Origin of the sequence: Methylophilus sp. (assembly GCF_052437885.1) — a bacterium.
In the GTDB taxonomy this organism is placed as follows: domain Bacteria; phylum Pseudomonadota; class Gammaproteobacteria; order Burkholderiales; family Methylophilaceae; genus Methylophilus.
In genome coordinates, this window is record NZ_JBQVPB010000004.1 from 112,934 (window position 1) to 228,276 (window position 115,343).

Below are 115,343 nucleotides of genomic sequence, written 5' to 3' on the forward strand. Positions count from 1 at the left end.
AACTCAGGTTGGCGATGTAGCCGTTTTTAAACTGTTTACGCAGCGCATCAAAATCAAACGGCTCAGACTCGCCACCGCCATGAATGCCGCCTTCAACCGCATGCAAATAAGCCAGGTCGAACTGGTTCAAGGCCTGGGCGACATAGTTGAATGTCTGCTGTGGCTGGCTGTCCTTCATATCGTTAAACGGGTTGACTGGCGAGATACGTACGCCGACCTTGTCCGCACCTATGGTATCCACCACTGCCTGCACCACTTCCAGCAACAAACGCGCACGGTTTTCCAGTGAGCCACCATAGGCATCCTGCCTGTGGTTACTGCCATCGCGTAAAAACTGGTCCAGCAGGTAACCGTTGGCGGCATGCACTTCCACCCCATCAAAGCCGGCGGCGATCGCGCAACGCGTGGCATGCACGTAGTCTTGCACGATGATGGGCAGCTCATCCAGTTCCAGCGCGCGCGGGGTGACGTAATCCTGCAGACCCTGATAGGTGAAAGCCTGGCCAGCCGGCTTGATCGCCGATGGCGCTACCGGTTGCGCCTGGTTAGGCAGCAGGCTGGGGTGCGAGATACGCCCCACATGCCATAACTGGATCACGATCTTGCCACCCTGGGCATGCACGGCATCAGTCACTTCTTTCCAGCCGGCGATCTGCGCGTCAGTATAAATGCCAGGCAACGCCGGGTAACCATGTGCCATAGGCGTGATCGGTGTCGCTTCGGTAATGATCAGGCCTGCTGTGGCGCGCTGCTCGTAATAGGTCACGTTAATGGCTTGTGGCACACCGCCCTCGCCTGCACGATTGCGCGTAAGCGGTGCCATCACGACACGATTCTTCAAGCTGATAGCACCTAGCTTTGCCGGGGAAAATAAATCCAATGCCATACCATTCTCCATGTTTATATTTTCAAGAAACTTTTAAACGACAATACGGAGCGTGGCACAGCAATGCCAGGCATCCGTATCTGTTTGTATCGATAACCGCTATTTGGCTTTGACGCCTTCGATCAGCAAGGTGACTTCGATCTCGTCACCTACCGGCGCATTGGCACCAGTGGCCCAGCCATAGCCGTAATCAGACGCTTTCAAGGTGACATGGCCTTCAAAACCGGCACGCTGGCCGCCCCATGGGTCAGCGCCGTAGCCCAGTACGCGCACCGGGATATCCACCAGTTTGGTCACGCCATGAATCGTCAGTTTACCTTGCAAAATGGCCTGATTCTGGTTGGAAGCAGTGATCTTGGTGCTTTCAAACTGGATCTGGGTGTATTTGGCCACATCCAGGTATTTATCGGCCTTGATATGCTCATCGCGCTTGGCGAAACCGGTGTTGACACTGGCGACATTAATGGTCGCCTTGACTGTCGCCGAATTCAAATTGGCCGGGTCCAGCGTGATCACGCCGGTCACATCATTAAAAGTGCCGGATGTTTTGGCAACCACGTGGCGGATACTGAAGTTGGCAAAACTGTGCGAGGCATCAATATTGTAGGTTTCAGTGGCGGCCCAGGCCTGAGAGGCAGCCAGCATGCTGATGGCCAGGAATACTTTTTTCATTTATTTCTCCTTATTGGTTTTGGATATTGGTTTTGGATCATTATTTAGTGACAGAAAATCGTTTGGCGATAGCTGCAACGCGCTCACCCAAATGCTCGGCGGTCAGCAGATCACTTGGAATGGGGCCGAATTCAGGGCCCTGATCAGCATTGGCCTGTGCCATTGCGCCCATAAAGCCGCCCAGACGGTTTAAATCGTTGACCGAGCCCTTGCTGTTATTGTTCCCCGGCAATAAGTCTTGCCCTACCCATATCATGCCATGCTGTGCGGCAAACACCGCCAACTGTATCAGGGTATTCAGCTTGTCGCCGCTTTGGCTGGCAGAGGTGGTGAAACCGGCAGCGATCTTATCCTGCCACTCGCGTACATACCATTTCTCCGAACTGGCCTCCATAAAAGCCTTAAAAGCAGCGGCGGCAGAACCCATATAAGTCGGGCTGCCGAAAATAATGGCATCACTGGCTTTTAGCACATCCCACTGTTGCTGGGCCTGTTCCACTGTCAAAAGATGCAGGCTGACGCCGGCTACCTTTTCTACACCGCGCGCCACCGCTTTGGCCTGCTCTGCGGTATGCCCATAACCACTGTGATATACGATAGAAACTTGTGTCATTTTTGTACTCCCTCAATTAAAGTCGATAATAGCAAAGTCGTTAATAGCAATTTATTCAGCATTGCCAGGCAGGTCAAACCACAATACTTCACTCACTGCCTGCGCGCGCATCTCCAGCCGGGTCGCGCTGTCTATCTTGAGCGCATCGCCAGTCACCAGGCGCTGGCCGTCTATCTCCACCTCGCCACGCGCTACATGCATATAGGCGCTACGGCCTTCGCTGACTTCCAGCGGCAAACTGTGGCCTGCTTCCAGCACTGTGGCACAGAGTGTCACATCCTGATGTACTTTTAATGAACCATCCCATGCATCGGGAGAGGCGATCAATGCCCAGCGATTCAATTTGCTGGCGACAGGAATGGTTTTTTCCTCATAACCCGGCGCCAGATTCAATGTCGCAGGCGTGATCCATATCTGCAACAAATGCGCGGTGGTCTTATCAGAGGCATTCATCTCGCTATGCCGCACACCAGTGCCCGCTGTCATGCGCTGCACATCGCCAGCGCGTATGACTGAGCCGTTACCCATGCTATCGGTATGGCGCAACTCGCCTTCCAGCATATAGGTGATGATCTCCATATCCTGGTGACCATGCATGCCAAAGCCTTTGCCAGCGGCGACTTTGTCGTCATTGATAACGCGCAACACCGAAAACCCCATATGTTCTGGGTCGTAATAGCTGGAAAAAGAGAAACTGTGAAAGCTTTCCAGCCAGCCATGGTTGGCGTAACCACGTGTATTTGAAGGGCGAATGTTCAACATTTATTCACTCCGTTTGAAAGATTAAATGTATGATAAAAAAACACTAACCTGATTGATAGCAAAACATTTTGCATCAGTCATTCAATTTTTTTGATTAAGAACTTATGAGCATCAAACTCAGCCTGGAAGCGCTGGAAGTCATAGACATGATAGACCGCAAAGGCAGCTTTGCGGCAGCGGCAGAAGCCTTGTACCGAGTGCCTTCGGCATTGACTTACACCGTACGCAAACTGGAAGAGGATCTGGGCATAGAGTTGTTTGACCGCAGCGGCCATCGCGCCACCCTGACGCAAGCCGGTGCGGAGTTGCTCAAAGAAGGCCGTTATTTGCTGGATGCCGCGCAAACGCTGGAGTGTCGGGTGCGCAGAATAGCGACCGGCGTTGAAACGGATATCACCATCGCCATCAGCGACCTGTTTGACTTTGCAGCTATCTTCGATCTGCTGCAATCGTTCTACCAGCAGGGTTTTGGCACCCGCGTCAAACTTTTGCGCGAAGTTTACGGTGGCAGCTGGGATGCCCTGCAAAGCAATCGTGCCGATATCTCTATAGGCGCACCGGGTGATTCGCCGCCTGGCAATGGTTTTGGCACGCATTTGCTCGGGCAACTGGAGTTTGTGTTCGCGATGGCGCCACATCACCCTCTGGCAGCCGTGCCCGAGCCACTGAACGCGAATGATATCGTGCAACACAGGGTAGTCGCCGCGGCCGACAGTTCACGCAACCTGCCGCCACGCACTTCCGGCATACTCACCGGCCAGGACACCCTCACGGTACCCGACATGCGCACCAAACTCCAGGCGCAGGTCTCCGGCATCGCCATCGGCTATTTACCCAGACAAATGGCGCAATCGGCTGCCGATCAAGGCCTGCTGCTGATCAAACAAGTGGCTGAACCCAAGCCAGTGGCGCCGACTTTCATCGCCTGGCGCCAGCAACGTCCGGCCGACATGGGCAAAGCCATGCAGTGGCTGATCAAACAACTCTCGCAACTGACACTGGAGCAATTGCTGAGCAAATGATTTATCATTTCATCTGCATAGTCTGATGGAAGCGCCATGTCCCAAGAACAACTACCAGAAGAATTCGAACCGCTCAACCGCATCGCCATCAAGGCCATGTTATGGCTGAATGGCCTGGCCCACATCATCATAGGCCTGGCACTCGCCATCTCGGTGATCATGTTCACCTGGCTATTCTTTATCGATGTCAAGGAAGCCGCCTCGACCAACACACTGGTGCACGGTTTTTTACGTGCACTGGGCACACTGATGCTGCTGTGGTCTATCTCAGCATTGATCTCGGCCGAGATCCGCTACCTGCGCGGCCACAAACTGCTGGTAGAGACCTTTGTCGAAGTGGTCCTGGTCATGTTCCTGCGCAAACTGATCGTGTTACCCGTGCAAGACGCGACACCGACCTATCAGGAGATAGGCATCTGGCTGGCAGGCGCTTTCACCATGAGCCTGGTATATATCCTGATCCGCCTGGCCGATAAACCCAGCAGCAAATAAATCGCATGCAAGATCAGGATTACATGCGCATGGCCATTGCGCTCGCACAAGAAGCTGCCAGCCTGGGTGAAGTGCCGGTGGGTGCAGTGCTTGTTAAAAATGGAACAGTGATAGGCCGCGGCCGAAACGCCCCCATCAGTCTCAACGACCCCACCGCACATGCAGAGATCCAGGCCATGCGTGAAGCGGCTACCCATTTGGGTAACTACCGCCTGGTGGATTGCACCCTGTATGTCACGCTGGAACCCTGTGCCATGTGCAGCGGCGCCATCCAGCATGCGCGTATCGCCCGCCTGGTCTATGGTGCCAGCGACGCCAAAACCGGCTGTTGCGGCAGTGTGATCGACCTGATGGCAGAACCCAGACTCAATCATCATTGTGCAGTGACGGCTGGCGTGAGCGCTGAGGAGTGTGGAACGCTGCTGAGTAGTTTCTTTAAACAACGGCGGCTTGAGAAAAGCAAAACTTAAACAGCCATGGCTTAAAGCAGACACAGTGAATAAACAAAAAAATAAACCCGCCGATGGCGGGTTTATTTTTCACTGCTTAAAGTAAATCAAGCAGATTTACGACGGCGAGCAATAGTACCGATCAGAGCCAGACCAGCCATCATCATGGCGTATGATTCAGCTTCAGGAACCATAGTCACAGCAAAGCCGCTCAAGAACATATCCTGACGGATACGGCCACCTTCTGATGTAGATGCGCCCTGAACGATATGTACAGCATTTGAAACCAATGAGTATTTAAAGTTATCAGCACTGACGCTCAGCAGATACAAACCACTGTTTGGGTTATCTTCGCCTATGCTGACATCTGTACGGATAGCGATCTTATCCAGATCCAGATAGCCACCATTGGCAGCAGTCGTTGCGCTGTAAGTGCCTGGAACATAGTCAGAGCGTGATGGATCACGCAAGCGGTAACCATCTTCAGCACCACTATATACACCTGAAGCAAACGTCCACGCTGCAGATACTGATGCTACGTCAGCAAAGCCACTACGTACGATAGAGTTGATCTCGGTAATACCATTGGTGTTGTTATCAAGCTGGAAGTAGCTGCCCAAGATATAAGAGTTGGTTGAGCTATCCAACCATACTGTATCGATGAAAGACCCTACTGCATTTCCATTTGTTGGAGAATAGACAGTAGATGTGATGCTGTTCAGTTGTGTCCAGGAAGTTGGAAGACCACTAATGAAAAAAGCATCGGTAGTCTCATTATTTGTACTACCAGGTGTACGCTCGCCTGTATTCAGGACAGTTGTGAACGCACCCGCATACGCGCTGGATGCAGCAAATGATAATGCTACCACTGCCAAAGATTGTTTTAAGATTGTTGAATTCATTGTATGATTTCCTCACTAATTGAAAAGTTAATTTAACTGGCGGGATAGCATTTGCTTCCCGCTCTTTTTTTCATGGCTTGTAGTTTTAGCTTTTGACTATTACTTGTTTTTGCGGCGACGTGCAGTCACGCCCAGTACGCCGAAACCAGCCAGCATCAATGCATAAGTGTCAGCTTCAGGTACCGCTGCCGCTGCAACAGCAACATAACCATTCAGGAAGCCACCAACGACTGCCTGGCCTTCTTCACCTGCCTGGTAATAGCCGATCGCGTTCGAACCAAGGCCATAATTTACCGCATCGGTTTTCACCAGATACAAGCCAGACCAAGGGTTGCCTTCACTCACACTGATATCCGCTTTTTGACGTACGATGCCATCAGTAAAACTGACAGAAGGGTCATAAGAATGGTCTATCGTTTGACCAGCCTGGTACATTCTCAGATCATAATCAGATAAAAATGCCCATGCCGTAGATGGATTGGCACCAGCACCCTGACGGTACAAGTAATTGATTTCCTGATCGTTATCAACAACGTTCAAATAGCGCGTACCGAAAACCAGTTTGCCGTCAACGCTATCACGGTATACAAAATCAAAGATGGTTCCTTGAGCGACACCTGGCAATAAAGTGACATTCGTCGTTGCACGCCAATCCAGCAAAGTCAGCGTTCCAAATACCGTGCTAGCCGGTGAACCGGTCGTAAAAGCCCTGTAATTCAAAGAGGTCGCAACCACACCATTTTCTGAGTTGTATCCATAACCAGCCAGATAGGTTGTCGAGTCCAGATTCTCAATATAGAACTTGTCTGCATTTAAGCTGTTGGCACCATTGATCAAACCACCATTGGCTAATGACAGATTAGTGCCGTTACCATTGGTCAGTGATACGAACTGCCCTGCATTTGCAGCACTTGCTCCAAACGCCAATAAACTTGCGATTACCGCTACTTTTAACTTCATCCATATTCTCCTTAAAATTCCAGCATTTAATTAGTAATTACCGGCATCCCTCTGTTTCCAGATACGAGATGTAACTGCTCCATAAGCGGAAGATTTTTATATGCCATTACAGGCTATGACAGTTGCCTAGTGATTCGCAAAAGATATGCCAAGAAAAATCCGCGAACATAACAGCAGGAGAAGAATTATTTAACTGATTGTTTACAATGAATTTTTTATGAATCAGCGTACAAATATTTACGTGAATGAACGTAAGCAAGCAAAAAAATGGAGCTTGTCATTAATGAGTTGCAATTAATTTGGTTTATATGAACCGTAGACTGGTTAATTTAAGCCACCAATAAAAAAGCCGATATGAGATATCGGCTTAATGTCAGAAACTAAACAATCTAGTCTTTAAAAGCTTTATTTTTCCAATCCCAGTCCAGTGAAAGTCCTATCCATAATGCCCTTGGAGCCCCGGGGCCTATAAAGGTGGTGTTATTCCAGGCGTTAGTGTTGGTTTGGAAATTGCCAGCGGCATTGAATGGATTGCGCCCTAAAGCACCAGCTGTCGCATACTCCCGGTCAAAAATGTTATCCAGCTTTAAAAATCCATTCACTCCGGGCCTGAATCTGTAATTTGCGCGCAGATTAAACACTGCATAGCCTGATGTAGACCCATCGCCTATATAGTTATAACGCTCTGTCCCAATGGCTGCGCGCGGCTGATGTTCGTTGTTCTCGTTGCCACGTACAAAGGCTGAGGAATGCATGACCATTGATAATGTCGCATTGAATTTGTCAGTAAATCTGTGGCTCCAGTTGGCTTGTATGATGTGGTTAGGCATGCCCGGAATATCGTCGCCGGATTTAACGTCGACAAACGCTTGAGCACCATTCCCGGCCACAGTTTGTGCATTGGTACTATTGGCATCATTGATGATGCGTGAAGAAGACTCGAAAGTGGCGGCCATAAATGTGTAATTCAGGCTGAATTTATCTTTATCAAAATCCCCTTTTAATCCAAATTCCAGCCCCTCGCGCATGGTTCTGCCAAAGTTATTGAACACGCCTCGATTCTTGCGTCCCAGTGGCACAAACAAGATATCATCCGTGATCTCGGTCCTGAAGTAGCCCACATTCCAGTCCCATGGCCCATTCTCCCCACGCAGACCAGTTTCATATGCTGTAGAACGTATCTGTTTTAAATAGGGATCTGATGATAAAGAAGTGGGGATGGAACAACCGAACTGGTAATTTGTACTGCCGGGTGCATTACTTTTTGTTGGGTCATTGGCGCAGCCCAACTCAATAACGGTTGGTGTTCTGGCACCCCGGCTAACGTTGGCATAGGTAGCAAGATTTTCTTTAATCTCCCAGGTGACACCTGCCGAAGGGTTGAAACTGCGATAATCATAATCCCCTTTACTACAAGCGAACCTGCCCCGCGTCGGGCTCACATCACCAGGGACCAGGCACTTTTGCCTGGCAGGCGTCAGGTCATTATTGGTGAAATTGTAAAACTCCTTACCCGTGTCAGAAATCAAGGTATTTTTAACATTCGACAAGTTCAATCTTGCGCCTAAACTGATATGTAAATTATCAGTCGGTGACCATGTATCAAACACAAAAGAGCTTTTTGTTTTGCTACTGCCATCCAGGTCATTTCTGAGAATAGTCATATAGGCCGGGAAAAATCCAAAATTACCAAATACCGGGTCTGTGACTATAGTAGTAGAGTGGTCGCTATCGCTTATTTGACCCAGGCGTTGTGACTGCTGGAAACTGACCTCATTCTGGTCTAAAGACACACCAGTGACCAGTTGATGCTTGCCAAAATCAAATGCCGCCTGCAGGGTAAAACCATCGCTGGATTGATTAAGATTCGAATAATTGAAAATACCGTTGATTTTGCCAGCATCAACCACACCATCACCGTTCACATCATCACCCCAGGCCGAGATCATCGCCCGGTAAGCATCATAAACATCAGCACCGATTGCGGCCTGATCCACTTTTCGTTTATATGCCATGCCGGATAAAGTAATGTTATCGGTGACATACCAGCTGCCACTCAAGTTATAGTGTTCCAATGAGTTCTTGACTGCATCTGGCGAAGTGAACACCTGACTTCTGTCTTGCGCCGCCATTTCAAAAGGAATCATGCCATTGCCGACCAGCGAGGTATCGACATTCAACAGCGTGAGATTGAGTTCTGCCTTGTCAAAACGCAATGTAGCCTTATTGAACAATTGCCGAACATTACTCGGTGAATTATCACGCCAGCCATCCTCTTTAAAGTGGTTGTAGGCTGTAAACAGGCCAAAGCGCCCATTATTGAAACCATTAGACAATTGGAATTGGTCTCTGCCCCATGAGCCCGTCAGATACTGAGTACGAAGAAAGTTATCTGAAAAGCCGTCTTTTGTTCTGATAGCCAACGCCCCGCCTATCGTATTCAAGCCAAATAATGGATTGGAACCGGGTATCAGATTAAGACTGGAGATCGCATTCATGGGGATCAGATCCCAGTTCACTACTTCGCCAAATGCCTCATTGATACGAACACCATCCATATACACAGAAATACCTTGCGGCGTGCCTATGGCTGGCGAAGCAGTAAAGCCGCGAAAATTCAAATCTTGCTGAAACGGGTTGCCGGCATAATCGTTGATAGTGACTGACTGCATATTGCCATTCATGAACTCGGTGATATTCAGCGCCTTTGTCTCTTCTATCTCTTTGGCTGTCGCGCTTTGAATATTGGTCGTGGCAGTCGCTTTATCGATAGGCACACCTGGCAGAGGCGTAATGATACGGCTACGCTTGGCCTTGATCTCGATCTCGTCCAGTTGGATCGTGGTATTTGAATCGGCCGCTTTTGTATTGTTATTTGCAGGCTCATCATTCACTTCAGCAGCAGTAGACACGCATGAATAAGCTGCCAGGAACAACGCAGATTTTAATTTTTTGTTTATCACTTCACTTCCCCCATTGCGGAGGAGGATTGCAAAAATCAAACCATGTCAGTTATATATTTTTTATCAATATAATCATGCACTTGCACTCTTAATACAACATTACAATCCATTATTCTGGTTGCATTAAACCAGCCTGGTTGCAAACAGCCTTAAAAAATAAATGCATGCGCAAAATGGTTGTAGACATAAAAAAACCCGCCGGAGCGGGTTGTTTTAACTGGCTGAGAATCGATTAATCGCGGTTGCCCAGCAAAGCCAGCAAGATGTTCAACAAGTTAACGAACAGGTTATAAACATCCAGGTACAGGCTCAGGGTCGCCATCACATAATTGGTCTGGCCGCCACGTACGATCTGGTTCACGTCATACAGGATGTAGCCAGAGAAGATCAGTACAGAAACGCCTGAAATAGCCAGTGACAATGCCGGGATCTGGAAATACATATTTGCCAGACCAGCGACGATCGCCAGGATCAAACCTATAAACAGGAATTTGCCTATGCCGCTGAAATCACGGGCCGGGGATGAACCGATACCAGCCAGAGTCAGGAAGGTGATGCCGGTACCGGCTGCAGCCAAACCAACGATCTCGGCACCATTACTCAAATGCAATGCGAACTGGAGGATAGGGCCCAGCATGATACCGAAGGCAAACGTCATGGCCAGCAACAACCAGACACCTATGCTGCTATTCTGGTTGATGGAGATCAGTTTGAACATACCGAACATCACGGCCAAAAAGCCGATCGCGAATATAAACGGATGCGCTGCCAAAAAGCCGAAATTCATTTGCAGCCCGACATAAGCACCGATCACGGTAGGCACCATGCTCAAGCCGAGCAAGGCGTATGTGTTACGCAACACGCGGTTCTGCGTATCGGATAAACTGCCTTCACGACCTAAAACTTGCATATCTGACATAATATTTTCTTCCTCTCAAATAAAACGTTATTACTTTTAACTTTCAACAACTAAGATAAGGGTAAACGCACAAAGTTTCAAGTTTAATCATCACTTTTAGCTGATTTATCCCTAAATGCTAGATCTTCCAGATGGCATATACGGCCAATGCGATCAGAGCTATACGTGTGGCCTGGTATAGCGTTTTGTTCCAGCGTTTAAAACGTCTACGGTATTGACCCACTACCCAGGCGTAGTGGAACAGGCGATTGATGACACCGGTCTGGTCGCCCTCTTCGTTAGGCGAACTGGCGGCTGTCACTATGGTGTTTGCCAGAAAGCGGTTCACCGCCTGTGCCCAGCCATAACGCATGGGGCGCTCTATATCGCAAAACAGGATGATGCGGGTCTGATCGGTTTTGTTATAGGCTTCATGGATATAGGTCTCGTCAAACATGATGGCCTGCCCGTCGCGCCAGCTGTAATCCTCGCCATCGACCTTGATATAGCACAGGTCATTATTCGGTGTAGTCAGCCCCAGGTGATAGCGCAATGAGCCCGCATAGGGGTCGCGATGCGGATTCAGGTGTGCACCTGGCGGCAACTCGGCGAACATGGCGGCTTTAACGCTGGGGATACTCTGCAGCAAAGCCACTGTTTGCGGGCAGTAAAGCCTGGCCGAAGGGTGTTCGGCGTCATACCATTTCAGATAAAAACGCTTCCAGCCGGTTTTAAAGAATGAGTTGAACCCGGCATCATTATTGTTTTTGGCCGCTGCAATGCGCTCCTGGTCGCGTACATGCAGCGCTTCTTTCAGGATATCCTGCCAGCGGTCACTGATGACTTTCAATTCAGGGAATTCACTGACCTGCACATAGGGCGTGGTCGGTGCTTTGGAGAACAGGTATAGAAACACATTGAACGGCGAAACGATGCCGGAGTGGTCGAATATTTGCCGGTAAAAACGGTGCCGCACTTTGCCGCGAAAGTGCACATAGCTGACAGATGCTAAAAATACCCCTAATACGATCCATTTCATAGCGATTACCGATGATTGAGTCTGAAAATATTAGTTATTATTAAGCACCGAGCTTACTTTATCCTGAACTGTTTAGAAAGTACTCAGGCAAATAAATCTGCTTCCTTCAAGCCGACCAGCGCGACCCGCTTCACAGCATCGACATAATCCGCCGATTCACGCAGTGCGATCATATCCGCCGGGTGGTGCGCACCGTGCATACGTGCCAGTCGCGCGATGGTTTGTGCTGAAATGCTCCAGGTCAGGTTTTGCAGCAACTCGTCCGCCAGATCCGGGCGATTGCACAACAACACCATATCGCAGCCGGCATTGAGTGCCGCCAGCGTACGTGCCGTCACATCGCCAGCCACGGTGGCGCCTTCCATGCTTAAATCGTCGCTAAAGATCACGCCGTTAAAACCCAGGCGCTCGCGTAATACTTTTTGTAACCAGCGTGGCGAAAAGCCGGCCGGTTTTTCATCGACTTTAGGGTAGATGACGTGTGCTGGCATGATGGCGTGCAGGCCTTCATCTATCATCTGGCGGAAAGGCTGCATATCGTTTTGCGCGATCTGGTCAAACTCGCGCTCATCGACAGGGATACTGACATGCGAATCGGCCACCACAAAGCCATGCCCGGGAAAATGCTTGCCCACTGCCGCCATGCCCCCTTTTTTCAGGCCCTGCATCAGACTGAATGCCAGCTCATTGATGGCCTGCGGGTCGCGATGGAAGGCACGGTCACCGATCACCAGGCTATCGCCGTAATCCATATCCAGCACCGGGGTAAAACTGAAATCAACGCCATGAGCGCGCAACTCGGCCGCCAGGATATAGCCAGCCTCAACCGCCAGCTCTTTCGCCTTGCGCGGGTTCTTGTCCCAGATATGCCCGAACTCACGCATGGGCGGGATCTTAGTGAACCCTTCACGGAAGCGTTGCACGCGCCCGCCTTCGTGATCCACCGCGATCAGCAAGGGCGGCTGGCGCACGGCATGGATGCTGGCGGTGAGCGCCTTGAGCTGCTCGCCACTTTCAAAGTTACGCGCAAACAGGATCACACCACCGACTAGCGGATGTTGCAAACGGCGGATATCTTGGTCAGTTAACTCTTTGCCGACCACATCCAGCATCACGGGACCTAAAGACATAACGTTTCCTATTAAAAAACTAAACCGATTTTAACCGATAAAGGCTGGTCACTTCTTTGGAGCGCGCCGCAAATAGCGGATCCTGCTTATCCTGTGCCTTGCCGTGCTTGGGCTGTGTATCTGTCTTCGCTATCACTTGCAGCCCGGCGTCTGCTATCCAGCCCGGCAATTCCTCCGGCTTGCGCAAACCTATCAGCTCTGCCAGATCAGACATCACCAGCCACGCCTCGCCATCCGGGTTCAAATGCGCTTTCAGGCCCTTTAAATAGCCTTTCAGCATCTGGCTATCCGGGTCATACACCGCCTGCTCTATCGTGGTATTGGCTTTGGCAGGCAACCACGGCGGGTTGCAGACGATCAGATCCGCCTGACCTGATGGAAACAGATCTGCCTGTTCCAGCTGGATATTACTCTGCATATTCAGGCGCTGTATGTTTTCGCCGGCACAGATCAGGGCCCGTGGGTTAGTCTCGGTCGCCACCACCTGCTTCACGCCGCGGGTGACCAATACCGCTGCAATGACACCCGTACCCGTGCCTATATCCCAGGCCACTTGCGGGTTATTGAGTGGCGCCTGGTCTATCAGTTCCAGATATTCGCCACGCACGGGCGAATACACCCCGTAATGGGCGTGGATATGCGCGTTGAGTGCCTGGATAGGCACGCCTTTTTTACGCCATTCATGCGCACCTACCATGCCTAACAGCTCACGCAGTGACAGCACCAGCCTGGCAGGCAGTTTGTCTTTTTTCTCGTCTATGATCAGCGCGCCCTGCACTGCCGCTTTCACATCTGGTGCACGCGGTAACTCAGCTTGACCATATTTGAGTTCTATCAGCACTTTGTTAGTGATGTTGGCCCGGCCGATCTGCCGCGCACGGTGCTGGTGAAAGCTTTCCAGCATGGTGGCCGCCGGTTTGACTGGTTTACGGTCCACCCTGCGCGTGATGGCTTGCAATAGTTGCTTGGCGTTCTGAAAGTCGCCGCGGTACAGCAAGGCAGTGCCTTCGCAGGCCAGGCGATAGGCTTCATCCGCTTTGGTGGTATCGTCAGCGATGACCAGCGCTTTGGGCGGCGGGTTGCCCGCCTCCGATTGCCAGTCAGCGGTTTGGGTCTTGTTTTTTTCGTACCAGTTAATTTGGTTCAATGGGGTTCCGATAGGCAAAATATATGGATAAAAAGTAGGAGTGCATAAGCCGCGTTTATATCCCGCGTTAAAGTTTAAACGGGCTAAAGTCCGTATGCGTGTCGTAATAGTCTTCGTTTTCTGCACGCTTGAGAAAGGCAACGGCTTTGTATGTGACTGGTGTAAAAGCCACTTCAACCAGCACTTTGGCCACGAATTGCGCCAACACGATCTGCGGCATCATAGCATCTGGAAACTCGCCAGAGCCATAAAATGCGAGCGGGAAAAACAAGATCGTATCTACCGCTTCACCAAACAGCGTAGAGCCTATGGTACGACTCCACAGCCAGCGCCCGCGGGTGAGTATCTTCATCTTGGCCAGCACGAACGAGTTTACAAACTCCCCGGCCACGAATGAGAGCAACGAGGCAATGGCTATACGGGCGGTAGAGCCGAATACAGACTGATAGGCGGCCTGATCGTGCCACTCTGGTGCCGGTGGCAAGGCCACGATCACCCAGGCCATCAGGCTGGCAAAAGCCAGGCACACAAACCCGGTCCAGATGACGCGCCTGGAGGCAGAGTAGCCATAAACTTCGGTGAGGATATCACCAAAAATAAAGCTGATAGGGAAAAACATGATGCCGGCACCAAACGTCAGCGAGCCGAGCAAAGGTGCCTGGATCTCGGTGATCTTGCCGGGGCCTATGATGTTGGAACAGACCAGCACAACGGCAAACGCCGCCATGATAAAGTTGTAATAGCGATACTGTTTTTTCATCCCCTGGCTCTGGGTCATGGTTTAGTCTCACTGCGCACATCCAGCTTGTCGCGTAACACATCGCCACCGAGGTTGATGGCCAGGATCAGGCTCATCATGCACACACCTACGCTCAGCACATAATGCGGCGCCACCAGCATAAACCTGACCGCATCGCGCAACATGGCACCCCAGGAAGCATTCGGGGCCTGTATACCCAGGCCCAGAAACGACAGTGAAGCTTCGGCGATCATCACGCTGGCCATGCTATAGGCGGCTTCAACCAGCAGAATGGAGATCAGCAGCGGCAATATATGCAGCAGCATGACGCGCAGCGAGCTGGCACCCAGCGATTCGGCCGCCAGCACATGCAGGCGCTCACGCAATGCCAGCGTCTGTCCACGCGACAAGCGCGCATAGGTCACCCAGCCGGTGAGGCATAAAGCCAGGATCAGGTTATTAATGCCGGCGCCCAACACCGCAGCAAAGGCGATCGCCAGCAAAATACCGGGGAAAGCCAGAAAGATACTGGTCACTTGCATCAATGCCTGATCGAGCTTGCCGCCTTTGTAACCGGCGATCAGTCCTATGCTGATCCCTATGGTCATGGTCACTGCCGTGACCACGACGGTGACCAGAAAAGAGACTTCCACGCCGCGTATCACGCGTGCAAGTATGTCGCGGCCCAGATCATCAGTACCCAGCCAGTGTTGCGCACTGGGCCATTGCAAAATAGATTCGAGATCAGTGTGGTTGGGGTTGGAACCTGCGATATGCGCGACCAGCACGGCAAGCAGCCAGAAAGCCAGGGTGGCTAATGAAAAGGTTTTCATCGTGCGCCTCTAGTGCGCGGGTCCAGCCAGCGGTAGGCGACATCGGTCATCTGGTTAATGAGCACATAACTCAGCGCGATCACCAGCACACAGGCCTGAGTCACCGGGTAATCGCGCTTTTCTATGCTATCCACCAGCAGGCGGCCTATGCCGTTCCAGCTGAAAATGGTTTCTGTGATCACGGCCCCCGCCAGCAGGCTACCCATTTGCAGGCCGACGATGGTGACCATAGGTAACAGTGCGGCGCGTAGCGCATGCCGCAATAACACCTGCCGCTCGCTCAAACCTTTGGCACGCGCGGTGCGTATGTAATCTTCGTTCAGCACTTCCAGCAGACTGGTGCGTGTCATACGGGTCAGGATGGCGCTTAAGCCCAGCCCTAGTGTCAGTGCCGGCAGTATGATGGCGGCCGGGCTGCCCATGCCGCTGACCGGCAACCAGCCCAGCCATACGGCGAACACCAGCATCAGCACCGGCCCCAGCCAGAAAGCAGGCATGGCGGCCAGGCGTATACTAACCATGGTCACCATCACATCCTGCCAGTGCCCGGCTTTTAACGCCGACCAGATGCCCAAAGGGATGCCTATCAGCAAGCCTATGCTGAGTGCAGTGACAGCCAGTATCAGCGTGGCAGGGTAAGCCTGTGCCAGCAGCTGCGTGATCGGCGTTTGCGTGTGTATGGAGACGCCGAAATCGCCTTTGAACAGATTGAGCACATACTGGCCGAATTGCACATGCAAGGGCTGGTCCAGCCCAAGCTGGGCCTTTAGCAGCAGCCGGTCTGCCGCACTGGCAGATTCACCCAGCATGACATCGACCGGGTCACCCGGCACCATATGTAACAAGGCAAAGGTCAGGCAAAGCACCCCTGCGATCACTGGCAGCAATGTGGTGACTCGCCTGATCATCCGCCTGCTGTTGCGTTGGGGATGGTCTGGATTTCGCTGCGCCGGGTTCCGCTGGCGTTGTGTTCACTATGGATTTTTTCGTCAGCCTGACTGTAATCGGCTTGATCGTCTGCCTGCTGGCCATCTGCATCCTGGTCCAGAATATTCACGGTAGTGCCTGCCGGCACCTGGTCAAACAAGGCGATCAGATCGGCATTGCGCATGCGCACACAACCGTGCGAGCCAGGCGCGCCAAATTCAGTCTGGTCGGGCGAGCCATGGATATAGATATAGCGCTGCATGGTATCGACATTGCCCAGCCGGTTCTTGCCCGGTTCGCTGCCACTCAACCAAAGAATGCGGGTCAGTATCCAGTCCCGCTCAGGAAACTGCGTCTTCAGCTCAGGGGCAAAGATCTCGCCAGTCGGCCTGCGCCCTACAAATACCGTATTCTCAGGGGCATCAGCACCGATCCTGGCGCGGATGATATGCCTGCCCAGGGGCGTACAACCGCTGTCTTTGACGCAGCCGACACCGTTGGCAGCAGTCGAGACCGGGTAACGGCTGACCAATGCGCCTGCATCGTCAAACAATGTCAGTGATTGTTCAGGGATGGATATATCAATATGCATAAACATTATTCTAAGCGATTTGTGCCGGATTGGATTCAGAATCCGGCATCAGCTGCAGATTTCAGATGACGCGCAGCAGACAGTCAGTGCATGTTTCAGTGACAATTAGAATTACAATGGCAGGCATTCCAATTTATAAGTATTCATCATGCCACATCACGAAATGCATTTTTTACAGCGCAGTGGCTGGCTGAGAGCTTCTGTCCTCGGCGCGAACGATGGCATTATTTCCACCGCCAGTTTGCTGATGGGCGTGGCGGCAGCCGGCGCGGATAACAGCGCCCTGCTGGTGACCGGCGTCGCCGGGCTGGTGGCGGGCGCACTCTCCATGGCGACCGGGGAATATGTGTCTGTCAGTTCGCAGACGGATATAGAACAAGCTGACCTGGCGCGCGAAGCCAGGGAGCTGCAGGACAACCCCGACAGCGAGCTGCGCGAACTCACCGGCATCTATATACAGCGTGGCTTGTCGCCGGATCTGGCGCAGCAGGTGGCACAGGCCTTGTCACATCACGACTCACTGGCAGCGCATGCGCGCGATGAACTGGGCTTGCATGAGGTGAACCAGGCCAGGCCCTTGCAGGCAGCTCTGGCCTCGGCACTGGCCTTTGCCAGTGGCGCCGCCCTGCCCTTGCTCACAGCCTGGCTGGCCCCGCATGCACAGGTGCAAAGCTGGCTGATCTTCACTACCTTACCGTTTTTAGGCCTGTTGGGCGCAGTCGCTGCCCGTGCCGGGGGTGCCGGCATGTGGAAAGGCGTCAGCCGTATCGTTATCTGGGGCGCACTCGCCATGGCCGCGACGGCACTGATAGGCCACTGGTTCGGCGTGCAGGCCGGATAGCGCTGCCAGGATTCAGGGCCAGGGTTCAGGGCCAAAGTTCAGGGGTGGCCAGGCTGGAAGACTATATTGGTCAGACCATCCCAATTGCCGTCCGGCATGGGCTGGTAAGACTTGACACTGGCCTGGTAGGCAGCGAACTGCCCTTCATACCAGAGCGGAATATACGGTAATTGTTCATGAATACGGCGGGTGACTGCCGGCCAGTTCTCGTTTTTCAGCAAACCATCCAGCGCCGCATCGCGGTAACCGCCACGGTTGAAGCCGGCAGGTGGCATACTGCCTGAACCGAATACCTTGCCGTAGATCTCAGGGGTCTTGATGCCCACCCAGGTCAAACCTGACATCTGGAAATTACCTTTTTGCACATCGGCAAAAAAAGTGCCCCAGTCCAGGCTCTTGATCTGCAGGTCTATGCCCGCCGCCTGCATCTGCGCCTGCAGAATGGTGGCCAGGCGTACCCGTTGCGGGTCGGTGCTGGTTTTATAGACCAGCGTCAATGGCAGTTTGACGCCAGCCGACTGCAATAACTGCCTGGCTAATTCCGGCTGGTAGCCATAAGCCTGCAATGTCGGGTTGCCGGCGTAGTGCTCTGGCGGCAGGATGGCATTCGCCTGGCGGCTGTGGCTAACCATCACTTTATCTATGATGGCCCGGGTATCGATGGCATGTGCGATGGCGCGCCTGACCCTGACATCGCGCAAAAACTCGGCCTGTACGTTCAAGCCCAGGTAGGAGTAATTGGCACCGACCACGGTCCTGACTGAAATATCTGCCTGTTTTTGCAGGTATTTGATCAGTTCCGGCGGCAGATCGCCCTGGATCAGGTCGACTTCGCCACGCTTGAGCTTGAGCACCCGCACATTCGGGTCTTTCACCTCACTAAAGCGGACTTTGAGGCCGTCACTAAGCCTGACCAGTTGCAATTCACTATCCCAGCGATCCAGCCTGAACGGCCCGCTGCCCACAGGCGCATGGCCGAAATCATGTCCGGCAGCGATCTGCGCTGCCGGCAAAATGCCTATGATCAGTCGCGCGGCGAAATGCGGGTCTGGCCGGCTCAGTTCAAAATCTATGGTCCGGCTGTCTGGCGTGGTGATGTGCAGGATATGCTTGAACTCAGCCGTGTGTGGCGAGTTTTTCAGTTGTAGCAGGCTCTCATAAGTGGCCTTGACATCGGCAGCCGTGAGCGGCGTGCCATCATGAAAACTGGCGCCTGGCTGTTGCAGCTGAAAGCGGTAATGACTGGGGTCCTGCATTTGCCAGGCAGCCAGCCCGGCCACCTCATGCGACGCGGCATCAAACTCGACCAGCCGCTGGTACAGCAGGTGATTGATACGTTCGGAAGCGGCATCGGTGGCAAATCTCGGGTCCAGGTTCACCGGCGCCTGCGCGACCGCAAACACCAGGGCACGTGGTTCGCTTTCCGGCTGGCAGCCGGACAGACTCAGCGCCAGCGCTAACGTCAACGCCCATCCGAGCAGCCACGTGCCTGCCATTTTATGTAACGACACCTCAGTCTCTTTCAAACAGCGCGATGGATTCAACATGCGCGGTATGCGGGAACATATTCATCACACCGGCCGCTTTCAGGCGGTAGCCTTTGGACTGCGTGAGTATGGCGACATCACGTGCCAGGGTGGAAGGGTTACATGAGACGTAGACGATCAGCTTAGGCGCACCCTGGCCATCATCCGGCAGCGATTTGATCAGTTCCATCGCTCCGTCGCGTGGCGGATCGATCAGCCACTTGTCAAAATAGCCCAGGCCTTGCAACAGCTCCGGCGTCATATCAAACAGGTCAGACTCGGCGAACTCCACGTTGGCTATATGATTCAGGCTGGCGTTCTCTATCGCCCTTTTGACCAGCGCCTGTGCGCCTTCCACACCATAGACTTGCGCGCCACTACGGGCGATAGGCAAGGTGAAGTTACCCAGGCCGCAGAAAAAGTCGGCAATGCGCTCGCCCGCTTTTGGCTGCAACAGCTGCATGGCGCGGCGTATCATGACGCGGTTGATAGCGGGGTTGACCTGGGTGAACTCTATCGGGCTGAATGGATATTGCAGGTTGTATTCCGGCAGGCTGTAATGCAGGCGGTCGCTATGGCCGAACAAGGGTTTCGCCGTATCCGGCCCCTTGGTTTGGGTCCAGAATTGCACGCCATGGGCGGCTTCAAATGCGGCCAGCAATGGCAGGTCACGCTCTTCCAGCGCTTCGAGTATGCGTAGCAGCAGCACGGTCGCATCTTCGCCGACGGCCAGTTCTATCTGTGGCAGGCACTGCCGCACACTTAACTGGCCTATCAACTCCTTGAGTGGCACGATGAGGTCAGAAATGGCTTTAGGCAACACCTGGCAGCTATCCATAAAGGTGACAAAGCTGGTGCCTTTTTCATTAAACCCGACCAGCACACCACCCTTTTTCTCCACATATTTCACGCGCAGACGGGCTTTATGCCGGTATTGCCAGGGTGTGCCCTGTATAGGCGGCAGCATTTTTTCAGGCTTGATACGGCCTATATGCCACAGGTCTGCTTCCAGCAGACGCTGTTTGGCAGCGACTTGTGCCGAAAACTCCAGGTGCTGCATGGCGCAACCGCCACAGGTGCCGAAATAAACGCAACCAGGCGTGACGCGCTGGCTGGACGACTTTAACACTTCCAGCGTAGCCGCCACCTCATAAGTAGGCTTTGAATAGTGGGTAGCGAATCGCACGCGCTCGAAAGGCAGTGCGCCTTCGATAAAAACCACTTTACCATCGACATGGGCGACGCCACGGCCTTCCTGGTCCAGGGATTCGATTACGGCGATACGGGGAGTTTGTTTCGCCATTGACGCTGGCGATAGGCGGGTTCTTTGACGGTTGCTTCTCATAGCTGTTATTTTACCTGAATTGGGCTTACAATCCCTCAACAAGCACTGCAAAATAAGGGAGACCATATGTTAAAACAATGGAGTCTGAGTATTGCACTGGTGATGGCACTTTCCACCTCCGCTGCCTGCCTGGCTGACGAGATCGCCATACAGCAGGATGCACAGGGTGTGAGTTATGTGACTGGCGGCATAGGCTCGGAAGAAGTCGAAGCACTGGAAGCCTTCAAAAAACAATTCAATCTGTATTTCCTGTTTTCTGAAGGCAGGATAGGCCGCCTGGTGGATGATGTGAATATCAGCATCATCGATGGCAAAAAACAGACCGTGTTCAGCCTTGAGCACGCCGCACCCAGATTACTGTTAAGCCTGCCTGCTGGCAAATATACCGCGGTTGCCAGCTATCAGGGCAATACCCAGCGTTACACCTTCAACCTCAGCGCTAAAAAATCACAACGCGTGATCTTAAACTGGAAAAACACCCAGCTTGATGAAGAGTCACGCGAAGATAACCGGCAGGATGAAGTCACGCCTGAAGAGATCAAGAACGACACCAGGGCAGATTCGTCAGGCGCCCGCTAAGGCTAGCTTGCCCACCTGCCAGTCTGCCACTTGTGGCGCAGTTAGCTAGCCGGCCGGGGCCCAGGCCTGCATGAATTGTTGCCAGTGGCTGCCGGTATAAGCAGCCAGGGTCTCACGCACCAGCTGAATCTCTTCGGCGTAGGCGGCGTCAGTCAGATGGCCGCGCATCTTCAAAAAACGTAAATAGACCAGATGCGTATTGGCAACGTCGGTTTCACAGTAATCACGGATAGCCTGAATCTCGCCATCCAGATACGCCTGCCACACTTTGCTGCCATCCATGCCCAGCTTGCCGGGAAAGCCGCATAACTGGGCCATCTGATCCAGCGGCGCATTGGCGCGGCCAGTGTACATCGCCAGCACATCCATCAGATCCAGGTGCCGCGTGTGGTAGCGGCTGATATAGTTATTCCATTTGAATTCCTTGTCATCCTCACCCAGGTCCCAGTAACGCGGCGCGCTGATGCCATGCACCATGGCGCGGTAATGCAAGACCGGCAGATCAAAGCCGCCACCGTTCCAGCTCACCAGGTTGGGCGTGTACTTCTCGATGCCATCAAAAAAGCGCTGGATGATCTCGGCCTCGCTGGAGTTTTCATCGCCCAGCGTCCAAACCCTGAACTGGTTGCCTTCACGCATGGCGCAAGAGATCGCGCACACGCGCTGCAAATGGTGCGGCAGAAAATCAGTGCCATTTTGCTGGCGGCGCTGGTGAAAGGCGACATTGGCGACCTCACTGTCACTCAACCCGGCAGGGAGATCGTGCAATTGGCGTATGCCATCTACATCGGGAATGGTTTCGATATCGAATACAAGACTGCGAAGCATGAGAACAACGATCCGGCTGGATCGCCCCACTAAAAATAATATGGTCGTAACCATAGCACAGGCAATGGCGACCTCACCAGCCGAAAATGCTGATCCTGGCCCAGGCCAGCACAGAGTGGCCAGGCAGCCACTCTTTATTTACCGGCAAGTGCATGCGCTAGCAGCCTGCCGGATCACATTTGAAACCTAGGCGATCTCCAATTGCAGAATATCCTGGCTATTGCTTTCCTGCAGCCACTCGCTGGGCGCTTTGTGCAACCGGATAGGCGCTTTCATCTCATCGCCTTCAAAGGTCAGGATGGCATAGCTGACCTCTTCTGGTGCCGCGATAGGGGTGAATTTGCCAAAGCCAAAATCTGCATTACGCATGACTTGCCAGGCGCCTACAGGCTCGGTGTATTCGGGTCTGGAAAAGTAGTGTGCGATCTGCCTGTCGGTCGCCGTTTGCAGCGCGCAATCATTTTCACGCGATAACACCGACCATCGATAATCCAGGCCATCAGCGATAGGCTGTAATTGCAAGATATACCAGTGCAGGTTTTCACGCACCAGTTGTATCAGGGAACGGACGCGGCCGGTTTGCTGATTCAGGATGTAGTAGATGCCTGAGTCCTCTTGCCGGATAGTTTGGCCCAGCCTGGGTAGAACGAAAAGATTATTTGCCACAACAAACTCCTTCCATCGCAATATGCACTTTATTTGTATGCAATGACCATGCCTGAAACTGAATTCCGGCCTTTTTACTGCTCTGTTTTTCGATTTGTCAGAACGCTAAACAATCGGCCTGCCCGGCCTCTGGCGCACTACCCATGGTCAAATAATCTTATAAAGCTTTTCTATACAAGGCCTTAGCAGCTATTTTTTCTGCCATTGACCGTCGCGCTGCACTGACCAGCCGGGTTGCGCGCGGTCTATCCAGCGCTGGGCGAATGTACGCTGTATCTCGCCTTCCCACTCGGGGTGACCATTTGCGGCAGCAATGCCCTGATACAAACGCGAGCGGTCAGCGTTTTCTTCTTTCGCCAGCGCTGCCAGCGCACTACGTTGGGACAGTGGCACCAAACCTGCATCTTTTACCGCGACGAATCCGTCTGCGGTCAACCCTACCGCGCCTGATTGATAATAAGGTGCCAGCAGTTGATGGCGGCTTTGCATGCTGGCTTTCACTGCGGCGACCGCCGGAGTATTCACATCCAGATCAGCCGCTGCCTGTACTTGTGTAGTCAAAACACCCAGCACCATCATGCTCAATAACAGCTTCTTTAAGATGTGATAGCCATCACGGCTAAATAGTTGCAACTGCAACAAGCACTGTTGCCTGATTTTGCTGAGGGTATTCATGGTGCGGACTCCTGGTTAACAGTTGGGGCGGCAGCCGGGGCCGGGCTGGAAGATGTGCCTGGCGAAGCGGCCGGGGTCTGTCCGGCGGGGGTCTGCCAGATTTCGTCTATCACTTTATCTGCCGCCTTTTCTGCCGCTGCCGCCGGGAAATAGATATTGATAGTGACACAGGCCGTCAGTTCGATCACAGCAGCCAGCCACACGCAAGTGCGCAGCCAGCGCACATATTTGTTATCCATCGCAAAATTCAATTCTGCTTCCTTTCTTATGCACTATAGTCACCCAATACTAGGGTCAACTAATCGATAATGATCTTGCTATTGCTATCTGTCACGCGCTGCATGCGTGCCAGCACATCTTTCCAGCTGACATATTGCGTGTAGCCGTTGACATTGACTGAAGGCGCGCCCTTGCCTTTGACGATCACAAAACCATCCGGGATCGCTTCAACGCCACCCATCTTGCAGATATCACCACGCAACTCACAGCGCAGGCCTATCTTTTCATAGCCGAACTCTTTGAAAAACCGCAGGAAAGTACGTTGCAATGCCGCTGCCGTACCTTCACCACCCAAGGCAGTGATATTTTCCACCGCACGTTGCGAGATCTTTTTTTCAAACGGTCCATCGGCAGTCTGGATGATGGCATCCATATACACAGGTTTCCAGTTCTGCAATTGCAAATGCCTGACATCACCTTCCAGCTTGCCACTGATAGAGCCGAAATTAAAGGTGCGCGTGATCTCGCCCAGGTCTATATCGCGCATGGTGAAATTGGCGTGCAATTTGGGCACCGCCCCCAGCGGGTCATCAATATCCAGGTCAGACATACCGACCATGCCGTTAAACAGCCTGAACTGCATATCACCAGTCATGCGTAACTCGTGGTTGGCATAGGTGATCAATGGCACCGCGCCGGTGATCTGGCCACGCATCACCGGCCAGTCCAGCGCCTGGCTGAATTGTGCCATGCTGATAGGCTGCATCGCCATCTTGACATGCCAGACCATGCTTTGGTTGATCCAGGCTGCGGAAATATCCTGAAAGTCCAGTGCGCCATCGAGGATAGGCAGCTTGAGGCTGGGCGAGGTGATGGAATAACGATTCACTTCAGCCTGCCATTTGGTTGGGCCCAGGGGGATCTTCAGGATATGGCCGGACTGGTAACCCATGGCGATCTGTTTAGGCTGATCGTAATCCCACGGGATATCGGCATTAAAATGGCTGAAACCGAACTTGCCTCGCTGGTCTTCTACGCTGGCATCTGCAATATTCAGGTGGAACCTGAGCGGCTGCAGGCCCTGGGCTTCAAATGACCAGTCAGCCTTGCCAGACACATGCAAATGGCCGAAGGCAGAATTGGGGATCAGTGGCTGGATGAATGCCTGGTAGACGCCATTGAAATCAACATCGCTGGCATCGACTTTCAGTGTCTCGAATGCTTTGCTGACCAGGTTGAAGCGGCTTTGGCTATGCAGCGTGCCCACACCTTGCAAACTGAGTGTGGCCTGTTCTATATCCAGATAAGGCTGGCGATAAAAGCCGCGTATCTCGAAGCGTTTGTTGCCATCGGCAAAATAAAACGGCTGCCAGAACAGCTCGCCCTGCTGCCAGTCGAACACGCCCTGCCAGCGCCAGCCACCCGCTTGCTGGTGCGCAGAAAGATTGACTTTCCCGGTCAGTTTTTCCGCCGCATGCAAGCCCTGGGCATCACTGAACCTTGCCTGCTTGAGCGATAACTCCAGGTCTACACCTTTTGCCATCTCAGCGGTATCCGCGATGTTTTTCCAGGTCGGCGTCACCAGCAGGTCAAACGGGATATGCGAACGGCTATCGCTATATAAACCATCTGCACAGCGCCAGGTTTCGCTGGCCGCTTGTGCCGGCACCAGACAATCCAGATGGAACTTGCCCCACACCTCGTCGTGCAAGGCTTTGACTTCAGCATCTAATGACAACACCGGTTGCCGGGTCTGCTGGCGGTAATCGAGGAAAATACGCGGGTGCCTGACCTGGTAAGGCGGCATCTGCAGCTGATCAGAGGTGATGAGCAAGGTCGGTCGCTGGCTGATATCCAGCGAGATATTCGGTTTATCCAGCGTGGCAGCACCAAATTGCAGACGCTGGGCGTTGACTTTCACCTGCTGCTTGCTGCGTAGATCCAGCACGGCATTGGGTTTATCCAGCTGAAACAGGTCACTGCCTACGCTGTCTGCACTCAGGCTGATTTGTGTGATGGCACAGGCTTGTGCTGACCAGAGAATCAGGCTCAGGCACCAGCTGCGCATCAGTCGGGAAACACCCCGGAAGACAGATATCTATCACCGCGGTCGCAGACGATGGCGACAATCACAGCGTCACTTACTTCCCTGGAAAGTTGTAGTGCCGAATACAGGGCGCCGCCACTGGAGATCCCGGCAAAGATACCTTCTTGCTGGGCCAGTTTGCGGGTGGTGTCTTCAGCGTTTTTCTGGCTGACATAGCGCAGTTCGTCTATACGGCTGGCATCAAAAATCCTGGGCATATATGCCTCTGGCCATTTGCGTATGCCAGGGATCTGGGCACCGTCTTCCGGCTGCACACCTATGATACGTATGGCCGGATTCTGCTCTTTCAGGTATTGCGAGGTGCCCATGATGGTGCCGGTGGTACCCATGCTGGAGACGAAATGCGTGACCTTGCCTTCGGTGTCACGCCAAATCTCCGGCCCGGTGCCTTCATAATGCGCCAGCGGATTATCCGAGTTACCGAACTGGTCCAGCACTATGCCCTCGCCTTCGGCCTGCATCTTCATCGCTACATCACGCGCCAGCTCCATGCTGCCATCCTTGGGCGTCAGCACCAGGTCAGCGCCATAGGCTTTCATGCTTTGGCGACGTTCTATGGTCTGGTTTTCCGGCATCACCAATATCATCTTATAGCCACGCATGGCGGCGACCATGGCCAGCGCGATGCCGGTATTGCCGCTGGTGGCTTCGATCAGGGTGTCGCCAGGCTTGATCTGGCCGCGTTGTTCGGCACGCAATATCATGCTGTAAGCAGGCCTGTCCTTGACCGAACCGGCCGGGTTATTGCCCTCTAATTTGAGCAGTATGGTATTGCTGGTATTCGGGTTGATGCGTTGCAAGGCAACCAGTGGTGTGTTGCCGACAAAGTCATCTAAAGTTTTATATGGTTTCATAACAGGCTGACAGCGTTTTTTCCGAACTAGCCGCCGGAATCATCCATCATTCAAATATCCAGAATTGAGGTGATAATTTAATACACGCGCCAGCTTAATATATGTAAAATTCCCATGAAGTTCCTGACTTAGCTGACGCAGTAGCCATTTTACATAAACTGACCGCATCACAAAAACAATAATTGCCAAGGAAAACGGATATTGAAAAACTGGATCAGCAAGGTGCTTGTCGTCATGTTACGTCCGATCCAGCTTTTCCCGGAATTAACAGATACCGTCAACGTCCGCTATAAAGTCATTTTCCTCAACAATGTGTTCACTTTTGCCGGGCTGGCCTCCCTGGCCATGAGCATGATACGCTGGAACGCAGACCCTTTCCTCGGCAAAGTCGACCTGCTGTTTTCCTGCGTCGCTTTCATCCTGTTATGGATATTGCACAGATACCACAAAATGGTGGAGCTGATCGCCAGCATCGCCCTCTGGCTATGTTTTGTACAGTTCCTGACCGTGTTTTTTGTCGGCAATGGCAATGCCACCCGTAGCGGCCTGTTATTGCTGATACTGGCAGCAGCGTTCTACCTGAAAGGCCGTGTCGCCGGCTACTCCATGCTGGCCATCCTGCTGTCTCTGGTGATAGGCAATCATTTGCTCGGCTTGTTCCCCTCTGATTATAGCGACCTCGACCTGCTGAGCCTGGGCTTTTACCTGCTAGCGCAGTTTTTCATCATCCACAATTACGAAAGCCTGCGCGAAACGCAAACCAGCTATTTAAAAGCCCTGAACAGCGACCTTGAAGCCCAAGTCAAACAGCGCACAGAACAACTGGCGGCCGCCAACCAGGCGCTGGAAATGGAGAAACTCAACCTGACCAGGCTCTCCAGCACCGATCACCTGACCGGGCTAAGTAACCGTCACCATTTTGAAACCAAGTTTGCGGAATATCCACCTAGTGCCAGCAGAAAAACCGCCGATGCGCTGATCCTGATCGATATAGACAACTTTAAAACAATCAATGATACCTACGGCCATGTGCTGGGCGACACGGTGCTGAAAAGTGTCGCCAGCTGCATGCAGAAACATAGCCGTATTTATGACATCACCGTGCGCTGGGGTGGCGATGAGCTCATCATCTATGCGCCACGCACCACATTGAAACAGGCTTGCCAGCTGGCCGAGAAGATACGCAAGCAGATATATGCCCTGCAAATAGACCAGTCAGGGCCTATCACCATCAGCGCCGGGGTCGCCGTTTTGCAGCCTGGCGACAGCCTTTCGCAACTGTTGAATCGTGCCGACAAGGCGCTGTATGAAGCAAAACAGGCCGGACGCAATAGTGTATATGCCGCAGCCCTGGCTTAAGTTATATTAGCGTTAGTTATATTAACGTTTTTTCCACCCATCCCGTTTAGTGTTGATAGATGATATTCAGAAGTAGTGTTTTAATTGGGGCATTGAGTTTATTCAGCCTGCTGGCACAGGCCGAGCAATGGCAAACAGTGCAGGGCCGCGAAAGATTCCTCACCGTCGCGGTAGACCTGGACTCTCTGCAAGTCGGGCAACTCGACGATATGATACGTTTCAGACTGCGGGCAGATGACCATGACGACACCATCACCACCAGGTTCGTGCAGGCATCGTGCAGTGAATTCTCTATGGAAGCCGAACGCGAGGTGGTGTTTCATAAAGCGACCATGTCTGCGGAGACCCTGGACTGGAAAAATGATAGCGGCCTGAAAAACAGCCCGGAGTTCAGCCGCGCCAGATTGTCGTTCTGGGGCATCACCCAGGCGTATGGCCAGGCGATCTCACTGGCTTGTCGCCGTGTAGGCAACCGGGCGCCGGAGCGCTTGCAAAGCATGCCCACTGAGCAATGTGCGCTCTCCAACCCCTTGCGCAAAGTGGCTTGTGCCAGCCACGCCAGCTGGCGCGCCAACTACAAGCTGTATATGTCACGCTCGCATGATGTGATACATAACTGCGGCATTTCAGAAGACCGCATGACCAAGCAGGCCGCCTGGCTGATCAAAAGTGTCATGCGCTGCCAGAATGAAAGTTGCGGCAACGAGATCATGGAAGGCTGGATACACAAGCGTGGCGAAGATATCGCCAACGTCATCCATATGCAAAAGCAGGCCGCTTATGCCCAGAGTAGCCAGCAGGCACCGTTGTGCCAATCGCTGAATCAGGCCGACCAGGCGATCGCCAGCATGCAGACGGAAGAGATCTACGCCAAAGCCAAATATCTGGGCTGCCTGAAACGCGAGACCGCCAGATTACGTGCCTCCGACATCCCCCACGATATGCTGTCGCAGCTGGCTGAGCATTCATGCGAAAACCAGTTTCAGGAGTGGCACGAGACGATTTCCAGGCAATCTGCCATGCTGGATCAGCCGTTGCCAGGGTTGAAAGCCAGGCCCCTGACCAGGCAGGATTAAAACTATGCGCTGCCCAGGCTGGATTAAAACAATGTCCGTTTAACGCAAGCTGGTTTAACGATTGCAACGTCTGACGCAGAACAGAAACACCGCGTAGCTGCCAAACAGGACAAAGCTGATCAAGCCTAGTTGCGGCAGGGTCAGTCCGAGCAACGTCCAGTCTATTGCGGCGCAATCACCGGTGCCGCGAAACACCAGCGTCAGCGCTTTCTTCAGCGGGAAGTTCTCAAACATGTAATCAAAGCCCACACCGCAGTCGGCAATGATCTCGTCCTTATGCACCTGCAACCACCAGTGCCGGATAGCCACCCCTACGCCACCCAGCGCGGTGAGCACTTCAACCACCACCAGCGCGCCGCTCAACCACGACCTGGGCGGAACAAAAGCATGCAGCAGGAACACCACACCCAGGCCCATAAAGATGATGCGCTGTGAGATACAGAGTGGACACGGCTCCAGCTGGTAATTCACCTGTATGGCCAGCGCCAGTGCCACTATGCCGAAACAGGCCAGAAACCCCAGTATATAGCCGCCCTTGCCTTTAAACACTTGACACATTAGATGCTCCTGCGCACTGAATAAAACTGAAATTGTAATGGATATTGCGCTGATGCGGCTGATGGTCTGAGCAGCGTGGCTGAATTTTCATGACTGCTTGCATGCGCCCTGTCAGGAGGCAGCAGCTGTATTCTCGCTCTGGCGCATGGCTGATTTCTGCCTGAGCTCATGATGTTTCTTTTTGTAATAATGCGCGATGCGTTTCACATAACTGCGCGTTTCCGGGTATGGTGGAATGCCCTGATGCCGCTGCACGGCGTTTTCGCCGGCGTTATAGGCAGCCGCCACCAACTCCACATCGCCTTTAAAATAATTGATCAGCCAGCGCAGGTATGACAATCCGCCTTTGATATTCTGCTCGGGGTCATAAGCATCCTTGACATGAAACCTGGCCTGGGTAGCCGGCAATAACTGCATCAGGCCCTGTGCCTGTTTGCGCGAGGTGGCTTTTGGGTTAAAGCCTGATTCCACCGCGATCACCGCCATGGCTAGGTCTACATCCACGCCATAGACAGGCGCATGTTTTTTCACCAGCTGATACACCGGGCCGCGCTTGCGGTACAACATCTGTGCTGCGGAATTCTCCTGGCTATGCATGCACGCCGGCAGTTTTGCCAGTTCAACATTGCCCGGCTCTTTATCCAGCCACTCCCTGGCATCGCGGTGGCCTTGTATCGCCGCCAGGCTGAAAAAGCGCGCCGCAATATCATGGTTGACTGCCACCCCTTTGCCAGTGCTGTAAAACCAGCCCATGGCAAATTGCGCATCGGGATCATGCGCTTCACCGGCGAGGGCACAATAATGGGTATATGCCTGCTCATAACTGCTTAAACCAAGGGCATTCCTGGTACCCGAAGCGAGGCTGGTTTGCAGCTTGATAAACTGCTTGTAAGCGTCATTCTGCATTCTGGACTGCTCACGGCTATAGCTGACCACAGGCTCGCTGGCCTGAGGGCTGTCGTCAGTTTCAACCGCTTGCGCTGGCTCTGGCGGCGGGCTTGCCAGCTCTTCATGCAAGGCAGCGGCTTCGTCGGCGCTGGACGGCAGTGACCATAGCGTCAGGCAGGCCATGGCAAAGCACAGTGCAGTCACCAGGCATGCATTACGCAATGGATAAGTATATGTTTTTACTAGCATTTAGATACAGTTTTTGACAGCCTTTTCAAGCATGCACATCACAGACCCGCCAGGTCAGACTATTTATTATTGACTGGTCCGGGCAGCCAAAGTGCCCGTTATCAGCGTTAAAGTTTGGCTAAAAAATTTAGGCAAATATTATTTTTATTTCTATTTTCTGCTCGCTAACCGCTGGCCGGCGTTCGCAGAAAAATAACCCAAGCGCTGGCAGCTGTTGGATAATGTGCGACTTTGGATAATGTGCGACTAATGTGCGACTATGGCTAGTTTGTTATCGACCTCCTCCAAGCAACTCTTGAGTGTCAGTGACCTGACACGACTGACTAAAGAACTATTGGAAACCAGTTTTCCCTTGTTCTGGATCAGCGGCGAAATCTCGAATTTCACGCGCGCAGCCAGTGGTCACTGGTACTTTTCGCTCAAGGACGCCAAAGCGCAAGTGCGTTGCGTGATGTTTAAAGGCCGCAACAGCCTGGTGGAAGGCATGCCGCGCGAAGGCGATTCGATTGAAGCACGCGCAACAGTGACCCTGTATGAAGCGCGTGGTGATTTTCAGCTGACGATAGAGTTTATGCAGCCCGCCGGTTTAGGCCGGCTGTATGAAGCTTATGAGCAATTAAAGCAGCGCTTGCAGGCCGAAGGCCTGTTTGACCAGGCGCACAAAAAACCCATTCCTGCCGACCCGCATCGCATAGGGGTCGTCACCTCGCCCGATGCAGCGGCCTTACGCGATGTGCTCACCGCGATACGCAGACGCTACCCGGGCATGGCGGTGATCATTTACCCGACGCCGGTACAGGGCAAAGGCTCGGCAGAGCTGATCGCCCATGCCATACGGCAAGCCAGTCAGCGGCAGGAAGTCGATACCCTGCTGATCTGTCGCGGTGGCGGCAGCATTGAGGATCTATGGTCGTTTAATGAAGAAGTGGTCGCGCGCGCGATCGCAGATTGCCGCCTGCCTACCATCAGTGGCGTCGGCCATGAAACCGACTTTACCATCGCCGATTTTGTCGCTGACCTGCGCGCTGCCACGCCGACTGCCGCAGCCGAACTGGCCTGCCCGGACCAGTCACAGTTACGATCACAGCTCACACAGCTGGACGCACGTTTGAAACGCGCCATGCAATCTCTGCTGCAAAAGCAGGCGCAGACGCTGGACTACCTCTCGCGCCGGCTGGTTTCACCCGCCCAGCAACTGCAGCAGCAAAAGCAATCGCTACATCAATGGCAACACCGCTTGCAGTTAGCCATGCAACATCTGTTGCAGCAGCGATCGCGACGGCTGGAGTACCTGGCGACCAGTCTGCAACAGCTGAACCCGCATCAGGTGCTGGCCCGCGGCTATGCCATCGTGCAAAAAGCGGATGGCCGCCCGGTGACAGATGCGCAGCAACTGGCCCCACAGGAGGCATTGCGGTTGACCTTGCACCAGGGCGCTGCCGAAGTGGTAGTCACGCAAATCGCCAAAACCGACTCTTGACACTTTTTATCCATCCTTAACATAGCTATACCGGGGCGGCAGCGAAAGTCTTTGGTCAAGCTGTCAAATTGACAGATAATAAGCCTTTGCTTTACGTCGTTCACTCAATGGACAATACAAAAAGTCAGCCCGCGGCACTCCATACTATGGCGCTTGCCGCACTCGGGGTGGTATTTGGTGATATCGGAACCAGCCCTCTCTACACGATGAAAGAAGTATTTGCGGTAGGTCATCATCCGCTTCTGCTCACGCAAGACAATGTTTACGGCATTTTATCGTTGATCACCTGGGCGCTGCTGCTCATTGTTTCCTTCAAGTATGTGGCATTTATCATGCGTGCGGATAACCGTGGTGAAGGCGGTATCATGGCGCTGCTCTCGCTAGCCAGCCGTTATGCGGGCGGTGACCCGGACCAGCGTAAACGCATCATGATGCTGGGGATCATAGGTGCCTGCATGTTTTATGCCGACGGCATGATCACTCCGGCCATCTCGGTATTATCGGCAGTAGAAGGCCTGGAAGTCGCCGCGCCGCAACTGGATGACTGGATAGTGCCTATCACCCTGTGCGTGCTGTTCTTGCTGTTTTGGGCGCAAAGCAAAGGCACGGCGGTGATGGGCGCGTTTTTTGGCCCTGTCATGCTGACCTGGTTTGCCGTGCTAGGCATACTCGGTGTCATGAATATCAGCCACCACACCGAGATTCTCAAAGCCCTTAGCCCTTATTACGCCTTTCTGTTTTTCAGCACGCAACCGAAGATCGCTTTCATCGCCCTGGGCGCCGTCGTGCTGGCGGTCACAGGTGCCGAAGCCCTGTATGCCGATATGGGGCATTTTGGCCGCAAACCAATACGCCTGGCCTGGTTCCTTTTCGTATTACCCGCCCTGATCTGCAATTATTTCGGCCAGGGCGCACTGATACTTGCCGACCCTGATTCTATCCAGAACCCTTTCTACCACCTCGCCCCCGACTGGGCATTGTTCCCGCTGATCCTGCTGGCGACTCTGGCGACCGTGATCGCCTCGCAGGCGGTGATCACCGGCGCATTTTCAGTCTCGCGCCAGGCCTTGCAACTCGGCTTTATCCCGCGCATGCATGTCGCCCATACCTCTGAACAGACCGAAGGCCAGGTATATATGCCCAGGGTGAACTGGGGCTTGATGGTGGCGACCATGGGCCTGGTGGTGATCTTCGGCAGTTCCGGCGATCTGGCGGCGGCTTACGGCATTGCCGTGACTGGCGACATGGTCATCACCACCCTGCTGGCAGCCGTGGTTTTCCATCATTTATGGGGGTGGAGCAAACTGAAGACCGCTTGCCTGATCTCGCTGTTTTTGGTGATAGATCTGTCTTTCTTTACCGCCAATATCCTGAAGATACCTGATGGCGGCTGGGTGCCTTTACTGATGGGGCTGATCATTTTCACGCTGATGCGCACCTGGAAAACCGGCCGCGCGTTGCTCTATCGCATCCTCAGGTCAGAATCTATGGAACTGGTGCCGTTTATCCAGGCCATAGGTGCGCACCCGCCTGCCCGCGTCAATGGTGCCGGAGTGTTTATGACACCTAACCCGGATGGCGTACCGCATGCGCTGCTGCACAACCTCAAACACAACAAGGTGTTGCATGACAGCGTGGTGATTTTGACCGTACGTTTTGAGGATTACCCTTACACCAGCCAGGAAGAACGCATCGCGGTGGAAAACCTGGCGTATGGCTTTTATCGCGTCACCATACGCTATGGCTATATGGATGAGCCTGACCTGCCGCGCGACCTGGCCCTTACCGCAGCCCAGGGTCTGACGCTGGACCCCATGGATACCTCGTTCTTTGTCGGTAAGGAAAGTCTGATCGTTTCGGATAAACCAGGCATGGCGTTCTGGCGTAAAAAAATCTTTATCGGCCTGTTCAGGACTGCGGAAACCATTACCAACCAGTTCAAGCTACCGCCTAACCGGGTGGTAGAACTTGGCTCACAGGTGAAGATTTAGTCGCTCCTCAGGCATAGAAAGCTGGATGAACAGAGAAGGCAATCGTAGTAAAATCTGTGTATCACCATATGCGAGATCAACCATGACCATGAAAACCAACCTCATCATTGCAGCCTCGGTGTTAAGCCTACAGTTGGCAGGTTGCGCGACCACCAGCACCACCAAGGCCGGCGCCGTTGGCGTAGAGCGTAAACAGTACGTAGGGCTGGTGTCAGAAAAAGAAGCCGAGCAGGAATCAGCACTGGCCTACCAGAAAACGGTTAAAGAGGCCCAGGACAAAAAGGTGCTGAATACCGACAGCAAGGAAACCCAGCGTGTGCGTAATATCGCCAACCGCCTGATCGCCCAGGTCGGCGTGTTCCGTCCAGACGCCCTGAACTGGAAATGGGAAGTCAATGTCATGGATAGCAAGGAAGTGAACGCCTATTGCATGGCCGGTGGCAAGATCATGGTGTATACCGGCCTGCTGGACCAGATCAAGCCTAGTGACGACGAACTGGCGGCAGTGATGGGCCACGAGATCTCGCATGCACTGCGTGAACACGTGCGCGAACAGATGTCACGCGCCAAGGTACAACAATATGGCTTGCTCGGCCTGGCTGCTGCGGTAGGCGTCACCACCAAGAACGCCGACAATGCCAATGCCGCGCTGGCACTGGGCGGCACAGTGGCTGCCGTGGCACTGACCCTGCCTAACAGCCGTACCGCAGAACACGAAGCTGACGAGATAGGCCTGGAACTGGCTGCACGGGCGGCATATAACCCAGAAGCAGCGATCACACTGTGGAACAAGATGAATGCGCTGGGCGGTTCAAAACCACCTGAATTCCTGAGCACCCACCCCTCGGGAGACAGCCGCATCGCCGACCTCAAGGCCATGATGCCCAGAGTGCTGCCTTTATACCAGGCGGCAAAATCCAAATAAGGGCGGCAGCTTCTTACATACCTTGCCACATGCAAAGCACTAAACACCCGAAATTAGGTTAAAATTTCGGGTTTTACTCATTCCTATCAATAGAGAACATCATGGACCCACGTCTAAGTATCATTGAGGCGGCTTTTGAAGACCGCGCCAACATCAACCCTGCGAATGCATCGGCAGAGATCAAGCAAACTGTTGCTTCCATTCTTGATGACCTGGACGCTGGAAAACTGCGCGTCGCCAGCCGTATCGGCGATACACAACAATGGGAGACGCACCAGTGGCTGAAAAAAGCTGTGCTGCTGTCTTTCCGTCTGAAAGATAACTACCTGATGGATGATGGCGTGACCCGCTACTTCGATAAAGTCGACCCGAAATTCGCCGACTACACCGAAGAAGACTTCAAGGCCGGTGGCTTCCGCGTGGTGCCTAACGCCATCGTGCGTAAAGGCTCGTTTATCGCCAAAAACACGGTGCTGATGCCCTCTTACGTCAACATAGGCGCGTATGTCGGTGAAGGTTCGATGGTGGATACCTGGGCCACTGTTGGTTCATGTGCGCAAATCGGCAAGAACGTGCACCTGTCTGGCGGTGTAGGCATAGGCGGCGTACTGGAACCAGTACAGGCAGGCCCTACCATCATTGGTGACAACTGCTTTGTTGGCGCACGTTCTGAAGTGGTTGAAGGCGTAGTGGTTGAAGATAACTGCGTGATCTCCATGGGCGTCTATATCGGCCAATCTACCAAGATCTATGACCGCGAAACCGGCGAAGTGCATTATGGCCGCGTGCCGGCAGGCTCAGTAGTGGTGTCCGGCAACCTGCCTTCCAGCGACGGTAAATACAGCCTGTATTGCGCAGTGATCGTGAAAAAAGTCGACGCCAAGACATTGAGCAAAGTCGGCATTAACGAATTATTACGCGGCATCTGATTCAGGCCTGTTTCAACGGCAAACGCTGTCTGCAAGCCCCCGGCCAGGCGCAGGATGTCATTCTGCACTGGCCTGGCGGTGCACTGGCCTGTCCAGGCAGTATTAGCCCAGGCTCAAGTTATCAGTTGTAAAGGTCGTTATCTAGGAGATTCCCGGGCTGCAGTGTCAACACGGGAATGTTTAATGTGGAGAATTAGTCAACAAGCAGCAAACTGATCAGCAATACACCGTAGTAGTGTCACAACACCAACAATCAAAATAATCGTGCAATCACTCATATGACTACAACGCAACTCTTTATCCCGATTCTGTTCACACTCAGTGTGATCGGGTGCTATTTTGCGTTTGAACTGGTCGACCGCCTGCGCAAAGTCACTACCAAAGAGCATGACGCCATGCTCAGAAAAAATGCGCTCATCGTCGCCCTGGGTGTGTTCTTGCTGCACTGCGGCTATCAGATGTCTGCAGATAACTTTCCCAAGATCACCGAGCACCCGGTCGACTTTATCGGCAGCCTGCTATGCGCATATATGCTGGCACTGTCGTTGCTCAATACCGTCAACAAAAAGAAACTGCCACTGCGCGAGCTGTTATACGCGTCGTTTGCCGCCGCCATCAGCGGCTACCTGCTTTCCTATTTTTACCAGATCAGTGCCGGCAGCATCAACGCGCGCATAGATACCTGGACCGCCCTGTTTGCATTCTTTCTGACCTGTCTGACATCGGCACTCGCCATCGTCACCATGCTCTGGATCAAAAGTTATGAAGGCCGTGCCCTGCAACGCCTGAAACTGATGTTTTCGGTAGAGATCGCGCTAGGCTTTCTGGCTTCGCATGCGGCGATCAACCTCAGCATACTGCACAACAATATGTTTATCGGCCAGCCGACTGACCAGGCCGGTAATTACCTGGTGTTGTTGCTCACCCTGGCGCCGGTGCTGCTGTTTATCACCTCGTTCATACTGGTGATCTTTTATGAGCGCAATGTCGATCTCACGCAAAGCAAACTGACTTTCCGCAATACGCAGACCGCCAACAAGAAATTCCTGGCTTATGACCCGCTCACGCATTTGCCCAACCGCGATGCGCTCAACCAGCACCTCGCCATCAGCGCCAAACGCTGTGACCGCAATGGCGAGTCACTGGCGCTTGCCTATATAGATCTTGACCACTTTAAACCGGTCAACGATCAGTTCGGCCACCATATCGGCGACCTGCTGCTGATAGAGGTTGCCAAACGCATCAGCAACGCCATCCGCAATTGCGATTATGTGGCGCGTGCCGGTGGCGACGAATTCATCGCCGTGCTCAGCGAGATCGAGAATCACCAGAGTGCGGTGACTGTCATCCAGCGCATCATTGATTCGCTGCGCGAGACCTTCGTCATCGAGAATCACGTGATAGAGATCTCCTGCTCTATCGGTATCTCCATGTATCCGCAAGACGGCAATCTGCAAAAACTCAAACTGAATGCCGATGCCGCCATGTACAAGGCCAAGGAAAACGGCAAGAACCAGTACCGCTTCTTTGATGCCGAGATCGAACAGGCTTCGGACGAAATGCAGCAGACACGCATAGAGCTGAAAAAAGCCATCACCGAGCAGGAATTCAGGCTGCTGTTCCAGCCCAAGGTCGATGCGGTGACGCGACTGGTGCACGGCGCAGAAGCCTTGTTGCGCTGGCAGCACCCGACCCGCGGCCTGCTCTCGCCTACCCATTTTATTGAAGCAGCCGAGCGCTTTGGCATGATAGAAGAGATCAATGCCTGGGTGATCTCGCAAACCTGCAGCACCATCAGCCAGGCCAGGGACCGCGGTATAGACCTGAGCATCTCCGTCAACCTGTCTAACCAGCAATTCAGGAACAAACACCTGGATGCGCATATACAGTCCATACTCGAACAACACCAGGTAGAAGCGCGCAACCTGATCCTGGAAGTATCGGAAACCACGGCCATCCACCACCAGGCACAGTTCAAAGAGACCCTGCGCCACTTTAAGAAACAGGGCTTGAAGATCTCGCTGGATGATTTTGGTTTGCACCCGTTCAGCCTGACCCATCTGCAAGACCTGGAGATCAGCGAAGTAAAACTGGACAGATCACTGACCAAAAGCGTCGCGGCTTCAAAAACCTCGCTGTCTATCGTAGAAGCTATCGTCAAGCTGGCACACGCGCTGGATCTGAACGTAGTCGCCGAAGGCGTGGAGGATGAAGACCAGCGCCAGGCCCTGGTCAGCATCAACTGCGACCAGATGCAAGGCTACCTGTTCTCCAAGCCGGTAGAGCAGAAATTCCTGTTTGATGTCTTTAGTGAGCTGCAACTCAGATCCACCACCAAAAGCCTGTTTTAGCCACGCTCCTGCTGGCGCCTGCACGCAAGCTGGATGCCAGGTTCACCGAATAAATTTCAACACCCCAGTCGCTGGCTGGTAAAATGGTTTCTTTGAGCAAGAATTATCGCCATGAAACTTTACGGCATCCCCAATTGCAGCACAGTCAAAAAAGCGCGCGCCTGGCTGGAACAGCACGCGATCGCTTACGAATTCCACGACTTCAAGAAACTGGGCCTGGACGATGCCACCGGCCAGCAATGGCTGACCCAGCAGCCCTGGGAAAAACTGGTCAACCGCAGTGGCATGACCTGGCGCAACCTGAGTGACACCGAAAAGAATGCCGTGGTGGATGCCGCCAGCGCCTTGCCGCTGATGCAGGATAAAACCTCAGTCATTAAACGCCCGTTACTGGTCGACAACGAGCAGATCCTCGCCTTAGGCTTTAACGAAGCCGACTACTCCCAACTTTTTGCCAAAGAATAATATTTATGTCCAAGACGCTGGAACTTGCCATTGATTTACTCAAACGCCGTTCGCTGACACCGGCAGATGCCGATTGCCAGGAAACCATGATAGCCCGTCTTGAGCCCCTGGGCTTCAAGATAGAACGCATGCGCTTTGGCGAAGTCGATAATTTTTACGCGCGGCGTGGCAGCAGCAGCCCGCTGATCGTTTTCGCCGGTCATACCGACGTGGTGCCTACCGGCCCGCTGGATCAATGGCATACACCACCGTTTGAGCCCACCATCAAAGACGGCATGCTGTATGCGCGCGGGGCAGCGGATATGAAAACGTCGCTGGCGGCGTTTATCACCAGTATTGAAGAGTTTATTGCCGAAAATCCTGACCATCCGGGTTCTATAGGCTTGCTGGTGACTTCGGATGAAGAAGGCATCGCCATTGAAGGCACGGTGAAAGTGGTAGAAGCACTGCAGGCACGCGGCGAGACCTTTGATTACTGCATCGTCGGCGAACCGACCAGTAACAAGCTGGTGGGTGATATGATCAAGAACGGCCGTCGTGGCTCCCTGTCCGGCAAACTGGTGGTCAAAGGCATACAGGGCCATATCGCCTACCCGCATCTGGTGAAAAACCCTATTCATTTAGTGGCACCGGCGATCAAAGACATGGTGGAGACACTGTGGGATAACGGCAACGAATATTTTCCACCGACCTCGTGGCAGATCTCCAATATGAACGGCGGCACCGGCGCCACCAATGTAGTGCCTGGTGAAGTCGAGATCCTGTTTAATTTCCGCTATTGCCCGGAAGTGGATGGCCAGGGCAGCTCTGAAGCCAGCCTGCGCACACGTGTGCATGCCATCCTGGATAAACATGCGCTGGAATATGCGCTGGACTGGGAACATAACCAGTCTTACATCACACCACGCGGTGAGCTGGTCGCCGCCATCAGCGAGGCGATACAGCAGAGTTACGGTATCACACCAGAACTATCCACCACCGGCGGCACCTCGGATGGCCGCTTTATTGCCGATATCTGCCGCGAAGTGATCGAGTTCGGGCCGTTGAATGCCACCATACACAAACTGAACGAATGTGTCGCGGTGGCCGATATCGAGCCGCTGAAAGAGACCTACAAACGAACTATGCAATCACTGCTGAAATAAGTCTATGACCAACACTTTACAAACCATACGTGACTGGCTGCGCTACGCGGTCAGTCGTTTTGAGAACTCGGATATTTTTTACGGCCATGGCACTGACAACAGCTATGACGAAGCCGTCTGGCTGGTCATGAGTGCCTTGCACCTGCCGCATGACACGCTGGATAATTTCCTCGATGCACGCCTGACCACCGCTGAGAACCAGCATCTGGCGACATTGATTGAAAAGCGCGTCAGCGAGCACACCCCTACTGCCTACCTGGTAAACGAGGCCTGGTTGCGCGGTTATAAATTTTATGTCGATGAGCGGGTGATCGTGCCGCGTTCATTTATTGCCGAACTGCTGGAAAATGGCTTGCAGCCCTGGGTAGAATTCCCGGAAATGGTCGAATCCGCCGCCGATATCTGCACCGGCTCCGGCTGCCTGGGCATACTGCTGGCCGAGGCTTTTCCGAATGCGCATATCGATGTCATCGATATTTCGCCGGATGCTATCGCTGTCAGCAATATCAATATCCAGCGCTACGGCCTGGAACACCAGGTGCAAACGGTGCAATCGGATATGTTCACCGCTCTCAAGGGCCGTAAATACGATGTCATCATCAGCAACCCGCCGTATGTGGATGCGCCGAGCATGGCTGAATTACCGGCAGAATATCGCCAGGAACCGCAACTGGCCCTGGGCAGTGGCGATGCCGGCCTGGATCATACGCATACGTTGCTGACACAGGCCAGCACATACCTGAATGATGGCGGTGTGCTGATCGTTGAGATAGGTCACAACCGTGACGCCCTGCATGCAGCCTACCCTGAGCTGCCATTCACCTGGCTGGATACCAGCGGCGGTGACCAGTTCGTGTTTATGCTGAGCAAAGAAGATCTGGCTGAAGCGGGCCTGCAGGCAGACTAGCGCTTAGCCTGAATGCCAGCCGGTTAATTATCACAAAAAGGTGAAACTGGCCGTCTGGCTATTGCATGCGCTGACTGTCATGTTGCGCATTAAAGGCGGCATCAGCGTCCCTATACTGTCATCGCACACGGTGAAAAACCGTGATTCAGTGGGGCTATATAGTCTCATCCATCCTGACATGACCCTCGCCTGCCCTGAAATATGACCCTGCATGCAGGGCAGAGCACACCTAAGCTCTGGCGGGATGCACCATCCGCTTCTAGCCTTGCAAGAGATAGCGTTAAATGGCGATCAAGTGTAGAGAAAAGCGCCCTGCGCGCTTGACGCAAACAAGCCTGAGCCAGGCTTGTTTCATCACCTATCCACGGCCACGATCACGGTCGCTGCGTTTTTTAGCGCCAGAGTTCACGCGTGCATTCTGACGTGAAGCCTGTTTCAGGTCCGAATCCTGACGTATACGGCGCGTACCGGGTGGCGGTGCCGGACGTGCAGGTTTTTCTGCAGGCGCCGCGCCGTTGGCGGTTTCCAGCAGGCTGCGGCGCTGCTTGCGTACTTTAGGCACAAACACACTGGTGGCACGGTCTTTTTCGCGCGGACTCAGCTGTTTCAGTGGCTTGTGTGGCACCGGCAAACCGGCCCATTCCAGGATACCGACCACCTGTTTTTGTTCCAGCTTGAGCATGGTGCCGCGTTTCAGGCGTGGCGGTAAGTTGATAGGGCCGAAGCGCACGCGCATCAGGCGGCTGACCGGCAGATGGAAAGCTTCAAACAGGCGGCGTACTTCGCGGTTACGGCCTTCTTTGATCACCACCTGATACCATTTGTTGACACCCTCGCCACCGTTGGGGTGTATGCTCTCAAAATTGGCCGGGCCATCTTCAAGTTCTATGCCCTGTTTCAGTTGCGCGAGCTGGTCTTCGGTCAGCTCACCGAGGATACGCACGGCATATTCGCGCTCGACTTCGTAGCGCGGGTGCATGAAATGGTTAGCTAACTCGCCCGAATTGGTGAATATCAGCAAACCACTGGTGTTCATATCCAGGCGGCCGATCGCGATCCATTTACCCTGTTTGATCTTGGGCAATTTATCAAAAACCGTGGCACGCCCTTCCGGGTCATCCTGGCTGACCAGCTCGCCTTCAGGCTTGTGGTACAGCAATATCTGTGGCAACTCAGGCTCAAACGGCAGATGCAGGATACGGCTATCCAGGCGCACGATATCCTGCTCATTGACGATGGCACCCACTACTGCCACCTGGCCGTTGATGGTGATGCGGCCACTTTCAATCAGCGTTTCCATGTCGCGGCGGGAACCAAACCCGGCCAGCGCCAGCAGCTTGTGCAGCCTATGCCCGGCGCGAGCTGGTGCGCCAGACTCGTCGCCCTCAGTTTCAATGGCGGGTGGCTGGGGTGCGGCTGGACGTTTTGCGGGGGAACCTGGTTTAGGTGTTTTAAATGGACGCGCCATGTTTAACCTCTTGAATGAAGGCTGTATTTTACCGTATTTAAGGGCTTCGCCCTAAGGCTAAATCTTGCCTGTGCTGAAAACGCCCCTGGCGATCGGCATGGCAGCAGCATCAAACGATATCTGCATGCACGACTTGCAACTGCAGGTTTCTGGCGCCATTGAACTCATTGATCTGTAAGGCATAAGCCAGGGTCACTTTTTCCGGCAACAGAATGGCATGCTGAAAGTAGATCGCCTCGAACTGTGCACCCTGTTTTTGCAGGCGCAACTTGAGGTGTTTTTCGCCCAGGATACGCTGCTGTATCACTTCAAAATCGTCGTAAAACACCGGCGGCGGAAAACCCTGACCCCATACCTGATGGCCCAGCATCTCTGCGTTGTGCAGCGTCATTTCCTGCACTGGCAGCGCGCCATCCGTTTCCAGCACTTGCTGCAGCACCTCGGCAGTAATCAGTTGCTGCACGACTTGCTCAAACGTTTGCTGAAAACGGGCAAAATCGTCTGCGCGTATGCTGAGGCCTGCCGCCATGGCATGACCGCCGAATTTGATGATCAGGTCAGGTTGCAGCTTGGTCACCAGATCCAGCGCATCGCGCAGGTGCAGACCCGCTATCGAGCGGCCCGAGCCTTTGATCATGCCATCACCGGCATCGGCAAATGCGATTACCGGCCGGTGAAACCGCTCTTTGATGCGCGAGGCGAGAATGCCTATCACACCCTGGTGCCAGTCTGGCTGGAACACGCTGATGCTATATTGGCTATCCCGAAAATCCTGCGTCAGGTCGGCCATCGCATCCCACTGCATCTCGGCCTCTATCTGTTTGCGCTCGGCATTGAGTACGTGTAGCTGCTGCGCATAGATCATGGCCTCTTGCGGCGTGGTTGCCAGCAGGCAACGGATACCTATGGTCATATCATCCAGCCGGCCGGCGGCATTCAGACGCGGGCCGACATAAAAGCCCAGGTCTTGCGCGGTGACCTGCTCGGCATTGCGACCGGCCAGTTTTAGGATTGCCAGGATACCAGGGCAAGCCTGCCCTTGCCGGATACGCTTCAAGCCTTGCTGCACCAGGATACGGTTATTGGCATCCAGCTTGACCAGGTCGGCCACGGTGCCCAGGGCCACCAGGTCGAGCAGGCTGCCCAGATGTACAGCATCCTCAGCCAGCAGACCGCGCTGCCTGAGTTCGGCGCGCAGGGCTATCAGCACATAAAACATCACGCCCACGCCTGCCAGGTGCTTGCTCGGGAAATCACAGCCACGCTGGTTGGGGTTGACGATACAATCGGCGGCTGGCGTTTGCTCGGCTGGCAAATGGTGGTCGGTGATCAGCACCTGCAACCCTAAGGCTTTCGCTGCGCTGACGCCATCAATACTGGCAATGCCGTTATCCACTTATACGGAACTACACTGTAAATGACTACATATATCATTTAAACCAGTAAATATATTGGTAATTTACTTATGGACATTTTTTTTAGAAATAACATTAGTATTGTTATTGAGCAACTAATAAGATTGTCCACAAATGAATCAATATCGTATCAAATCTATTCGATTACAAACCGGTGAGCGGTTACCGCTTCTCATAGATTCAAGTGGAATACCACTCTTTGAGCCTACGGTATTTGCTATCTCTGTATTGCGTGGACGCAACCTCGCCTCTAACACAATTAAACAAGCGCTTCGTGGGGTGATGGTGCTACAAACAATGCTAGATAGAGAGAGCATTAACTTAGATCGGCGCTTTGAGCAGGGTGAATTTCTGACTTATGGAGAAATCGACCGCTTAGTCGCATTAACAAAACTTGAAATGGACGCAATCTGGGAAATAGATAAACCTATTGGTCAACCACGCAAGATGATTTCGTTAGAACAAGCAAGATTGAATCTAACCAGAAAAAAAGCAATGGGCGAGGTAGAACCTGGGACTTCGGCAATCCGACTAATTTATATCCGCAAGTACCTTGTTTGGTTTGCAAACAGTCGGATTATGAGGATGCATCAAGGTTCGAACAGAAGCGACATGATCGAATTGCGAGATCTTGTACTAAGTGCAATTGAGGAGCGCACTCCTTCGTCTAGAGGTCGCAGCGGAGAACCAGAACGTATGGGACTCACTCCTGAATCACAAAAAATCCTTATGGAAATCATTGAACCAGACCACCTGAATAACCCATGGGATACTTCGCATTCCAAGGAGCGAAATGCTTTGATCGTCCATATGATGATTGAACTCGGCCTACGAAGGGGTGAATTGCTTGGCGTGAGGATTAACGATATAAAAAGCAATGAACTCTACGTGGCTAGGCGACCAGACGATGAACTCGATAGTCGACTAGACGAACCCAATGCAAAAACTAAAGCCAGACCAATTCCGCTTTCACGAGCACTTTCGCAGCGAATCTATGAGTATGTGAATGGTACGCGCTATGCAATCAAAGCGGCGCGAAAAAAACCAATGCTAATTGTTTCAGAAGAAGGTCAGGAACTCTCGCTCAGTTCTGTTAACAAGCTTTTTGTTCCTCTCCAGCAATCATCGTCATTACTAAACTTTCTTACTCCTCACATCCTGAGGCACACCTTCAATGACAATTTGTATGAATCACTTGATAAGGCTGGAATGAGCCAGGTGGAAATAAGGAAAGCTATGATTCGCCTTAATGGGTGGAGCGATAACAGCAATAGTCCAGACTACTACACAAAACGTTCGACTATGCGCAGGGCTCATTCTGCACAAATTACATATCAGAACAATATATCCATGGTTGAAAAAAATGAAGTCTGCCGCTAAAAAGTTTCTCGCAACCTTTCCAAATGACCTTCCTGAGGTTGCCCACACAAAGTCTGGAATTGAATACAATCCTCGTCTTCAGCATTGGAGAATCAGAGATCAACTTTCAACCTCTAACTTTAACTTTGACTTGTTGCCGCCACAAGCTGAGCCATTGATCTTTGGGTTGAAATATACCCTTATCAATCTATTGGGAATAAGGGCAAGCAATACCATTTATCGAGAATTTCATTCTTTTATAGCACTCACTCGATTCATAGTCTCTGAAAAATCAGATTTCATCAACACAATCAGTGTTGTTGACATCCAAAACTTCATGGCGAGTAGCAAAACAGCATATAAGTACACACAGGGTTGCAGGATGTTGCTCCGCAAGTGGTGCAATTTGGGGGTGCAGGGAATTGATCCTAATTTAAATCCCCTGTTAGCCAAAATCAAGATTAAACGCCCACCCGATATGATTGCAGTCTCAACGTTGTGCCCAAAGAAGGGGCCGTTTACTGATCTCGAATTCGAGTCCATTGACCAGCAAACCAACGAGTCATATGCTGATGGCAAATGGAACGAAGCCGATTATTTCCTAGTTAAACTTTTGATGGCGCTAGGTGCACGCCCAATCCAATTTGCGGCTCTTAAGCTGGTAGATTTTCATACACCCGAATCTGAAGGTGCTGACTACTGGCTAAACATGCCGATTGCCAAACAGACGAACACTATCGCTCGTGACAAATTTATGCCATGCCTGCTTGGCCGGCATCTTGGAGAACCCCTTTATTTGTACGTGTTGTCAGTGTGGCAACAGTACAAGGACATACTTCCTGACCCTTGGCAAGCACCGCTATTCCCAGCATTAGAAATTAAGAAAGATCCTGACCCAAAAGGGTTTGAGTTTCACTTTACAAACCAAGACATCATAACTCGTATCATGGCATTGTTTGATCGTCTTGCTGTCCCGTCGGAGAGACTAGAAAGTGCTATGAAAGTTAGTGCTCGTCGTTTTCGCTATACCTACGGCACTCGTCTAGCGGAAGAAGGGCATCCGGTTCAAGTTATAGCACGCTGTCTCGGGCACACACAAAATTCAACCGCACAGGTGTACATCGCCTTAACACAGCGACTAATGGACAAAATTGATGCAGCAACGGCGTATGCCATGGCACCTCTTGCCAAGGCGTTTATGGGACGGCTGATCTCCGGTGAAGATGAAGCCTCCCAGCCAAACCGTTCGAGCCGGATAATCGACTTTCGTGTGGACCAAAGTGGCAGTGGGATGGGCAGTTGCGGGCAACATGGAGATTGCAATTTCTGTAAACCGATTGCCTGCTACCCTTGTAATCGCTTCGAGCCATGGCTAGATGGACCTCATGAAGAGGCACTGGCCTTTATGCTAGCCAGGCGCGAGGCATTAATCAAAACCACCGATCTTAGAATTGCCAGTATCAATGATCGCGCAATCCTTGCTTGCGCCGAGATCATCTTACGTTGCAGAGAACTCAACAGACAGCATCCATGAACAATATTCTAATCATCCCTTCGCGTTCAGAGCTTGATGCTAAAGCGTCACTCGAGCTATTTGTTAAAAATAACCGACTTATAAAACCATTAGGCTATGACCAATCATTCGAAAGTAACGCCTGGGGATTTGGGCATATGTTTCCTAGGAATAAGGCCAAGTCTGAGAATAGGTTGCACTTCACCCGTCTAGATATGTATGGAGATGAGCTTTCAACTGGCAAAAAGTACCAAGGCACGCCATTTAATGAACCTTTCCTGTCTTTTGCTAAAGCGATGTTCAATCATTTACACTCAACTAGAGGGCTCGGAAGTGCTGACAGCAAGCTCACAGCCCTAAGGTACATGGAGTATGCACAAAGGACCCTAAATGGTAATTCTGATCCCTGGAGTATTACGCCTCAAGAGTTAAATTTTGCAACTCAGAAGATCGTAGAAAACTATGAATCCGCATACTACATAAGCAATCAGCTTGATTTAATCTACAGGGAAATGGTAGATCAAAGGTTGGTATCACTCCCTACGGTATGGACAACCTTTGTTCCGTCGCCAGAGATACAACGTCGCCGAAGCGATAAGGAGTTTGACGCGGTCCGGAATAAAAGACTGCCATCCCCCGAAGCGCTTTTAGCACTTGCTCATATTAGAAACCACAGCCAAGGCTTTGCTGAACGTTTCATTGGCAACATCACCTACTTGATGTTATGTTCACCTGACCGTATCGTAGAAACGCTAACCTTGCCCAAGAATTGTATTGTCTGGAAGGACGGCTCGAAGAAGCAACGGATGGGCCTAAGATGGTTTCCTGCAAAGAACAACGCACCTTTGGTAAAAGATGTTTTACCTATTATGAAGGATGTTGCCCAAGTTGCGGTCGATGAACTGATTGCCATGACTGATCAAGCGAGGGTAGTGGCGAAATGGTATGAAGAGAACCCCGACCAGATATATCTATTGTCCAAACATGAGCACTTCCGTACTCAGGAATGGCTATCTTATGATGAACTGAATGCCATCCTTTTTGATGGCAAACATACCTCTATTACTGCCTATTGCCACTATCTGAAGTTGAATTTACGCAAATTCGGCAGGACAAATCTGTTGAGATTCCAAGAGGTCGAACAAGCAATTCTTTCTTTGCTCCCTGCCGGGTTTCCTGTCCTCGATATAACCCAAAACCTAAAATATAGTGAAGCTCTCTGTGTTTCCAGACTAAATGAAATGTCTGGTAGAGCTATTTATGTTGGAATGATCCATCCTGTTAATTATTCCCAAGTAAATTCACGGATTTCTGCAAAAACCACTTCCAAAATCCAAAATATCTTCGAGAAACATAATCTTCGCAATCCTGATGGTACTAGGATTCACCTAACTACACATATGCTACGGCACTACGGCAATACTGTGATGCAGGCTGGTGGCCTAGACGAAATGATAATTGCTAAACTCTCGGGTCGAAAAGTGACGACAAACCGTGCCTATGACCATGAGTCGGATCGGGACGTGGTTGACAAAGTTCGTAAAGCCTTAGGGCCAGACTTGGTGTCCAAGGTCGCTAAAGCTATTGGTGACAAAAGTCAGGAAGATAACGAGCTAGTTACTACCGACACGCGTGTGTATAAGTTACGAGCAGAATTCCCAGGCATCAAGGTCATATCGGCACACACCACCGAACTCGGCTATTGCATCCACAACTTTGCAAGCGAGCCCTGTCCGCTACATGGCGATCATATCCATTGCGAAAAGTCTGTCTATATCAAAGGGGACAGCGAGTGTGAGCACAAGGTACGTTTCTTGCACAAGGAAACGGAAACCTTATTAGATATTGCCCATAAAGCGTTGACTGAGGAAGAATATGGAGCAGATAAGTGGGTGTCTGGTTACGAAAGCGTGCTTGAACGCACTACACAAATTATAGGTTTCTTTGAAAATACAGAAATCGTCGATGGCGCTGGAATTGTGTTGGCAGGCCCCAACGGGGCGAGCAGAATACTTCAATCAATGGAGCTGCGCCTCGAAAAACACGGCTCGGTATGCGGCATTAATTTCCAATCACTGGACGAGCTTAAGCAATACCTAGAAAACCAATCAACTAAAATAGAGAATAACCATGCCTAAATTAACTAGTTCTAGAGCACCCAATCTGGATGATGCGACAATCGAGCGCATCGTTCAGATTCTTGATGGCTGGAGCGGTAAGCTTAGCTGGAAATTATTCATAGAGGCTATCACCATACAGCTGCACCTGTCATATGCACGTCAGACGTTAAACAATCATGAGCGCATCAGGTCTGGGTTTGTAGCCCGTAAAAAAGAACTTACTGGTCAGGAGCGAAAGAGTAAAAATACCGAGTCTCCTGAGCTTCAACTTGCCGCCCAGCGTATCAAACTTCTAGAGGCGGAGATAGCTCGTCTTACCCGTGAAAACAATACGCTACTAGAGCAATTCGTGCGATGGGCATACAACGCATCAACACGACAGCTCGATCTGGACTTCCTGAATACGCCACTACCATTAATCAACCGAGACAGGACGAAGAAACCAAAGGGCATTAAATCCTAATTTCGAGAAAGCCAGGTCACAAAGTGCATTTGACATACGAGTTTGAATTAAACATTTAATAAAGCAATTCTCGTTTAAATAATTTTCTTACTAAGTTATTTATAGACCATATTCAGACTTTAGCTCCAAGCATATATCTTGAAGCTTGTCCCCTTCTGGAAATAGGGCATCAACTGGAATGGCATGAAAATTCTTGTCCCAAAAGTTGAGGCTATTTAATTCAAATTTGGCTATGAGCCTAACTCCAATATCTAAATTAGGACGTCTTTGCATACGATAAGCTGGGAAACTTCCAACTAAAAATCCCTCTTGAAAATACGGTCTTTGTGCTTCAGGAGGGCAGATACTTAATAATCGTATATTTAATAGTTCACTTTCAACTGAATATGTGATGCTCCCTTCCGGAAAGGTGTTCATTAGAGGATCTGGATGACAGGCCTAGTAGAGACTTGGATAAGCCATTGATTTCAACATTGGCGACATGTGAGTGGGTACATCGAAAGCAAAACTTAACGATTCGCGGCGCGACTGGTACAGGTAAAACCTGGCTAGGAACTGCTATTGGAACCCAAGCATGCAGGCTCGGCATATCGGTGATATACATACGTAGTAATCAGCTGCTTTCAGATATTGCGACAGCATTGGCTGACGGGTCATTAGCCAGCCTGAAAACCAAACTCATTAAACCAGCATTATTAGTTATTGATGATTTTGGACATGGCCAGATAAATATCTCGGTGGGTCATGTTCTATTGGATATTATCGATCAAAGAATGCGCTCAGGCTCTTTACTCTTCACAACTCAATATCCCTTCGAGCAATGGCATGATTTGTTTCCTGATCCAACACTAGCAGACGCTATATTGGATCGCGTGGTACACCAATCGCATGTTCTGCATTTGAAAGGTGAGTCTATGCGGAAATTGCGTGCAAAGAAAAAGTTGACTGATCGCTAACCTAGTTCGCCCATACCCAAATTGCCACCAATATTGCAGTTTGGGTATATAACTTCTATAAGTTAAATTACAAAACATTATTCAAAATAAATATTATAAAAAAAATCACAAGAAGGCTTGAAATTCCTACAAGCACCCCTACATATAGAATATGTGCCGACTTAAAGTACTATATGTTGTAATCATTGCAAGGCACAACTCTCAATCGTAAAGGGGAAGTGAATGTATTGTCAGCAACAGTTCAAAGAGTATTACGAAGAAATTAAGATCAGTGATGAAAAAGCAGGATTGCGTGAGAAACGCACAATCCTGCTAGATGCCCTTAGTGCAGGCCTTTCGGAAGAAGTCCCAACCTGGACTCACTTCAATCAGGGTAGTTATGCCATGGGCACTGGTGTTATGCCATTGGACGGAAATTACGATATCGATGTTGGTATCGTGTTCGACATGGATAGTACTGAGTACACAGCACTTGAAATTAAAAAAGAGGTGTTCTTCGCTTTAAACAAAGGTAATCGTTCAGTGGAAATCAAATATCCATGCGTTCGAGTTAACTATATGAAGGGCAGCGAGGTAGATTTCCATGTGGACTTGGCAATTTATTGCAAAGAAGATAATGATTATTACATCGCCAAGGGAAAAACCAACTCAGACGAAGACAAAATTCTCTGGGAAGATTCAGCTCCCAAAGAGCTAATCGACTGGGTATATGAGCGATTTAGCGGTGATGACCGTAAGCAATTCCTCAGAGTCATTTCATACCTTAAAAGATGGCGTGATCTTAAACTTGGTCACTCTAACCTTCCAAGTATTGCTTTGACCGTATTTGCAGGCGAGTACTTTGTCCCTAATCATGATGTTTTTAATGACAATAAACCACGTGATTTACTGGCTCTGAAAGACTTAGCTGAAATGATGAAAAATAAACTGGATTGGGGTATGTTCGACATTCACCTCCCGGTTTCACCATTTACAAGTTTGGTAGCCAAACTCACAGAGCTTCAGAAAGAAAACTTGCAAGACAAACTTGAATGTTTAATTTCAGTTTTAAACGAAGCTCAAAGCGAGACTGACACTCATAAAGCTTGTAAAAAACTAGCTAAACAATTTGGTGATGAATTCCCTGTGCCTGAAGCAGAGGCTGCGAAGTCTAATACTCCGCGATCTGTGACTGTCACAGGGAGTTCTGCTTGAAAAAAGCTCATCCTCTTGAAGCACTAGCATCTACTGCTTTGACAAACGTAAAAGCAGTAGATGTCTGCGTGGAAGAATCCACGAGTGCTTTACTGAAGATTAATTTTTCAATCAACGAACTTCCATTACAAATATCGTTTAAGGGTGACTTGATGTTTGAGTTGCCTACAATTTACATTAGAAATCCAGATTACTTCTGGGGGCACCCTCACATTTCACCGTGTGGCAACATCTGCATTTCCGATAGACAAGGTGTAGTTTTCAATCCCGATGATGTGGATGGTGTAGTTGAGTTTGTCGTCAAATCCGCACTAGTAATTATTGAGGATGCCAATAAACTAACCGCATCTGAAAAACTTCAGGCATTTGCCAATGAGCTTCAGGATTATTTATCCGAGAGATTTGTTACTGGCAATCGGATGATTGAAGGTGGATTTGGATCAGCTGATTCAGTCTTTTTCAATGTGAATGTAGGCAAGAAAGAGCATTCACTAGTTTCGATTACCGCTTCAGGTCAAGCAACTGCTGGGAAGCAAGCAACTTTTCATACGGCCAATGTCATTAAAACTAGCATTGAACGCATACCCTCCATGGGCTCAAAGCCAGATATTAACTGGTTGAAATCTTTCTTAAATAATCATCCTGATTTGCAGTTATCAAAAAAAAGAATCGGGGGATTAGTAATCAGGGTAGCCAATGTCTTTGGTTATTCAAATTTCGCCATCTCATTTGTAAGAAGTCAGAATTCTGAGATATCCCAACTGAATTTTTATGCAGTCAAAGAATTAAGTCCCTACTACTATGCTCAGCGTGGTGGAACTGAAATTAAAGATATTCGGGTTGCTATTGCTGGAGTCGGGGCAATCGGTTCAAGAGTAGCTGAGTTGTTGTGTATGTCTGGAATCACAAACCTTTGTTTGATTGATAGCGATATATTCACCAACGACAATGTTTACAGGCATGTACTAGGCAAACAACATGTAGGTAAAAATAAAGTAAGTGCTTTAGCTGAACACCTAAAACAGAGGTTTCTTGAACTTACTATTCATCCGGTTCCTGAGAGTCTGGAAAGCTATTTTGCCTCTGGCCTGCCTGATATCGACTGTTTGATATTGACTACCGGCAACATGATTTTGGAGCGCTATCTTGTAAAACGCGCAAAAAATGAGGGGTGGCCGTTTCAAATCGTATGCGGATGGGTGGAGGCTTTGGGGCTCGGTGGCCATGCAATATCGATGGCAGCTCAGGAGAAAGGATGTCTGGAGTGCCTTCACATCGTTGACGGAAATGCACCTGGTAATTTATCTCGCACCTCATATTTAGAGCCAAATCAGAAAATTACAAAAAACTTGATGGGATGCATAGGATTTTTACCATACTCTGGCTTGGACGCCCTCAAAAGCGCTCAATTGATTACGGATTTCGTGCTTTCCCAAAGGACTGGTTACAGCCGCTGGATCGGTCCGGAAGATAATGCTATTACGAATAATATTAAAACGTCTGAAGTTTATAAAAATGCGCTGGGCGCAAATTCAAAGCTTGTTTTTACAAGTACTGATATTTTTGAAGGCAACTGCCCATGCTGCAATACATAAGTAATGATAGGGCCTACTTCGAGTTCAATAAGGTTAAAGGAAATATTGACTCTAAAGTGATTAATCAATTCAGAAGCTATAAGCAGAATCGAGTCTACTCAAAGGAAGCAGGCGGGCTTTTGTTGGGCTACATTGATCAATTCAGCCATGGTTTATTAGTTGAGTTATGTACTGTCCCATGCTTTGGCGATAAGCGCTCTCGATACTCATTTTATAGAGGTAAAGGCCATCAGAAAAAGGCTGATAGATGGTGGAAAGATACCAACTCTAAAGGTACTTGTTTAGGAATTTGGCATACGCACCCGGAAGAGATCCCCACTCCATCCTCTGTCGATAATGCAGATTTTAGAAAGATATTGAGTACTTCAAATTCGATATCTCCAAATTTACTTTCGATCATTGTAGGAACGGAAAAATTTGGTGTGTGGGTAGGAAATAAAAATCTTGAAATTCAATTAGTGGGGTATTTAACGATATGAAATACTTTTTATTGATAGTAGATTTAATCAAATTTTTTAGGCCTTCTTTTGCTGGAACACTCGTGAAGTGTGGGGTTGCATTAGAAGTCCTTGCCTTTGGTGGTTATAAATTAATCTTTGAATATGACCGTTATATAAACAATGGGCATTTAGCCGTCGGTATAAATACTTCGGACACTTCTGAAATTGTCCTCTATATCATAGGCGTATTCGGAGCCCTATTAATGATTGGTGGCTTTTGGATTGGTATAAAAGATTGGGTAACTCTTCGACGTAATAACGCTAGGAAGAAAAATATCATCATCGAGCTTCGCGGATTGTCTGCAACGCTCAATCAAAGTTTAAAGTCCTCAATCTCTAAGACAATGATTGGTCAGGTAGATGAGGTCCTGGTCGAGATCGGCCAGCATGTGACTGCGGGCACATCTTCAGAGTTAGAAAAGGCCCTAGACAAGGTTAATAACATACACTCCAGAATTGAAACTGCCATAGCAGGTAAAGATCCTGGCGATGTTTCCATTCATGCAGGTACAGTTGCCCCGACCCCATTTCAATTTTTATTTGGTGTAATTCTGGATGATGAATTCAGTCCTAACGTATGGGAATATGAACGCCTGAAAGATGAATGGCAAACTTTAGATCAGAATGAGCCATCGATTGTAGTTAACGAGCAAATTGATCCCAGAATTTCCAGTCAAGATACTGAGGTTGTCGTTGCAGTGGCGGCTACTTTTGCAGTTTTGGATTCAACCATTTCGAATACATGGCCTAATCTCAAAGTGGCTAAAATCGAGAATCCGACTGCAACACCTAATTCCATATGGACTGAAGCAGATCAAGTACAGATTGTTGAAAGTTTTTTGCGCGTTATGGCGTTACTAAAAAATCGGGGAGTTAAGAAGGTGCATTTAGCGCTAGCTGCCTCGCCATCAATTTGTATAAGGTTAGGCAGACATTTTGATCAACGCAATCTCCCTGAAGTCACTGTATATCAATTTGACAGAAGCTCAAATCGATACACTTGGGGTGTAGAAATTGCATCAATCGGAACACAAATTGACCCCAAAAAAGGAAAGTTAGTACAACCCAACTAGTGTCGAACTTAAATTGTGGAGGGGTGTTATTTTGAAAAACCTTATCGTATCTAATCGCAAATGAAGAGCTAAAGTTAGATGATCTCCAAAAAAAAATATGCGATGAATTAAAAGCAATTAATCGCACTTAAGCTACATTCCTACTCATCCAATCAATTGATTCATTGAAATACAATCAGTTGAGTCTCAGCAGTTCAATTGGTATTCCACCTGTTCTAGATATAAACTACAAATCCCTTAAATTGCATTTCAGCTGACAAGGGAATTAAAAGGCATTATTCGTGAGTAGTAATTTATTATTAGTTTTCTGGGCATTCTTGCTCGTGCTTTTAAATGGTTTTTTTGTAGCCGCTGAATTTAGCCTGGTTAAATTGCGCAGCACGCGTGTGAATGCCATTGCAAAGAATCTGGGATGGCGCGGCCGGATGCTGGCAAAGGTACATAGTGATTTAGATGCTTATTTATCCGCTTGCCAATTGGGCATCACGTTAGCTTCGTTAGGTTTGGGCTGGGTAGGTGAGCCCGCTTTTGCTGCTTTAGTTGAACCTGCATTGGTGAGTATTGGGGTAACAAATCAACAGTGGATACATGGAATTGCCTTCGTCACTGCTTTTTTCACCATTTCATATTTACACATTGTGGTCGGTGAATTAGTGCCAAAGTCCTTAGCCATTCGTATGGCCGAGCGCATAGGTTTGTTGACTTCTCCGGGCCTATTCACTTTTTATTGGGTTATGTTTCCTGCCATCTGGGTATTGAATAAAAGTTCTAATCTGGTCATTAAGGCTTTGAAATTAGAGCCCAAAGAAGGGCACGATACACATTACTCCCCTGAAGAGCTTAAGATCATTCTAAGGAGCTCTCGTCCTAGTGCTGAGTTTAGCGCATCAGAATTGAAAGTATTAGCGCAGGCAATTGATTTCCGGCAACTTAAAGTCTCTGATCTTATGCATCCATTCCAGGAAGCGGCGGTGTTATTGGAAGACGATACGTTCAAAGCACATATGGCGCGTATTGCCCAACATCGTTACAGCCGATATCCACTAGTCTCAAATGAGGGCCAAGTTCAGGGGATAGTGCATATCAAAGATTTGTTTATTACCTTCAGCAAAAATCCAGATTTTAAGGCTATACATAAGATATTAAGGCCAGTGAATCTCGTTGGGCCAGACACCTCAGCAAATGAGCTGTTCCGACGCCTTCAAAAGGGTGCTCCGCACCTCACAATAGTTGGTCATGAGGGCTATCCCCCAATTGGATTTATCACATTAGATAATTTGTTATCTGCGTTGGTAGGAGATATCCGAGATGAATTCCGCCAGTCTCAAAGTGAATGGACAAAGCTTGATGATGGTTCTCTTCTAGGCAAAGGAACTTTGCCTATTAATACTTTAGAGCGTACCTTAGGCATTGATATTGAATCGGTAGAGGCTGATACGGTCGCTGGTTTAATTTTGTGGAAGTTGGCTGAACTACCAGAAGAAGGGCAACGTATACCTTTCGAGAAATTTGATGTTGTAGTCAAGAAAATGCTTGGGCCTAAAGTTTTGCTCGTTCGTATTTATCCTAAACATCAGCCACAACCAAATAATCACTGATAAAGCATATTTTAGATATTGTCATGGGCGCTAGAATAAAATTATAATGAAGGCATGGGGATTAAGCAGCCTCCCCGTTTCAAGACGATTTCCGTCCAAGGTCTGCTCAAATCTTGGGACATCCCACGAAATGAGAGCTTATGGACGCGACAAATAGAAACACCTCTTCTCCTACCCCTATTTCCTTCAAAGAAGCTTTCCTGTATTGGCTCAAGTTGGGCTTTATCAGTTTTGGAGGTCCTGCAGGGCAAATCGCCATCATGCACCATGACCTGGTTGAGAAAAAACATTGGATATCTGAAAAACGGTTCCTGCATGCTCTCAACTACTGCATGTTACTTCCAGGCCCTGAGGCTCAACAATTAGCTACATACATTGGCTGGCTCATGCACCGGACATGGGGAGGCATTGCTGCTGGTGTTCTTTTTGTTTTGCCCTCATTTTTTATTCTTATTGGCCTAGCCTTTGTATATATGGCATATGGTTCTTTGCCTGCAGTAGCAGGAATTCTATATGGGATCAAACCTGCAGTTGTTGCCATTGTTTTATTTGCTTCATACCGAATAGGGTCCCGTGCACTTAAGAACAAAGTGCTATGGGGTATAGCTGCCCTTGCATTCATAGCAATCTTTGCCATCAAAGTGCCATTTCCTATCATCGTGCTCACTGCTGGTGTTATTGGATACCTAGGTGGCAAATATCATCCTCAATACTTCCAGGGCGGAGGCGGACATAGCGCCAGCAAACATGAATATGGCAAAGCGTTGATCGATGATGACACGCCAACTCCTGAACATGCTTTATTCACATGGCAAAAATTTGGACTTGTATTAGCAATAGGGTTAGGAATATGGGCTGTAACAATTTCAGCATTGGCAACTGTTTATGGCTGGGATTCCGCTTTCACACAGATGGGTTGGTTTTTCACAAAAGCAGCACTACTTACCTTTGGTGGGGCTTATGCCGTTCTACCTTACGTGTATCAGGGTGCGGTGGAGCACTACAACTGGCTAACACCGGTCCAAATGATTGACGGTTTGGCCTTGGGAGAAACCACACCTGGGCCATTGATCATGGTTGTAACATTTGTTGGCTTTGTAGGGGGATGGATAAGTCAGGTGTTTGGCGTAAATGCCGTATTTGGTTCCGCTTTCGTTGCTGCTTCCATCGTAACCTTCTTTACTTTTCTCCCTAGTTTTGTATTCATCCTGATGGGCGGCCCTTTCATAGAAACTACGCATGGCAACCTTAAGTTCACTGCGCCGTTGACTGCAATTACAGCTGCGGTTGTCGGAGTCATTCTTAATCTGGCATTTTTCTTTGCATATCACGTATTTTGGCCTACAGGCTTTAGCAGTGGTATTGATTGGCCTTCCCTCGTTTTCGCTGTCCTGTCTTTAATAGCGATCTTCAGATTTAAGGTCGGTGTTATTGCCGTGATTCTTGCATCAGGCCTACTGGGCATGTTGTTGAAACTTAGCTTTTGATTTGTGAAAGGAAAATGATGCAACGACTTAAAACACTGGCTATCGCAACCGCGATGTCTATTCTCACTTCTACGGCAATCGTTGCTGGGCCATCGTTTGATACAGCTTCAATCGAGAAAATTACGGGTTTAAAAGGTCAGTACACCGAAACTGAACAGGTATTCAAGATATCTCGCCCTCGCACGGATGTTCAGGTCAATGTCGATAATTGGAAGATGCCACCTTTTATGGGATTGACCTCTTGGGCAGCGTTCACTTCGGGACAGGATCACCTTATGATGATGGGCGATACTGTTCTGTTCGAAGATGAAGTTAATCCGGTTATGAGTGCAGCATTCGAGTCAGGGCTGGAAGTGACAGCGCTTCATAATCACTTCTTCTTTGATAATCCCAAAGTGTATTTCATGCATATCGGCGGGATGGGAAACGAAATTACGTTGGCCAATGGTGTAAAGCATGTTTACGAGACGATTGATGCCATTAGGAAGGCAAAGCCTGAACCACAGAAGTCCTTCGACGGTGAAATCCCCTCAATCAGTACAATTTCTGCCCCACCACTTGAAGAGCTTTTTGGAAAAAAGGGGGAAAGCAAAGACGGCATGTTCAAAATTTCATTCGGTAGAGCATCTTCCATGCACGGGAAACCGATTGCGAATGCCATGGGTGTAAATACTTGGGCGGCTTTTGCCGGCACCGATGATAAGGCCGTTGTAGATGGTGATTTCGCGATGCTTCCTAATGAAATGCAAGGTGTTCTAAAAACGATGCGTGGGGGCGGAATTAACGTAGTTGCTATTCATCAACATATGACTGATGAAGAGCCGCATTATCTGTTCATGCATTACTGGGGCAAAGGACGAGCTGCCGACTTAGCCAAAACAATACAAAAAGCGATGAAGACTCAAAGTCCATGAGTTTTCAATCATCGTTAACGTAATCATATTTTGAAAGTGAAGGCCTGGTGGACAGGGATACACCAGCCACTGAGCTTTTCCAGCAGCTTCATGCCGAAAGGAGTATGCTTCAAAAGCATTTACTATTGATTAGTGAATGATTCCATTAATGTAATACAGTCCTAAAGGGGGTTGGTTATGAAAGGAATTATTGCTTTAGTAGTTATGGTCTTTACCATTGGATCTAGTTTTGCTCATGCGCATTCTGGGGGAACTGACAAAGATGGGTGTCATCATGATCGAAAAACTGGCGATTATCATTGTCATTGAATAGGCTGAGACTGGAGGAGTAGATGGTTACTTTTAAAATTAAAAGCCCAAAACCACCCAAACCACCTAAGCCCATAGATCGCATGCAGAATATGCAGACGATGCGCCCACTAGGAAAAACTCAATGGGTAAAAGCACATTGGAGATGGGATTACGGGACTCATCAATGGCAATGGGTTCTTGGTCACTGGAGCAAATGATCTTATCGAGTGATGAAAAGCGGCTCAGCACCTTGCTGGCCGCTTTTTTATTGATGATTAGAACTTTTGTATTTCTTTAGGCCATTCGGAATGTATATCATCGATGAAATATAAATGCTCATGGACTCCAGAAGCATTTACTAGTTGCATGTGAGGGTCATCCGATGCTAATTCAGTGTGCTGATGAGGAATCACTTCTAAATCTTGTCTGGGCCAGAACATAATACTTGCCAGGGTGGCTACTCCCGCTAAAACTCCCATGGTGATGAATGTCATGGGTAACCCAGCACCACTTCCAAGCCATCCTGCCATCGGATATGCAATTAGCCAACATGAATGCGACAGGGCAAACTGTGCTGCAAATAAACTTGGTCGATCTTCATCGTGCGATGAACGTCGCAGCAATCGACCTGAAGGTGTCTGCATTAATGAATACCCGACACCTAAAACAAACCACATTGGTAGCATCAAATTATATTGATCAGCAAACGCTCCAAAAGGTAAGCACAGGCTCATCATCCATGCTCCGGTGAGCATGACACTTCTATCTGTTTTATTAATGAGTAAGCGTGGGATTAATACCGCAGATAACATAGAACCCGCCCCATACACAGCAAACGCTATCGCGGTGAATGTTTGACTTAATCTAAATTGGCCTTGCACCAACACCACTGTATTGATAATTACCATGGCACTTGCGAAAGCCGCCACCAAGTTTAGAGCCAGCAACCCTCTTAACCGGGGAGTTAACAAATAGATTCGAATGCCTCTGGTGGTTCTTTCATAAATACTACGTTGAATGAGTGGTAAGTTCTTCGGTAATATCACAGAAACGATGAGCGCCGCTGATGCAATGAATCCAATCGTAGTGCCAACAAATATCCCATGAAAACTGACGACTGTTATAAGTGCTGCCGCAATCATCGGGCTGGCGACGCTCTCTAAGTCGTAAGCCAGTCTGGAAAGTGACAACGCTTTTATGTAGTCTTTTTCTTCCGGGAGAATATCAGGGATCGTCGCCTGAAATATTGGTGTGAAGGCAGCAGAGGCTGATTGCAGAACAAATATCAGCACATATACCTGCCAAGCTTGAGTGACGAATGGCAACGCTAACGCTACCACTGCTCTGATTAAATCAAGCGTTACTAACAATTTTCTTCTTGGAAAATTGATTGCTACTGCACTAGCAATCGGAGCGACCAAAATGTAAGCGACCATTTTAATGGCGAGGGCAGTGCCAAGTATTTCGCCAGCATTTCCTCCCGACAAATCAAAAGCCAGGAAACCAAGTGCAACTGTAGCTAGCCCTGTCCCCAGTAAAGCAACAACTTGGGCTAGAAACAGGTGTCGATAAGTGCGATTTTCTAATACTGAAAACATCGAAATCTCCCTATTTATTACGCTTAAGAAGCATGGTGGTTAATGCCGGCAAAACTAAGAGAGTTAAGGCTGTGGCAGACATTAGCCCGCCAATAACAACCGTCGCAAGAGGCTTTTGAACTTCGGCTCCTGTACTGGTGGCAATCGCCATTGGAATAAATCCAAGTATCGCTACCAATGCTGTCATCATTACCGGCCTGAGTCGTTCCATTGAGCCTTCATTCACAGCTTCGTCTACAGGTATACCGGCATCAATACGTTTTTTGATAGCAGAAATTAATACCAAGCCATTTAAAACAGCTACACCCGATACTGCGATAAATCCAACCGCAGCCGAGATCGAGAACGGAATACCTCTGAGTGCCAATGCGAATACCCCACCGGCCATAGCTAGCGGAACCGTCGTCATCACGATTGCTGATAGTCCAATATTGCCAATTGCAAGGTAAATAGCCGCTGCGATCAATAACAGGCATATGGGTACAATCATTGAAAGACGTTCGGTGGCTTCTTGAAGGTTTTGGAACTGTCCACCCCATTCAATCCAGGAGCCAGTGGGTAATTTGACCTCTCGTTCTATGCGTTTCTGTGCATCAGCGACAAAACTACCTAAGTCTCGACCTTCCACATTAGCTTCAATGTAAATACGTCGCTTGCCGTTATCACGGCTTACTTCATTCATGCCTTGGGTAAACTTGAACTGCACCAACTGCCTAAGAGGCACTGAGAATTGCTCACCCCCAACAGAAGTTACGATTGGCAATGAACCGATAATATCCAGATTATTACGCTGTTCAAGTGGCATCCTGATCGTCACATCAAAACGTTTATCTCCTTCAAATATCTGGCCTGAAGGTAACCCGGCCAACGCCGCAGAAACTGTATCAGCAACCTCTTTGACAGTTAATCCATAGCGAGCAATAGCTGCACGGTCAAAGGTGATTTCAAACGTTGGGAATCCACTTGTCTGGGCAACCCGTGTATCAATAGCTCCGGGTGTTTTACGCAACACATTTGAGATATGTTTAGCAGCGAGCGCCAGTTGGTCTACATCATCGCCATATAGTTTTACTGCCACGTCGCTTCGAACCCCACCAATCAATTCGTTAAAGCGCATCTCAATTGGTTGAGTTACATCATAATTGTTGCCAATAATAGGCTCCGTAGCTGTTCTAATACGATCAATGACTTGCTGTTTAGTGGTAATGCCTTCAGGCCACTCTGATTTAGGTTTAAGAATGATGTAGTTATCTGAAGCATTAGGCGGCATTGGGTCGGCAGCTAAACTGGCCGTACCTGCTTTTGAGTAAACAGTTTCTATCTCTGGCAACCTCAGCAATGCTTTTTCTAAAGGCAGATCCAAGGCCACAGATTGCTCAATGGATGTAGAGGCAATCCGCACTGAAGACAGATTGAGATTTTGCTCATCCAATGTAGGCATAAACTCGCTACCTACATTTTTAAAGGTGAATCCTGCTGCGACTAAAACAAGCGCCGCAATGACAATACACATACGTGGAGACGCCATTACTCGATGCAAAAGAGGTTCGTATAAATGCTTTGTTTTCGCTACGAGGAATGTTTCTTTCTCCTGGTAATCGCCTTTGAGAAGTATGGCTATTAATGCAGGTACAAATGTCATGGAAAGTGCAAACGCACATGCCAAAGCCAACATGAGTGTGATTACCATAGGTGAGAACATTTTGCCTTCAACCCCTTGGAAGGTCAGGCAAGGCAAAAACACTAGAAAAATGACTGCTTGACCATAGACCGAAGGCCGGACCATCTCTTTGGATGATGCAATTACCTCCTCTAACCGCTCATTTAATTCAAGTCGGCGGCCAAGATGTTTTTGTCGCTCAGAGAGTCTGCGTAAAGCATTCTCTACAACGATGACTGCGCCATCTATGATCAGGCCAAAGTCTAATGCCCCCAAGCTCATTAAATTACCGGATATATTGAGCGAGTTCATCCCAATAGCACTCAACATAAATGAAATCGGGATAACAAGCGCTGCTATCAATGCTGCGCGCCAATTACCAAGTAAAACAAACAGGACCACTACAACAAGTAAAGCGCCTTCAACAAGGTTTTTAGAGACGGTGGAGATGGTTGCAATCACAAGCTGAGATCTGTCTAACGTTGGAACAATGACAATGCCTGGTGGGAGAGTTTTACCGATTATTTTTAGCTTGTCTCCTACAGCACCGGCAACAATCCTACTATTGGCACCCACAAGCATCAGCGCACTGCCAACTACTGTTTCGTAACCATCACGACTTGCAGCCCCGGTCCGGAGTTCTCCGCCGATACTTACCTTGGCTACTTTCTCAACACTGATTGGAACACCTTGTTTAGTGGTAACTACCGCATGCGATATATCTTCAATCGTTTTGATTCGACCATCTGCTCGGACAAGATAAGCTTCACCTGAACGTTGAATATAATTACCTCCAACGGATGTGTTGTTTTCTTCCAGGGCTTTGCCTAACTGCTGAAGCGATATGCCATAGATAGATAACTTATTAGGATAGGGTTCAACCACGTATTGCTTCACATATCCACCTAGACTATCAACGTCAGCAACACCTGCCGTTGTTCGTAGCTGTGGTCGAATAATCCAGTCTTGAACGGTGCGTAGATAGGCCAGCTGTGAAATACGACCATAAAGACGCTGACCTTCATCGGTGAGGAAGCTTCCGTCTGTTTGCCAACCTGGTTTTCCATCTATTCTGGGGGCATTCTTTCCATCAGGAAATGCGAATTCAACACTGTAATGAAACACTTCTCCAAGACCAGTTGATACAGGACCCATGATCGGTTCGGCACCGTCTGGCAAGTTGGCCCTAGCGAGTGATAGTCGCTCTGCAACCTGCTGCCGCATAAAGTAGAGGTTGGCACTTTCTTTAAAAATGACCGTGACTTGGCTAAAACCATTTCTTGAAAACGAACGGAAATTCTCAACGCCATTCAAACCGGCAATCGCGGTTTCAATGGGATACGTCACGCGTTTTTCAACTTCCACCGGCGTTAATGTTGGCACTACCGTATTGATTTGTACCTGTTTATTGGTAATGTCAGGCGTCACGTCAATCGGTAGTAGATTGAGTTGCCAGGCACCGATCCCAGTCATAATGACTGTAAGAAAAATTACCAGCCATCGGAAGTTAACTGCAAAGTTCAAGATGCTAGTCATCAATCTTCCTCCGGCGCATTTTTAATCATCTCAGCTTTAATCAAGAAAGCATTCTGAGTAGCAACCAAAAGGTTACGGTCCAGTCCAGACAGAATCTGAGCATATCCATTGCCTCTTTGGCCAACGACTACTGGATGGGGCTTAAAGCCGACTTTTGTTTTTATAAACACCACATCCCTACCTTCGATATGCTGGATAGCATCTTCAGGCACAATCATGTCACTTTGATTAGCTGACACGGTATGCAGTCTTACTTGCACGCCTTCGCCGATGACTAGCGATGTGTTTTTATCTTCAAGCGTTAATATCGCCGTGGCTGTTTGATTAGAACCATTGACTGACGGCGTGATAGACCTTACTTTGGCGCTGTACTCTTGATCATTACGACTCAAAATTGTGGCAGAGTCACCAACTTTGACTTTCGAGAAATCTTGCGCAGTGATGAACGCATTAATTTGGATCTGTTTGTCGTTGGCTATACTGAATAGTGGTGTTGCAGGTTGTACAAATGCGCCCACTGTTGCAGTCTCTGCAGTGACTTTCCCATCTACAGGGCTAACAACTAGAATTGAATGACCATCTGGTGCAATATTCGTGGCTCTTGCTAATGACTGAGTTTCTGATGCCTCAGCTTCAGCAACAGTTAGTGCAGATTGAGCAGCCTCCATGTCCTGGCGGGGTGTAACACCTTTTTCAAACAACATGGACTCTCTCGCAAACACTTTCTTGGCGAGTTCTAGTTTCGCAATAGCAGACTTTCTTTCTGCGGTCATGCGAGTGGCTTCCAGGCTATCTACCAGCGCCACGGTTTCACCTGCTTTAACGGTATCTCCCAACCGTTTATAGATTTGCTTGATAGTGCCGGCAACTCTGGCAATGACAGTGGCTTCAGCGCCGGGAGGTGTGGTAACTAGCGCTGGAGCTAATATCTCATTACTTACCTGGCCCACATCGGCCTTAGAGACTTTTATACCGGATGATTCGATAAACTGATCTTGAATCACAATTTCTTTATCAAGCGGCGTTTCAACGGGTGACTCTTTGGAATTCACCGACTCTTTTTCTTGTTTAGCAGGCACGTTTTGATTTTGCCAATTTGCCAGCTTGTAGCCGACTAATAGAAAAACAATCGCTGTCAGTCCCAGCAAAGCACCGATCTTTATTGTCTTAGAGAAACTCATTTAAAATCTCCAAATGCGATGCGCCCTTCGGCGGCAGCTAGGGTTGCCAATGATTTGACGAATGTAAAACTCGCATCAATGGTGGATAGTTTTGCGTCAGTCAGGGATTTACGTGTAAAAAGTAATTCGATGAGGGGTGTTTTGCCCGCTTCGTACCCGGTTTTTGCAAGTTGGTATGCTTGTGTAGCTGCGCGCTCACCTTCCCGGGCTGCCTTAAGTCGCCTCTCTGATGCGTTGACTTGAGCAGTGGCTGCTTGTTGGTTTGCATTAACTTGAAGTTTTGTGGCATTTAAGCGAGCTTCCGCCGCAATGGCTCTCTCATTAGCCGCAGCAATACCGCCTTTATTCTGATCAAATACGGGGATTGCAGATCCAAATCCGATCACAAAGGCTTGGCTGCTGATTCCTTCGAAGTGCCTAACACCAGCACTTATCTCGATATTTGGAATACTTCTTTTTTCTTCAACTGTAACTTGGGAAAGTAGGGCCTCATGTTCAGCCTGTGCTCTGCGAATTGCTGGTGAAGTTTCTGAATCATCTTTTTTTGCACGATTTTCAGAAAGTATTCTTGAGGTAAAACTTTCACCCAATCCTGTATATGTCGAAGTGGAACCTGCCAATGCGGATAATCGCACCATCGCTTCTATGAAGTTAGCTTCAGCAGCTTGAAATGAAGCTTCTGCTGCTGAAAGATTTGCCTGCGCTTGAGAGACACGTAAGCTTGCTTCCCTACCAGATTCAACTAATGTTTTTGCAGCATTGGTATCGTCGTTGGCTCTGGAAATGTCATTTTCTGCTACTTTCATTCGCTCATGCATTGCCTCTGTCATGGCATAAGCAGTAGCGAGCTCCGCTGCATACAAGACTTGTATTTCCTGGTCACGTGTTTCAGCTACTAATAGATCTTTTGATCTTGCTTCGATTCGTGCAGCACGCTTACCGCCTATTTCAAATGGCTGAGTTAAGAGAACTGTATGCTGGATGTAGTCGGCTCTTGTGTTTAGGTTTTCGCTGAGACCGCTGATAGAAGGATTTAAGTAAGCTTTAGCTTGCTGAATATTCGCGGTTGCTGCACGAATATTTGCTGACTGCTCAAGTAAGATAGGCGCTTGAGAAAGTCCTTGGCGCAGTAATACACCAAATGATGGCACATCTTCAGCATGTGCTTGTATGAAGCAAAGCAAGCTTGCATGGATGAGTAAGTTATATGCGCTGAGCCGATATTGGCACAGTACCTTTGAAGAAAAAATCATGGAAAAGCCCCTGCATGTTGATTAAATAAACGTGCAAAGCGCCCAGCAAGAATTACTTGCCGGGCACTTAGAGGGCTTTAAAAGGGGGCTTTAAGGGCGGGGAATTAGATGGATTATAGTAGACCACTGGGAAGTAAAGCGGAGCCACACTTGCCAGTTGATTGAGGAATACTTTTGGAGCTGCCATTGGTATTGATACCAAATTCAAGCCGTGCTCAAAATCTATCATGTGAGCCACAGATTGTTGAGACTCATCTTCATGAGAGTCGCCATCTTCATCATGATGATGCGCAACATGATCAAAATGCTCAATCATGTGAATCACAGTTTTTTCTTCTGTACTTTCCGAACTCAACATATGTGCGAAATCTGCCGTAGCCGCATAGAGCGGTTGCAGTGTCACTATTGATATAAGTAGTAAAAGGAAAAGGTTTTTCATGATGCAATCCTCATTCTACTAAGAATAAGGGGATGTTAGTAAGTAGTTAATCGATTTATTATTCAATTTGAATAAATTATAAAACTCTAGTGTGTAACAACTAATGGCGAAATTCTATTATTCGTATTACACCTAATTGTGACTATGTATACTTGTATCCACAATAAACGAGCGCATTTGTAGACTATCCAAGATATTGATTTCTGGTATGTCACTAAGAATCCCGGAGCGCTTCAGAATTCGCCAAGGCGACACCATAAACTTCTTTGTGTAGTAGATGCATATACTCCAGACGCTAAATATCATACTAAGCGCTATAAGAACTTTCCATGGAGATGAGGGGGCTTCGCTGACAGCGAGTATATTCAACCCACAACCAAAAATAGCGATAAACTGTCAGGCATCACAAAAACTTGATTCTGTTTAACTCTGATTTGACCAGAACTAATCAATTTTTCGACCTCCAGGGGCCAATATACCTAGGCTCTTTATTAGTAGTTTATAAAAGGGGCTTGGGTGGTCAACTGAACAATTGCAGCAGCACTGCGCCACTCAATTGGAATCACTGCTCCACTTGAACTGGAATGGGTGCTCACGAGATATTGGAATTGATGCTCATCTCATAATGGCGAACACACGTCTTGAAGTGGTTATACAAAGTCACACTTAAAGTGATGCTGATGGATGGTGATTTGGTTGGGAAATCTAAAATAATGATTTCTGAGATATTTTAATTTCAGGTGCAGAGTAATCAAGATAGCCATCTCTACTCAATTTCAGCAACTCCTTGGCATTGTCATGTTTAGCATTTAGCCACTGAGTAAAATCTTTATCTTCCACTACTACCACTGAACGCTTTTCATCTTTTGGCTTGTGAAAGCGACTCATTAATGGATGCTCATCTGCATTTACTGTCAGCATCGAGAATGAAAAAGTCACTTCCCCGGTATCCTGGTTTACAAACCTTTCCCAAATAGATGCGATTGCTGTTGGTTCTCCATCAGATCTGAAAATGCCTGCTGGCACCCAGTTTTTACCACTTGCATCATATAAGGGTTCGTAAAACTTATTCGCTAGCACTAAGCCAAACTTGCATTTCCGCCATGGTGAAGCATATGAATGAGTTGTGTGAACTGTTTCAGTGCGGGCATTGTATGTGTGACGGCCATGACGTTTTTTATCTTTGGCCCATGGAGGTACCAACCCAAATTGCGCTAATTCACATTTGACTTGGCCATCATCCAGATACACAAAGGGTACTGGAGCGGTCGAATATACATTCGCATCCCAATCGCCTTGAGGCAATTCACATTTAAAGTGCTCGTTAACCCAACTGGATTTATTAATCTTGATAGGATCAAAGTTGCTACACATAGTTGAAATTCTCAATCACAGATAGTTAACATATGTTAATAACATTGGTTTAATATAGCTGTAGAGGAAAACTATAAATCATAATACCAATAAGGGTGTGCAATATGAATCAGAGAGATCTGTATGCATCACTAAACTATGCTGGTTGTCAGATTCTGACCTTCGAGGACTACCCAGCAGATCACGGAAGCTGGAGGGTGAATTTCTTGTTTAAAAATTTATCTTGTGAAGTTAACTGCAACCGTAGAGACAACTTGATCACCTTCATCTCAAAAAGCGTTTCAACTGGGCACTGCTCAAATACCGTTTCAAGTAAAAAGCTAGTTTCTGACCTCATGGAAATTGGAAAGATGAATGAGTGGATACGCACGCTTAAGACTACTCAAACCAATTCAAAAAGCGAAGCTAGATATGAAACACATGCTTGAAATAGTCCTTTTGCTGGTTTTACTAAATCCATTTACTTCTAGTGCTACTGAGGTTACAGATTGCTTTGATAAGGCTTATGCACATTCTGATAATGGTGGACTTGGTTTGAATCGCGGTCAGGCCATTGAGTTATGCAATGGAGCTAAAAATGCGACAGAAGTTTTAGTATGTTATGAATCGCCACTAATTTACTAGACACCTTTAAGCCGTAATAATGGCAATAAAAGAAAGGTGCAGTATGAGTGGTAAACGTTATCCAGAAGAATTCAAAATAGCAGCCGTCCGTCAAATCACTGAAGGCGGATATGCTGTATCTGAAGTGGCCCGCAGGTTGGATGTCACAGTCGATAGTCTGTATGCCTGGGTCAGGAAGTACGGCCCAGATGCAGCAGAGCATCAAGCAAAAACAGCTGAGCAAGCATAATTACAACGTCTGCGTAAGGAACTCAAACGAGTCACTGAAGAGCGGGATATCTTAAAAAAAGCCGCGGCATACTTCGCGAAGCAGTCAGGTTGAGGTATGCCTTTATACAACAGCATCAGGACTGCTGGCCGATACGATGGCTTTGCAAGGTGCTGGATGTTCACCCGAGTGGTTTTTATGCTTGGCTGAAGCAACCGCATTCCAAGGCTTATCAAATTAGCCAGCGGCAATCTGGCCTCATCAAGCAAAGCTGGTTAGAGTCTGGTGGTGTGTATGGTTATCGCAAAGTGCATAGCGATTTGCGCGCATGGGGTGAGCGAATTGGGATCAACCGTGTTTACAAGCTGATGCATCAGCATGGGCTCAAAGCACTGGTTGGCTATCGCAAGCCACGTCATTATAGTGGTAAGCCCAATGTGGCAGCGCCTAACACGCTGAACCGTGAATTCAATCCAGAGATGCCGAATCAATCATGGGTGACTGACATTACCTATATCCGCACGCATGAGGGTTGGTTATATCTAGCTGCTGTGATGGACTTATTCTCCCGCCGTATTGTAGGCTGGTCTATGCAGTCGCGTATTACCAAAGAGCTGGTATTGGATGCATTGCTAATGGCTGTGTGGCGTAGAAAGCCTAAACAAAAGGTATTGATCCATTCGGATCAGGGTAGCCAATACACCAGTGAAGATTGGATGCTGTTTCTAAAAGCACACAATCTTGAATCCAGCATGAGCCGTAGAGGTAACTGCCATGATAATGCTGTGGCCGAGAGCTTCTTTCAACTACTGAAGCGGGAGAGGATTAAACGCAAAATATACAACGACCGGGATGAAGCAAAGCGGGATATCTTCGATTACATCGAGTTCTTCTACAACTCAAAACGAAGACACAATTCCAATAACTTGCTATCTCCGATAGACTTTGAAAAGCAGTTCAATCAATCGGCTGAACAGTGTCTACAAAGTTAGTGGCGATTCATTATGCCATTGCATGGCAGCATCCTGATAAAAACGGTCTAGGTTTGAATCGTGGGCAAGCAATCAGGCTTTGTAAACGTGCAACGAACACAGAAGAAATCGTAGAGTGTTTTCTTAAAGCGTGGACTCATAAGGATGATGGTGGCATGGGCCTCCATCTTGGTGGTGCGGTAGACTTGTGTAAACAGTCACCCATGGAGTAATTGAAATATCTAAGGTGAAAAACCACTTACAAATTAAATGTCTTCTTGCCCCTTAGCCGGCATATTCTCAAAAATGTCTGAATCAGGATGTGGATCTGCCCTCAAATCACATTGATCAAGCATCTCCTTGAGAGTAGGTACTTTTTGAGCTGTCTAGCTAGGCTCACTATTTCCAATCAGCTTTTTTATACCATCGGCCCTCAATATCACCGTCAAAGCTTCCGCTAAAGCAACCGGGTCATTTTCTGCAAGGGTATCTTTTAAATAAAGCATCACATCTTCAGCGTCATTAATATAATCGGCGGGATCAAACTCTTTGAGCCCTGAAACACTAATGTTCGTGTTTTGATTAGTTGTCACTAAAGGAAGAAAGTCGAGCATGAGTTCAGGCCAAATGCCATTATGCGATTTAACAAATGACTCAACTTGCTTAAGACCTTGAGGCGAAAACAGAGCATAGAACTGATCCCAATTAAGGACTCCAAGCTGGCTAGCAACGTATTTTTCACCTCGTTCGTGCTTATGGAAGTCGTCCAAAATACTTTCTAAAGCTTCTTGTGGTGTTTGACCAACATTGATTTGAATTGAGAATTCCATTTTCACCTCACTAACTCATAGTATTTCTCTTCCAACTACTTGCCCAAACGAGATGCGTTCATGTTGGTTTCTTCAGTTACATCTGAAATTAAATCCCGCAATGTGTAACCATTTCCATCTGAAGCTTTATTCCCGGCTTCTTCACTAAACAAACCCGATAACACCCTCAATGAAATACCATTTGGTAGCCGCTGAGCAACATTAGCCCAGTGCTCAGTAGTAGAGAATTCATCGTCTTTGGGATGTGAAATTTCAAGCACTTCTTTGAACATTAAAAGTGAACGATGAATCAAATCCTCTATTGAGTTAGCACCGACAATCTTCATCATCGAAGTAGCTGTTTCCAGGCTAACTGAATATTCAGTGTCTTCCTCAAATACAACAGTGAGTTGGTTATCGTTATCTTTCATCACTTAACTTCTTCAGATCAGATGTTTTCCTCTTAAGGGATATGCGACTAATGAGCTTGTAGGTATCACGCCTGTTTCAGCAGCCAGATTTCGCAGTAACAGTTGAATCAAATCTTCAAGTGAGTTTGACTCCATCAACTGTACGAGACTGTGAGCAGTTTCAGGACTCACTGTGGTTAGGGTATCAGTTTCAAAACTGATAGTTATTTCTTTACTAGCGACTTGATTCATTGAATCTGCCAGTGCTGGTCATTAGGAACCGTTGTTTTAATTGAATTGCAAAATCGTTTCAAAAGTAAGTTCATTTTTATCTTTGTTCAACCCACTAATATCGTGCTCAATAACTTGACCTGTATCGGTTTCAAAACGATATACAGTACTCTTGTATTCATCATCTTGGTAAGTTGCAGAAGAAATAGCCTTCAATCTAGTCAGAGACCAGTTATCCTGATTTAGTAAGTGTCCTGGGCTAATCACATATGTCTTATCAATTTTTCGACTCCCCGCAAATTTGGCCAAATCGTCAATATCACCAATAAGATGGGTAGTAGTACAAACTGGCTCTTCAGAATCATCATCGAATTCAGGAACTTCACATATGAACCAAGGCATAAATGCAGATAGCTCAATCTTGTTGAGACTGAAATTTTCACCGTCAAAAAATGCTTTTCGCAAATGAATTTGGCTAGCAAGGAACATTATTTCAATCCAATACGGTTAATGTGTCCTATAGATTATAGTCCTTTAGGGCACATAATGGCTATATAAAGTCCTTTATGGGGACTTAGTATGGAATTTCAAAAAGCTTTAGGTGCTGCAATCCGGGATATCAGAATTACTCGAGAATTGAGTCAAGAATTTTTCAGTGAAATATCAAGCAGGACTTATATGTCAGTACTTGAGAATGGCAGGAAGCAACCCACGGTTTCAAAGATAAATGACCTTTCGAAAGCAATGGGTGTACACCCTTTGACGATTTTGACTTTAGCTTATATAAAATCTGATGAAAAGTTAACTCTCAACGAGCTCCAGAATATTGTTATGCAGGAGCTCTTAATTTTGGAAAAGGTAAAAGACTAATCCAATTCGTCTAGAGCTCTACGCGATAAAAATGTTTAGTTACTCGAAAGAACGCAGTTCGTCATAGATGCTTACAGCAACCTATCATATCGACAACTGCGGAATAGGCACTTATAAACAGCATTGGTTGCATTGATTTATAGCTTCTGAAGGTGGAAGATTTCAAGAGGTATGAGGAATAATACTCTGTACTAATTATGCAGTAATCATTTAGAAGAGTTGTGGCGGCGAGTGAAAGTTCGGTCTAACGCAGGGGGTATCAGTTAATTAAGGCAGTAAACAGAATTCAAGAAGTTTAAATTAAGCGAACGATATATTTTTAATTTCGGGAGACAAAAATGACTAATAACATGGTTTTATTGATTTTTCTTTTCTTGAGCAGTTATCCATCATACTCAATTGCAGAGGATGTTATTGGACCTAATGTTTCAATTGCAAATATTGTCAAAGCTTTAAAAGCAGATGTTCAACTATTTCAAAATTACTCTGCTTCCTTACCTCAAGAATCCAAAACCAATGCATGTAAAGGTAACTTAAATTTCAACATTGAGTCTTTGAAAGTAGTTATGAAAGTTCAATCTGTTGGCGGTAAAGAAGGTAAAGCTGGCCTAGCTATACCTATTGGCACGGGGGCGTTTGAGCCAGGGGTAAATGCTTCAAAAAGAGATACTAACAGTCAAATTCTAACTTTCACGATATACCCCAAGCCTGGTGTTAAATCTGTTGCTTCGAATATTAAAAAAGAAATTAAGTATGACTCCTCACCGATAGCATATACCCTTGCTAGCCTTAGAGATAATCTTCTAGATGCAAGTAGTGTTGAGCCTTGCATGTCTTTCCAAAATCCGAACAAAGATAAAGACGTTGCTTCAACGTTTGAATTTGGCTTTGGAGTCGAGAAAAAGGCATCAGCAAATGCAGGAATTAATTTGATCATCTTCTCAATTGGTGGAGGAAAATCCTCTCTCCAAGAAACTACAAATACAATTACAGTGAGCTTTAGGGGATTTTCTGTTGAGAAAGTTGGTGGAATTGAGATTGAAGGGCCGGGGGCGCTAGCTCCACCGTAATATTTCCCATCAGTTATATTTACGAACTCGAAGAGTGATTTGAGAAAAAACTAAAATATATGAAGTTGGTAAAACATTAGCTTTAAGCGCAATGACATTTGCTCCAGTTAAGTTTGCCAACTTCATCTTGATATCGAATCACATTTGAATTTATGACAACTCACGTCCCAAAGTCTTTTGTATCCTCACTCTAAGCCACTTCGACTTATCGCTCAGTTTTTTGAATACCAAAATCGTGTGCTAATGGGGTTGAATTAAAAATGTTTTTAATTAGAGTTGCTAATCGAGGAGATTTTTGATCTTCAGATATATTTTTACAAGCAATCAAAAAATTATTAATTCCATTTGCAAAATGCCTATCAAATGTTTGCCTTTTAATACTCATATCAATCATCTGCGCCATAAACAGACGCAAATTTTTAATACTTAATGTCCTAATTGTTTTATCAAATTCCTCTACAGTGGATCTTTCAAAAGCAAATGTCTGAATGCTCCCCCACCCATTATTGTCAATTATGTGAAGGCAGGCATCAAAAATACTAGTATTTTCTTTTACTGTAGCTTGCAGATCTTGATAAGCTTTTGAAATATCAGGATGAAGGTGGATACCGTTATTATGATAATAAGTGGTAGTCTCGAATGTTGTTTGAATTGGAGGATTTGCTTTAAAGTTTTCAAGCCAGCCTTTCAGAATTTTTTGTGCAGTAATTTCTCCTCCCGGTAACTTTTCCAAGTATTCCACTACTTCTGAAACATTTGTAGCATTGAGTAGCCCAGCTAATTTAACAAGTTTTTTTGACTGGCTTACGAGTTTTTCGTTACTTAAAAAATGATTCCAATAGAGATCTTCTAAAAATTTACGAGCTTTATTATTGGCTTCTAATTTATTCGTTTCATTTTTATAACGAGTAATCACTTCATCGAATCGAGATTTTTCCAGTATTCCAGACTCAAGGAAATCTACTAACAAAAACTCGAACTCATCACAAGAATGAATACCCATTTCATGAACCAATGTACTCCATCGAGATTTTATTAAATCATCTTCGGATTGTTCCTTAGAATCATTAAGTAGGTTTGCTACTCTTGCTCTCACAATGTTTAGAACAAAATTGAAATCAGGGCCGTCCTCGACACCTTTATAATAAATTGCAGAAAAAAGTACTATTGAAGGAATCATTCTGGCTTGAATAATTGGATCTAACGGCTGCTTTCCCAATATATGGTTCGCCACTTTGATTGCCTTAATAATAATTCTAATATTTGTAAGTCTGCATGTAATGAATGCACGCTTCAGTTCGGATTCATAAATCGAATGTACAAGTGATATTGCAATTGCAAAAGCCTCATCAGCAGATGTATTTAGCTTTATTTCGTGATCAATTACCTTTTCTCTAAACGTTGCCCATAAGTTGTTTTGTCCACCATTACCCCCAAGCCTATTTTCATTGAGTATCAGAATAAATCTACATCCATGACGTTTTGAGTATTCATCAATGAAGCCTAGGACTTCATCTTCTTCTAATTTGTGATTTTTTCTCTCAATGTCATCGATTACGATAGTCTTTTCTTTAAGATACACTGGAGCTAGAAGTAAGAGATTTATATCAGTTAACGCAGCTAGCGCTTTGTAATGCTCTGCGGCAGCTTTGATTCCGACCTTTAAGACATTTTTAAAACTTGAAAATACATCTTCATTACCTTCAACATTTGGAAACGCCGACTCAAGTAATTTTCGTTTAATTTCATCGATTGTCGAAACGCCAAAAAGCGATACATATAAGGATGGGCTATTGTTGCCTCTGGTTAAGTCCCTATCAATTTCATTCCATAAGTGCGTTTTACCAGTCCCCCACTTACCGGAAAGTGCTATGACATTGCAATCGTTAGTGGAAAGTAATTCGAATAATTGATCTTTCGCTTTTTTAAGAGACATTCAATTAACCCAGTCTTTTAACGCTACGGTGTGTTTGGTTATAACCAATTGCAGGATCATTTGATTTTAACGAACGTATGAATTCAGATTCCATGCGGCTAATTTCTGCCTTATCCATTGATTCAAATATTATCTGTTTACGAAGAGTGAAGTCTCGCAGCTCAGCATCAGTAAAATCCTTCTCGACGTTGGCATTAAACCAAGAACCAAAATAACGTAAAGAATGTCCGTTAGCCCCAATATCTTTCCCCACATAAATTTTTCCGTTAGGGAAGGTTAATTTATAGACCACGTAACCAATAGCCATTGCTTTACCTTTATTTAGAATTATGCTCGATAGCTTTCCTGAAAATGCCTTTAACTTATCATTGCTATGACTTGAAGCTGTAAAGTTTTTCTATTTTGAAACCAATTGCTTTTAAGTTTATAGATTAGTTGTATTTGGTTTCCAACTTTTACCTGGCTATCGAAATTATCAATATCATTAACGTTAAACCAAATCGCTTCTACGGTGCCTCGACCAATGTTTAAACTTAGTCTGCAATGAAGACCTTCACTCATCATCTTTATTTTTGATATTTGGAAAGTTCCTTTAAATGTGGGAGATGGAAACTCTCTCCCCCATGGCTCCAGACTTTCAATTTTCTCTAATGTTTTTGAAGTAATTGACTCATTAGGAATTTCTCCATCAATCTGAATAGTCGGTTTAAGTTCTTGATTTCCAATTTGCTTTATTACAGCCTCATCATAGGCATGTGCAAATTTATCAATATCAGAAATCTTAATTGAAGCTCCGGCAGCACCATGATGCCCACCGAAACTAAGCAGAAGCCCTGGGTGTAGTTTATCTACAAATGCCAATGCATCCCTAACATGCAAACCAGGAATACCTCTAAAAGATCCAGATGCAATGTCTTTACTCAATTCCATTAAGTTATTACTTTTAACAACCCTTGGGGAGAAAACTCCTGAAGCCTTACCATAAGCTTCAACAAGTCTACTTGCAGTTATTCCGTGAACTCCACTGTGCCCGTCATCAAAGTAAATTATGATTGAATGGCCGTTAAGTCTCGAAGCTTTAGAGAATGCCCTTTCTCTCATTGATTTTTCGATTTTCTTTCTTTCTTCATTCTCGGACTTAAGAAGTTCCCAATGCTCAGTTGCGGCTTCAACTGTATTCGCTGTTAGAAACTTAAAGCCAGCCTCAGCCCAATCTAATCTGCCGGCAGCAGCAATAGCTGGAGCTAATTTAAATCCAATTGTCTCTGCATCAACAGGCCCATTTTGTTCGGAACAAAATACACTCCAGCAAGCTTTACTTTTATTATTAATTAGCTCGAGCCCACGCTTAACGAAAGTTCGGTTAATTAGACTTTTTACAGGACTCATAGATACGCAGTCTGCGACAGTTGCTACTGCAACATAGTCCATCAATGGCAACAAACTACCTATTTCAGTTTTAAATCCAGAATCAATAAGTGCAGTTCTAACTTTAGCCATAGTTAAAAAGGCGACACCCGCTCCACATACATACTTGTCGTATGATGAATCCTGCCTGATTGGATTAACTACAGCGTAGGCTGAAGGCGGTGGACCGGACTCACCAAGTTCATGGTGATCAGTCACAATTACATCAATTCCTACCTCAGATAGCTTTTTGATTCTAATTTCGTCACTACTTCCTTTATCCGCCGTTATCACCAAGTCTGGCTTAAGGTCAATGATCCTAGCCGCTACTGGCTCGGTAATTCCATATCCTTCTGTTAACCTATGACTGGTAACTACATTCAGTAAGTCACTATCGACCTCAAAAAAATTTACAAATGCGCTCCAAAGCAAAGCAGCTGAAGCAGTGCCATCCATGTCATGATCACAAGCAAATACAATTCTTTCCCTATTTTTAATTGCCTCAACAATACGTTTAACTGCTTTTTCCATATCTGGAATTGCTATTGGGTCTGGCAGGTTCTTTAGTTCAAAACTATTCAATTTTGAATATTCGAAGGACTCATCCAGCCTTGTGGCTAAAACTTTCGCCAACCATTGTTCCAAACCCTGTTGGATAAGGTTTTCCATAACTATTTCATTGATAGGTCGCTCTATCAGCAATGGTTGCGGCAATGTATATTTTTTTATTTGCTCCATGGATTGGAATGTATTACCTATTTTTTTGAAGTGAAGTATTAAAAAATTTATTTAAGCGCTTATTACCTTGCCCAATCTAAATCTTCATAGTCCAGAGTTCATTTTGTAAATAAATATGGTCATAAAATGTAGTTTGTTTACAAATTAATTAACCGAACTCCTAGAGATTGAGTAAATAAAGGCTACGAATGGAAAATGGACAATTATTCATCCGTATAAGTCACAGGTCAGGATCACATCCGGCTGCTGCTGGGCGGCCAGCGCGACGATTTCTGGCGTCAGGCCATAACCATATTCAAAACGGTTGGGCACCAGAAAATCCACCTGCGCGCCCATCATGCTCAAGCCACGCATGGCGACGCTGGTGGCAGTGGCGCCATCCGCATCATAATCACCAATGATCAGCAGTTTTTTCTTCGCCTGTATGGCATCGGCCAGCAGGCGTGCCATCTCGCTACAGCCGGTCAGTGCCTGCGGTTTGAGCAGATGCGGCATTTCCTGCAGGCCCCAGTCATCTACTGACACTTGCCTGGCCGCCAGCAATCTGGCCAATATTTCCGGCAGGCCTTGCGCCTGCAAGGCCTGAAACGTGGTGGCTGAGTAGGGTCTTTGCTGGATTCTCATCTGGATAGGATCTTAATATTCTGGATAAAGCACAAACGCCATCAAGCTGATGCCGGTATTTTAAAGCCTGGCAATGAAGCTTCAAGCGTGTTTAGCAAGCTGGTCAGGCTATGCGCCTTACGCCAGAATCGCCAGCGATAAGCTTTTTTATAAGTCACGCGCACACTGCGCTCGGCCAGAGGCAAGGTGATCTCAAGCGCAGACAGCTGACCTTTGTGCAAGGCAGCCGAAAGTACTTGCCAGTCTACCTGCTCTGGCTGGTCAACCACCATCAGCGCCTGAGTGATGGTTTTGTCCTGCAGCACCTCAGCCAGTGCCTGCTGTTTCAACGCCGGCAGCTGTGCTGCGCGCAAGCCTTCAAACACTGCCCCGGCGCCCATCACTGTTTGCCACTGGTGCCGCCACACCGGCATCTGCGGCACACTGGCAAACCACAGGCTGTTCAAGCGTGCAGGCCAGCCCGGTAGATCCTGGTCTTGCGAGAACTGGTGCAGCAGCATCTGAGTTTCATTCGTCCACTGCCGTACCCGTGTAGCGTGTGTCCCTTGCGGCTGCCACTGGAAAGCCTGCTGGTACAGGCAGTCCTGCGGCCATGGGCTATGCGCTTCAAGCGCATGCAGGGGTTGTATCCACCAGTAGCGCTGCCCGGCTGTCGCATGCACGGTGAAATCCTGTACAAAGTGCTGTTGCAGCGCTTCTGTCAGATAGGCATACACTTCTGGCGACATCTGCACAGTGCCCTGCAGCGAAAAAGTATCCCGTTGCAAACCCAGATGCACCGGCAACAGGCATAAGGCGGGCAAGTCTGTGAGCGTAGCCTGTTGCGCACGCAGTATGGCAGCCACGCTGGATGCGGGATAATCGCCAGCCTGCAGCGTGCTGAACAATGCGTTCAATGGCGTCGCCGGCATCACATCCCAGTCGGCTTTCAACAGTAGCGGGCAATGCTCAATAAGGCCTTGAATCACCGCCGCAGTTTCGGCGGCTGCGTCAGACAGATAATCTGTGATATAAATTTGCTGTATCATGAAAAAACAAATACACTCTTTTGCAAAAACAAGTTAACAATTCGCTGACTGTTTGAACTTGCTGGCGGGGCTGGATCTATGATCTGGTTAAATTTTCTGGCAAGGTAACTCGCACAAGATAAATCGCAGCAGATTAAATGTTACCCTAAGCATCTTTTGGACTTAATATCTTTTAGACTTAACTACAGGGTATCTTTTAGACTTATACAGGAAATCCGGGGGGATGTCATGACTTCAGCTTGCGCGTTTTACCATGATCATCACTACGTTGTTTTAGCCGTTGCTTTGAATTAAATGAATCACCTGGAACCATGCAATTTTTCCAAAACTTAAGTATTCAATCCCGACTGCTGTTACTGGTGATTGCGCCAGTATTTGCTTTATCCTGTTCCTTCCTGCTCTTTGATTTTCAGGATCAATTGAAGAGCGATGAAGAAAAGCTGGGCCAGCATGCGCTGACCACTGCCAAATTCCTTTCTGCTGTTGTGCATAACCAGTCAGAGCTGCATGGCCGTCCTTATATTGAAAGACTGCTCAAAGCCAGCCAACTGGAGCGCGAACCTTACCTTTCACTCATGATCGCCGATGCGGATAACCGCCCGCTGGCTCAACTTGGTGCCTCTTTCATCGTGAGCGAGTCATTACCACAGCAGGATACCCAGGTGATTCAGCAGTCCACGCACGACGTGACCATGGTGAAGATATTCACTACTGAAGCAAAACACGCGCTGCTCGGTTTTGTGTTCGTGGCCATTGATAAGGCGGCGATGATAGAAGATCACCGCCAGGCATTTATTCGTAACATCGGTTATATCACCCTGGCACTCATGCTGTGTTCGGTGCTGGTATATTGGGTCAGCCGCTCTATCAGCCAGCCTATCCGCGAAATGACAGCCGCGCTCAAGCGTTTTGTGGTCGGCAACCAGCACCTGAGCCAGGTTAAAAACAGCCTGCCGGAGATCCATTCGCTGCAAACGACTATCAATGAGATCTCCAGAGAGATGCAGCATGTAGAGGCCGACATGCGCCATCGCATCCAGGACGCCCAGGCGCAATTACGTTACCAGGCACGGCACGATGCCCTGACTGGCCTGGTCAATCGCCAGGAACTGGAAAGGCGTTTGCAACAGGCGCTGGAAGACGTGAAACAGCACAAAGCGAATCATGTGTTCTGCTATATGGATCTGGACCAGTTCCGCGTCATCAACGATACCTGCGGCCACCCGGCGGGCGATGAAATGCTCAGGCAGATCAGCATGATCCTGAGTCAGCGCATTCGTGCCGAAGACACATTTGCCAGGCTAGGCGGCGATGAATTCGGTTTGTTGCTCAGCTATTGCCAGGTTGAAAAAGCCATTGAGATCGCAGCGCAGTTGCGCCAGATGGTGGAAGCGTTCAGGTTCATGCACGAAGGCCGCCTGTTCCAGACCGGGATCAGTATAGGCATCGTTGAAATCACCGCCGACCTCAAGGATGTCGGCCAGGTCACCCGCCATGCCGATGCCGCCTGCTATGTCGCCAAAGACAATGGCCGCAACCAGATCCACCTGTTCCACCCTGAAGATGACGTATTACTCAAACGCCACGTCGAGATGGAATGGGTATTACGCATCAACGAAGCCATAGAGCACAATGACTTTGTACTGTATTGCCAGGGCATATTCCCCATGCAGCAGAAAGAGCTGCCGCCGTTTTACGAGATCCTGATCCGCAAACGCGACGAAAATGGCGGCATCATCCCTCCGGCCGAGTTCCTGCCTTCTGCCGAACGCTATCAGTTGATGACCAAGATAGATCGCTGGGTGATCCAGCACGCGTTCATGGCACTGCAGCCCTTATTTAAAACGCAATCGGCCACCAAGCCTTTCATCGTCAGCATCAACCTGTCTGGCATGTCACTCGGTGACCCCACCCTGCTGCCCTACATTAAAAACTGCTTTGCCAACTATGAGATCTCGCCCAGCCATGTCTGTTTCGAGGTCACCGAAACCTCTGCCATCATCAATATAGACAACACCATCAAACTGATCACAGAACTCAAAGCTATGGGCACGCGCTTCATGCTGGATGACTTTGGCAGTGGCATGTCTTCTTTCAGCTACCTCAAGCACTTGCCGGTAGACTTTCTCAAAATGGATGGCGCTTACGTCAAAGACATCACCATCAACAAGGTAGACCTGGCGATGGCCAAAGCCATACAAAGCGTGGCTGAATCCATGGGCATACAAACCATTGCCGAATATGTAGAAGACCAGGCCACCCTGGATTGCCTGGACGAAATGGGCGTCGCCTTTGCGCAGGGCTTTTACCTCAACCGGCCAGCCCCGCTGAGTGAAGCACTCTCCCGCCACTTTTCTACCCACAATAATGCACAAAAACCAAGCACCAGTCAGGCGGCCGCAGTCACTGATGTCAGTGCCTAAAAGGCCACACCTGCCCGGTTGCGCGTTTAAGGCGCAGACACCAGCAAACCTGGCAATGTCAGTAGTTCGCCGTCATCAGCAAGATCAATAAATCCAAATAACAAAGGCCGGCATAAGCGGCCTTTGTTATTTGGGCATACAGACTTGCTACTGGCCGTTCTGGCCCACGCGGCCCGAAATGCGCCTTCTGCGATCACTAATGATTCAAAGCCGTTTTCCAGAGCTCGGTTTTCAACTTATCAACCATGGCATCTGAGTACTCGTATGGTTTGGATTGAATGCTGACTATGCGCCATACCTTGTCCTCATTCTGGATAAGCTCGACTCTGAAGCGGTTATCCTTATCATCCAGCATCGCCCCCCAGCCTTGCCAGCGATGATTCACTCCCTTCAGGTCATAAGTCCCGCCATTCCAGAATTGCATATTCTGTGATGCATTTTGGATAAATGCCTGTACATATTGCTCCAAAGCCAGCCCTGGCACCTCCTCCACCGCAAACACGATAGCCGCATATTTATTTTGTTCAGTAAACATGTAATAAATCTGGCCATCTGGATTCTTCTTCTCACTACTCTCCCAACTTGAATTGATGATGGCCAGATTATTGGTGACCGGATTGATCCAGTGATAGTTTGCCGCGACCCCTCTATGCTTGGCTTGTAACTCCCTCTCCTTGATATTCAGAAAAAGTACCACAGCAAACAGGCTGCTGAACAGGATAGCAAACAGCCACCATTTCCAGCCGGCTAATGGCCTCGCTTTAACAGCAAAGTCACCGGGAATATCGTAGCTGGCCTGCTCACCCTTTTTTAGCCGGCCAAACTGGTTTGCCATGGTGAACAGATTAATGAGTGGTAAACCAAACGCTAAACCGCTACCCCATAAGGAAAAGTTTCGGCTTAGGTACTCACGAGAAGTCAGTGGCAGATCGATATTCTTCACCACCTTCAACCCAAGTATGGCTTTACCTGGCGTATTGCCAAAAAAGTGATAGATAGCAGCATCCAAAACCAGCCCTAATGGCAGGTAGAGTATGCCGATCAGGTGGTTGTTAGCGTTATTGATAAACTCGATGAAAGCGATAGATACCTGGCCAAGAATATACCCGGATCCAAATGTGACTATGAGTAACGCCAGCCATAGATCAAATATCCTGGCGAAAAAACGCTTCCAGCGGCCTGCAGTAGCGTAAATCAGCGGCGGCGTCACCGGCTTTAAATCAGCCGAAGCAGGCATCACATTGTGGAGAAACGCCAGCTCCGTGATCTCTGCAAATGGCTGCCAAGAAGCGTAACCCTCCCTCCATAACAAGGTCTGGTGACTGACCTTGCCGGACTGCAGTAACACCACCAGTTCATCCTCTTCGATAGGCCCGATATTTTTATTGTTTTCTGAATACCACCAAGCAGTCATATTTATTCCAATTCTTATTTTTTTGACGACTATAGCAGGTAGCTCACACTTGCAAAAGCTTCTTGCCTTATCGGTCAGCCACCCTATCGCTCAACAAAGCGCGCACATCGAGTATGTAGTTATGGACTACCCTCAATCGTAGTTTTAGCTGTGATAGGCATTGAGCGCAGACAATATCCAAACGCCTGCAGAAAAATACAAGCTTTTTCCCAAAGGCTGCGTGAAAGCGATAGGTGTTAAAAAACCAGCTCAAGGCTGGCTTCAACGTTTAACAACGAATGATTTTATTGGTCGGGACGGAGTGATTCGAACACTCGACCCCTTGCACCCCATGCAAGTGCGCTACCAGGCTGCGCTACGCCCCGACATTTGATCTCAGGTGGGAACCCGCCTGAAAAGAAGGCTGAATTATAAAACAAAACCGCATATTCGCTAAGCAGAATATGCGGTTTTGTGACTCTGTAAGGCAGATCAAGCGGCGACTTTGAGCAGATTGATCACCTGCTGTAACTGCTCTCTGAGTGCCAGAATATCGACGGTAGGTAATCTTGCAGCCTGGTCTGCCAGCGCCGCGGTATTCAGGCTGGATGCAGTGGCAGATTCAGCTGCCAGGCGGCCGGCTTTATCGGCCTTTTCTTCTACGCCATCCAGGCGATTACGTGCGCCACTGATGGTAAAGCCCTGCTCATACAGCAACTCGCGGATCTTGCGGATCAGCAGGACTTCGTGGTGCTGGTAGTAGCGGCGATTGCCACGGCGCTTGACGGGTTTCAGCTGGGTGAACTCTTGTTCCCAGTAACGCAATACGTGCGGTTTCACGCCGCACAATTCACTCACTTCACCAATGGTGAAATAGCGTTTGGCAGGGATAGGCGGTAACGTGATTTTTTGCGCTTCGACCATGTCTGGATATTAAGTTATGCTTGGTATTAGGTTATGCCTGGGCTTGCAAAGGTTGTTCGGCGTAATGCTCTTCTACACGTAATTTCAATTTTTGGCTGGCATGGAAAGTCACCACGCGGCGGGCTGAAATTGGTATTTCTTCACCTGTTTTCGGGTTACGGCCCGGGCGCTCGGATTTGGTACGCAATTCAAAATTACCGAAGCCGGAAAGTTTGACGCTATCTCCGTTTTCGAGTGCATTACGGACTTCTTCAAAAAACGCTTCTACCATGTCTTTGGCTTCACGTTTGTTCAGTCCGACTTGTTCAAACAACAAATCAGCCAAGTCAGCTTTAGTGAGTGTCATTAACGATCCCCTGAACCTTCTTATTATGTGAGACGACGCGAGTATTAAATCAATTGGTTATTTGGGTTTGATCCAATGATAAATCCTCAGCGAATATACCAGATGCTATCTGGAAATTTCTGACATCTGCTCGAAAATTACCGTAGTGATTTCGAAAGTTACCGTAGTGTTTTAGAAAACTACCGTAGTGATGCAGAAAAATTAGATGACCAGTTTTTGAGGATTTGTGCCACGATTGTATCCACTTCCTCATCGACCATGGTTTTGCCAGTATCTTGCATAAGTACAAGAAATGCAAGGCTTTTTTTGTTTTCTGGCACGCCTTTACCTTGATAAACATCAAACAATTTCACTGTTTGCAGCTGCGGAATTTTCTCGGCAATAATGGCATTTATCATGTCTTGCGCCGAAATATTTTGCTCAACCACCATGGCCAGGTCACGACGTACCGGCAAGAATTTACTCACTTCCTGGTAAGCCGGAACCTGACTGCGCTGTATGGCTTTTGCATCGATTTCAAACAGGAAACAGGCCTGGTTGAGCTGGTATTGTTGTTGCCATTGCGGGTGCAGTTTACCCAGCCAGCCTACGGCTTGCTCACCGACATAAATGCGGGCTGTCTGGCCCGGGTGCAATGCCGGATGTTGCTCAGGAACAAAACGCACCGCTTGCGCAAACAGCGCCTCTACGTGTGCTTTTGCATCATAAAAATCGAACTGGCGTGCCGCACTGCCCCATTGCTCAGGCAAGGCATGGCCATAACATAGCCCGGACAAGGTCAGCGTTTCAATATAGGTTTGCGCCTGGCGCTGGTAGCGGCTGCCTACTTCAAATAGCTGGGCACGCGTTTGCTGGCGATTGAGGTTGTAGCTCAAGGTATCCAGCAAACCGCCCCATAGCCCGGAGCGCATCACGCTCAGGTTGCTGGCGATCGGGTTTTTCAGGGCGATCGCTTGCTGGTTTGCGTATAGGTCACGCTCCCAGGCGGCATCGACAAAGCTGTAGGTGATGACTTCCTGATAGCCTTGCTGCACCATGACGTCACGCAAGTGATCAGGATGGCGCTGGGCTTCAGGTGCGGCCAGCATGGCTTGTGCGGCGACTGGCGTCAGGGCCGGGATATGCTCGTAGCCATGCAGACGCGCCACTTCTTCGATCAGGTCTTCTTCACGCGCAATATCAAAGCGGAAGCTGGGCGCACTGACCTTGAATACGCTGCCTGTTTCGCTATAGGCAAAACCGAGCTGGGTCAGCAACTGGCCGACCTGGGCGCTACTGATGTCAATGCCAAGCACGGAGATCAGGCGCTCATAGCGCAAAGTCACCTGCTTGCGTTCTGGCAGCTGGCTGGCACTGGTAGTGACTGCGCCGGCCTTGCCACCACAGATCTCCAGCACCAGTCCTGTTGCGCGCTCCAGGGCTTGCAAGCTGTTGCCAAAATCGACACCACGCTCAAAGCGATAAGAGGAATCAGTGCTTAGGCCCAGACGGCGAGCTTTACCCGCGATGGTATCCGGCGTGAAAAAAGCACTTTCCAGGAAGATAGCCTGGGTCGCATCACTGACCGAGCTGGGCTTGCCGCCCATGATACCGGCCAGTGCGACCGGGCCATGGTCATCGGCGATCACTAGGTCATCGGCTTTCAAGCTGATCTCGCTATCGTTAAGCAGTAGCAGCTTTTCGCCCGCCTGCGCAAAACGTACCTGGATATCGCCCTGCAACAAGTTGAGGTCAAATGCATGCAGAGGCTGACCCAGCTCAAGTAATACGTAATTGGTGATATCGACCAGCGCGCTGATACTGCGTATGCCGCTGCGCTCCAGCCTGCGTATCATCCAGTCCGGCGTGGCAGCTTGCGCATTCACGCCCTCTACTACTCTGCCGTGATAGACAGGGCATGCGTCACCGGCGGTGACAGTCACTGCCCTGGTTTGCTGGCTGGCTACAGCCGCTGCCTGTATGGCTGGCGCTTGCATAGGCGCGCCTGTCATGGCGACTACATCGCGGGCAATGCCCAGGATACTCAGGCAATCGGCACGGTTAGGGGTGAGCTTCAAGGTGTAGGTATGGTCATTCAGGGCTAGATAGTCACGGATATCCTGGCCTACGGGTGCGTCGAGAGGCAGTTCCAGGATGCCATTGGCTTCTGCGGCAATGCCCAGCTCTTTGGCTGAACACATCATGCCGAATGATTCCACGCCACGCACTTTGGCCTGCTTGATACTGATGCCTGGCAACTCTGCCCCGACCAGCGCACAAGGCGCTTTCAGGCCGGCACGCGCATTGGCCGCGCCACAGACGATCTGCAGTATCTCGCCACCGACATTGACTTTACATACCTGCAAACGGTCTGCATCCGGATGCTTGCTAGCTTCCAGGATCTCCGCGACCACGATACGGTTAAAAGCAGGGGCGACCGCTGTCAGCTCTTCTACTTCCAGACCAGCCATAGTCAATGCGTGACCCAATTGCGCGGTATCCAGCGCCGGGTTGACCATAGAGCGTAACCATTGTTCTGAAAACTGCATATTCTTATCTTTACCTATCTGATCAGGTTTAAAAGTGACGGCTGATTATTTAATAAACTGCTGCAAAAAGCGCAGGTCATTATTAAAGAAATGGCGTAAATCATTGACGCCATAGCGCAGCATAGCCAGGCGCTCTACGCCCAGGCCGAACGCAAAACCGCGATATTTCTCGCTATCAATATTCACGTGTTTGAGCACTTCAGGGTGCACCATGCCGCAACCACCGATCTCCAGCCAGCCGCCGTTCCAGCTCATATCCATTTCGGCAGAAGGCTCGGTAAACGGAAAGAATGACGGACGAAAACGCACAGTCAGGTCATCGCGCTCAAAGAATTTCTGCAGGAAATCTTGCACCACACCTTTCAGGTTGGCGAAGCTGATCTGCTCATCTACCCATAAACCTTCCACCTGGTGGAACATGGGTGAGTGGGTGGCATCAGAATCGACACGATAGACGCGGCCAGGAGCGATGATCTTGAGTGGTGGCGTATTATCCTGCATGTAATGTACTTGCACAGGTGATGTATGCGTACGCAGCACATGCTCCATGCTGTCGCTGCCGCTATCCACATAAAAGGTGTCATGCATGGCGCGAGCCGGATGATTATCAGGAATATTCAGCGCGGTGAAATTATAGAAATCAGTCTCTATCTCAGGGCCGTTCGCCACGCTGAAGCCTATAGAGTGAAACAGTTCTTCTACCCGGCGCAAGGTTAAGGTCACCGGGTGCAAACCGCCCGCAGACTGTGCACGCGCAGGCAAGGTCACATCTATGCTTTCGCTGGCCAGCTGTTTGGCCTGTTCTGCGGCCAGTATGCTGTCGCGGCGGGTATTGAGAGCCTGTTCTACCGCCTGTTTGACCACATTAATCGCAGCGCCGGCTGCCGGGCGCTCTTCGGCAGACAGTTTACCCAGGCCTTTCAGGGCTTCGGTGAGTGCGCCGGATTTGCCCAGGTATTTGGCTTTGGCATTTTCCAGGGCAGGCACATCATGACAGTTAGCAAAGTCTTGCTGCGCTTCTGCGATTAAGGGATTAAGATCGGCCATAGGTATATTTTCTAGCAATTGTGTTTATACAGCGATTGAAATAAAAAAAAGAGGCCGCAGCCTCTTTTTTTGTTAGGTCAGACTAGGCGCTTAAACCTGATTTTGCCAATTCAACGAATTTAGCGAAAGCAGCTTTATCAAACACAGCCAGGTCAGCCAGTACTTTACGGTCAACTTCAACCGCAGCTTTTTTCAAGCCATTCATGAAACGGCTGTATGTCAAACCAGCTTCACGGGCCGCAGCGTTGATACGCGCGATCCACAAAGTGCGGAACTGACGTTTTTTCTGGCGACGGTCACGGTAAGCGTATTGACCGGCTTTCATCACCGCCTGTTTGGCAACGCGGTAAACGTTCTTACGACGGCCACGGTAGCCTTTAGCTGCTTTTAATACTTTTTTGTGTCTTGCGCGGGCTATGACGCCACGTTTTACTCTAGGCATATCGGTCTCCTTATTGTGTTGGCATCATTGCGCGAACGCGTTTGACATCAGTTGCAGAAATAATGGAAGTACCGCGCAGTTTACGTTTTTGCTTGGTGGTTTTCTTGGTCAGAATATGGCGCAAGTGAGAGTGTGTACGCTTCACTTTACCATTACCCAAGAACTTAAAGCGCTTTTTAGCGCTGCTCTTTGTTTTCATCTTTGGCATTTTGGTCTCCTTAGAGGTTGAATAGAGAGTAACTAGGCAGCCAATTTAGCCGTATTACTCCAAAAAAAACTTTATGTACTGCTTTAAACTTGTTGCGCTGAACCTTATTCAGCGGCTGGTGTTTCTTTTTCAGCAGACTTGTCTGCTTTTTTAACCACTGGCACTGCTTTTTTAGCCGGTGCCAGCACCATCACCATTTGGCGGCCTTCCATTTTAGGATATTGCTCAACCAATGCGTGCTCAGTCAAATCTGCTTCCAGACGTTTCAATAACGCCAGGCCGAATTCCTGGTGCGTGATCTCACGCCCACGGAAGCGCAAAGTGATCTTTGCTTTATCACCATCGCCCAAAAAGCGGATGATATTCCTTAACTTGATGTTGTAATCGCCATCATCGGTGCCGGGTCTGAATTTGACCTCTTTGATTTGCACCTGTTTTTGTTTCAGTTTTTGCTCATGCAGACGTTTGCTCTCGGCGTATTTGAATTTGCCATAATCCATCAAACGGCACACTGGTGGTGCGGCATTTGGTGCAATCTCAACAATATCAATATCAGCTTCTTCCGCTTTGGCAAAGGCCTCTCTCAGAGTCATCACACCTAACGGTTCGCCATCTACACCAACCAGACGCACTTGTGGCGCAGTAATATCGCCATTGATGCGTGTATCTTTATCTTGAGCTATAACAATCCCCTAAACAATAAACAAAGCCGCACGGCACCTAAGAAAATCAGACCTTGCTTTGGATGTCTTGCTGCACACGCGTTACAAACGCGTCTACCGTCATCACACCCAGATCTTCACCTTTTCTGGTACGTACGGCCACTTGACCATTTTGCATTTCTTTGTCGCCCACCACGATCAGGTATGGCAACTTTTGCAAACTATGTTCGCGTATTTTATAGGTAATCTTCTCATTTCTCAAGTCAAAATCGCATCGAATGCCATTTTTCTTCAAGCTTTCAACCACTTGGCGTACATAATCGGCCTGACCATCAGAAATATTCAGCACCATAACCTGCACCGGCGCTAACCAGGCCGGCATGGCACCGGCAAAGTTTTCGATCAAAATACCGAGGAAACGCTCCATGGAACCGACGATGGCCCTATGCAGCATGATGGGGCGCTGACGTGAATTATCTTCAGCCACATATTCGGCGCCCAGGCGTTCTGGCAGGTTAGGGTCCAGCTGTATGGTGCCGCATTGCCACATCCGACCCAGTGAGTCTTTGAGCGTGAACTCGATCTTGGGGCCATAGAAGGCACCCTCGCCCGGCTGATACTCAAACTCCAGGCCGTTGGCTTTAATCGCGTTAGCCAGGGCAGTTTCAGCCATATCCCAGGCTTCTTCGGTGCCTACACGCTTTTCCGGGCGGGTAGAAAGTTTGACGATCACATCATCAAAACCGAAGTCTTGATAGACTTCGTACAGCATCTTGATAAAGTCGGCCACTTCGGCCTCAACCTGTGATTCCATACAGAAAATGTGTGCATCGTCCTGGGTAAAGCCGCGCACGCGCATCAATCCATGCAGCGAGCCGGAAGGCTCGTTACGATGGCAGGAGCCGAACTCGGCCAGCCGCAAAGGCAGGTCACGGTAGCTGTGCAGGCTGCTATTGAAGATCTGGATATGACCGGGACAGTTCATGGGCTTGACGGCGTAATCGCGGCTTTCCGATTGCGTCACAAACATATTGTCACGGTAGTTCTGCCAATGGCCGGACTTTTCCCACAGGGTCTTATCCAGCACGGTAGGTGTGCGCACTTCCTGGTAATCGTACTCTTTGAATTTGGCACGCATATACTGCTCGACTTCTTGCCAGATCACCCAGCCACGCGGATGCCAGAACACCATGCCCGGCGCATCGTCCTGCATGTGGTAGAAATCCAGCTGCTTGCCCAGCTTGCGGTGGTCGCGCTTCTCAGCCTCCTCCAGCATATGCAGATAAGCTTCGAGCTCGTCCTTGTTGCGCCAGGCGGTACCATAGACACGCTGCAACATCTCATTATTGCTGTCGCCACGCCAGTAAGCGCCAGCCAGCTTCATCAGCTTGAACGCTTTCAGCTTGCCGGTGTTAGGCACATGCGGGCCACGGCACAAGTCGGTAAAGCCGCCTTCGCTATATAGGGAAACATCCTCATTACTGGGGATGCTGGCAATGATCTCGGCCTTGTAATGCTCGTTGATGCTTTTGAAATAGGCCACCGCTTCATCGCGCGGCAATACCTTGCGCTCCACTTTTTCGTCTTTTTTCGCCAGTTCCAGCATTTTCTTTTCAATGGCGGCCAAGTCATCCGGGGTGAACGGACGCTTGTAGCTGAAGTCGTAGTAAAAACCGTTATCGATGACCGGGCCTATGGTCACCTGCGCATCGGGGAACAGCTCTTTTACCGCATACGCCAGCAAGTGGGCGGTGGAATGGCGGATTACATCCAGACCTTCATCGTTTTTATCAGTAATGATGGCGAGGTCTACATCCTGCTCTATCAGATAGCTGGTATCCACCAGTTTCGCTGCCTGCCCTGGGTGCGTGACTTTACCTGCCAATGCGGCTTTTGCCAGACCGGCACCAATATTCATCGCGACATCAGCCACGGTCACCGACTGCTCAAAGCTTCTGGTAGACCCATCAGGCAAGCGTATTACAGGCATGTATCTCTCTCACTCAGGTTAAAATCGCTATAAAAACAAGCGCATGGCGCCTAGTCTATAGTCAAACAAACATTATCGCACAGCGCGTGAAAAGTCTGCAACGGAACTAGGCCTACTACTGGCCAGCCGGGGACAAAAAGCTGACAGAAACAAAAAAGCCACCTCGTTGAGGTGGCTTTATTATCTGGTAGTCGCGAATGGACTCGAACCATCGACCCCCACCATGTCAAGGTGGTGCTCTAACCAGCTGAGCTACGCGACTATAAACTCACAGTCATACTGCAAATCAATAAGGTTGCGCATTCTATCCGAAAGCAGGCGGATAGGCAATGGTATCCGTCTTATAATAATCGCCATGAATCACAGTGACCCCACCCCTGCCCTGCAGCCCGGCGACCCAGGCGCGCGTGAGTGTGACCGACTGGTTTAAAACCCGTTAAGGGTGAAAACCCCCGGTTTATTCAAAGCTGCAGACTATGGACTGACTGCCCCATTGAAGACCGGCTCTGCCGTCAGGCGGTTGAATATGCCCATGCCGGGATAACCATCCTGAGGAAGCTTTTGTGTCGCCTGGTAGCGGCGTATCGCCGCCTGGGTCTTGCCACCGGGAAAGCCATCAGGCGTGCCGCTGTCAAATCCTCTGGCATTCAGCGCTTCCTGCAAGGCCCACATTTGCTGATAACTGAGGGCTGGCGGTTCCGGCGGCATCGCCAGGGTATAAATATCCTGTTTTAACTGCTGGCTCAACAGGCTCACGCTCAGCGCATAATTCACCGAACGGTTCCACTGCATGACCACATCAAAGTTGGGGAAAACCATATAAGCCGGGCCATCAAAACCCTGCGGCAAGATGATGGCTGCCTGCGGCAGGCGCAAGGCACTCTCGGGCACACCGACCACCCCCAGCTTCACCCACTCACTGACCGGTTTATTGAGCTGCAACTGTGCCAGGCTGTAATCGAACCCAGGTGGAAGTGCGACCAGGGCACTGATAGGCTGACCCGCCTGCCAACCCGCCTGCGACAGATAATTGGCGGCCGAACTGAAGATATCCGGGTAGGAGCCCCAGATATCGATCTTGCCATCTGCATCCGCATCCACACCGTATTTTAGCAAGGTGCTGGGCATAAACTGCATATGCCCGGTCGCGCCAGCCCACGAACCAGTGACCGTGCTGTCATAACGCTGCTCACGCTCGACCACGCGCATCAGGTTGAGAAGTTCGCGTTTGAAGAATTCGGCACGCCGCCCCTCATAAGACAGGGTAGCCAGCGCGGAGGCGAGCGGGATATCGCCCATATAACCACCAAAGTTGGTTTCCAGCCCCCAAAATGCCACCAGCACCTCCCTGGGCACCTGGTACAACTCTTCGACCACGTACAACACGCCCTGATAGTCCTGCAGCATCTGCTTGCCTTTACTGACCACACGCTGGTTGATACGGCGATTCACATAGGCGGAAAAACTGGTGACGAACTCCGGCTGCTTGCGGTCCAGCTCTATCACTTTAGGCAGATAAGTCACCTGGTTGAGGGTGATATCGACGGCTTGCGGGGCGATCTGCAAAGCCAGCGCCTCTTGCCTTAGTGCTGCCACCCAGGCCTGAAAGCCTTCGCCGTCATCAGCGCTGGTCAGCGCACTGCTCAACAGCAGCCCGCTCATGAGTAATGTTTTGATGGCTGCGGCAAATCTTTCGCGTATGGACAAATTATTTATGGTCATGAGCGATTGGCCGCCAATATTGCGGAATAGCCTGCTTGATAATCGGCGAACTGCAACTTGAAACCGCTCTGCGGCAAAAACTGGTTGGTGATGCGCTTGCCCGATTGCGGCTGCATGGGCGGTGTATCCGGCAACGGCACTTGCAACTGGCCTGCCATCCACTGTAATACCTCGTGCTGCAAGGCCGGCACACCATCGGTCACTATGCAATGCGCGGGCAGCACCAGGTCATCGGCCAGCAGCTCATACAGGTGCACCACAGCGCGTGCCACATCCTGCTCATGGATGCGGTTAGTCCAGTGCGCCTGTTTTGGCCAGCGGGCTTTATCCTGCACGGCACGCAACAGATACAGACGTTGCGGACCATAGATGCCGGACACACGCAAGGCAGAATGCCCGCAAGGCAGATCATAGAGCAGGCGTTCAGCCTCCAGCATGACCTGCCCGTCTGCATCGGCGGGCACTACCGCGGTACTGTCATCAATGAATTCGCCCTCATGCTCACCATAAATGCCGGTGCTGGAGATAAAAAACACATGGCGTAACGCCGTTTTTGACACTTGTGCCAGGACATTCTTCAGACCCTGCACATAAGTTTGCTTATAAGACTGCCCTTCTACCGGCGCCAGGCAATACAGCAGGATCTCGGGCTGCAATTCAGCCAGCGCCGCTAACGACTCATCCGCCACCACATCCAGGTGCAACACCTGCGCGCCTTCCGGCACTGTCTGCCTGGAACGGCGAACTATGGTCAGCTCATGTCCGTGAGTGAGGGTCTCCTGCGCGATCAAGGTGCCTAAGCCACCACAGCCTATTTGTAATACTTTCATTCATGACTCTCTTTAAACACTGAATCCTGGCAACGGTTGCTGACGCAGATAGCGCTCAGCCAGCAACATGGCGCCCATGGTCTTACTATCCGTGATCTCGCCGGAGGTGATCGCCTGCAGCACACGTGCAAATGGCCAGACAAACACATCCATCGCCTCATCTATATCCCTGGCGTGGTCGCCCAGCGTCAGGCCAGTGGCCAGGTAGATATGAATCACCTCATTCGAGTAACCGATACATGGATGCTGTATACCCAGCTTTACCCACTCATGCGCACGGTAACCAGTTTCTTCCAGCAACTCGCGTTGCCCGGTCTGCAAGACGGGTTCGCCGTGATCTATCTTACCGGCAGGTAATTCTATGAATACCTGCTTGAGCGGATAGCGGAACTGCCTTTCCAGCACCACACCGCCGTCATCGGTCAGCGCGACCACCACCACAGCGCCAGGATGGGTGACATACTCGCGGCCACTGACGGTGCCATTTGGCAGGCGCGCCTGGTCATAGCGCACGGTGAGCATTTTGCCCTGCGCCAGGATCTCGCTGGAAACGGTGGTTTCGATCAGGTGCTGATCATCTGCCTGTTCGCTGGCAGATGCGGGTGAAGAATTACCTTGTTGGGTCATACCTTAAATTCCATACCGCCTATACTGATTTCTTGAATGTATTGCAGTCGTTGACACTGCCGGACTGCAAGCCGGTTTTAAACCACAGGACGCGTTGCTCGGCGCTGCCATGGGTGAAACTGTCAGGCACGGCATAGCCACGCGCCTGCTTTTGCAAGGTGTCATCGCCAATGGCAGTGGCTGCCCGCAGCGCCTCTTCAATATCGCCATCTTCCAGGATACGGAACTGCTGGTTGGCATGGTGTGCCCACACGCCGGCGTAACAGTCGGCCTGCAATTCAAGCTTCACCGAGTAGGCGTTGGCATCAGCTTCAGAACCAGCCTGTTGCCTGGCTTGCTGTACTTTCTGCGAGATCCCCAGCAGGTTTTGTACATGGTGGCCGACTTCATGCGCGATCACATAGGCCTGGGCAAAATCCCCGGGGGCCTTGAAACGCTCTTGCAGCTCCTGATAAAAGCTCAGGTCTATATACACTTTCTGGTCAGCCGGGCAATAAAACGGGCCCATGGCTGCCTGGCCCTGGCCGCAGGCGGTCTGCGTGGCGCCACCGAAGATCTCCAGATTGGGAGCGCTGTATTGCTGGCCTGCCGCAGTGAATATCGTTTGCCAGACCTGTTCGGTACTCCACAGGACTTTAGAAACGAACTGCACTTTCGGGTCATTACTATCGGCAGGGGCCGCTGAAGTTTGCGCAGCGGGCTGCCCCTGTTGCGCCAGGTTCAACACCAGGTTGGGGTCTACACCAAAATACATCGCCACCAGCGCAATGGCGATCGTACCTATGCCTATACTGCGGCCACCGATCAGGCCACGGCCGCGGCTGTCTTCTACATGCTGACTATCTTCCAGATCATCTAAACGCATATGCTCACCCGGCCAGGTATTAAAAAATATTGGATTATGAAAAATGTTGCGGGAATGTGATTACTTTAGCATGCAGCACTGATAAAATCACACCATGTTCACAGGGATTATTCAAACCGTCGGCCATATCGCCGACGTAGTCAACCACGGCGACGATTGCGCATTACGTATCGAAGCTTCCGATTTAGGCCTGCAAGATGTACAGCTGGGTGATAGCATCGCCGTCAATGGCGTCTGCCTGACCGTGACCAGCCTGGACCAAAACACTTTCGAAGTCATGGCCTCTAAAGTCACGCTGGAGGTAACGACCGGGCTGGGCAAGCCTGGGCCGGTGAACCTGGAAAAAGCCTTGCGCCTGGCTGACCGGCTGGGCGGGCACCTGGTGACCGGCCATGTCGATGGCGTAGGCACCATCACCGCGCTGGAACCGGTAGGCGAGTGCTGGCTGCTCAAAGTGCGCGCGCCGCATGCCCTGAGCAAATATATCGCTCAAAAAGGCTCATTGTGCGTGAACGGCGTCAGCCTGACGGTGAATGCCATCAGCCACGACGAAGCCAGTATCAACCTGATCCCGCACACCATGCAGCACACTATCATGCAGTTCGCCAAACCCGGAGATGCAGTGAACCTGGAAATCGATTTAATCGCGCGCTATGTTGAGCGCATGCAAGCCTGGGAGCAGGAATAATGTCGGCACAGATCAGTACTATTGAAGCGATTATTGCCGACATCCGTGCCGGAAAAATGGTCATCCTGGTGGATGACGAGCACAGGGAGAACGAAGGCGACTTTGTCATTGCTGCTGAATTCGTCACCGCAGAACATATCAACTTTATGGCCAAGTATGGCCGTGGCCTGATCTGCCTGACACTGACAGAACAACGTTGCCGCCAGCTCAACCTGCCACCCATGACCCGCAAGAACGGCACCCGGCTGGGCACCAATTTCACCGTATCGATAGAAGCGGCAGAAGGTGTCACCACCGGCATTTCGGCCGCCGACCGTGCCACCACCATACGCGCGGCCATCGCCAAAAACGCCAATGCCAGTGATATTGTCAGCCCTGGCCATATCTTTCCCATAGGCGCAATGAATGGCGGCGTGCTGGTGCGTGCCGGACACACAGAAGCGGGCTGCGACCTGGCGCAACTGGCTGGCTGCGAGCCGGCCAGCGTCATCTGCGAGATACTGAAAGATGACGGTGAAATGGCGCGCCTGCCGGATCTGATGCAGGTAGCTGCCGAGCATGACATACGCATAGGTACTATCGCCGACCTGATCCATTACCGTGCGGCGCATGAGACCCTGATAGAACGCAGCGCCGAGCGCAAGATTGAAACCGCTTTCGGGCCCATGCAACTGATCGCCTACCGCGACAATATCGCCCAGGAGACCCATCTGGTGCTGGTCAAAGGCGACCCGCAAACTGCCGAAGAGACCCTGGTGCGCGTGCATGAGCCTTTGTCCATGATAGATCTGCTGGATAGCAGCCATCAATCGCATAGCTGGAACTTGTTACAGGCCATGCGCACTATCAGCAATGCGCCGTGTGGCGTGATCGTGCTGATCAACCATGATGAGGATGGCCTGGGGCTGACCGACCGTATCTTGCGCGCAGACCAGAAGATCGCTCTTAATCAGGAATTGCGCAATTACGGCATAGGTTCGCAGATATTGCTCAACCTGGGCGTGAAAAAGATGCGCCTGATGGCTGCACCGCGCAAAATGCCTAGCATGGATGGTTTCGGCCTGGAGATCACCGGCTACCTCAGCGAAGAAGAAGCGCCATCGCCATGAGTGAACACATCCCTTTGTCTGAGATCAGCGAACGATTGAACCTGACTGGCCAGATCCTGATCGCCATGCCGGCCATGCAAGACCCCTATTTCAGCAAAAGCGTGATCCTGATCTGCAGCCACGACGATGATGGCGCCATGGGCATGATACTCAACCATCCCCTGCAACTGAATGTAGGCGACCTGTTTGAGCAGCTGGATATGCCCTGCGACGCCCCGCACCAGCAGGAAAGACTGGTGCATTTTGGCGGGCCGGTGCAGGTAGAGCGCGGCTTTGTCCTGCATACGCCTGCCACAGAATTCAACACCACCCTGGGCCTGTCCGAAGGGCTGGCCATGACTTCTTCCAAAGATATCCTGGAAGCAGCCGCCCGCGACCAGGCACCGCAGGATATGTTTATCGCCCTCGGTTATACCGGCTGGTCTTCCGGGCAACTGGAAAGCGAGATCCAGGCCAATGCCTGGCTGACCTTGCCGCTGGAAGACAGCGAACATCTGCACAAACTCATCTTCAGCCTGCCTAACGATGACAAGGTGTTATGGGCCATGCAGCAACTGGGGGTGGATTATGCCACCCTGTCCGAGGTGGCAGGGCATGCCTGAAGCGCTCAAGCACGGCAAGCAACCCCTGAATCAAAGCCACCTGCCTATCAGAGAACGCCGTTACCCTGACCTCAGCGGCACTGTGCTCGCGTTTGATTTCGGTGAAAAACGCATAGGCGTGGCGGTGGGCGAAACCCTGCTCAGCCTGGCACACCCGTTGCTGACCATAGACGCGGAAGAGAATGCCGCAAAGTTTGAGCAGATCACCTCTCTGTTGCAGGAATGGCAACCGGTGCTACTGATCGTCGGCCTGCCCATGACCATGGATGGCGACGCCCATGCCATGACTGCCCTGGCACAAAAATTCGCCCAGCGCCTGGAAGGCCGTTTCAACCTGCCGGTGATGATGATAGATGAACGCCTGACCTCGGCCGAAGCCGCGCAATCACTGCGTGAGGCTGGCATTAAAGGCCGGGCGCAGAAACAACATTTGGACCAGGTTGCCGCACAAACTATATTACAATCTTACTTTGACGCCTATCACTCACGTTCATAGCACAGGACTCTCATGATACTGCCTGACCCCGAACAGTTACTGGATCAGCTATACCACCAACTAAAACCGCGCATCCATGACAACACCGCTCTGGTCGGCATTTATACCGGCGGCGTGTGGCTGATGGAAAAACTGTTGCAGCGCCTGCAAAACGACCTTGGCCGCGACATTGCGCATGGCAAACTGAATGCCTCCATGTATCGCGACGATTACGCCAGACGCGGCATGAAAACCACCGTCCAGCCCGGCCATATCCCTTTTGATGTCAATGACAGACATATCATCCTGGTCGACGATATCTTTTACACCGGCCGCACCGTGCGCGCAGTCATCAACGAGCTGTTTGATTACGGCCGCCCGGGCCTGATAGAACTGGCGGCATTGATCAACCGCGGTGGCGCACAATTACCGATACGTCCAGACATGGTCGGTGCCGACATTCCATTGCAGCCACACCAGGCATTCGAGCTTTCCATCAATACTCAGGGGCGTTTGAGCCTGAGTGTGACAGAGACCAAACCAGCTGAAGCCGCTTCTCCTGCAGATAATGGAGCCAATTAACATGTATAACCCGCAACTGAACGCGCAGGGGCAACTACAACACCTGCTCAGTATCGAAGGCCTGCCCAAACGCATACTGACGGACATCCTGGATGCCGCCGAGAACTTTGTCGGCGTGGCTGAACGCGAGATCAAGAAAGTGCCACTGCTGCGCGGTAAAACTGTGTGTAACCTGTTTTTTGAGAACAGTACCCGCACCCGCACCACCTTTGAGATCGCCGCCAAACGCCTGTCGGCAGATGTGTTAAACCTGAATGTCAGCACCTCATCGCAATCCAAGGGCGAGAGCATACTGGACACCGTCAACAACCTGATCGCCATGCATGCGGACATGTTTGTGGTGCGCCACCAGCAAAGTGGTGCCGCGCACTTTATTGCGCAGCATGTCCCGCCGCATATCAGTGTGATCAACGCCGGTGATGGCCGCCATGCGCACCCTACCCAGGGCCTGCTCGATGTGTTCACCATCCGCAAATACAAGCCGGAGATGCATAACCTGCGTGTGGCTATCGTTGGCGATGTACTGCACTCGCGCGTGGCACGCAGCGAGATTCATGCGCTGGCGACGCTGGGGGTGCCCGAGATACGCGTCATCGCTCCGCGCACCCTGCTGCCTGCCGAAGTAGAAAAGCTGGGCGTGCAGGTCTACCACAATATGGATCAGGGCCTGAAAGATGTCGATGTCATCATGATGTTGCGCCTGCAGAATGAACGCATGTCTGGCGCGCTGCTGCCGAGTACGCAGGAATTTTTCCAGACCTTCGGCCTGACCCCGGAGCGGCTGACACTGGCCAGGCCGGATGCGATCGTCATGCACCCTGGCCCTATGAACCGCGGGGTCGAGATCGATTCCAGCGTGGCGGATGGCAAACAATCTGTCATTCTGCCGCAGGTCACTTATGGCATTGCGGTGCGCATGGCCGTGATGGCGATCCTGGGGGGAGGCAACGCCGCATGAATATAGTCATCAAACAAGGTCGCGTGATGGACGCCAGCCAGCAGCTGGATGAAGTCAAAGATATTTACATCAGCGAAAACAAGATAGTCGCCATCGGCGAAGCGCCGGCAGGTTTTAAACCTGAGCAGACTCTGGATGCCCATGGCAAGTGGGTACTGCCCGGCCTGGTGGATCTGTGCGCACGCCTGCGTGAGCCCGGCAGCGAATATAAAGCCACCCTGCTGAGTGAACTGCGTGCGGCCATGGCCGGAGGCGTCACCAGCCTGGCCTGCCCGCCGGATACCGACCCGGTACTGGATGAACCAGGCCTGGTTGAAATGCTCAAGCACAGAGCCAAGTCGCATGCGCTGGCGCATGTTTACCCCTTGGGTGCCGTCACCCGCCAGCTGGAAGGCCATTTTCTGACAGAAATGTACGCCCTGACTTCAGCAGGCTGCGTCGGTTTCTCACAGGCAGATACGGCGATCGTGGATACGCAGGTACTGTGGCGCGCGTTTGAATACTCGGCCACCTTCGGCTACACGTTGTTCATGCGTGCCGAGGACCCTTACCTGGCCAAGAATGGCGTGGCCCATGATGGCGAGGTTGCTTCCAGGCTAGGCCTGAAAGGCATCCCGGTGGCGGCAGAAAGTATCGCCCTGCAAACCATGCTGCGCATCGCGCAAAACACCGGCGCCATCCTGCATATCGCGCGTGTTTCGACTGCCGAATCTGTAGAGCTGATACGCCAGGCCAAGCAGGCCGGTGTCAGCCTGACGGCAGATGTCAGCATACAGCACCTGCACCTGACAGAAATGGATATAGGCTTTTTCGACAGCATGGCGCACCTGAAACCACCAGTACGCACCCAGCGCGACCGCGATGCGCTACGCGCCGGTTTACTGGATGGCACGCTGGATGCCATTTGCTCAGACCATACCCCGGTGGATGATGATGCCAAAGCCTTGCCGTTCGCCGAATCGCACCCCGGTGCTTCTGCGCTGGAATTATTATTGCCACTGACACTGAAATGGGCCGCGCAAGCCAAGCTCACACCGGCACAGGCCTTGCTGAAGATCACACAGGCACCTGCCGGCATCCTGGGTATAGCCGCCGGCACCTTACAGGTGGGTGCCACTGCGGATGTGGTGATTTACGACCCTGAAGTAGAGTGGCGCGTAGAGAGCCGCGTATTGGTCAGCCAGGGCAAGAACACGCCTTTCCTCAACCAGTCATTGTCCGGCAAAGTCTCAGCCACCATCACCAGCGGTGAACTGGTGTTTCAGCAGGAAACCTTGCAGCTAGGGCAGCCCGCCATACACGCGGTGTAAAACACAACAGGCCACCGCCCTTATGACAGAGCGGCGGCCTGTTTTACTACCAGCCTGTTTTACTACCAGCCTGACGCTGCGATCAGGCAGCCGTTTACAGGATATCCAGGTTGGAAATCCTGTTCTGATCCTGGTTCTCCGGATTAGGGATCTTGCTGTTCAGCTTGATCTTCAGCCTTAAGTCATTCACCGAATCGGCATTGCGCAAGGCATCGTCATAGGTGATCTTGCTTTCCTCATAGAGTTCGAACAATGCCTGGTCAAAGGTTTGCATGCCCAGTTCGCGTGATTTGGCCATGATCTCTTTGATCGCGTGCACATCGCCTTTATAGATCAGGTCAGAGATCAGCGGTGAATGCAGCAACACTTCCACCGCTGCCACCCGACCGCTGCCATCCACTTTGGGGATCAGGCGTTGTGATGCGATACAACGCAGGTTGAGCGAGAGATCCATCAGCAATTGCTGACGGCGCTCTTCTGGAAAAAAGTTAATGATACGGTCCAGCGCCTGGTTGGTGCTGTTGGCATGCAGGGTAGCCAGGCACAGATGGCCGGTTTCAGAGAAAGCGATCGCATAATCCATGGTCTCGCGGTCGCGTATCTCGCCTATCATGATCACGTCCGGCGCCTGGCGCAGAGTGTTTTTCAGCGCCGCGTGCCAGTTCTCGGTATCTACCCCGACTTCACGCTGGGTGACTATGCAGTTTTTATGGCCATGAATGAACTCCACCGGGTCTTCAATGGTAATGATATGGCCGTAACTGCTCTCGTTTCTATGGCCTAGCATGGCCGCCATCGAAGTGGATTTGCCCGAGCCGGTGCCACCGACAAAGATCACCAGACCGCGTTTGGCCATCATCACCTCTTTGAGCACTGGTGGCAGTTGCAGATCCTCAAATTTGGGGATATTGGTGTTAATGACGCGGAACACCAGCCCGGTCGCGCTACGCTGTATAAACGCATTGACGCGAAAACGGCCCACGCTGGACATGCTGATGGCGAAATTGCATTCACGCGTTTCCTTGAATTCCTGCGCCTGCTTGTCATTCATGACTGCGCGTGCGATCTCGGCGGTTTGCTGGGTATTCAGTGTTTGCGAAGAAACCGGGGTCAGCTTGCCGTCTATCTTCATCGCTGGTGGAAAACCGGCGGTGATAAACAAGTCAGAGGCTTTTTTGGTCACCATCAGCTTGAGCAGATCGTTGACGAATTTTTCTGTCTGCGCCCGGTCTGCGCCAGTGTCTATATTATCCATGTCTGTACATTACCCGATGATAGAGTCGCGGTTGGCGGCTTTGGTACGCGCTTCACCGGCACTGATGATATTGCGCTTCACCAGATCCTGCAGGTTCTGGTCCAGGGTCTGCATACCTACGCTTTGCCCGGTCTGAATGGCAGAATACATCTGTGCGATCTTGTTTTCGCGTATCAGGTTGCGGATCGCCGGTGTGCCTATCATGATCTCATGCGCGGCGACGCGGCCCTGTTCATCCTTGGTTTTACACAGGGTTTGCGAGATCACCGCCCGCAATGATTCTGACAGCATGGAACGCACCATCTCTTTTTCTGCGGCCGGGAACACATCGACCACCCGGTCTATGGTTTTAGCTGCAGAGCTGGTATGCAGGGTACCGAACACCAGGTGGCCGGTTTCAGCCGCAGTCAGTGCCAGGCGTATGGTTTCCAGGTCGCGCATCTCACCCACCAGGATCACGTCCGGGTCTTCACGCAAGGCAGAACGCAAGGCGTTATCAAACGATTGCGTGTGCGGGCCGACCTCACGCTGGTTGACCAGCGACTTTTTGGAACTATGCACAAATTCGATCGGGTCTTCCACGGTCAGGATATGCGACATCTGCGTTTCATTGATGTAATCGACCATGGCTGCCAGCGTGGTGGATTTGCCGGAACCGGTAGGCCCGGTCACCAGCACGATACCGCGCGGGGTATCTGCAAGGTCTTTAAACACCCTGGGCGCATTCAACTCTTCCAGTGTCAGCACCTTGCTGGGAATGGTACGGAACACGGCACCGGCGCCACGCTGCTGATTAAAGGCGTTGACCCGGAAACGCGCCAGATCGGGGATCTCGAATGAAAAATCGCATTCCAGCTTTTCTTCAAACACTTTGCGCTGGGTATCATTCATGATGTCATACAGCATGCGATGCACTTCGGCATGCTCCATCTCGGGCAAATTGATCTTGCGGATGTCGCCATGCACACGGATCATAGGCGGCAAGCCGGAAGACAAATGCAAGTCTGACGCTTTATTTTTGACAGAAAACGTCAATAAATCTGAAATATCCATAATTCACTCCAGTGATTATTTATATAATGTTATTTTGTTATTTAAGCTGCATAGCAGAGCTCGCATCACCCAGCCATGACCGCCCCTATACACGCCCCTGCTGACAATATTGCCGAGATACAGCAAAACATTGCACAAGCAAAAGCGCACTTTCAAATGACGCAAGCGGTGACGCTATGTGCAGTCAGCAAATCACAACCTGCTGCCGCCATCCGTGCCGCTTATGCAGCGGGCCAGACCGTGTTTGGCGAAAACTATCTGCAAGAAGCGCTAGGCAAACAGGCGCAGCTGCAGGACTGTGCAATAGCATGGCACTTTATCGGGCCGATTCAAAGCAACAAAACACAGCTAATTGCCCGTCAATTCGATTGGGTACACTCGGTTGACCGTCTCAAGATCGCGCAACGTCTGTCTGATGCACGCCCTGCAGAGCTGCCAACGCTGAACATTTGCCTGCAAGTGAACATAAGTGAAGAGGCAAGCAAAAGTGGTGCCAGTGGTCAGGAGCTACTGCAACTTGCCTTACAGATCAAACAATTGCCGCACCTGCGCTTGCGCGGGCTGATGGCGATACCCGCCCCGCAACAGGAGTTTGCCGCGCAACGTGACCAGTTTAGTCAGGTACGCGCCCTGTTCGACCATTTGAATAGGCACGACCTGCAACTGGATACTTTATCCATAGGCATGAGCGGCGATTACCAGGCGGCGATCGCCGAAGGTGCCACGCTGGTGCGTATAGGCACCGCGATTTTTGGTGCGCGCCAGCCCAAAACTAACCCTGATACCGATTTAGCCAGCAAAGGAGCTGTTTAACCATGTCTACTCCCGCATCACCCCGTATCGCCTTTATCGGCGGCGGCAATATGGCGCAAGCGCTGATTACCGGCCTCAAGCAGCGCGCGTTTGCCATGCAGCAGATCACGGTGATAGACCCGGATGCCGGCAAGCATGCGCAGTTGCAGCACAATCTGGGCGTGCGCACGGCAGCAGCTTTGTCAGAACAGGTGTTGCAAGCCGACGTCATCGTGCTGGCGGTCAAACCGCAGCAGTTAAAAGCAGTGGCAGAGTCACTGGCGCCTTTTTTGCGATCACAACTGGTGATCTCGGTTGCAGCCGGTATTCGTACTGCCGATTTAAGCCGCTGGCTGAATGGCTACCGCACACTGGTACGCACCATGCCCAACACCCCGGCGCAGATCCAGGCCGGTGTCACCGGCGTGTTTGCACTGGCCGAGGTCAATGAAACGCAGCGTCAGCTGACCGATAGTTTGCTGCAAGCGGCGGGCGAGGTGGTGTGGCTGACAGATGAGGCGCAGCTGGATGCCGTGACCGCGATCTCAGGCAGCGGCCCGGCCTATGTGTTCCTGCTGATAGAAGCACTGACCAAGGCAGGCGTTGCCCTGGGGCTGGATCAGGCACAGGCGCAGCAACTGAGTATCGCCACCTTCAAAGGCGCCAGCCTGCTGGCCGCTGCCAGCGAGACGCCTATCGCTACCCTGCGCGAGCAAGTCACTTCTAAAGGTGGCACCACAGAACAAGGCCTGCTGAGCCTGAATCAGCACGATATTCATGCCATCATGCAACATGCGGCACAACAAGCAGCCAATCGGGCGAAAACCCTGGGCGACGAACTGGGAGCACAATAATGTTAGGTGAGATGACCGTATTTTTGCTGAAGACTGTATTCGGCATTTTGACGTTTTTACTGGTGTTACGTTTTCTGATGCAGTGGACACGCACCTCGTTTCAAAACCAGCTCGGGCAAATGACCATGGTGCTGACTGATTTTATGGTCAAACCGGCGCGCAAGCTGATACGCCCGGTCCGGCAATGGGATATGTCTACCCTGTTGCTCGCCTTCCTTGTGCAGCTGATCCTGTTTGCCCTGCTTTCACTACTCATGGGCTTGGGCGCTGCGCCGGTATTGTGGGTGTGGCAGGCGATCTTTGGCGTACTGGAGCAGATCGTTGATGTGTTTTTCTATGCCATTCTGCTGATGGCGATCTTGAGCTGGGTGAACCCTTACAGCCCGATTTATGGGGTGCTTAACCAGCTGACCGCGCCTATACTGGAGCCATTACGCCGGGTGCTGCCGCAGATTCAGGGGTTTGATTTTTCGGCGCTGGTTGCTTTGATCCTGCTGCAAATGGTCAGCCGTATCGTGTTGCCAGGGCTGGCTCACAGCATATTCTAAACCGGGCAGCCTGGGCGGCTGAGCTCTCGCCCAGGCCGATGCTGTAGCTTTACATCCAGACGATATCGAACTCTTCGCGCCCGTACTGGGTATCCGGGTGCAGCGTCACCGGCTTTTTAATAAAGTCCGATAGACTGGCCAGGCTTTGTGATTCTTCGTCGCCCAGCATATTGATCACTTCTGGCGATGCCAGTATCTTGAAGGCATTGGCACTCTTGAACTGCCTGGATTCACGCAACAGTTCACGCATGATCTCATAGCTGATGGTTTGCGCAGTTTTCAGCTCGCCGCGCCCCTGGCAGACCTTGCACGATTCACACAGCAGATGTGCCAGGCTTTCACGCGTGCGTTTTCGCGTCAGCTCGACCAGGCCCAGCGTAGAAAAACCATTGACGTTGATACGCGCCCGGTCCAGCGTCACCGCTTTGCGCAACTCTTCCAGCACCGCCTCGCGCTGCGCATCTTCGTCCATATCAATAAAATCGACAATGATGATGCCGCCCAGGTTGCGCAGGCGCAGCTGGCGGGCAATGGTTTGGGCGGCTTCAAGATTGGTTTTGAAAATGGTGTCAGACAGGTTTTTGCCGCTGACGAAACTGCCGGTATTCACATCCACCGTGGTTAAGGCTTCGGTCTGGTCAAAGATCAGATAGCCGCCAGATTTAAGCTCGACTTTGCGTGACAGTGCCTTTTCGATCTCGTTTTCAATATCATAAAACTCGAATAAGGAGCGCTCACCCTTGTAATGTGTGAGCGGCTTGACGGCGTGAGAGACATACAATTCGGCAAACTCTTTCAGCCGCTCGAACATTTCCCGCGAATCGACCCGGATATTGGTGGTTTCCTTGCACACGACGTCGCGCAAGATGCGGCGTGGCAGGCTCAGGTCATAGAAGATCAGCGAACGTTCGCCCACCGTGGTGCTCTCGGTCTGGATCTTGCTCCAAACCTTGCGCAGGTATTCTATGTCGGCCAGCAACTCTTCATCAGTGGCGTTTTCTGACATGGTGCGTATGATGTATCCGCCTTCGCGCTGCTCTGGCAGCAAGCCCAGCAAACGGTTACGCAAGAACTCGCGTTCTTCCTCTATATCTATGCGTTGCGAGACACCTATATGTTTCTGGTAAGGTAAATAGACCAGAAAACGGCCGGCGATACTGATCTCAGTCGTCAGGCGTGCACCCTTGGTGCCTATCGCCTCCTTGATCACCTGCACGATGATGGATTGGCCTTCATGCAGCACTTCCTGGATAGGCCGGTCGGTTTTGATGTCGCCTTCTTCGGCATGGCATTCCATGATATCCGCAGCATGTAAAAAGGCCGCGCGCGGCAGGCCTATCTCAACAAATGCAGACTGCATGCCCGGCAACACGCGCACCACAGTGCCGCGATAAATGTTACCGACTATGCCCAGTGAAGATGCCCGCTCTATATGCAGTTCCTGGACCACACCCTGTTCCAGGATCGCCACGCGCGTCTCCTGCGGCGTGACGTTGATTAGTACTTCCTGCGCCAATGACATTTTGCTTTACCCGATCCCAAACCGTTGCCGTTTTTTTCCCCAGAGTTTACCACGCGTGCAACAACTGCGCCGTTTCATGCAAAGGCAAGCCCATCACCCCGCTGTAACTACCGTCTATACGCGCTATCCAGGCGCCCGCGCGCCCCTGTATTCCATAGGCACCGGCTTTGTCCATCGGTTCACCCGAGGCGATATAATCCTGTAAAACATGGCCGGGGACCTGCATCATCTCCACCTGTGTCGTGCTCAATAGACACTGCACCTCTCCGCCCTGGTAAACGGCCACCGCCGTATGCACCAGATGCAGGCTGCCGCTCAGGCGTGACAACATCGCCATCGCCTCCGCCGCATCGGCTGGTTTGCCCAAAATCTCCTGCCCCAGCGCCACCGTGGTATCCGCAGCCAGGATAGGCAAGCCGCGACCGGCATGGGTGGCGGCTATCACCAGTGCCTTGGCTTTTGCCAGGCGTTGCACATACAGCGCCGGGTCTTCGCCTGCCAGGGCGGACTCATCAATATCCGCCGGAGCTATCTCGCATTGCACACCGAGTTGCGCCAGTAGCTCTACGCGGCGCGGGCTGCGCGATGCCAGAATGATTTTCTTATGTTGCATAGTCTATAACCTGTAGCGATTTAAAACGTGATTTGTACCAGTGCTACAAGTTAACACAAACGCGCCCGCTTTTGCGCTGCGGCCTTTTGCAGGGTCACAGCCATGCTGACGCTGACAGCCGGTTGCGGCATTGTGTACAATAGCCGCTCACCTCACACCATGACCCAAGAAAATCCGCATGAACTCGATAGAACACCTGCTACAGCGCGCCGAACAGTTGATCACGCGCCTGGAAACCCTGCTGCCCGCACCGTTGGCCGAGCCAAACTGGCAAGTCACCGCCTGGCGCTGGGTCAAACACGGCGCGCAAGGCCAACTGCAAGCGGTAGAACATCCGCATACGGTTGCACTGGCAGATATCCGCTTTATCGACAGACAAAAAGCGGAAGTGGTGCGCAACACCAAACAGTTCCTCCAAGGCCTGCCTGCTAACCACGTGCTGCTGACCGGCGCGCGTGGCACCGGCAAATCCTCACTGGTCAAAGCGCTGTTGAATGGCTACGCAGAAATTGGTTTAAGGTTGATCGAAGTCGATAAACAGGATCTGACCGACCTGCCGCAGATCACGCAACTGATCAGGAACCGCCCGGAAAAATTCATCATCTTCTGTGATGACCTCACCTTTGAAGCCAATGACACCGGCTACAAAGCCCTGAAGGTGATTCTGGATGGCTCGATTGAGAATGCTTCGTCGAATTTATTGGTTTACGCCACTTCCAACCGCAAAAACCTGATGCCGGAATACATGGCCGATAACCAGCCGGTACTGGAAAAAACCGGCGAGATACGCCCCAACGATACCATTGATGAAAAAACCTCACTGGCCGAACGCTTTGGCCTGTGGCTATCTTTCTACAGTTTTGACCAGGATGAATACCTGAATATTGCCGAACACTGGCTCAACACCTTTAATGTCAGCATGGATGACACCGCCCGCCATGCTGCCCTGCAGTTTTACCACACCCGCGGCGCCCGCAGCGGCCGCGTCGCTTACCAGTTTGCCAAGGATTACGCCGGCAAACTGCAACTGAAATCCTGAGCCATGACAAAACTAGTCCAGGTCGCGGTCGCCATCCTGATACGACCCAACGGTGAATACCTGCTCGCCAGCCGCCCGCAAGGCAAAGGCTGGGCCGGCTGGTGGGAGTTCCCCGGTGGCAAGATAGAAGCCGGCGAAAGCCCAGAACACGCCTTGATCCGCGAATCGCAGGAAGAATTAGGCATCACCCCTACGCAGATACAACCCTGGATCAAACGGCGTTATGACTACCCCGCCACGCATGATGCCGAAGCCAAAACCGTGTTGCTGCATTTCTTTTTTGTCAGCGCATGGCAGGGTGAATTACAAGCACGTGAAGGCCAGCAGTTTGCCTGGCAACATCCGCAAAAGTTGAATGTCAGCCCGGTGCTGCCTGCCAATGCCCCTATCATGCAGGCGCTGTCATTACCCCCGGTCTACGCCATCAGCAATGTGCAGGAGATGGGCGAACCCGCATTCCTGCAGGCGCTCAAGCAGCAACTGGAGCTAGGCCTGCAACTGCTGCAGATACGCGAGCCCGATCTTGGCCAGCATGCGCTGGCCCAGTTAAGCGCAAAAGTGTTATCCCTCTGTGCAGCTTACGATTGCCGCTGCCTGCTGAATGGCAGCCCGGAACTAGCCACGCAACTCGGCTACCATGGCGTGCACCTGAACAGCCAGCGCCTGATGGCGATGACGACCAGACCAGACAATCTTCTGGTTGGCGCCTCCTGCCATGATCTTGAGCAACTGCAACAAGCCCAGCATCTGCAACTAGACTTCGCCCTGCTGTCGCCAGTGTTGCCTACAGCTAGCCACCCGGGCGCCAATAACCTTGGTTGGGAAAAGTTTGCTGATCTGCTGAGTGGATTGGAAATCCCGGTCTATGGGCTGGGTGGCATGCGTCCTCAACACCTGCCACAAGCACTAGCCAGTGGCGCGCGTGGTATTGCCATGCAAAGAGCCTGCTGGTAAATCGCAACGCGGTATCCCAACTGATCTCAACCTGCTTGATCAAGTTGTTTGACGCTTTTAAATTTATATTTTAGGATGCATTAAAATTTAAAAACATTTATAAAAATTAAATAAGCGATCACGCGACCATGAAAGCTATCATTACCATCCTCTTATTCACCGTCGTCTGCGGGCAAGCTTTTTCCCAACAGAACACTGAATGCACTACTCCGGAACAAGCCGCCCAAGCGCAGGCGCAGATGGAGACTTCGCTCAAATCAATCAAAGAAGCACAGCGCCAGCGCGAGGCCGAACTCGATAAGGATGTGCAAACAACGGCAAAGAGGCTGGGCTGGAACAGCCAAGCCCAGGCCAAGTTCTTTACCGATATGCTTGCTTCACCTGAGTTCGCGGCATTCGAAACCGAGAAGCGCCCTCTGACGAGTGAGATTATGGGCATAGTGACTGCAGCTAATCAGCAGAATACGCCCTCCACACCGGCAGCCTCATGCCAGGTGGCGAATCAGCTCAACGCGATTGTTGAAAAGGTCAAAGAGATCAATGCCAGACAGTACGACTTCATGTCTGGCAAGATCACGAAAGCACAGTAGCCGGTTCGCGAGACCTAAGCCATCATGCAAGCGGGTGCGCTCAATTACACGGTTAAAATCATAAGCTAGCACTTATTGTGAAAGGTTTAGTGTGTATCGAAACATTCTGTTAATAACCCCAAAACAACCCGCGACGGTGAAGAGATTTGCCGTGATGGACTCATCTTGTGTCAATGACTAGCCGAGTACTTTTTCGCAGACGCGTCCGTTTATTCAAACTCGATAGGCAAAAATAATCATGCGATTGATGTTAATTTTTCTGGTTTTGCTTTTATCCAGCTGCGCTACCACACTGGAAACTGTGTATATTCCAGCTGAAAATGCAGGATGGAAACAAGGCTATGGTGTCAATAAACCTGGTGTGACATTAATTGAATACATCCCGGCTAACGAATCGATAGAGAACTGGTCGCGCATTTTTACGATCCAGTTTTTACAAGGCATGCGTGAATCAACAAGCACTACGGCTAAAACCCTACGCTCTATCATGCTTAAAAATTGCCCAAACACGCAATGGGAGGTGATTACTGAGGAAAGTTTATCAGTGACTTATGAGCGCAAGACGCTTGCTTGCAAAGGTGGCGATGAGTATGAGATTGCGCGGCTGCTAAAAGGAAACGATGGTATTCACCGTATCTCATACACCGCAAAAAACCCTATCCCGGAAGCGGAAAGAAATAAATGGTTAAAAGCGTTAGCTGAGGCATATGTCGAAAAAGGTGGTCAACGCGTGATTGTTAATCCCTGATCCATCATCAAACAAGACGCTTGAGTGACCTTTTAATCAAGCGCGGAGCATACGCCATGAAAAGAAAATCCCTACGCGTCATCAACGTTTTGATGCTCGGGTTAAGCACTGTCGTTAGCGCCGCACCGCCACCCAAAGCCATGCCAGTAAGCCCTGGCCAGAATTTCAAAGGCGGCTATATCAATGTCACCGCTCCAAACTCTGATGGCTGGCATCTTTTGCAATCTTCTGGACTTGGAATGGGGTTTGCCAAAGGTGGACTGGATACAGATGAAAGCTTTGGTGCCCAAATCCACATGTTTAAGCTCTCGCCGACTAATACACCTGAAGAATTCGAAATACTGATAAAAAAATCGGTAGAAAAAGATACCGAGCTACCTCGTTTTAGCGTGCAGCAAGCGTCTTTTACATATTCAAATGAGAGAGCTTATCCATGTGTAAGATACCACTCGCTAGTCCAGGACAATGCCCCACAAGGATCAAAAGGCCCTTTGCTACTTGAGGCACAAGGTCTCTATTGCAGACATCCGATACAACGCGAAACTGGATTTGCTATTATTTATTCACATCGTGGAGAAAAGCAGTATGCTGAACTTCATGTCGAAGCAGAGAATTTCATACAGAATATTCAAGTGCCAGAAAAGTGAATATCTGACATCTATTAAGCGGGTCACCTGACCACTCAACTGTCAGACCATAAAAACTAACCATGCCCATCACCCCCTTTCACTTTGGCCCTGGTGCAGCGATTCATGCTGTTGCACCCAGGCACGTCAGTTTTCTGGCTTTTTGCGCTGCCAATGTCCTAATCGATATTGAGCCGCTTTATTACATGCTGACACGGCAATATCCGCTACACAGGTTTTTTCATACTTACATAGGCGCCAGTATCATCGCGCTGGCGACCGTGCTTATTTTCTTGGCTGCCTTAAAGCTGGCTTCACGTTTCAGCTTACCGAATTTATTTCAATGGCAAAGCTTAAACTCGCGCGCTATCTGGCTAAGTGCAGCCCTAGGCAGCTACTCTCACATCGTGTTCGATAGCGTTATGCACGCTGACATTACCCCGCTATACCCATTCAGTGAGACGAATGTGCTTTATCAGCTGATCCCGCTCGGCACACTGCATCTTTTTTGTATATTTGCTGCTATTCTGGGTTTGCTTATACTTGGCATTCGTCAGTGGTTTAAGATTGTGCGTAAAGACTGAACCAGCATTGCATCACATTTGTAATCAAAACATAAACTCAAGCAGGGGTTAAAGTTGACAAGATATTTTTTAATTTGTATCGCTTTTGTTATTAGCGGATGTGGCACCATCAGTCCAAGGTCCGATGCCAAAAACTGGGCTGGATACAAGGAAAGTGGAAAGGCGTCATATTACGCCAACAGTCACCAGTCAAAAAAGACTGCAAGTGGTGAGCTATATAAACAGGAGCTTAAAACAGGTGCTCATAAAGTATTGCCATTTGGTTCTCTGGTTAAAGTGACTAACGTTGATAATGCTAAAACGGTGATTGTCAAAATCAATGATCGTGGTCCATTTGTAAAGGGACGGGTAATTGATCTTTCAAAGTCTGCATTCAGCGAGATAAGCAGCATTTCAAACGGTGTTATTGATGTGCAAATTGAGGTTATCGAATAATACCTGACTGCGTCCTTAGGTCTCCCATCACTCAAGGACTCACCAGCACTCTACTGCCCTCACAGGCAGTTTTTATGATGTATTGGTGAGATATGCGTACGACAGTGAACGACGAAAGATGAGTCAGGCTGGCATTCAGATAAGTACAACTGCTTAAAGCCAGCCTCTTAGCTTTAGGCTACAATTCTTGCATGTACGAACAAAAAATCAAACCGCCTATTCCACGCAAACTGTTCGTGAAGCGCGTTGCACTGCATGCGCTTGCAGCTGTGGCTTTGTTGCTACTTTCGCTGGCGATAGGGATGGCAGGATATATGTATTTTGAAGACCTAGCGTGGCGCGATGCCTTTTTAAACTCCGCCATGTTGATGGGTGGGATGGGGCCAGTGGATGCGCCGAAAACTGATCATGGAAAGCTGTTTGCCGGGCTATATGCACTCTATGCTGGGCTAATATTTATCGTCTCTGTTGGCTTGGTTCTAACCCCGGTTGTGCATCGACTGATGCACAAATTTCACTGGCAGGAAGATCGCCAGGCTTAATCACATACATGCATTGCATTCACCCATTTCAAAATGACTACATCAAACCCCGAACAGCCTAATAACCCATTACACGGCGTGACGCTAGAGATTGTCGTGACCAGGCTCGCTGACCACTATGGCTGGGAAAAGCTGGGCGATAAAATCAATATTAATTGTTTCAAGAATGACCCATCGGTGAAATCCAGCCTCAAGTTCTTGCGCAAAACGCCCTGGGCCAGGGAGCAGGTGGAGAACCTGTATCTTGCTACGTTCTAGGCTATGCGGCCACAGCTTTAATGCTGTTTTATAAATGCTGTGATCGTCTCTAGCATGCGTTGGTCACGCAGAGGCTTTGCCAGTTTGGCCGCCATATCGATATGGCCATAATCCGCAAACTCGGCTACTTCAACCGGGCCGCCTGCAGCCTTGATTTTAGCTGCCAGGTTGTAGGTGTTTCTGGGCCAGACGGTGCCATCTTTGTTACCGACCATCAGCAGCATGGGCGGGTTGTGGCCGGTGACAAAATTAATGGGTTGCGATTTAGCGCGCTGGTCTTCCGCACCAAAAATCGTTTTCAATCGCTCACTTTTAAGCGGCAGGAAATCATACGGGCCGGCCAGGCCTATCATGCCGGCAAAATCTCCCGGTTTGCTGGCCTGTTGGGCGAGAAATTCCGGGTCCAGCACCAGCATGGCGGCGATATGCGCACCGGCGGAATGGCCAGCCAGGAACACACGCTCGGGGTCGCCGCCAAATTCGGCTGCATGCAGTTTGACCCATTTGGCGGCTTTGGCCGGGTCTTGCATAAAGCCAGGGAAGCGCACTTCAGGGTAAACGCGATAATCGGGTATCACAGCGATAAAGCCCTGGCTGGTCATGGCCTCGCCTATGAATTTGTAGCTGCCGCGATTGCCGGAATCCCAGCTACCTCCGTAAAAAAACACTACCACCGGCAGGCCTTTGTTCGTGGTCTGGCGGGTAGTTTCGGTTTTGTCTTGCAACTCAAGACTGGTCGCTAACTGAGGGTTGGGCGTGTAGATATCCAGTGTCTGCCGGGGTAATTCGCCATAGGCGACGCCGCTGCTTAGCCTGTAGGCCTTATCAGAGATCACCGCATTGAGTATATTCACCGGCGAACAGGCGCTAGTCAGCAAACCCATGACGATCAACGCGCTGGTGTAAAAACGGGCAGGAATGAGAGACAAGGCCGCATGGAAATCAGGCATATATTATTGTTAGTATCAGCAACAAGGTGATTGGGATAATGATTCACGCATAAGCAGGATCACACAGATATGAGCCTTAAAGCATGGAAAGATTCATTTCAGTTGCGGATGCTGTGCTGCATGAGCAGACGCGGCCGACTGCCTGCCGAGCAGAATAGTTATTTTGCTGTTTGCCTTGATGCTTCTAAAGCATGCGCTGGGTGGCGGCGACGTTTTATGCAGTCGCCTGCTGGCTTATCGCAAGGTCTTGCTCAGCGGCTGTTTGCCCCTGCTCTACCCATGCCAAGAACTGCTCGAATGGCAAAGGCCGGGCAAAGTAATATCCTTGAATCTTCTCGCATTGCAGTGACGCGATGATAGCCCGGCAATCGGCATCTTCTACGCCTTCGGCCACCACTTTTTTACCCAGACCGTGTGCCATGGTGATGATGCCCTGGACGATGGCGCGGTCTTGTGCCGAATGCGCGACGTTGCGGACGAAGGATTGATCTATCTTCACCAGGTCTATAGGCAGGTTACGCAGGCGTGACATGGAGGAATAACCAGTGCCAAAATCATCCAGCGCCATACGGCAACCCATGCTGGTAAATTCGCGCATGATTTCGACCGCGGTATCTTCATCCACCAGCAAGCCATTCTCGGTGATCTCCAGTGTGAAAATACTGGCTTCCACATCCCACAGTTTTAATGCCTGAGCCAGCAAATAAGGCAGCTCGCGGTTGATCAGGTCGTCGGCCGTCAGGTTGATGGAAAGAAAGATAGGTCGCTGTATCTTCTGTTTGATGGTGCTGGCCAGGCGGCATGAGGTATTGATCAGCCAGCGGATAAACATATTGCCCAGGCCTTGTTGATACAGCACCTCTATCACCACAGGCGGCGGGATGAACTCACCCTGGGCATTGCGGCAGCGCAACAATGCCTCGGCACCCATGCATAGCCCGGTGTGGGTATCCACGATAGGCTGTAAATATAAGGCCATGCGGTCATTCTCGAACGCTTCGAGTACATCCTGCCGCAGTTGCGCGCTGGCATCGGCATGCAGGCTCAATGCTTCTGAATAAGTGGCAAAAGCCTGATAGGTAGTATCCGCGTGTTCCAGCGCCAGGCGTGCCTGCGCAAGCATATCGTCGGCTTTTTTGTGTGTCGCATCGCGGCACACGCCGCCTATCACCGGGCTCACAGAAAACAGCTGGTGATTGACATTGACGGTGAATTCAAATGGCCGGCGCAGCTTGGCCGAGAGCAGATCCAGCTTCACGTTATGGTCTAACTGCGGCGACAACACGGCAAACTCGTAGGAATCCAGATGAAACAGGCTATGGTCTTTGGGCAGGCTTTGTTGCAGAC

General features: G+C 50.0%; 110 protein-coding genes, 2 tRNA genes and 3 pseudogenes (2 of these 115 running past the window's edge). 52 read left to right on the plus strand and 63 right to left on the minus strand.

The genetic code is table 11. The features are described from left to right. The 4 genes from ACT6RZ_RS05435 to ACT6RZ_RS05450 all read right to left on the minus strand — a co-directional run. On the minus strand, positions 1 to 886 hold the 5' portion of the coding sequence (locus ACT6RZ_RS05435) for an alkene reductase (protein ID WP_444701159.1). It extends 194 nt beyond the left edge of the window; only the first 886 of its 1,080 coding nucleotides appear in the window; the start codon lies at positions 884 to 886; its stop codon lies beyond the left edge, outside the window. A 99-nt stretch (positions 887 to 985) separates the two neighbouring features. Continuing rightward, a complete protein-coding gene (locus ACT6RZ_RS05440; RefSeq protein ID WP_444701160.1) occupies positions 986 to 1,558 on the minus strand; it encodes a YceI family protein in 573 nt (190 codons plus the stop codon). Between the two features lie 40 nt (positions 1,559 to 1,598). Further along, the gene (locus ACT6RZ_RS05445; protein ID WP_444701161.1) at positions 1,599 to 2,171 is read right to left on the minus strand and encodes a flavodoxin family protein; all 573 of its coding nucleotides are present in this window, start codon (positions 2,169 to 2,171) and stop codon (positions 1,599 to 1,601) included. 51 nt (positions 2,172 to 2,222) lie between these two features. Further along, complete coding sequence (locus ACT6RZ_RS05450) at positions 2,223 to 2,933, minus strand: pirin family protein (RefSeq protein WP_444701162.1); 711 nt, start codon at positions 2,931 to 2,933, stop codon at positions 2,223 to 2,225. 104 nt (positions 2,934 to 3,037) lie between these two features. Here ACT6RZ_RS05450 and ACT6RZ_RS05455 point away from each other — a divergent pair, with 104 nt between their 5' ends. The 3 genes from ACT6RZ_RS05455 to tadA are packed head-to-tail and all read left to right on the plus strand — an operon-like array spanning position 3,038 to position 4,917. Then, on the plus strand, positions 3,038 to 3,955 hold the full coding sequence (locus ACT6RZ_RS05455; protein ID WP_444701163.1) for a LysR family transcriptional regulator: 918 nt from the start codon (positions 3,038 to 3,040) through the stop codon (positions 3,953 to 3,955). A 36-nt stretch (positions 3,956 to 3,991) separates the two neighbouring features. After that, positions 3,992 to 4,447, plus strand: coding sequence for a phosphate-starvation-inducible PsiE family protein (locus ACT6RZ_RS05460; protein WP_442586854.1), 456 nt, complete (start codon positions 3,992 to 3,994; stop codon positions 4,445 to 4,447). A 5-nt stretch (positions 4,448 to 4,452) separates the two neighbouring features. Then, positions 4,453 to 4,917, plus strand: coding sequence for a tRNA adenosine(34) deaminase TadA (gene tadA, locus ACT6RZ_RS05465; RefSeq protein WP_444701164.1), 465 nt, complete (start codon positions 4,453 to 4,455; stop codon positions 4,915 to 4,917). An 86-nt stretch (positions 4,918 to 5,003) separates the two neighbouring features. On the opposite strand, the gene ACT6RZ_RS05470 is transcribed toward tadA, so the two are convergent. The 11 genes and pseudogenes from ACT6RZ_RS05470 to ACT6RZ_RS05520 form a co-directional block, all read right to left on the minus strand. Continuing rightward, complete coding sequence (locus ACT6RZ_RS05470) at positions 5,004 to 5,798, minus strand: PEP-CTERM sorting domain-containing protein (RefSeq protein ID WP_444701165.1); 795 nt, start codon at positions 5,796 to 5,798, stop codon at positions 5,004 to 5,006. Between the two features lie 99 nt (positions 5,799 to 5,897). Continuing rightward, complete coding sequence (locus ACT6RZ_RS05475; protein ID WP_444701166.1) at positions 5,898 to 6,758, minus strand: PEP-CTERM sorting domain-containing protein; 861 nt, start codon at positions 6,756 to 6,758, stop codon at positions 5,898 to 5,900. A gap of 389 nt (positions 6,759 to 7,147) precedes the next feature. Next, positions 7,148 to 9,760, minus strand: coding sequence for a TonB-dependent receptor (locus ACT6RZ_RS05480; RefSeq protein ID WP_444701167.1), 2,613 nt, complete (start codon positions 9,758 to 9,760; stop codon positions 7,148 to 7,150). Positions 9,761 to 9,953: 193 nt separating this feature from the next. Then, on the minus strand, positions 9,954 to 10,640 hold the full coding sequence (locus tag ACT6RZ_RS05485; RefSeq protein ID WP_444701168.1) for a Bax inhibitor-1 family protein: 687 nt from the start codon (positions 10,638 to 10,640) through the stop codon (positions 9,954 to 9,956). 118 nt (positions 10,641 to 10,758) lie between these two features. Continuing rightward, complete coding sequence (locus ACT6RZ_RS05490) at positions 10,759 to 11,658, minus strand: aspartyl/asparaginyl beta-hydroxylase domain-containing protein (protein WP_444701169.1); 900 nt, start codon at positions 11,656 to 11,658, stop codon at positions 10,759 to 10,761. An 83-nt stretch (positions 11,659 to 11,741) separates the two neighbouring features. Continuing rightward, positions 11,742 to 12,788 carry a beta-N-acetylhexosaminidase gene (gene nagZ, locus ACT6RZ_RS05495; RefSeq protein WP_444701170.1) on the minus strand — a complete coding sequence of 349 codons (1,047 nt, stop codon included), beginning with the start codon at positions 12,786 to 12,788 and terminating at the stop codon, positions 11,742 to 11,744. 19 nt (positions 12,789 to 12,807) lie between these two features. Next, the gene (locus ACT6RZ_RS05500; protein ID WP_444701171.1) at positions 12,808 to 13,935 is read right to left on the minus strand and encodes a methyltransferase; all 1,128 of its coding nucleotides are present in this window, start codon (positions 13,933 to 13,935) and stop codon (positions 12,808 to 12,810) included. Between the two features lie 67 nt (positions 13,936 to 14,002). Beyond that, a complete protein-coding gene (locus ACT6RZ_RS05505) occupies positions 14,003 to 14,695 on the minus strand; it encodes a queuosine precursor transporter (RefSeq protein WP_444701330.1) in 693 nt (230 codons plus the stop codon). A gap of 14 nt (positions 14,696 to 14,709) precedes the next feature. After that, on the minus strand, positions 14,710 to 15,507 hold the full coding sequence (locus ACT6RZ_RS05510; protein ID WP_444701172.1) for an ABC transporter permease: 798 nt from the start codon (positions 15,505 to 15,507) through the stop codon (positions 14,710 to 14,712). Continuing rightward, positions 15,504 to 16,415: a nickel ABC transporter permease gene (gene nikB, locus ACT6RZ_RS05515; protein WP_444701173.1), complete on the minus strand. Its 912-nt coding sequence runs from the start codon at positions 16,413 to 16,415 to the stop codon at positions 15,504 to 15,506. The genes ACT6RZ_RS05510 and nikB overlap by 4 nt, the downstream gene beginning before the upstream one ends. Positions 16,416 to 16,549: 134 nt before the next feature. Beyond that, positions 16,550 to 17,026 (minus strand): annotated as a pseudogene (locus tag ACT6RZ_RS05520) (L,D-transpeptidase family protein); the annotation flags it as partial. A 148-nt stretch (positions 17,027 to 17,174) separates the two neighbouring features. On the opposite strand from ACT6RZ_RS05520, the gene ACT6RZ_RS05525 reads away from it, so the two are divergent. After that, positions 17,175 to 17,867 carry a VIT1/CCC1 transporter family protein gene (locus tag ACT6RZ_RS05525; protein WP_444701174.1) on the plus strand — a complete coding sequence of 231 codons (693 nt, stop codon included), beginning with the start codon at positions 17,175 to 17,177 and terminating at the stop codon, positions 17,865 to 17,867. Positions 17,868 to 17,905: 38 nt separating this feature from the next. Here ACT6RZ_RS05525 and ACT6RZ_RS05530 read toward each other — a convergent pair whose 3' ends face one another. Both ACT6RZ_RS05530 and rlmD read right to left on the minus strand, forming a co-directional pair. Then, positions 17,906 to 19,363 carry an ABC transporter substrate-binding protein gene (locus tag ACT6RZ_RS05530; RefSeq protein WP_444701175.1) on the minus strand — a complete coding sequence of 486 codons (1,458 nt, stop codon included), beginning with the start codon at positions 19,361 to 19,363 and terminating at the stop codon, positions 17,906 to 17,908. A 16-nt stretch (positions 19,364 to 19,379) separates the two neighbouring features. Beyond that, positions 19,380 to 20,738 carry a 23S rRNA (uracil(1939)-C(5))-methyltransferase RlmD gene (gene rlmD, locus ACT6RZ_RS05535; protein WP_444701176.1) on the minus strand — a complete coding sequence of 453 codons (1,359 nt, stop codon included), beginning with the start codon at positions 20,736 to 20,738 and terminating at the stop codon, positions 19,380 to 19,382. 66 nt (positions 20,739 to 20,804) lie between these two features. Here rlmD and ACT6RZ_RS05540 point away from each other — a divergent pair, with 66 nt between their 5' ends. Then, positions 20,805 to 21,317 carry a hypothetical protein gene (locus ACT6RZ_RS05540; protein WP_444701177.1) on the plus strand — a complete coding sequence of 171 codons (513 nt, stop codon included), beginning with the start codon at positions 20,805 to 20,807 and terminating at the stop codon, positions 21,315 to 21,317. Between the two features lie 45 nt (positions 21,318 to 21,362). Here the strand turns inward: ACT6RZ_RS05540 and ACT6RZ_RS05545 are convergent, their stop codons facing one another. From ACT6RZ_RS05545 to cysM, 6 genes are all read right to left on the minus strand, one after another. Further along, entirely contained in the window at positions 21,363 to 22,145 is a 783-nt protein-coding gene (locus tag ACT6RZ_RS05545) for a 3'-5' exonuclease (protein WP_444701178.1), read from the minus strand. A 186-nt stretch (positions 22,146 to 22,331) separates the two neighbouring features. Then, positions 22,332 to 22,811 (minus strand): hypothetical protein, encoded by a 480-nt coding sequence (locus tag ACT6RZ_RS05550; RefSeq protein ID WP_444701179.1) that lies wholly within the window; start codon positions 22,809 to 22,811, stop codon positions 22,332 to 22,334. A 189-nt stretch (positions 22,812 to 23,000) separates the two neighbouring features. Continuing rightward, positions 23,001 to 23,390 carry a YdbL family protein gene (locus tag ACT6RZ_RS05555; RefSeq protein ID WP_444701331.1) on the minus strand — a complete coding sequence of 130 codons (390 nt, stop codon included), beginning with the start codon at positions 23,388 to 23,390 and terminating at the stop codon, positions 23,001 to 23,003. A 92-nt stretch (positions 23,391 to 23,482) separates the two neighbouring features. Beyond that, positions 23,483 to 23,737: a hypothetical protein gene (locus tag ACT6RZ_RS05560; protein ID WP_444701180.1), complete on the minus strand. Its 255-nt coding sequence runs from the start codon at positions 23,735 to 23,737 to the stop codon at positions 23,483 to 23,485. 47 nt (positions 23,738 to 23,784) lie between these two features. Further along, positions 23,785 to 25,773, minus strand: a complete 1,989-nt coding sequence (locus ACT6RZ_RS05565) for a hypothetical protein (RefSeq protein WP_444701181.1) — start codon at positions 25,771 to 25,773, stop codon at positions 23,785 to 23,787. After that, the gene (cysM, locus tag ACT6RZ_RS05570; RefSeq protein ID WP_444701182.1) at positions 25,773 to 26,666 is read right to left on the minus strand and encodes a cysteine synthase CysM; all 894 of its coding nucleotides are present in this window, start codon (positions 26,664 to 26,666) and stop codon (positions 25,773 to 25,775) included. Before cysM ends, ACT6RZ_RS05565 begins: the two co-directional genes overlap by 1 nt. Positions 26,667 to 26,900: 234 nt before the next feature. On the opposite strand from cysM, the gene ACT6RZ_RS05575 reads away from it, so the two are divergent. Both ACT6RZ_RS05575 and ACT6RZ_RS05580 read left to right on the plus strand, forming a co-directional pair. Next, positions 26,901 to 28,025 (plus strand): diguanylate cyclase, encoded by a 1,125-nt coding sequence (locus ACT6RZ_RS05575; RefSeq protein ID WP_444701183.1) that lies wholly within the window; start codon positions 26,901 to 26,903, stop codon positions 28,023 to 28,025. Between the two features lie 92 nt (positions 28,026 to 28,117). Then, the gene (locus ACT6RZ_RS05580; protein WP_444701184.1) at positions 28,118 to 29,101 is read left to right on the plus strand and encodes a hypothetical protein; all 984 of its coding nucleotides are present in this window, start codon (positions 28,118 to 28,120) and stop codon (positions 29,099 to 29,101) included. 54 nt (positions 29,102 to 29,155) lie between these two features. On the opposite strand, the gene ACT6RZ_RS05585 is transcribed toward ACT6RZ_RS05580, so the two are convergent. After that, entirely contained in the window at positions 29,156 to 29,659 is a 504-nt protein-coding gene (locus ACT6RZ_RS05585; RefSeq protein WP_444701185.1) for a disulfide bond formation protein B, read from the minus strand. Between the two features lie 111 nt (positions 29,660 to 29,770). Further along, positions 29,771 to 30,796 (minus strand): lytic transglycosylase domain-containing protein, encoded by a 1,026-nt coding sequence (locus ACT6RZ_RS05590; protein WP_444701186.1) that lies wholly within the window; start codon positions 30,794 to 30,796, stop codon positions 29,771 to 29,773. Between the two features lie 259 nt (positions 30,797 to 31,055). On the opposite strand from ACT6RZ_RS05590, the gene xseA reads away from it, so the two are divergent. The 8 genes from xseA to prmB all read left to right on the plus strand — a co-directional run bounded on the left by xseA (position 31,056) and on the right by prmB (position 40,989). Beyond that, positions 31,056 to 32,276, plus strand: a complete 1,221-nt coding sequence (xseA, locus tag ACT6RZ_RS05595) for an exodeoxyribonuclease VII large subunit (RefSeq protein WP_444701187.1) — start codon at positions 31,056 to 31,058, stop codon at positions 32,274 to 32,276. Positions 32,277 to 32,383: 107 nt separating this feature from the next. Next, complete coding sequence (locus ACT6RZ_RS05600) at positions 32,384 to 34,267, plus strand: potassium transporter Kup (RefSeq protein WP_444701188.1); 1,884 nt, start codon at positions 32,384 to 32,386, stop codon at positions 34,265 to 34,267. 88 nt (positions 34,268 to 34,355) lie between these two features. After that, positions 34,356 to 35,192 carry a M48 family metallopeptidase gene (locus tag ACT6RZ_RS05605; RefSeq protein ID WP_444701332.1) on the plus strand — a complete coding sequence of 279 codons (837 nt, stop codon included), beginning with the start codon at positions 34,356 to 34,358 and terminating at the stop codon, positions 35,190 to 35,192. A 101-nt stretch (positions 35,193 to 35,293) separates the two neighbouring features. After that, on the plus strand, positions 35,294 to 36,121 hold the full coding sequence (dapD, locus tag ACT6RZ_RS05610) for a 2,3,4,5-tetrahydropyridine-2,6-dicarboxylate N-succinyltransferase (RefSeq protein ID WP_055826029.1): 828 nt from the start codon (positions 35,294 to 35,296) through the stop codon (positions 36,119 to 36,121). Between the two features lie 278 nt (positions 36,122 to 36,399). Continuing rightward, positions 36,400 to 38,472 carry a putative bifunctional diguanylate cyclase/phosphodiesterase gene (locus tag ACT6RZ_RS05615; protein WP_444701189.1) on the plus strand — a complete coding sequence of 691 codons (2,073 nt, stop codon included), beginning with the start codon at positions 36,400 to 36,402 and terminating at the stop codon, positions 38,470 to 38,472. Positions 38,473 to 38,583: 111 nt separating this feature from the next. After that, complete coding sequence (locus ACT6RZ_RS05620; RefSeq protein WP_444701190.1) at positions 38,584 to 38,937, plus strand: ArsC family reductase; 354 nt, start codon at positions 38,584 to 38,586, stop codon at positions 38,935 to 38,937. Between the two features lie 5 nt (positions 38,938 to 38,942). After that, the gene (dapE, locus tag ACT6RZ_RS05625) at positions 38,943 to 40,082 is read left to right on the plus strand and encodes a succinyl-diaminopimelate desuccinylase (protein ID WP_444701191.1); all 1,140 of its coding nucleotides are present in this window, start codon (positions 38,943 to 38,945) and stop codon (positions 40,080 to 40,082) included. Positions 40,083 to 40,086: 4 nt separating this feature from the next. Next, positions 40,087 to 40,989 carry a 50S ribosomal protein L3 N(5)-glutamine methyltransferase gene (gene prmB, locus ACT6RZ_RS05630; RefSeq protein WP_444701192.1) on the plus strand — a complete coding sequence of 301 codons (903 nt, stop codon included), beginning with the start codon at positions 40,087 to 40,089 and terminating at the stop codon, positions 40,987 to 40,989. Between the two features lie 358 nt (positions 40,990 to 41,347). On the opposite strand, the gene rluB is transcribed toward prmB, so the two are convergent. Further along, the gene (gene rluB, locus ACT6RZ_RS05635; protein WP_444701193.1) at positions 41,348 to 42,457 is read right to left on the minus strand and encodes a 23S rRNA pseudouridine(2605) synthase RluB; all 1,110 of its coding nucleotides are present in this window, start codon (positions 42,455 to 42,457) and stop codon (positions 41,348 to 41,350) included. A gap of 109 nt (positions 42,458 to 42,566) precedes the next feature. Continuing rightward, a pseudogene (locus tag ACT6RZ_RS05640) lies at positions 42,567 to 43,853 on the minus strand (single-stranded-DNA-specific exonuclease RecJ); the annotation flags it as partial. Positions 43,854 to 43,986: 133 nt separating this feature from the next. Here ACT6RZ_RS05640 and ACT6RZ_RS05645 point away from each other — a divergent pair. From ACT6RZ_RS05645 to ACT6RZ_RS05660, 4 genes are read left to right on the plus strand one after another with little or no spacing between them, the layout of a single operon-like run. Then, positions 43,987 to 45,252 (plus strand): site-specific integrase, encoded by a 1,266-nt coding sequence (locus ACT6RZ_RS05645; protein ID WP_444701194.1) that lies wholly within the window; start codon positions 43,987 to 43,989, stop codon positions 45,250 to 45,252. Then, positions 45,236 to 46,765, plus strand: a complete 1,530-nt coding sequence (locus ACT6RZ_RS05650) for a site-specific integrase (protein WP_442583973.1) — start codon at positions 45,236 to 45,238, stop codon at positions 46,763 to 46,765. Before ACT6RZ_RS05645 ends, ACT6RZ_RS05650 begins: the two co-directional genes overlap by 17 nt. Then, positions 46,762 to 48,882: a hypothetical protein gene (locus tag ACT6RZ_RS05655; RefSeq protein ID WP_444701195.1), complete on the plus strand. Its 2,121-nt coding sequence runs from the start codon at positions 46,762 to 46,764 to the stop codon at positions 48,880 to 48,882. The genes ACT6RZ_RS05650 and ACT6RZ_RS05655 overlap by 4 nt, the downstream gene beginning before the upstream one ends. Next, the gene (locus ACT6RZ_RS05660; protein WP_442583971.1) at positions 48,875 to 49,327 is read left to right on the plus strand and encodes a hypothetical protein; all 453 of its coding nucleotides are present in this window, start codon (positions 48,875 to 48,877) and stop codon (positions 49,325 to 49,327) included. The genes ACT6RZ_RS05655 and ACT6RZ_RS05660 overlap by 8 nt, the downstream gene beginning before the upstream one ends. 99 nt (positions 49,328 to 49,426) lie before the next feature. On the opposite strand, the gene ACT6RZ_RS05665 is transcribed toward ACT6RZ_RS05660, so the two are convergent. Then, positions 49,427 to 49,744, minus strand: a complete 318-nt coding sequence (locus ACT6RZ_RS05665) for a hypothetical protein (protein WP_444701196.1) — start codon at positions 49,742 to 49,744, stop codon at positions 49,427 to 49,429. 32 nt (positions 49,745 to 49,776) lie between these two features. Here ACT6RZ_RS05665 and ACT6RZ_RS05670 point away from each other — a divergent pair, with 32 nt between their 5' ends. The 9 genes from ACT6RZ_RS05670 to ACT6RZ_RS05710 all read left to right on the plus strand — a co-directional run bounded on the left by ACT6RZ_RS05670 (position 49,777) and on the right by ACT6RZ_RS05710 (position 58,953). Continuing rightward, on the plus strand, positions 49,777 to 50,283 hold the full coding sequence (locus ACT6RZ_RS05670; RefSeq protein ID WP_442583969.1) for an ATP-binding protein: 507 nt from the start codon (positions 49,777 to 49,779) through the stop codon (positions 50,281 to 50,283). 222 nt (positions 50,284 to 50,505) lie between these two features. Further along, on the plus strand, positions 50,506 to 51,477 hold the full coding sequence (locus ACT6RZ_RS05675) for a cyclic GMP-AMP synthase DncV-like nucleotidyltransferase (protein ID WP_444701197.1): 972 nt from the start codon (positions 50,506 to 50,508) through the stop codon (positions 51,475 to 51,477). Further along, positions 51,474 to 53,072, plus strand: coding sequence for a ThiF family adenylyltransferase (locus ACT6RZ_RS05680; RefSeq protein ID WP_442583967.1), 1,599 nt, complete (start codon positions 51,474 to 51,476; stop codon positions 53,070 to 53,072). The genes ACT6RZ_RS05675 and ACT6RZ_RS05680 overlap by 4 nt, the downstream gene beginning before the upstream one ends. After that, entirely contained in the window at positions 53,057 to 53,551 is a 495-nt protein-coding gene (locus tag ACT6RZ_RS05685) for a Mov34/MPN/PAD-1 family protein (RefSeq protein ID WP_442583966.1), read from the plus strand. Before ACT6RZ_RS05680 ends, ACT6RZ_RS05685 begins: the two co-directional genes overlap by 16 nt. Next, on the plus strand, positions 53,548 to 54,645 hold the full coding sequence (locus tag ACT6RZ_RS05690; protein ID WP_442586886.1) for an SAVED domain-containing protein: 1,098 nt from the start codon (positions 53,548 to 53,550) through the stop codon (positions 54,643 to 54,645). The genes ACT6RZ_RS05685 and ACT6RZ_RS05690 overlap by 4 nt, the downstream gene beginning before the upstream one ends. A 281-nt stretch (positions 54,646 to 54,926) precedes the next feature. Further along, positions 54,927 to 56,243, plus strand: coding sequence for a hemolysin family protein (locus ACT6RZ_RS05695; RefSeq protein WP_444701198.1), 1,317 nt, complete (start codon positions 54,927 to 54,929; stop codon positions 56,241 to 56,243). Between the two features lie 140 nt (positions 56,244 to 56,383). Continuing rightward, positions 56,384 to 57,730, plus strand: a complete 1,347-nt coding sequence (gene chrA, locus ACT6RZ_RS05700) for a chromate efflux transporter (RefSeq protein WP_442586977.1) — start codon at positions 56,384 to 56,386, stop codon at positions 57,728 to 57,730. Between the two features lie 17 nt (positions 57,731 to 57,747). Next, entirely contained in the window at positions 57,748 to 58,644 is an 897-nt protein-coding gene (locus ACT6RZ_RS05705; protein WP_444701199.1) for a DUF1259 domain-containing protein, read from the plus strand. A gap of 204 nt (positions 58,645 to 58,848) precedes the next feature. Continuing rightward, complete coding sequence (locus ACT6RZ_RS05710) at positions 58,849 to 58,953, plus strand: YHYH domain-containing protein (RefSeq protein WP_442586984.1); 105 nt, start codon at positions 58,849 to 58,851, stop codon at positions 58,951 to 58,953. A gap of 257 nt (positions 58,954 to 59,210) precedes the next feature. Here ACT6RZ_RS05710 and ACT6RZ_RS05715 read toward each other — a convergent pair whose 3' ends face one another. The 6 genes from ACT6RZ_RS05715 to ACT6RZ_RS05740 form a co-directional block, all read right to left on the minus strand. Beyond that, complete coding sequence (locus ACT6RZ_RS05715; protein ID WP_444701200.1) at positions 59,211 to 60,533, minus strand: MFS transporter; 1,323 nt, start codon at positions 60,531 to 60,533, stop codon at positions 59,211 to 59,213. Positions 60,534 to 60,543: 10 nt separating this feature from the next. After that, positions 60,544 to 63,729 carry a CusA/CzcA family heavy metal efflux RND transporter gene (locus tag ACT6RZ_RS05720; protein WP_444701201.1) on the minus strand — a complete coding sequence of 1,062 codons (3,186 nt, stop codon included), beginning with the start codon at positions 63,727 to 63,729 and terminating at the stop codon, positions 60,544 to 60,546. Beyond that, the gene (locus ACT6RZ_RS05725) at positions 63,729 to 64,910 is read right to left on the minus strand and encodes an efflux RND transporter periplasmic adaptor subunit (protein ID WP_444701202.1); all 1,182 of its coding nucleotides are present in this window, start codon (positions 64,908 to 64,910) and stop codon (positions 63,729 to 63,731) included. Before ACT6RZ_RS05725 ends, ACT6RZ_RS05720 begins: the two co-directional genes overlap by 1 nt. Beyond that, positions 64,907 to 66,163 carry a TolC family protein gene (locus ACT6RZ_RS05730; RefSeq protein ID WP_442586982.1) on the minus strand — a complete coding sequence of 419 codons (1,257 nt, stop codon included), beginning with the start codon at positions 66,161 to 66,163 and terminating at the stop codon, positions 64,907 to 64,909. The genes ACT6RZ_RS05725 and ACT6RZ_RS05730 overlap by 4 nt, the downstream gene beginning before the upstream one ends. Positions 66,164 to 66,230: 67 nt before the next feature. After that, positions 66,231 to 66,602 carry a hypothetical protein gene (locus ACT6RZ_RS05735; protein ID WP_442586983.1) on the minus strand — a complete coding sequence of 124 codons (372 nt, stop codon included), beginning with the start codon at positions 66,600 to 66,602 and terminating at the stop codon, positions 66,231 to 66,233. Between the two features lie 705 nt (positions 66,603 to 67,307). Next, complete coding sequence (locus tag ACT6RZ_RS05740; protein ID WP_442584242.1) at positions 67,308 to 67,976, minus strand: SOS response-associated peptidase; 669 nt, start codon at positions 67,974 to 67,976, stop codon at positions 67,308 to 67,310. Between the two features lie 354 nt (positions 67,977 to 68,330). Here ACT6RZ_RS05740 and ACT6RZ_RS05745 point away from each other — a divergent pair, with 354 nt between their 5' ends. Beyond that, entirely contained in the window at positions 68,331 to 68,600 is a 270-nt protein-coding gene (locus ACT6RZ_RS05745; protein ID WP_444701203.1) for a hypothetical protein, read from the plus strand. Positions 68,601 to 68,643: 43 nt separating this feature from the next. Then, positions 68,644 to 69,800, plus strand: a pseudogene (locus ACT6RZ_RS05750) (IS3 family transposase). Between the two features lie 365 nt (positions 69,801 to 70,165). Here ACT6RZ_RS05750 and ACT6RZ_RS05755 read toward each other — a convergent pair. The 3 genes from ACT6RZ_RS05755 to ACT6RZ_RS05765 all read right to left on the minus strand — a co-directional run bounded on the left by ACT6RZ_RS05755 (position 70,166) and on the right by ACT6RZ_RS05765 (position 71,718). Beyond that, positions 70,166 to 70,609 carry a hypothetical protein gene (locus ACT6RZ_RS05755; protein ID WP_442584240.1) on the minus strand — a complete coding sequence of 148 codons (444 nt, stop codon included), beginning with the start codon at positions 70,607 to 70,609 and terminating at the stop codon, positions 70,166 to 70,168. A 35-nt stretch (positions 70,610 to 70,644) separates the two neighbouring features. Beyond that, on the minus strand, positions 70,645 to 71,019 hold the full coding sequence (locus ACT6RZ_RS05760) for a hypothetical protein (protein ID WP_442584239.1): 375 nt from the start codon (positions 71,017 to 71,019) through the stop codon (positions 70,645 to 70,647). A 267-nt stretch (positions 71,020 to 71,286) separates the two neighbouring features. After that, the gene (locus ACT6RZ_RS05765) at positions 71,287 to 71,718 is read right to left on the minus strand and encodes a hypothetical protein (RefSeq protein WP_442584238.1); all 432 of its coding nucleotides are present in this window, start codon (positions 71,716 to 71,718) and stop codon (positions 71,287 to 71,289) included. A 90-nt stretch (positions 71,719 to 71,808) separates the two neighbouring features. Here ACT6RZ_RS05765 and ACT6RZ_RS05770 point away from each other — a divergent pair, with 90 nt between their 5' ends. Next, the gene (locus ACT6RZ_RS05770; protein ID WP_442584237.1) at positions 71,809 to 72,099 is read left to right on the plus strand and encodes a helix-turn-helix domain-containing protein; all 291 of its coding nucleotides are present in this window, start codon (positions 71,809 to 71,811) and stop codon (positions 72,097 to 72,099) included. A gap of 338 nt (positions 72,100 to 72,437) precedes the next feature. Then, positions 72,438 to 73,169, plus strand: a complete 732-nt coding sequence (locus tag ACT6RZ_RS05775; protein ID WP_442584236.1) for a hypothetical protein — start codon at positions 72,438 to 72,440, stop codon at positions 73,167 to 73,169. 205 nt (positions 73,170 to 73,374) lie between these two features. Here ACT6RZ_RS05775 and ACT6RZ_RS05780 read toward each other — a convergent pair whose 3' ends face one another. From ACT6RZ_RS05780 to ACT6RZ_RS05800, 5 genes are all read right to left on the minus strand, one after another. After that, a complete protein-coding gene (locus ACT6RZ_RS05780) occupies positions 73,375 to 75,105 on the minus strand; it encodes a P-loop NTPase fold protein (protein WP_442584235.1) in 1,731 nt (576 codons plus the stop codon). A gap of 4 nt (positions 75,106 to 75,109) precedes the next feature. Further along, a complete protein-coding gene (locus ACT6RZ_RS05785) occupies positions 75,110 to 75,412 on the minus strand; it encodes a GIY-YIG nuclease family protein (RefSeq protein ID WP_442584234.1) in 303 nt (100 codons plus the stop codon). Positions 75,413 to 75,462: 50 nt separating this feature from the next. Further along, positions 75,463 to 77,181 (minus strand): single-stranded-DNA-specific exonuclease RecJ, encoded by a 1,719-nt coding sequence (locus ACT6RZ_RS05790; protein WP_444701204.1) that lies wholly within the window; start codon positions 77,179 to 77,181, stop codon positions 75,463 to 75,465. A 276-nt stretch (positions 77,182 to 77,457) separates the two neighbouring features. Next, positions 77,458 to 77,874 carry a DHH family phosphoesterase gene (locus ACT6RZ_RS05795; RefSeq protein ID WP_444701205.1) on the minus strand — a complete coding sequence of 139 codons (417 nt, stop codon included), beginning with the start codon at positions 77,872 to 77,874 and terminating at the stop codon, positions 77,458 to 77,460. A 41-nt stretch (positions 77,875 to 77,915) separates the two neighbouring features. Beyond that, positions 77,916 to 78,902: a hypothetical protein gene (locus ACT6RZ_RS05800; RefSeq protein ID WP_444701206.1), complete on the minus strand. Its 987-nt coding sequence runs from the start codon at positions 78,900 to 78,902 to the stop codon at positions 77,916 to 77,918. Positions 78,903 to 79,213: 311 nt separating this feature from the next. On the opposite strand from ACT6RZ_RS05800, the gene ACT6RZ_RS05805 reads away from it, so the two are divergent. After that, a complete protein-coding gene (locus tag ACT6RZ_RS05805) occupies positions 79,214 to 81,325 on the plus strand; it encodes a putative bifunctional diguanylate cyclase/phosphodiesterase (protein ID WP_444701207.1) in 2,112 nt (703 codons plus the stop codon). Positions 81,326 to 81,521: 196 nt separating this feature from the next. Here ACT6RZ_RS05805 and ACT6RZ_RS05810 read toward each other — a convergent pair whose 3' ends face one another. From ACT6RZ_RS05810 to ypfJ, 15 genes are all read right to left on the minus strand, one after another. Further along, positions 81,522 to 82,739: an RDD family protein gene (locus ACT6RZ_RS05810; protein WP_444701208.1), complete on the minus strand. Its 1,218-nt coding sequence runs from the start codon at positions 82,737 to 82,739 to the stop codon at positions 81,522 to 81,524. A 288-nt stretch (positions 82,740 to 83,027) separates the two neighbouring features. Further along, a tRNA-Pro gene (locus tag ACT6RZ_RS05815) sits at positions 83,028 to 83,104 on the minus strand. 106 nt (positions 83,105 to 83,210) lie between these two features. Beyond that, positions 83,211 to 83,642, minus strand: coding sequence for a MerR family transcriptional regulator (locus ACT6RZ_RS05820; protein WP_444701209.1), 432 nt, complete (start codon positions 83,640 to 83,642; stop codon positions 83,211 to 83,213). Positions 83,643 to 83,673: 31 nt separating this feature from the next. Continuing rightward, positions 83,674 to 83,988 (minus strand): integration host factor subunit alpha, encoded by a 315-nt coding sequence (locus tag ACT6RZ_RS05825; protein WP_055826063.1) that lies wholly within the window; start codon positions 83,986 to 83,988, stop codon positions 83,674 to 83,676. 179 nt (positions 83,989 to 84,167) lie between these two features. Then, the gene (gene pheT / locus ACT6RZ_RS05830; protein ID WP_444701210.1) at positions 84,168 to 86,516 is read right to left on the minus strand and encodes a phenylalanine--tRNA ligase subunit beta; all 2,349 of its coding nucleotides are present in this window, start codon (positions 86,514 to 86,516) and stop codon (positions 84,168 to 84,170) included. A 45-nt stretch (positions 86,517 to 86,561) separates the two neighbouring features. After that, entirely contained in the window at positions 86,562 to 87,563 is a 1,002-nt protein-coding gene (gene pheS / locus ACT6RZ_RS05835) for a phenylalanine--tRNA ligase subunit alpha (RefSeq protein ID WP_444701211.1), read from the minus strand. Between the two features lie 82 nt (positions 87,564 to 87,645). Continuing rightward, complete coding sequence (gene rplT, locus ACT6RZ_RS05840) at positions 87,646 to 88,005, minus strand: 50S ribosomal protein L20 (RefSeq protein ID WP_379031113.1); 360 nt, start codon at positions 88,003 to 88,005, stop codon at positions 87,646 to 87,648. Between the two features lie 10 nt (positions 88,006 to 88,015). After that, complete coding sequence (rpmI, locus tag ACT6RZ_RS05845; RefSeq protein ID WP_019881750.1) at positions 88,016 to 88,213, minus strand: 50S ribosomal protein L35; 198 nt, start codon at positions 88,211 to 88,213, stop codon at positions 88,016 to 88,018. A 104-nt stretch (positions 88,214 to 88,317) separates the two neighbouring features. After that, the gene (infC, locus tag ACT6RZ_RS05850) at positions 88,318 to 88,902 is read right to left on the minus strand and encodes a translation initiation factor IF-3 (RefSeq protein ID WP_444701333.1); all 585 of its coding nucleotides are present in this window, start codon (positions 88,900 to 88,902) and stop codon (positions 88,318 to 88,320) included. 40 nt (positions 88,903 to 88,942) lie between these two features. Beyond that, positions 88,943 to 90,865: a threonine--tRNA ligase gene (thrS, locus tag ACT6RZ_RS05855; RefSeq protein ID WP_444701212.1), complete on the minus strand. Its 1,923-nt coding sequence runs from the start codon at positions 90,863 to 90,865 to the stop codon at positions 88,943 to 88,945. Between the two features lie 185 nt (positions 90,866 to 91,050). Continuing rightward, a tRNA-Val gene (locus tag ACT6RZ_RS05860) sits at positions 91,051 to 91,127 on the minus strand. Positions 91,128 to 91,339: 212 nt separating this feature from the next. Next, on the minus strand, positions 91,340 to 92,587 hold the full coding sequence (locus ACT6RZ_RS05865) for a lytic murein transglycosylase (protein ID WP_444701213.1): 1,248 nt from the start codon (positions 92,585 to 92,587) through the stop codon (positions 91,340 to 91,342). Continuing rightward, complete coding sequence (locus ACT6RZ_RS05870; RefSeq protein ID WP_444701214.1) at positions 92,584 to 93,417, minus strand: NAD(P)H-binding protein; 834 nt, start codon at positions 93,415 to 93,417, stop codon at positions 92,584 to 92,586. The genes ACT6RZ_RS05865 and ACT6RZ_RS05870 overlap by 4 nt, the downstream gene beginning before the upstream one ends. Positions 93,418 to 93,429: 12 nt before the next feature. After that, the gene (locus ACT6RZ_RS05875) at positions 93,430 to 94,044 is read right to left on the minus strand and encodes an NUDIX domain-containing protein (RefSeq protein ID WP_444701215.1); all 615 of its coding nucleotides are present in this window, start codon (positions 94,042 to 94,044) and stop codon (positions 93,430 to 93,432) included. A 19-nt stretch (positions 94,045 to 94,063) separates the two neighbouring features. After that, positions 94,064 to 94,909, minus strand: coding sequence for a KPN_02809 family neutral zinc metallopeptidase (ypfJ, locus tag ACT6RZ_RS05880; RefSeq protein WP_444701216.1), 846 nt, complete (start codon positions 94,907 to 94,909; stop codon positions 94,064 to 94,066). Between the two features lie 94 nt (positions 94,910 to 95,003). Here ypfJ and ACT6RZ_RS05885 point away from each other — a divergent pair, with 94 nt between their 5' ends. The 7 genes from ACT6RZ_RS05885 to ACT6RZ_RS05915 are packed head-to-tail and all read left to right on the plus strand — an operon-like array spanning position 95,004 to position 100,633. Continuing rightward, complete coding sequence (locus tag ACT6RZ_RS05885) at positions 95,004 to 95,597, plus strand: riboflavin synthase (RefSeq protein ID WP_444701217.1); 594 nt, start codon at positions 95,004 to 95,006, stop codon at positions 95,595 to 95,597. After that, on the plus strand, positions 95,597 to 96,706 hold the full coding sequence (ribBA, locus tag ACT6RZ_RS05890; RefSeq protein WP_444701218.1) for a bifunctional 3,4-dihydroxy-2-butanone-4-phosphate synthase/GTP cyclohydrolase II: 1,110 nt from the start codon (positions 95,597 to 95,599) through the stop codon (positions 96,704 to 96,706). Before ACT6RZ_RS05885 ends, ribBA begins: the two co-directional genes overlap by 1 nt. Next, complete coding sequence (locus ACT6RZ_RS05895) at positions 96,703 to 97,308, plus strand: YqgE/AlgH family protein (RefSeq protein ID WP_444701219.1); 606 nt, start codon at positions 96,703 to 96,705, stop codon at positions 97,306 to 97,308. Before ribBA ends, ACT6RZ_RS05895 begins: the two co-directional genes overlap by 4 nt. Further along, positions 97,301 to 97,804 carry a Holliday junction resolvase RuvX gene (ruvX, locus tag ACT6RZ_RS05900; protein WP_444701220.1) on the plus strand — a complete coding sequence of 168 codons (504 nt, stop codon included), beginning with the start codon at positions 97,301 to 97,303 and terminating at the stop codon, positions 97,802 to 97,804. The genes ACT6RZ_RS05895 and ruvX overlap by 8 nt, the downstream gene beginning before the upstream one ends. Positions 97,805 to 97,816: 12 nt before the next feature. Next, entirely contained in the window at positions 97,817 to 98,365 is a 549-nt protein-coding gene (gene pyrR, locus ACT6RZ_RS05905) for a bifunctional pyr operon transcriptional regulator/uracil phosphoribosyltransferase PyrR (protein ID WP_444701221.1), read from the plus strand. A gap of 1 nt (position 98,366) precedes the next feature. Next, complete coding sequence (locus ACT6RZ_RS05910) at positions 98,367 to 99,323, plus strand: aspartate carbamoyltransferase catalytic subunit (RefSeq protein WP_444701222.1); 957 nt, start codon at positions 98,367 to 98,369, stop codon at positions 99,321 to 99,323. Beyond that, positions 99,320 to 100,633, plus strand: coding sequence for a dihydroorotase (locus tag ACT6RZ_RS05915; RefSeq protein ID WP_444701223.1), 1,314 nt, complete (start codon positions 99,320 to 99,322; stop codon positions 100,631 to 100,633). The genes ACT6RZ_RS05910 and ACT6RZ_RS05915 overlap by 4 nt, the downstream gene beginning before the upstream one ends. 94 nt (positions 100,634 to 100,727) lie before the next feature. Here the strand turns inward: ACT6RZ_RS05915 and ACT6RZ_RS05920 are convergent, their stop codons facing one another. Next, complete coding sequence (locus tag ACT6RZ_RS05920; RefSeq protein ID WP_444701224.1) at positions 100,728 to 101,888, minus strand: PilT/PilU family type 4a pilus ATPase; 1,161 nt, start codon at positions 101,886 to 101,888, stop codon at positions 100,728 to 100,730. A gap of 9 nt (positions 101,889 to 101,897) precedes the next feature. Beyond that, complete coding sequence (locus ACT6RZ_RS05925; protein ID WP_444701225.1) at positions 101,898 to 102,941, minus strand: type IV pilus twitching motility protein PilT; 1,044 nt, start codon at positions 102,939 to 102,941, stop codon at positions 101,898 to 101,900. A gap of 75 nt (positions 102,942 to 103,016) precedes the next feature. Between ACT6RZ_RS05925 and ACT6RZ_RS05930 the strand changes: the two genes are divergently transcribed. From ACT6RZ_RS05930 to ACT6RZ_RS05940, 3 genes are read left to right on the plus strand one after another with little or no spacing between them, the layout of a single operon-like run. Next, positions 103,017 to 103,754, plus strand: coding sequence for a YggS family pyridoxal phosphate-dependent enzyme (locus ACT6RZ_RS05930; protein ID WP_444701226.1), 738 nt, complete (start codon positions 103,017 to 103,019; stop codon positions 103,752 to 103,754). Between the two features lie 2 nt (positions 103,755 to 103,756). Further along, entirely contained in the window at positions 103,757 to 104,587 is an 831-nt protein-coding gene (gene proC / locus ACT6RZ_RS05935; RefSeq protein WP_444701227.1) for a pyrroline-5-carboxylate reductase, read from the plus strand. Between the two features lie 11 nt (positions 104,588 to 104,598). After that, complete coding sequence (locus ACT6RZ_RS05940) at positions 104,599 to 105,135, plus strand: YggT family protein (protein ID WP_444701228.1); 537 nt, start codon at positions 104,599 to 104,601, stop codon at positions 105,133 to 105,135. A 49-nt stretch (positions 105,136 to 105,184) separates the two neighbouring features. Here ACT6RZ_RS05940 and rng read toward each other — a convergent pair whose 3' ends face one another. Together rng and ACT6RZ_RS05950 are read right to left on the minus strand one after the other, a co-directional pair. Continuing rightward, on the minus strand, positions 105,185 to 106,651 hold the full coding sequence (gene rng, locus ACT6RZ_RS05945) for a ribonuclease G (protein WP_379057189.1): 1,467 nt from the start codon (positions 106,649 to 106,651) through the stop codon (positions 105,185 to 105,187). A gap of 52 nt (positions 106,652 to 106,703) precedes the next feature. Next, the gene (locus tag ACT6RZ_RS05950) at positions 106,704 to 107,270 is read right to left on the minus strand and encodes a Maf family protein (protein WP_444701229.1); all 567 of its coding nucleotides are present in this window, start codon (positions 107,268 to 107,270) and stop codon (positions 106,704 to 106,706) included. 178 nt (positions 107,271 to 107,448) lie between these two features. Between ACT6RZ_RS05950 and ACT6RZ_RS05955 the strand changes: the two genes are divergently transcribed. The 9 genes from ACT6RZ_RS05955 to ACT6RZ_RS05995 all read left to right on the plus strand — a co-directional run bounded on the left by ACT6RZ_RS05955 (position 107,449) and on the right by ACT6RZ_RS05995 (position 113,046). Next, the gene (locus ACT6RZ_RS05955) at positions 107,449 to 108,309 is read left to right on the plus strand and encodes an ATP-binding protein (protein ID WP_444701230.1); all 861 of its coding nucleotides are present in this window, start codon (positions 107,449 to 107,451) and stop codon (positions 108,307 to 108,309) included. Positions 108,310 to 108,312: 3 nt separating this feature from the next. Beyond that, complete coding sequence (locus ACT6RZ_RS05960; protein ID WP_444701231.1) at positions 108,313 to 109,263, plus strand: Nudix family hydrolase; 951 nt, start codon at positions 108,313 to 108,315, stop codon at positions 109,261 to 109,263. A 128-nt stretch (positions 109,264 to 109,391) separates the two neighbouring features. Next, the gene (locus ACT6RZ_RS05965) at positions 109,392 to 109,853 is read left to right on the plus strand and encodes a hypothetical protein (protein ID WP_444701232.1); all 462 of its coding nucleotides are present in this window, start codon (positions 109,392 to 109,394) and stop codon (positions 109,851 to 109,853) included. A gap of 238 nt (positions 109,854 to 110,091) precedes the next feature. Beyond that, the gene (locus tag ACT6RZ_RS05970) at positions 110,092 to 110,601 is read left to right on the plus strand and encodes a hypothetical protein (RefSeq protein ID WP_444701233.1); all 510 of its coding nucleotides are present in this window, start codon (positions 110,092 to 110,094) and stop codon (positions 110,599 to 110,601) included. Positions 110,602 to 110,657: 56 nt separating this feature from the next. After that, entirely contained in the window at positions 110,658 to 111,248 is a 591-nt protein-coding gene (locus tag ACT6RZ_RS05975) for a hypothetical protein (RefSeq protein ID WP_444701234.1), read from the plus strand. Between the two features lie 62 nt (positions 111,249 to 111,310). Further along, positions 111,311 to 111,811 (plus strand): hypothetical protein, encoded by a 501-nt coding sequence (locus ACT6RZ_RS05980; RefSeq protein WP_444701235.1) that lies wholly within the window; start codon positions 111,311 to 111,313, stop codon positions 111,809 to 111,811. Positions 111,812 to 111,865: 54 nt separating this feature from the next. Then, positions 111,866 to 112,246 (plus strand): septal ring lytic transglycosylase RlpA family protein, encoded by a 381-nt coding sequence (locus ACT6RZ_RS05985; protein WP_444701236.1) that lies wholly within the window; start codon positions 111,866 to 111,868, stop codon positions 112,244 to 112,246. A gap of 191 nt (positions 112,247 to 112,437) precedes the next feature. Beyond that, a complete protein-coding gene (locus ACT6RZ_RS05990; RefSeq protein WP_444701237.1) occupies positions 112,438 to 112,788 on the plus strand; it encodes a hypothetical protein in 351 nt (116 codons plus the stop codon). Between the two features lie 33 nt (positions 112,789 to 112,821). After that, positions 112,822 to 113,046: a VF530 family protein gene (locus tag ACT6RZ_RS05995; RefSeq protein ID WP_444701238.1), complete on the plus strand. Its 225-nt coding sequence runs from the start codon at positions 112,822 to 112,824 to the stop codon at positions 113,044 to 113,046. Positions 113,047 to 113,063: 17 nt separating this feature from the next. On the opposite strand, the gene ACT6RZ_RS06000 is transcribed toward ACT6RZ_RS05995, so the two are convergent. Both ACT6RZ_RS06000 and ACT6RZ_RS06005 read right to left on the minus strand, forming a co-directional pair. Then, positions 113,064 to 113,996, minus strand: a complete 933-nt coding sequence (locus tag ACT6RZ_RS06000; protein WP_444701239.1) for an alpha/beta hydrolase — start codon at positions 113,994 to 113,996, stop codon at positions 113,064 to 113,066. 214 nt (positions 113,997 to 114,210) lie between these two features. Beyond that, positions 114,211 to 115,343 carry the 3' portion of an EAL domain-containing protein gene (locus tag ACT6RZ_RS06005; RefSeq protein WP_444701240.1) on the minus strand. Its footprint extends 691 nt past the window's final position, so only the last 1,133 of its 1,824 coding nucleotides appear in the window; the start codon falls outside the window, past its right edge; the stop codon is at positions 114,211 to 114,213.

Coding starts and splice junctions, on each gene's coding strand:
- ribBA (WP_444701218.1), top strand. CDS start 95,597: ATGTCGGCACAGATCAGTACTATTGAAGCGATTATTGCCGACATCCGT.
- ACT6RZ_RS05755 (WP_442584240.1), bottom strand. CDS start 70,609: ATGGAATTCTCAATTCAAATCAATGTTGGTCAAACACCACAAGAAGCT.
- ACT6RZ_RS05820 (WP_444701209.1), bottom strand. CDS start 83,642: ATGGTCGAAGCGCAAAAAATCACGTTACCGCCTATCCCTGCCAAACGC.
- ACT6RZ_RS05990 (WP_444701237.1), top strand. CDS start 112,438: ATGTACGAACAAAAAATCAAACCGCCTATTCCACGCAAACTGTTCGTG.
- ACT6RZ_RS05975 (WP_444701234.1), top strand. CDS start 110,658: ATGAAAAGAAAATCCCTACGCGTCATCAACGTTTTGATGCTCGGGTTA.
- ACT6RZ_RS05955 (WP_444701230.1), top strand. CDS start 107,449: ATGAACTCGATAGAACACCTGCTACAGCGCGCCGAACAGTTGATCACG.
- ACT6RZ_RS05565 (WP_444701181.1), bottom strand. CDS start 25,773: ATGCGCAGCTGGTGCCTGAGCCTGATTCTCTGGTCAGCACAAGCCTGT.
- ACT6RZ_RS05525 (WP_444701174.1), top strand. CDS start 17,175: ATGCCACATCACGAAATGCATTTTTTACAGCGCAGTGGCTGGCTGAGA.
- ACT6RZ_RS05675 (WP_444701197.1), top strand. CDS start 50,506: ATGTATTGTCAGCAACAGTTCAAAGAGTATTACGAAGAAATTAAGATC.
- ACT6RZ_RS05660 (WP_442583971.1), top strand. CDS start 48,875: ATGCCTAAATTAACTAGTTCTAGAGCACCCAATCTGGATGATGCGACA.
- chrA (WP_442586977.1), top strand. CDS start 56,384: ATGGACGCGACAAATAGAAACACCTCTTCTCCTACCCCTATTTCCTTC.
- nagZ (WP_444701170.1), bottom strand. CDS start 12,788: ATGTCTTTAGGTCCCGTGATGCTGGATGTGGTCGGCAAAGAGTTAACT.
- ACT6RZ_RS05475 (WP_444701166.1), bottom strand. CDS start 6,758: ATGAAGTTAAAAGTAGCGGTAATCGCAAGTTTATTGGCGTTTGGAGCA.
- ACT6RZ_RS05870 (WP_444701214.1), bottom strand. CDS start 93,417: ATGAAAGTATTACAAATAGGCTGTGGTGGCTTAGGCACCTTGATCGCG.
- xseA (WP_444701187.1), top strand. CDS start 31,056: ATGGCTAGTTTGTTATCGACCTCCTCCAAGCAACTCTTGAGTGTCAGT.
- ACT6RZ_RS05730 (WP_442586982.1), bottom strand. CDS start 66,163: ATGATTTTTTCTTCAAAGGTACTGTGCCAATATCGGCTCAGCGCATAT.
- ACT6RZ_RS05665 (WP_444701196.1), bottom strand. CDS start 49,744: ATGAACACCTTTCCGGAAGGGAGCATCACATATTCAGTTGAAAGTGAA.
- ACT6RZ_RS05705 (WP_444701199.1), top strand. CDS start 57,748: ATGCAACGACTTAAAACACTGGCTATCGCAACCGCGATGTCTATTCTC.
- ACT6RZ_RS05765 (WP_442584238.1), bottom strand. CDS start 71,718: ATGTTCCTTGCTAGCCAAATTCATTTGCGAAAAGCATTTTTTGACGGT.
- nikB (WP_444701173.1), bottom strand. CDS start 16,415: ATGATCAGGCGAGTCACCACATTGCTGCCAGTGATCGCAGGGGTGCTT.
- dapE (WP_444701191.1), top strand. CDS start 38,943: ATGTCCAAGACGCTGGAACTTGCCATTGATTTACTCAAACGCCGTTCG.
- ACT6RZ_RS05545 (WP_444701178.1), bottom strand. CDS start 22,145: ATGCTTCGCAGTCTTGTATTCGATATCGAAACCATTCCCGATGTAGAT.
- ACT6RZ_RS05770 (WP_442584237.1), top strand. CDS start 71,809: ATGGAATTTCAAAAAGCTTTAGGTGCTGCAATCCGGGATATCAGAATT.
- ACT6RZ_RS05780 (WP_442584235.1), bottom strand. CDS start 75,105: ATGTCTCTTAAAAAAGCGAAAGATCAATTATTCGAATTACTTTCCACT.
- pheS (WP_444701211.1), bottom strand. CDS start 87,563: ATGGCCGATCTTAATCCCTTAATCGCAGAAGCGCAGCAAGACTTTGCT.
- ACT6RZ_RS05875 (WP_444701215.1), bottom strand. CDS start 94,044: ATGACCCAACAAGGTAATTCTTCACCCGCATCTGCCAGCGAACAGGCA.
- ACT6RZ_RS05775 (WP_442584236.1), top strand. CDS start 72,438: ATGACTAATAACATGGTTTTATTGATTTTTCTTTTCTTGAGCAGTTAT.
- ACT6RZ_RS05895 (WP_444701219.1), top strand. CDS start 96,703: ATGAGTGAACACATCCCTTTGTCTGAGATCAGCGAACGATTGAACCTG.
- ypfJ (WP_444701216.1), bottom strand. CDS start 94,909: ATGCGTTTAGATGATCTGGAAGATAGTCAGCATGTAGAAGACAGCCGC.
- ACT6RZ_RS05885 (WP_444701217.1), top strand. CDS start 95,004: ATGTTCACAGGGATTATTCAAACCGTCGGCCATATCGCCGACGTAGTC.
- ACT6RZ_RS05980 (WP_444701235.1), top strand. CDS start 111,311: ATGCCCATCACCCCCTTTCACTTTGGCCCTGGTGCAGCGATTCATGCT.
- rlmD (WP_444701176.1), bottom strand. CDS start 20,738: ATGAGAAGCAACCGTCAAAGAACCCGCCTATCGCCAGCGTCAATGGCG.
- ACT6RZ_RS05620 (WP_444701190.1), top strand. CDS start 38,584: ATGAAACTTTACGGCATCCCCAATTGCAGCACAGTCAAAAAAGCGCGC.
- ACT6RZ_RS05485 (WP_444701168.1), bottom strand. CDS start 10,640: ATGTCAGATATGCAAGTTTTAGGTCGTGAAGGCAGTTTATCCGATACG.
- pheT (WP_444701210.1), bottom strand. CDS start 86,516: ATGCAGTTTTCAGAACAATGGTTACGCTCTATGGTCAACCCGGCGCTG.
- ACT6RZ_RS05655 (WP_444701195.1), top strand. CDS start 46,762: ATGAACAATATTCTAATCATCCCTTCGCGTTCAGAGCTTGATGCTAAA.
- rpmI (WP_019881750.1), bottom strand. CDS start 88,213: ATGCCAAAGATGAAAACAAAGAGCAGCGCTAAAAAGCGCTTTAAGTTC.
- ACT6RZ_RS05950 (WP_444701229.1), bottom strand. CDS start 107,270: ATGCAACATAAGAAAATCATTCTGGCATCGCGCAGCCCGCGCCGCGTA.
- ACT6RZ_RS05585 (WP_444701185.1), bottom strand. CDS start 29,659: ATGTGTCAAGTGTTTAAAGGCAAGGGCGGCTATATACTGGGGTTTCTG.
- tadA (WP_444701164.1), top strand. CDS start 4,453: ATGCAAGATCAGGATTACATGCGCATGGCCATTGCGCTCGCACAAGAA.
- pyrR (WP_444701221.1), top strand. CDS start 97,817: ATGATACTGCCTGACCCCGAACAGTTACTGGATCAGCTATACCACCAA.
- proC (WP_444701227.1), top strand. CDS start 103,757: ATGTCTACTCCCGCATCACCCCGTATCGCCTTTATCGGCGGCGGCAAT.
- ACT6RZ_RS05575 (WP_444701183.1), top strand. CDS start 26,901: ATGTTACGTCCGATCCAGCTTTTCCCGGAATTAACAGATACCGTCAAC.
- ACT6RZ_RS05785 (WP_442584234.1), bottom strand. CDS start 75,412: ATGGCTATTGGTTACGTGGTCTATAAATTAACCTTCCCTAACGGAAAA.
- ACT6RZ_RS05645 (WP_444701194.1), top strand. CDS start 43,987: ATGAATCAATATCGTATCAAATCTATTCGATTACAAACCGGTGAGCGG.
- thrS (WP_444701212.1), bottom strand. CDS start 90,865: ATGCCTGTAATACGCTTGCCTGATGGGTCTACCAGAAGCTTTGAGCAG.
- ACT6RZ_RS05715 (WP_444701200.1), bottom strand. CDS start 60,533: ATGTTTTCAGTATTAGAAAATCGCACTTATCGACACCTGTTTCTAGCC.
- ACT6RZ_RS05690 (WP_442586886.1), top strand. CDS start 53,548: ATGAAATACTTTTTATTGATAGTAGATTTAATCAAATTTTTTAGGCCT.
- ACT6RZ_RS05615 (WP_444701189.1), top strand. CDS start 36,400: ATGACTACAACGCAACTCTTTATCCCGATTCTGTTCACACTCAGTGTG.
- ACT6RZ_RS05790 (WP_444701204.1), bottom strand. CDS start 77,181: ATGGAAAACCTTATCCAACAGGGTTTGGAACAATGGTTGGCGAAAGTT.
- ACT6RZ_RS05450 (WP_444701162.1), bottom strand. CDS start 2,933: ATGTTGAACATTCGCCCTTCAAATACACGTGGTTACGCCAACCATGGC.
- ACT6RZ_RS05600 (WP_444701188.1), top strand. CDS start 32,384: ATGGACAATACAAAAAGTCAGCCCGCGGCACTCCATACTATGGCGCTT.
- ruvX (WP_444701220.1), top strand. CDS start 97,301: ATGCCTGAAGCGCTCAAGCACGGCAAGCAACCCCTGAATCAAAGCCAC.
- ACT6RZ_RS05805 (WP_444701207.1), top strand. CDS start 79,214: ATGCAATTTTTCCAAAACTTAAGTATTCAATCCCGACTGCTGTTACTG.
- ACT6RZ_RS05725 (WP_444701202.1), bottom strand. CDS start 64,910: ATGAGTTTCTCTAAGACAATAAAGATCGGTGCTTTGCTGGGACTGACA.
- ACT6RZ_RS05605 (WP_444701332.1), top strand. CDS start 34,356: ATGAAAACCAACCTCATCATTGCAGCCTCGGTGTTAAGCCTACAGTTG.
- ACT6RZ_RS05720 (WP_444701201.1), bottom strand. CDS start 63,729: ATGACTAGCATCTTGAACTTTGCAGTTAACTTCCGATGGCTGGTAATT.
- ACT6RZ_RS05455 (WP_444701163.1), top strand. CDS start 3,038: ATGAGCATCAAACTCAGCCTGGAAGCGCTGGAAGTCATAGACATGATA.
- ACT6RZ_RS05510 (WP_444701172.1), bottom strand. CDS start 15,507: ATGAAAACCTTTTCATTAGCCACCCTGGCTTTCTGGCTGCTTGCCGTG.
- ACT6RZ_RS05440 (WP_444701160.1), bottom strand. CDS start 1,558: ATGAAAAAAGTATTCCTGGCCATCAGCATGCTGGCTGCCTCTCAGGCC.
- dapD (WP_055826029.1), top strand. CDS start 35,294: ATGGACCCACGTCTAAGTATCATTGAGGCGGCTTTTGAAGACCGCGCC.
- ACT6RZ_RS05930 (WP_444701226.1), top strand. CDS start 103,017: ATGACCGCCCCTATACACGCCCCTGCTGACAATATTGCCGAGATACAG.
- ACT6RZ_RS05745 (WP_444701203.1), top strand. CDS start 68,331: ATGAGTGGATACGCACGCTTAAGACTACTCAAACCAATTCAAAAAGCG.
- rplT (WP_379031113.1), bottom strand. CDS start 88,005: ATGCCTAGAGTAAAACGTGGCGTCATAGCCCGCGCAAGACACAAAAAA.
- ACT6RZ_RS05920 (WP_444701224.1), bottom strand. CDS start 101,888: ATGGATAATATAGACACTGGCGCAGACCGGGCGCAGACAGAAAAATTC.
- ACT6RZ_RS05800 (WP_444701206.1), bottom strand. CDS start 78,902: ATGATACAGCAAATTTATATCACAGATTATCTGTCTGACGCAGCCGCC.
- ACT6RZ_RS05540 (WP_444701177.1), top strand. CDS start 20,805: ATGTTAAAACAATGGAGTCTGAGTATTGCACTGGTGATGGCACTTTCC.
- ACT6RZ_RS05555 (WP_444701331.1), bottom strand. CDS start 23,390: ATGATGGTGCTGGGTGTTTTGACTACACAAGTACAGGCAGCGGCTGAT.
- ACT6RZ_RS05915 (WP_444701223.1), top strand. CDS start 99,320: ATGAATATAGTCATCAAACAAGGTCGCGTGATGGACGCCAGCCAGCAG.
- ACT6RZ_RS05735 (WP_442586983.1), bottom strand. CDS start 66,602: ATGAAAAACCTTTTCCTTTTACTACTTATATCAATAGTGACACTGCAA.
- ACT6RZ_RS05970 (WP_444701233.1), top strand. CDS start 110,092: ATGCGATTGATGTTAATTTTTCTGGTTTTGCTTTTATCCAGCTGCGCT.
- ACT6RZ_RS05740 (WP_442584242.1), bottom strand. CDS start 67,976: ATGTGTAGCAACTTTGATCCTATCAAGATTAATAAATCCAGTTGGGTT.
- ACT6RZ_RS05825 (WP_055826063.1), bottom strand. CDS start 83,988: ATGACACTCACTAAAGCTGACTTGGCTGATTTGTTGTTTGAACAAGTC.
- ACT6RZ_RS05470 (WP_444701165.1), bottom strand. CDS start 5,798: ATGAATTCAACAATCTTAAAACAATCTTTGGCAGTGGTAGCATTATCA.
- ACT6RZ_RS05760 (WP_442584239.1), bottom strand. CDS start 71,019: ATGAAAGATAACGATAACCAACTCACTGTTGTATTTGAGGAAGACACT.
- ACT6RZ_RS05590 (WP_444701186.1), bottom strand. CDS start 30,796: ATGCTAGTAAAAACATATACTTATCCATTGCGTAATGCATGCCTGGTG.
- ACT6RZ_RS05925 (WP_444701225.1), bottom strand. CDS start 102,941: ATGGATATTTCAGATTTATTGACGTTTTCTGTCAAAAATAAAGCGTCA.
- ACT6RZ_RS05490 (WP_444701169.1), bottom strand. CDS start 11,658: ATGAAATGGATCGTATTAGGGGTATTTTTAGCATCTGTCAGCTATGTG.
- ACT6RZ_RS05460 (WP_442586854.1), top strand. CDS start 3,992: ATGTCCCAAGAACAACTACCAGAAGAATTCGAACCGCTCAACCGCATC.
- ACT6RZ_RS05940 (WP_444701228.1), top strand. CDS start 104,599: ATGACCGTATTTTTGCTGAAGACTGTATTCGGCATTTTGACGTTTTTA.
- ACT6RZ_RS05960 (WP_444701231.1), top strand. CDS start 108,313: ATGACAAAACTAGTCCAGGTCGCGGTCGCCATCCTGATACGACCCAAC.
- prmB (WP_444701192.1), top strand. CDS start 40,087: ATGACCAACACTTTACAAACCATACGTGACTGGCTGCGCTACGCGGTC.
- ACT6RZ_RS05685 (WP_442583966.1), top strand. CDS start 53,057: ATGCTGCAATACATAAGTAATGATAGGGCCTACTTCGAGTTCAATAAG.
- ACT6RZ_RS05650 (WP_442583973.1), top strand. CDS start 45,236: ATGAAGTCTGCCGCTAAAAAGTTTCTCGCAACCTTTCCAAATGACCTT.
- ACT6RZ_RS06000 (WP_444701239.1), bottom strand. CDS start 113,996: ATGCCTGATTTCCATGCGGCCTTGTCTCTCATTCCTGCCCGTTTTTAC.
- ACT6RZ_RS05965 (WP_444701232.1), top strand. CDS start 109,392: ATGAAAGCTATCATTACCATCCTCTTATTCACCGTCGTCTGCGGGCAA.
- ACT6RZ_RS05530 (WP_444701175.1), bottom strand. CDS start 19,363: ATGGCAGGCACGTGGCTGCTCGGATGGGCGTTGACGTTAGCGCTGGCG.
- ACT6RZ_RS05505 (WP_444701330.1), bottom strand. CDS start 14,695: ATGAAAAAACAGTATCGCTATTACAACTTTATCATGGCGGCGTTTGCC.
- ACT6RZ_RS05795 (WP_444701205.1), bottom strand. CDS start 77,874: ATGAGAATCCAGCAAAGACCCTACTCAGCCACCACGTTTCAGGCCTTG.
- cysM (WP_444701182.1), bottom strand. CDS start 26,666: ATGAAACCATATAAAACTTTAGATGACTTTGTCGGCAACACACCACTG.
- ACT6RZ_RS05865 (WP_444701213.1), bottom strand. CDS start 92,587: ATGACCATAAATAATTTGTCCATACGCGAAAGATTTGCCGCAGCCATC.
- rluB (WP_444701193.1), bottom strand. CDS start 42,457: ATGGCGCGTCCATTTAAAACACCTAAACCAGGTTCCCCCGCAAAACGT.
- ACT6RZ_RS05910 (WP_444701222.1), top strand. CDS start 98,367: ATGTATAACCCGCAACTGAACGCGCAGGGGCAACTACAACACCTGCTC.
- ACT6RZ_RS05995 (WP_444701238.1), top strand. CDS start 112,822: ATGACTACATCAAACCCCGAACAGCCTAATAACCCATTACACGGCGTG.
- ACT6RZ_RS05810 (WP_444701208.1), bottom strand. CDS start 82,739: ATGACTGCTTGGTGGTATTCAGAAAACAATAAAAATATCGGGCCTATC.
- ACT6RZ_RS05445 (WP_444701161.1), bottom strand. CDS start 2,171: ATGACACAAGTTTCTATCGTATATCACAGTGGTTATGGGCATACCGCA.
- ACT6RZ_RS05710 (WP_442586984.1), top strand. CDS start 58,849: ATGGTCTTTACCATTGGATCTAGTTTTGCTCATGCGCATTCTGGGGGA.